This window comes from Blastococcus sp. SYSU DS0669, from assembly GCF_054050895.1.
Window position 1 is genome coordinate 1 of record NZ_JBJHAE010000013.1, and the last position, 105,983, is coordinate 105,983.

The window sequence follows — 105,983 nt, forward strand, 5'->3', positions numbered from 1 at the left end:
CGGAAGCTAAGCCTCTCAGCGCCGATGGTACTGCCCTGGAGACGGGGTGGGAGAGTAGGACGCCGCCGGACAACCATTCACGAAGGGCCCCAGCCACCAGGCTGGGGCCCTTCGTCGTACTGCCGGGCCAATCGCCCGAGGAATGGAGCAGGAGCGTCGCCGGGCGCCCGCACCCGCGGGTCAGCGCCGGCGCTCCTCCTTCGTCGTCGCCCCGACGTTGTCGGCGAACCACGCGTTCAACTGCCTCAGATCGCGCCAGGCATCCCGGACCCGGTCCAGGGCCTCGCGGGTGTGCAGCCAGTCCTCCGGCGTCCAACGACGGGCGGCGTGCAGCGACTTGTGCTTCAGCAGGTCGATGCGGTCGTCGTCGGCGGAGTAGCCGGCGGGCACGCGCACCAGGCGCTCACCCTCGATATCCCACCCGCCGGCGCGCAGTCGCCCCACCTCCTGCTCCAGCCGGGGACCCTGCAGCCGATCGGCCACGGCGCGGCGGTACCTCGCCACCTGATCGGATTCCAGCCGCCAGCAACCACCCGCGACGGTCAGCCCGTCGGCCGAGATCTGCACGTACCAGGCGCCGGCGCCGCGCCCCTCCGGGTTGACCACGGCACCCTGGTGCGTCTTGTAGGGGGTCTTGTCATGGCTGAACCGGACGTCGCGGTAGGGGCGGAACACCTTCGCCGTGCCGAACTCCGGCGCCAGCTCCTCGACCAGCGCGGTGAGCGGCCCGCGTACGTGGGTCTCGTAGCCGGGACGGTGCGCCGTCCAGTACGCCTTGCTGTTGTCCGCCTCGAGGCCCTCGTAGAAGACCAGTCCCTCGTCCGGGAACCCGTCGAAGGTCATCGGTCCGTGTCCTCCCCGTCGAGCTCGACGTGCCACCGCAGCTCGCGCAGCGGCGCCGCCCCCGTGTCGAGCGTGCGGGCCCAGCCGTCGGGCGCCCATCCGGCCGACTCGTAGAAGTCGGCGGACGCCCGGTCGGATTCCGCGAGCCAGACCTGGAGGCGGGTGGTGCCGTCGGTGGACGCGAGGTCGGCGACCGCGGCCAGCAGCCGGCTGCCGTGCCCGCGTCGGCCCCAGCGCGGCTCCACCAGCAGCGTGCTGATCTCCGCGGCCTCGGGCCCGGTCGCGACGGCCGCGAAGCCCACCACCGCCCCCTGCTCCACGGCCACCAGCACCCGGTGGCCCGCTGACGGGGGCGAGGTGACGGCCGAGCGCCAGGTCTCGGTCACCGCCTCCTCGTCCCACCCCTCGAGGACCTCCGCGGGCAGCAGGGAGCGGTACGCGGTCCGCCAGGTGACGCCCTGCACCCGTGCGATCGCGGCGGCGTCCTCCGGCCGGGCCGGCCGCACCGACACGTCCGCGGAGCCCGTGAGGCGGGGGAAGGGGATCGAGGTCACCCGGGCAGCGTAGGGGCGTGGGCCGGGTCAGCGGGTGTCGTACCCGGGAGGCAGGATCCACGGACGTGACGCCCGTCGAACGGTTGCCGGCCGCGCTCGCCCGGCGCATCGCCCTCGCCGCGCAGGGCTTCGCCGATCCGCGCCCGGCGACCGCCGTGGGCACCCGACAGCTCCGCCGGCTCACCGAGCGGCTCGCCGTGGTGCAGATCGACTCCGTGAACGTGCTCTCCCGCTCGCACTACCTCCCCGCCTTCAGCCGGCTCGGGCCCTACCCGCAGGAGGCCCTCGACGCGTTGGCGAACCGGCGGCACGACCTCTTCGAGTACTGGGCGCACGAGGCGTCCTTCCTCCCGGTCCGCCTGCACCCTCTCCTGCGCTGGCGCATGGCCGCGGCGCAGGAGGAGGCGTGGGGCACCATGACCCGGGTGCACCGGGAGCGGCCGGAGTACGTGGCCTCCCTCCTGGAGCGGGTGCGCCGCGACGGGCCGCTGCGGGCCGGCGAGCTGCAGGAGGAGCGGCCCAACCTGCCGGGCAGCATGTGGAACTGGCACGCGGGCAAGGCGGCACTGGAGTACCTGTTCTTCACCGGCGCCCTCACCGCGTCGCGCCGCACGGCGGGGTTCGAACGGGTCTACGACCTGCCGGAGCGGGTGCTGCCGGCCGCGGTGCTCGACGCACCCACCCCGGAGCGGCCCGACGCGGTGCGGGAGCTGGTGCGCACGGCGGCGCGGGCGCTCGGCGTGGCGACCGAGACCGACCTGCGCGACTACTTCCGCCTCCGGCCGGCCGACGCGCGGACGGCGATCGCCGAGCTGGCCGACGCCGGCGAGCTGCAGCCGGTCGAGGTGGCCGGGTGGGGCCGGCCGGCGTGGCTGGACCCCGCAGCGCGCCGCCCCCGCTGGATCCGGGCGCGGGCGCTGCTCAGCCCGTTCGACTCCCTGGTGTGGGAGCGGCCGCGGGTGGAGCGCATCTTCGGCTTCCGCTACCGGCTGGAGATCTACACGCCGGCGCAGCAGCGGGTGCACGGCTACTACGTGCTGCCCTTCCTGCTCGGCGACCGGCTGGTCGGCCGCGTGGACCTCAAGGCCGACCGGAAGGCCGGCGCCCTGCGGGTGCAGGCCGCGCATGCCGAGGACGGCGTCGACCGCGGGGTGGTCGCTGCCGAGCTCGCCGACGAGCTGCGGCTCATGGCGGGCTGGATGGCGCTCGACGACGTCGCCGTCGTCGGCCGGGGCGACCTGGCGCCCGACCTCAGCCGGGCTCTGGGGGTGCTGCCCGTCCCGGCGTGAGGCCGGCCAGCCGGCGCACCACCGCCAGACCCGCCGGCTCCCCGGGCCAGTGCCGCGCCACGGCGTCCTCGCCGGCACGGCGCACCACCGACCGGAGCGCCCAGGCAACCACGACGACGTCGTCGGCGTACCCCAGGACCGGCACCACGTCGGGCACGAGGTCCAACGGCGAGATCAGGTAGCCCAGCAGGAGCCACAGGCGCAGCCGGAGCCCCGTGGGGAGGGTGCGGTCGGCCGCCAGCCGGCGCACCAGCCGGACGGCGTCGGGCAGCAGCCGCAGGGCGTCGCGGACGGTCAGCCCGTCCGGGCGGGTGTGCCACAGGGCCGCCAGGAGCAGCAGCCAGACCAGCAGCAGGCCGCCGGCCACGGCGAGCAGCGGGCGCCACCAGTCCACGCGCCCAGTCTGGACGGCGGCCCGCCGTAGGCTCGGCAGGTGCCAGAGATCGCGCCGCTCCGCGTCCAGGTCATCGCGCAGACGCAGTTCACCGCACCCGCCGACGTCCCGTGGGAGACCGACGCCGACGGCGGCCAGGCGCTCGCCGAGTTCGCCGGCCGGGCCTGCTACCAGTCGTGGGACAAGCCCAACCCCGCGACCGCGACGAACGCCGGCTACCTGCGGCACATCCTGGAGGTCGGGCACCTCGCCGTGCTCGAGCACGGGACCGTGAGCATGTACCTCACCGGGGTCTCCCGGTCGCTCACCCACGAGCTGGTGCGGCACCGGCAGTTCTCCTACAGCCAGCTCTCCCAGCGCTACGTGCCCGAGCCCGACGCCGCCGTCGTGGAGCCCGCGGTCATCGCCGGGGACCCGGAGCTGCACGCACGGTTCGTGGCGGCGACCGACGCTGCCGCGGCCGCCTACACCGAGCTCCTGGAGAAGCTGGAGGAGCGCTTCGCCGACGTGCCGAACGCCACGCTGCGTCGCAAGCAGGCCCGCCAGGCGGCCCGCGCGGTGCTGCCCAACGCCACCGAGAGCCGCATCGTCGTCACCGGGAACTACCGGGCGTGGCGCCACTTCGTCGCCATGCGGGCCAGCGAGCACGCCGACGTCGAGCTCCGCGAGCTGGCGATCGCCTGCCTGCGCGAACTGCAGCGGGTGGCCGGCAGCGTCTTCGGCGACTTCCGCATCAGCCGCCTGGCCGACGGCACCGAGGTCGCCGCCAGCCCCTTCGTCGCCGAGGGCTGAGCCCCGCGCGACGGCTGGGGCAGGTGTTCAGCGTCGCCTGCTGACCGTCGTCCGGCCGCCGTAGGCTCGGGTCCGTGGCAGCCCCGATCGACACCCAGTACGAGGACCTCCTGCGGCGCATCCTGGCGCAGGGCACGCCGAAGGACGACCGGACCGGGACCGGCACCGTGAGCCTGTTCGGCGAGCGGCTCCGCTACGACCTCTCCGAGACCTTCCCCCTCGTGACGACGAAGAAGGTCCACTTCCGGTCGATCGCCGTCGAGCTGCTGTGGTTCCTGCGCGGTGAGAGCAACGTCGGCTGGCTGCGGGAGAACGGCGTCACCATCTGGGACGAGTGGGCGTCGGCCGACGGCGACCTCGGCCCCGTCTACGGCGTCCAGTGGCGGTCGTGGCCGACCCCCGACGGCGGTCACGTCGACCAGATCGAGAACCTGCTGCAGACGCTGCGCACCGATCCCGACTCCCGCCGGATGATCGTCTCGGCCTGGAACGTCGCCGCTCTGCCCGAGATGGCGCTGGCCCCCTGCCACGCGTTCTTCCAGTTCTACGTGGCCGGCGGGAAGCTCTCCTGCCAGCTCTACCAGCGCAGTGCCGACATGTTCCTCGGCGTGCCGTTCAACATCGCCAGCTACGCGCTCCTCACCCGGATGATCGCCGCGCAGGTCGGCCTGGAGCCCGGCGAGTTCATCTGGGTCGGCGGCGACTGCCACATCTACGACAACCACGTCGACCAGGTGCGCGAGCAGCTCTCCCGGGAGCCGTACCCGTTCCCGGCGCTGGACCTGGCGCCCGCGCCGTCGCTGTTCGACTACACGTTCGAGCACTTCACCGTGCGCGGCTACCGGCACCACCCCGCGATCCGGGCAGCCGTGGCGGTGTGACCGGCCCCAGCGGCATCGCGATGATCTGGGCGCAGGCCCGCGGCGGGGTCATCGGGGCCGACGGCGGCCTGCCGTGGCACCTGCCCGAGGACCTCGCGCTGTTCCGCCGGCTCACGACCGGGTCGACGGTGGTGATGGGGCGGCGCACCTGGGAGTCGCTGCCCGCGCGCTTCCGCCCGCTGCCGCAGCGGGTGAACGTCGTGCTGACCTCCGACCCGGCCTGGTCGGCCGACGGTGCGGTCGTCGCGCACTCGGTCGGCGAGGTGCTCGCCGAGCACCCCTCGGCGTGGGTGATCGGCGGGGGAGGGGTCTACGCAGCGTTCCTGCCGCACGCCGGGCGGGTGGTCGTCACCGACCTCGACACCGACGTCGCCGGCGACACCTGGGCGCCCCCGCTGCACGGGGGCTGGGTGCGCACCGCGCGCACCCCGGCCGAGGGCTGGTCGGTGTCGGCGTCGGGGGGGCTGCGGTTCGCGGTGTCGGAGTACGTGCGGGAACCCGTCGGATCCGCTGGGTAGATTCTCCCCATGACCACCGACCCCGCCCGGCCGTTCGGGCGCCTCCTCACGGCCATGGTCACCCCGCTGGCCGAGGACGGGTCGATCGACCTCGCCGGGGCCCAGGAGCTCGCCGCGCACCTGGTCGACCGCGGTGGTAACGACGGGCTGGTCGTCTTCGGGACGACGGGGGAGTCGCCGACCACCAGCGACGCCGAGCAGCGCGCCGTCCTGGAGGTGGTGCTGGACTCCGTCGGCGACCGCGCCACGGTGGTGGCCGGCGTCGGCACCTACGACACCGCGCACTCGATCGAGAAGGCGCGGACCGCCGCCGAGCTGGGCGTGCACGGGTTGCTGGCGGTGACGCCGTACTACAACCGGCCCCCGCAGGCGGGCGTGCTCCGCCACTTCACCTCGATCGCCGACAGCACCGACCTCCCGGTGATGCTCTACGACATCCCGGTCCGCACCGGCACGCCCATCGAGGTGGAGACGCTCGTCCGCGCCGCGGAGCACCCGCGGATCGTCGCGGTGAAGGACGCCAAGGGCGACCTCGGCGCGATGGCGTGGACGCTGGCGCGCACCGACCTCGCCTACTACAGCGGCGAGGACATGCTGAACCTGCCGATCCTCGCGCTGGGCGGCGTGGGCATGGTCAGCGTCGTCAGCCACCTCGTCGGCCCCCGGCTGGTGGAGCTCATCGCCGCCGTCGAGGCCGGTGACCTGGTCAAGGCCAGGGAGATCAACGACAGGCTGCTCCCCGTGGTCACCGGGGTCTTCCGCACCCAGGGCGTCATCACGGTGAAGGCCGCGCTCAACGCGCTCGGCCTGCCGGCGGGGCCGGTCCGGCCGCCGCTGGTCGACGCCACCCCCGAACAGCTCGCGCAGCTGCGCGACGACCTCGCCGCTGGAGGCGTCACCCTGTGAGTGGTCAGGTCACCCAACCGCACCTCGATCTCAAGGCCCCCCCGCCCCTGCCCGAGGGCGGCCTGCGGGTCATGGCCCTGGGCGGCCTCGGCGAGATCGGCCGCAACATGGCGGTGCTCGAGTTCGACGGCAAGCTGATGGTCATCGACTGCGGCGTCCTCTTCCCCGAGGCCGAGCAGCCGGGGGTCGACCTGATCCTCCCTGACTTCGGCGTCATCGAGCACCGGCTGGACGACGTCGTGGCCGTGGTGCTCACCCACGGGCACGAGGACCACATCGGGGCCATCCCGTATCTCCTGCGACTCCGCGAGGACATCCCGCTGGTCGGCTCGCGCTTCACCCTCGCGCTCGTCGCGGCGAAGCTCCGCGAGCACCGGCTGGACGCGACGCTGGTCGAGGTGGCCGCGGGGGAGGACCACCTGGCGGGTCCGTTCCACTGCGAGTTCATCTCGGTGAACCACTCCATCCCCGACGCCCTCGCGGTGGCGGTGCACACGCCGGCGGGCGTGCTCGTGCACACCGGCGACTTCAAGATGGACCAGCTCCCCCTGGACGGCGTCCTCACCGACCTGGGTGCGTTCGCGCGCCTCGGCGTGGAGGGCATCGACCTGCTGCTGGCCGACTCCACCAACGCCGAGGTGCCCGGCTTCGTCACCCCCGAGCGGTCCATCGGCCCGGTCCTCGACGACGTCTTCGCCCGCGCCTCGCAGCGGCTGATCGTCTCCAGTTTCGCCAGCCACGTGCACCGCATCCAGCAGGTGCTCGACTGCGCCGACAAGCACGGCCGCAAGGTGGCCCTGGTCGGTCGGTCGATGGTGCGCAACATGGGCGTCGCCCGAGACCTGGGCCTGCTGCGCGTGGCTCCCGGGCTGATGGTCTCGCTGGACGACGCGGCCAAGATGCCGCCCGAGCAGGTCGTCCTGGTCAGCACCGGGTCGCAGGGCGAGCCGCTGTCGGCGCTCGGCCGCATGGCCCGCGGTGACCACCACCAGGTGACGATCGAGGCCGGCGACACCGTCGTCCTCGCCTCCTCCCTGGTGCCGGGCAACGAGACCGCCGTCTACAAGGTCATCAACGGCCTCGCCCGGCTGGGCGCGACGGTGGTGCACAAGGAGACGGCGCGGGTGCACGTCTCCGGGCACGCCCCGGCGGGCGAACTGCGCACGCTGCTCAACGTGGCCAAGCCCCGGTACCTGATGCCGGTGCACGGGGAGTGGCGGCACCTGCGGGCGCACGCCAAGCTCGCCGAGGAGACCGGCATGGCCGCCGACCGGATCCTCCTGGCCGAGGACGGCGTCGTCGTCGACCTCGTGGACGGCAAGGCGACGATCGTCGGCTCCGTGCCCATCGGCAACGTGTACGTGGACGGGCTCAACGTCGGTGACGTGGGTGAGGAGGCGCTGCAGGCGCGGCGCATCCTCGGCGACGAGGGGTTCGTCGCGCTCACGGTGGTCATCGAGCCGTCGACCGGGACGATCGTGCGCCCGGTGCACCTGTCGACCAAGGGGTTCTCCGACGACCCCGCGGCGTTCGACGAGGTGCTCCGGCTGGTCGAGGACAACCTCAAGCGCGCGCTGGCCGACGAGGGCGTCGACGCGCACCGGCTGTCGCAGATCATCCGACGCACCGTCGGGAAGTGGGTCTCGGACAAGCACCGCCGGCGCCCGATGATCATCCCGACCGTCCTCGAGGTGTGAGCGGCCCGGAGGTCACCGCCGCGCCCCTCCGGGTGCAGCTGGAGGCGCTTCTGGACGAGCACCGGGCGCTGCTGCGCCGCAGCCTCGACGGGCTGAGCGAGGAGCAGGCACGCCGGTCGCTGGTGCCCTCGCGGACCACGCTGCTGGGGCTGGTCAAGCACGCCGCATTCGTGGAGCAGGTGTGGTTCGACGAGGCGGTCAGCGGCCGCTCCCGCGCCGAGATCGGCATCCCGGCCACGCCCGACGAGTCGTTCGTGCTCCTGGACGGCGACACGACCGTCTCCGTGGCGGAGGCGCACCGAGCGGCCTGCGAGACTTCCCGCCGGGCGGTCGCCGGGCTCGACCTCGACGACCTGGTGCACGGCAACCGCCGCGGGCCGCTGCCGTTGCGCTGGGTGTACCTCCACGTGCTCCGCGAGCTCGCCCAGCACTGCGGGCACGCCGACATCCTGCGCGAGCAGGTCCTCGCCACCGGCTGACCGGCCCCGCGCCGGGATCAGGTGACCTGATCGTCGAGCGTCCTCCCTCACGGCGCGCGGTGAGGGTGGACACCGCACGACCAGGTCACCTGATCATGATGGGCGTGATGCCTTCGCCGGGGGGCAGGTCGAAGCCCCACACCTGGGCGTAGAAGGACAGCTCGCCGTCCAGGGCGGCCCGGATGTTCTCCGCCTTGCGGAAGCCGTGCTGCTCGCCGGCGAAGAGCAGGTAGGCGTGCGGGACGCCCTTGTCGCGCAGCGCGGCCACGATCGCCTCGGCCTGGTCCGGCGGCACGACCGCGTCCTCGTCGCCCTGGAAGACCGCCAGCGGCGTGTCGAGGGCGTCGACGTGGTTGATCGGCGAGCGCTCGTCGTAGACCGCCCGGCCCGACGGCCAGGGGGCCACCAGCCCGTCCAGGTAGCGGGACTCGAACTTGTGCGTCTCGGCCGCCAGCGCCCCGAGGTCGGCGACCCCGAAGTGGCTGGCGCCCGCGGTGAAGACGCCCGGGCGCATCGTGAGCGCGGCCAGCGTCGTGTACCCGCCGGCCGAGCCGCCGCGGATCGCCATGCGGGCCGGGTCCACCCGTCCGCTGCCGGCGAGGAAGCGGGCGCAGGCCACGACGTCGTCGAGGTCCACCACGCCCCAGCGCCCCTGCAGTGCGTCCCGGTACCGGCGGCCGTAGCCGACCGAGCCGCGGTAGTCGACGTCGGCGACGCAGAAGCCGCGCGACGTCCAGTACTGGATCTCCAGGTTGAGCACGGGAACGGCGCCGGACGTCGGGCCCCCGTGCACCACGACCAGCAGCGGCGGCAGCGCGCCCTCCGGGGCGGTCGCCCCCGGGTTGGTCGGTGGGTAGACCAGGGCGTGCGCCTCCCCGATCCCCGTGCCGGCGTCCTCGGTCGGGAAGGTGACGTGCTCGGGGGAGGAGAACCAGGGCGGGTCCAGCCCGAGGTCACGGGCCGGCCGCAGCACCTCCGCCGAGCCGCTGTCGACGTCCACGCGCAGCACCACCGGCTCACTCGCCGGGCCGCCGGCGACGCAGACCACCTGAGCCCCCTGCGCCATGACGTACCGGAAGGAGCCGTAGGGCAGATCCAGCTCCCGCGGCTCGCCGCCGGGGGAGAGCACGGCCAGGCGGTCGCGGCCGGCCCGGCCGTAGGCCAGCGCGATCCGGCCGTCAGCGAGCAGGGCGTAGCGCGACTGGCCGAACAGCCACTGCGGGCCGGCGATGTCGCTGCCGACGTCGGCGACGAGCGTCGGCTGCTCGTGCGGCCGCTTCCGGTACAGCGACCAGAAGTTCGTACGGTCGTCGAGCCAGCACAGCTCGAGGTCCCCGCCCCAGCGCGGCTGGACGACGGACTCGCCCGGGCCGCCCGCGAGGACGTGGTCGGTGCCGTCGGCCGACCGGACGACGAGCTGCGCGCTGTCCCACGGCATGTGCGGGTGATCCCACTGCAGCCACGAGAGCGTGACGCCATCGGGGGCCAGGCGCGGGTCGGAGACGAAGTCGGGGCCGGAGACGAGCACCTCGGTGGCCCCGTCGTGACCGATGCGCACGATCTCGTTGACGACGTCCGCCGCCGCACCGGAGGCGGTGTGCGTCTCGCGGACGGCGAGCACGCCGCCCGCGACCACCACGAGGTCGGCGTACCGGACGCCGGACGGGATCTCCGGTTCCGGGGTGACCGCGGTGGGGGTGTCGTCACCGGGTGCAAGTCGGTACAGCCGCTGGTCCGAGAAGTCGGTGAACCACAGGACGCCAGCGGACACGGTCCACGCGCCGCCGCCGTACTCGTGGACCCGGGTGCGGGCGTTCCAGGGCGCCGGGAGCGCGTCGGTGACCACGCCGTCCGGGGTGCGCCGCACGAGCACCGTGCGCCCGCCCTCGGCCGGGCGCGACTCGGCCCACCAGACGTCGTCGCCGTCCACGACCACCTCTCCGAGCCGAGCCGCCGACCGGACGACGAGCTCGGAGGTGACGGGCGTGGGCCAGCTGCCGTGGGGGAGCGGGGCGCTCATGCCCGTGACGTTAGCCGGGATCACCCCGCTCGTCGGCGCTCAGCAGGACCGGCCCGGACCTGTGGCCGGACGGGAAACCGGCTACTAGCGTGCAGCCCATGATGGCGTCCTGGCGCCGTTCCAGGCAGGCAGGTGGGTGCCCGGCGACGGCCGGCGCCGCAGCGCCCGTGCCAGGCCACGGTCACCCGACCAGGGATGGACGGTCGACCGGGGCCGGACGCACCTCCGAACGGAAAGGGGGATGGGGCGACGGGGCCGCCGAGCGGCGCCGGACCCCTGACCACCGATGGACGACCACGACCACGACCATCCGCAGTACAGCGAGCTGTCCGAGATGGACGCGAGGGTCCGCGCGCTCGAGACCCTGCTGACCGAGAAGGGCCTGGTGGACCGGGACGCCCTGGACGCCGTGGTGGAGCGCTACGAGAAGGAGGTCGGTCCGCACAACGGTGCCCAGGTCGTCGCCAAGGCCTGGACGGACGAGGAGTACCGGCGGTGGCTGCTCGAGGACGCGGACGCCGCCATCGCCTCGCTGGGGCACGTGGGGCGCCAGGGGGAGCACATGGTCGCCCTGGAGAACACCCCGGATCGACACAACATGGTTGTCTGCACCCTCTGCTCGTGCTACCCGTGGCCGGTGCTCGGGCTCCCGCCGGTCTGGTACAAGTCGCCGGCCTACCGGTCGAAGGTCGTGATCGACCCGCGCGGGGTGCTGGCGGATTTCGGCGTCTCGTTGCCCGAGGACACCGAGATCAAGGTCTGGGACTCGACGTCGGAGGTGCGCTACCTGGTGATCCCGGTGCGCCCTGAGGGGACGGAGGGTATGAGCGAGGGGCAACTGGCCGAGCTCGTGACCCGGGACAGCATGATCGGTACCGGGCTGGTCCACGCACCCTCGGGCGCCGCCCGGTGAACGGCGTCCACGACACGGGTGGCATGCAGGGGTTCGGACCGGTCATTCCGGAGCCCGGCGAACCCCCGTTCCACGACGAGTGGGAGAGACGCTCCTTCGCCATCACGCTCGCGCTCGGCGCACTCGGGCTCTGGAACATCGATCAGATGCGGCACGAGCGCGAGTCCCTGCCCCCGGCCGAGTACCTGGCCAGCAGCTACTACCGCATCTGGTTCCTCGCGGTGGAGAACGCCGTCCGCAGGCTCGAGCTCCTGGACCGGGAGGGCCTGAGGGCGCGCACCGCCGAGGAGCTCACCGGGCTGTTCTCGTCACGGTCCAGCTACGAGCGGCCCATCGGGACCGGGCCGGTGTTCCGGACGGGCCAGCAGGTGCGGACCCGCACCATCAACCCGAGCGGGCACACGCGTCTGCCCCGCTACGCGCGAGGCCGTGTCGGCACCGTGGTCGCCGTCCGTGGTGCGCACGTCTTCCCCGATCGCCATGCCGTGCCGCTCGGCCAGGAGCCGGACCCGGCCCCCGAATGGCTCTACACCGTCGAGTTCAGCGCGGGTGAGCTCTGGGGGGAGGGCGCCGATCCGACCGTCACCGTGTCGATCGACGCCTGGGAGCCCTATCTGGAGGCCGCCTGATGGACACGACCGCCGCCGGGACGCTGGCCCGCATCTCCGCGGCTGCGGGGCACGAGCTGCCGCTGCCGCCCCCGGGCAGCGAGCAGGTCTTCGCCGCTCCCTGGCAGGCGCAGGTCTTCGCGATGACCGTGACCCTGCACGAGGCAGGTGCGTTCACGTGGTCGGAGTGGGCCCGCACCCTGGGACGGCACGTGTCCGGTGGCCGGCCCGACGGCAGCGACTACTACGAGCGCTGGGCCGACGCGCTGGCCGAGATGCTCCGGACCCGTGGCATCGCGACCGAGGAGGACATCGAGGGGGCGACGAGAGCCTGGCACGAGGCCGCCGCCCGCACACCGCACGGGATGCCGATCGAGCTCTGAGCGACGGCGCTGCCGACCGGAGCCGCCGCTCGCGGGCACATCCGCGGAGCCGGCCCGGCGGCAGCCGGGTCCGGAGACGGGCCCCGCGTGCGGGACACGACACCCGGCCTGGCCGTCCCGGACCCTCGTCGGGATTACGGTCTGACGCATGCCTGCCCGCACCACGCCGAACCGCCGGCCGGCCGCCACCCGCAGCCGGTCGGGGTCGACGGCGGCGAGCAAGAAGCGGCCCGCCGCCAAGCGGGCGCCCAACCGGCGGCAGCCGGCCCGCACGACGTCGTCCTCCGGCCCCTCGCTCTGGCGGGTCGCCAGCGGGGGCTGGAACCTGCTCGCCCGTGGCGCCGGCGGCCTGGCCCGCTCGGTCGCCCGGCCGGAGGAGGCCGAGCCGCTGGCCCCCGAGCACCGCCGGGACGGGGTCGGCCTCGCCGTCCTCGGGCTGGCGATCGTCCTGGGTGCCGCCGCTTGGAGCAACGGCATCGGGCCGGTCGGCGCCGCGCTGACCGACGGCGTGCGCTGGATCGTCGGCTCGCTGGTGATGGTGCTGCCCGTCGTCCTGCTCGTCGCCGCCCTGCGGCTCCTGCGCCGCGGTCCCCGCCCGGAGGCACGCGGCCGGCTGGCCATCGGCTGGCTGTGCACCCTCGCCTCGGTCCTCGGCATCGCCCACGTCGTCGGCACGCCGTCCGTCCCCCAGGCGGGGCAGCCGGGCTCCGGCGGGCTCCTCGGCTGGGCCGTCGGCACCCCCCTGGTCGCCGGGGTCGGCGCGGTGGTCACCGTCGTGCTGCTCGGCCTGCTGGCCTTCTTCGGCCTGCTCGTGATCACCGCGACGCCGGTGCACCAGATCCCCGAGCGCATGCGCGAGTTCACCGACCGGCTGCTCGGCCGCGACGACCACGACGAGTACGACGAGGACGTCGACGACGACGAGGAGGACGAGCAGCCCGCGCCGAAGAGCCGCCGGCGCCGCAGCTCCCTCTCCGAGGACCTCCTCACCACGGGGCCGATCGACCACGGCGCCTACGCCGAGGCGCCGGAGGCCACCAGCACCACCGAGCCCGAGCACACCGTGCTGGCGCCCCCGCCGCCCGTGCCGTCGATCCGGCGCCCGGTCGAGGACCGCACCTCCCCGCCGGAGGACCTGCCCCCGATCACCGAGCCCGAGCAGCTCTCCATCCAGCCGGTCGAGGGCGACTACGTGCTGCCGGCGCTCTCCACGCTGCGCCCCGGTGACCCGCCGCGGGCCCGGTCCAAGGCGAACGACGTCGCCATCGAGGCGATCACCGGCGTCCTGGACCAGTTCAACATCGACGCCGCCGTCACCGGGTTCACCCGCGGCCCGACGGTCACCCGCTACGAAGTCGAGCTCGGCCAGGGCGTGAAGGTCGAGAAGATCACCGCCCTGACCCGCAACATGGCCTACGCGGTGGCCAACGACAACATCCGCATCCTCGCCCCGATCCCGGGCAAGTCGGCGGTCGGGATCGAGGTGCCCAACACCGACCGCGAGAAGGTCAGCCTCGGCGACGTGCTGCGCTCGCAGGCGGCCAAGCAGGACCCGCACCCGATGCTGGTCGGCCTCGGCAAGGACATCGAGGGCGGGTTCGTCTGCGCGAACCTGGCGAAGATGCCGCACCTCCTGGTCGCCGGTGCCACCGGTGCCGGTAAGTCCAGCTGCGTCAACTCGATCCTGACCTCGCTGCTGCTGCGGGCGACCCCGGACCAGCTGCGGATGATCCTGGTCGACCCGAAGATGGTCGAGCTGACGCCCTACGACGGCATCCCGCACCTGATCACGCCGATCATCACCGACCCCAAGAAGGCCGCCACCGCGCTGGCCTGGCTGGTCGAGGAGATGGAGCAGCGCTACCAGGACATGAAGTCCACCGGCGTGCGGCACATCGACGACTTCAACCGCAAGGTCGAGAAGGGCGAGATCACCGCCCCGCCCGGCAGCGAGCGGGTCTACCGGCCCTACCCCTACATCCTCGCGATCGTCGACGAGCTCGCCGACCTGATGATGGTGGCCCCGCGCGACGTCGAGGAGCACATCGTCCGGATCACCCAGAAGGCGCGTGCCGCCGGCATCCACCTGATCCTGGCGACCCAGCGGCCCTCGGTCGACGTCGTCACCGGCCTGATCAAGGCCAACGTGCCCTCGCGGCTGGCGTTCTCCACCTCCAGCCTCACGGACAGCCGGGTCATCCTCGACCAGCCGGGCGCGGAGAAGCTGATCGGCATGGGGGATGCGCTCTTCATGCCCATCGGCGCCGGCAAGCCGATGCGCGTCCAGGGCGCCTTCGTCACCGACGCCGAGATCGAGGCGGTCGTCGAGTTCACCAAGCGGCAGGCCGAGCCCGAGTACCGGGAAGAGGTCTTCTCCGCGGGCAGCGCAGGCGAGAAGAAGGAGATCGACGAGGACATCGGCGGGGACCTGGACCTGCTGGTCCAGGCCGTCGAGCTGATCGTCACCAGCCAGTTCGGGTCGACGTCGATGCTGCAGCGCAAGCTGCGCGTCGGCTTCGCCAAGGCGGGCCGGCTGATGGACCTCATGGAGAGCCGGGGCATCGTCGGCCCCTCCGAGGGTTCCAAGGCGCGCGACGTGCTGGTCAAGCCCGACGAGCTCGAGGCCACCCTCTTCACCCTCCGCGGCGGCATGTGACCGTCCCGGGCATGGCCCCGTCCGAGGAGGACGGGGCCCTTCTGGTGACGTTCTGGAACGGCCCGCGTGCAGGGTCCCGTCGCGAACGTGTGCGTGACGGGGGGACGTGACGTTCTGGAACGGCCCGCCCGTCGCGAACATGTGAGTGACGGGGGGCACGCGGGTCCTTCACCTACGATGGGCGGGTGACAGCCACGCCCAGCCCTGCCCGGACCGTGGCCGTGGTGACCCTCGGGTGCGCGCGCAACGAGGTCGACTCCGAGGAGCTGGCCGGCCGGCTCGCCGCCGAGGGGTACGAGCTCGTCGAGGACGCCGAGGGTGCCGACGCGGTGCTCGTCAACACCTGCGGGTTCATCGAGACCGCCAAGAAGGACTCCGTCGACGCGATCCTCGCCGCGACCGACTCCGGCGCCTCCGTGGTCGCCGTCGGCTGCATGGCCGAGCGCTACGGCTCCGAGCTCGCGGACGCGCTGCCCGAGGCCACCGTCCTGGGCTTCGACGACTACGCGCAGATCGGTGGCCGCCTGGACGACGTCCTCGCCGGCCGCCCGCTCGTGCCGCACACGCCGCGCGACCGCCGCACCCTCCTGCCGATCAGCCCGGTCGAGCGCTCCGCCGTCCTCGCCGGGGCCGGTGGCCGGGTCGAGGACGCCGGGCCGGCCATCCCCGGGCACGACTGGCTCCGCCGGCGCCGGCTGGCCGCCGGCCCCTCGGCGGCGATCAAGCTGGCCTCGGGGTGCGACCGGCGCTGCGCGTTCTGCGCCATCCCCACCTTCCGGGGCGCGTTCGTCTCCCGCCCGCCGGCGGAGGTGCTCTCCGAGGCGCAGTGGCTGGCCTCCCAGGGCGTGACCGAGCTCGTGCTGGTCAGCGAGAACTCCACCTCCTACGGCAAGGACCTTGGCGATCTCCGGACGCTGGAGAAGCTGCTGCCGCAGCTGGCCGCCGTGGAGGGGATCGTGCGGGTGCGGGTCGCCTACCTGCAGCCGGCGGAGCTGCGCCCGGGGCTGCTGGAGGTCATCGCCGGCACGGACGGGGTGGCCCCCTACTTCGACCTGTCCTTCCAGCACTCCTCCCCGACGCTGCTGCGTCGCATGCGGCGGTTCGGCGGCACGGAGGACTTCCTGCGCACGATCGAGCGGGCCCGTAGCCTGGCCCCCGGCGCCGGGTTCCGCACCAACGTCATCCTCGGCTTCCCGGGGGAGACCGAGGACGACGTCGCGGAGCTGGAGCGCTTCCTCACCGAGGGCCGCCTGGACGCGGTCGGTGTGTTCGGCTACTCCGACGAGGAGGGCACCGAGGCGATGCGACTGGACGGCAAGCTCGACCAGGCGGAGATCGACGCCCGCGTGCGCCGCATCACCGACCTGGTCGAGGAGCTCACCGCGCAGCGCGCCGAGGAGCGGATCGGGGAGCAGGTCGAGGTGCTGCTGACCGAGGACCTCTCGGCGGAGGAGGGCTCCGGCACCTGGTCGGGGCACGCCGCCCACCAGGACCCCGACGCCGACGGCACCACGACGGTCAGCGGCGTCCCGGCCGGCGCCGTCGCCGGGCAGGTGGTGGTGGCCCGGGTGGTCGGGACCGAGGGCATCGACCTGCTCGCCGACGTCCGCGTGCCCGCCGTCGCCACGGCCGCGCGGTAGGGGCAGGTGACCGACGTGGCCCCCGACCCGGCAGCGACGCCCCCGCAGTCGGTGCGGCTGGTCAACGTGCCGAACGCGCTCACCGTGCTGCGGCTGGCCGTGGTCCCTGTCTTCGCCGTCCTCCTGCTGCAGGACGAGACCCTCGACGACAGCAGCCGCTACTGGGCCACCCTCGTCTTCGGCCTGGCGATCCTCACCGACCGCTACGACGGGCTGATCGCCCGGCGGACCGGGCAGGTGACCGAGTTCGGCAAGCTCGCCGACCCGATCGCCGACAAGGCGCTGACCGGCACCGCGCTCATCGGGCTGTCCGTGCTCGCCCTGCTGCCCTGGTGGGTCACCGCGGTGATCCTGGTGCGCGAGGTGGGGGTCACCCTGCTGCGCTTCTGGGTCATCCGGGACGGCGTCATCGCGGCCAGCCGCGGCGGCAAGGCGAAGACGGTGCTGCAGGCCCTCGCGATCGGCCTGTACATCCTGCCGCTGAGCGGCGCGCTGGCCACCGCGCGCTGGTGGGTGATGGCCGCGGCCGTGGTGCTCACCGTGCTCACCGGCCTGGATTACGTCTACCGCGCGATCACGCTGCGCCAGACGAGCGCCCGTGCCATGCGGGCGGCGGCGGCCCGCCGGCAGTCGGGCGCCGACCCCTCCACCCGTCGCGACACCGCCGCCTGACCGGCCGTGGCCACCGCGGACGGCTCCGCCGCGCTCGAGGCGCTCGCCGGTGAGGTCCACCGCGCGCTGCTCGCCCGCGGTGGGACCGTGGCGGCCGCGGAGTCGCTCACCGCGGGGCTGCTCTGCGCCACCCTCGCCGCGGTGCCCGGCGCCAGTGCGACGCTGCGCGGGGGTGCGGTCGTCTACGCCACCGACCTGAAGACCACGCTCGCCGGGGTGCCCGCCGACCTGCTCGCCGCGCACGGACCGGTGAGCCGGGAGACGGCGGCCGCGCTGGCCCAGGGCATCCGCACCCGGTGCGCGGCCTCGTTCGGCCTCGGGCTCACCGGGGTCGCCGGCCCCGACCCCGTCGACGGGCACGGCCCCGGCACGGTCTTCCTCGGCGTGAGCGACGGGCGGCGCACCGACGTCGCCCGGCTCGACCTCCCGGGGGACCGCGCCGCGGTGCGCGCCGGCGCGGTGACCGGCGCATTCACGGCCCTGCTCGACCGGCTCCGCGCGGCAGTCGACGGGAACGCCCACCCGGCCGACGGCGTTACGCCATGAGCGGACTCGGCCCCGTCGGTGGGCTGACGGCGGACGCGCCGCGTACCGTGAGCGCACGGTGCCCGATGGCACCGCCGCTTCCCCGCTCGCAGGACAGGAGACGGCCATGACGCTGCTGCGCACCCAGCTCGGGAACACCCTGCGCGGCCACCGGCTGCGTCAGCACCGCACGTTGCGCGACGTCTCCGGCGCCGCCCGGGTGAGCCTGGGTTACCTGTCCGAGGTGGAGCGGGGGCAGAAGGAGGCCTCCTCCGAGCTGCTCGCCTCCATCTGCGACGCCCTCGAGGTGGAGCTCGCCGACCTGCTCGCCGAGGTGAGCCTCGAGCTCCGCGGTGCCGCGGCCGGCGCCGACGTCCGCCCGCTGGCGGGCTCCGGCGAGGCTGTGCCGAGCGAGACCGTGGCGGCCCCCCAGCCGTCCGACGCGGCCACCGAGCCCGCGCTGGCCCTGGTCGGCGTCGGGGAGGGCCGCACCGCACGGCGGCACGACGCGGTGTCGCTCGCCGCCTGAGCAGCCGGCACCCGGCGGCGTGAACCGCACCCGGGCGGGGCTCCTCGCGGGCGCCGCCCAGGCTTTCGCCGCACACGGGCTGCGGCGCACCACGATGCAGTCGATCGCGGCCGCGGCCGGGGTCGCCAAGGCCACGCTGTACAACCACTTCCGCACCAAGGACGACGTGCTGCGCGCGCTGCTGGCCGCGGAGCTGCAGCGGTTGACCGACCTCGCCGCGGGCCTGCCACCGGCCCAGGGGCTGGCCGCGCTCGCCGACGAACTCGCCACCCACCCGGTGCTGCGCGGGCTCGCTGCGACCGAGCCCGACCGGCTCGGCGAGCTGCTGGCGCCCGGGCCCGAGGAGTGGGCCGAGCTCTCCCGGCGCCTGGCCGCCGCGCTCGGTACCGACGAGGACGCGGCGCAGCTGGCCGGGCGGTGGCTGCTCGGCGTGGTGCTGCAGCCGGGGCTCACCACGCAGCGGCGCCGCCAGGCGGCGCGGCTCGGTCAGCTCCTGGAGCCGGTGGGCTGAGCCGAGGGCTCCAGCGGCAGGGAGCGGGTGAACACCACGCGGTCCTCGCCGGGCCCGGCGTGCCCGGGCGAGGGCGCCGGATGAGCACCGAGACGGGCGGCGAGCGCGGCGGCGCCGCCGTCCGCGGGCAGCACGACGGCCTGGGCGACCCGTGCGCCGACCCCGGCCGCGAGGCCCGAGAAGCGCTCCAGCAGCCGCGTGGCGACCCCGCGGCTCCGCCAGGCGGGATGGACGGCGACGGCCTGGACGACGGCGAGCCGGTCGGCGCTCACCACCCCGAGCAGGTAGCCGGCGTCCCCCTGGTTCGGCGTGAGGGCGACCGCGCCGAAGCCGCCCAGCTGGTGGAAGAACACCGGGTCGTGCAGCGCGGTGACGGCGTCGTCGTCGAGCGCGGAGCCCGCCCAGAACTCGGCGCGCCGGGCCAGCAGCCGGCCGCGCAGCGCACCCGCGGAGAGCTCCTCGAAGCCGACCAGCCGGAGGTCCCCGGCGGTCACCGGTCGCCCCGCGCGGCCGCGAGCTCGTCCCGGGTGGGGGGATCGGCGCCGACGCGGGTGCAGTTGACCGCGGCCACGAGCGCGGCGTCGTCCACCAGGGCCAGCAGCCGGTCGTCGGGGGCGCCGTCCAGGGCGGTGCGGGTGGTGATCCCCGCGCCCAGCAGGCCGGTCAGCAGGCCCGCGGCCAGGGAGTCGCCGGCGCCCACCGTGTCGACCACGGGGACGCGTGGGGTCTCGCGGTGCAGCACGGGCCGGCCGGGGCGGGCGACGCGCAGCGGTGCGCCGCCATCGGTGAGGACGACCAGCGCGGGGCCGCGCTCGGCCCAGCGGCGCGCGGCGTCGTCCAGGTCGGTGGTGCCGGGCTCCAGCCAGGCCAGGTCCTCGGCGCTGAGCTTGACGACGTCGGCGTGGCGGACGAGCTCGTCCAGCCGGCCGGTGACGGCGGCGCGGTCGTTGCCCAAGGAGGCCCCGACCGGCCCCTCGGCGAGCATCGGGCGGATGTTCGGGTCGACGCTGATCAGCGCCCGACCCGAGAGCCGGCGGACCAGCCGGGCGATCGCGCCGCTACCCGGCTCCGTCCAGCTGGAGATCGAGCCGACGTGCAGCGCGCCCACGGCGTCGGGCAGCACCCGGCCGAGCTCCTCGTCGGTCCACCGCCAGTCGGCCGCGCCGAGCACGTGGAAGCCGTAGTCGGGGGAGCCGTCGGCCCCGACGCCGACCACGGCAAGGCTGACCGGTTCGGCGGCCTCGACGAAGCCGGCCGTGTCGACCCCGGCCAGCTCCGCGTGCCGGCGCAGGTTGACGGCCAGCGGCCCGGTGCCCAGCCGGGCCAGCAGCCGCACCGGGGCCTCGAGGCGGCCGGCGGCGACCGCGACGTTCAGCGCGTTCCCGCCGGGGCGGGCGACGTAGTGCGGCGCGGTGCTGCCGTCGGCGGCTCCGGGGACGGGCAGCAGGTCGACGACCAGCTCCCCGAGGACGCACAGGACGGGGTCGGCGGGTGGCACGATGCGAACCCTAGTGGCGGCGCGGACGGTCCGCGTCGGTTGCCGAGGGTGATCACCTGGGACGATGCTGGGGACGAGCATCGCCGGGCCGGCGACCGCGCCGGAGCAGGAGGACCTCATGCCCAACCCGTTCGTGAAGCTGTGGAAGTACCTCACGGCTTCGGCCAACGCCCAGATCGACCAGCGGGCCGACCCGAAGATCCAGATCGCCCAGGCGATCGAGGCCGAGCAGCAGCGCCACCAGTCGCTGGCCAACCAGGCGGCTGCGGTCCTGGGCAACCAGCGCCAGCTGGAGATGCGGCTCAACCGGCAGCTCAGCGAGGTGGAGAAGCTGCAGGCCTCCGCCCGCCAGGCGCTCGTGCTGGCCGACCAGACGCGGAGCAAGGGGGACGCGGCGAAGGCGGCCGAGTACGAGCAGGCCGCGCAGGCGTTCGCCACCCAGCTGGTGGCCGCCGAGCAGTCGATGGAGGACCTCAAGCGCAGCCACGACGAGGCGCTGCAGGCCGCCGAGCAGGCGCGCGGCGCGGTGGAGCAGTCCCGCATGCGCCTGCAGACCACGCTGGCCGAGCGCACCAAGCTCATGAGCCAGCTGGAGCAGGCGAAGATGCAGGAGCACGTCGCCGCCTCCATGAAGCAGGTCAACGAGCTCTCCGCGCCGGGGAACACCCCGAGCCTCGCGGAGGTGCGGGACAAGATCGAGGCCCGCTACGCCAACGCGCTGGGCCAGGCCGAGCTGGCGCAGTCGTCGGTCGAGGGCCGCATGCTCGAGGTGCAGAAGGCGACGCTCGACGTGGCCGGCGCCTCGCGGCTGGACCAGATCCGCGCCTCCATGGGCGGCGGCACGCAGGCCGTCGAGGGCAGCGCCACCGCGGGCGCCATCGAGCAGGGCGCCCCGGCGCCCGAAGCGGCCACCCAGCCGCAGGCCCAGCCCGTGGAGCGCCCCGAGCAGGCGTGAGCAGTAGGCGGACCCCCTGCCCCCGCCGCTCGCACGCTCGCGGCGGGAACCCTGCAGGGGGCTGTACGGGTCGGCCCCGCGCCGTGACCGGTGCGGGGCGGGGGGCGCTCAGCCCGGGGTGGCGACCGGTCGGGGCCGGCCGGCTTCGCCGGTGCGCGCGGTGGGGGCGATCGGGGAGTCCGCGGCCTGGCAGCGGGGGCACCAGTAGGTGACCCGCTCCTGCAGGTGCGGCCCCTGGTCGCCCATCAGGATCGGCGTCCCGCAGCGGCGGCAGGGCTTGCCCTTCCGCCCGTAGACCCAGTGGTCGTGGCCGCGGCGGAGGTCGCCGGTGGTGCTCTGCTCGGGGTGCTCGAGGTTGGCGCGCATCAGCCGCTGCGCCCGCTGCAGCAGCGGCGCCAGCCGGTCGTCGACGTCGGCCACCCGTGCCCACGGGTTCAGGCCGAGCAGGAACAGCGACTCGACCTTGTAGAGGTTGCCGATCCCGGCCACGTTGCGCTGGTCGAGGATGGCGACGCCCACCTGCTCCTCGGGCTGGGCGCGCAGCCGGCGCAGCGCCTCGTCGAGGTCCCAGTTCGGGGCCAGGATGTCGGGGCCCAGGTGGCCGACGAGCCGGTCCTCCTCCGCCGTCGGCACGATCTCGACGTCGTGCAGCCGGTAGCCGACGCACTCCCACTCGTCGGTGGCCAGGACGACGCGCACCTCGAAGGCCGGGCCACCCCGCCAACGGGCGCCCGGCCGGTAGATGTGCCAGCTGCCGTCCATGCGGAAGTGGGTGCGCAGCGTCCGCCCGTCGACGAGCCGGATGAGCAGGTGCTTGCCGCGCGGGACGACCTCGGTGACCGCGGCACCGGTGAGGTCGAGCCCGGCGAGCTGGGGGAGCCGGAACTCCCCGCGGCGCAGCGTGCCGCCGGCCAGCGCGGTGTTCATCCGCTTCGCCGCCAGCCAGACGGTGTCTCCCTCGGGCACGCGACCATGATCCCCGGCTGCGTCCCCACCTGCCCCCTGGGTGTGTGAGAGCGCCGACATCCGGGAAGGCGGCCGCGGCCCCGTGCGCTGCCCTCAGCGTGAGCGTGCCCCTGCGACTGCGCACCCGGCTCGGGGGCGCGGCGACGTCCCCCGACGCCCAGCCGGTCACCGTGACCGTCGCCCGCGTGGTGCGGCCCGACCGGCGGGCGGCGTTCGAGCGGGCGGCCCGCGCGGTGCTGGCGGAGGCCGCCGGCTACCCCGGCAACCTGGGCGCGTCGCTGCTCCAGCCGGGGCCCGGCAGCTCCGAGTACCACCTGGTCTACCGGTTCGCCGACGCCGACTCGCTGGCCGCCTGGGAGCGCTCGCCGGAGCGGCAGGCGTTCCTCGCGCGGCTGCCCGGGATGGTCGAGGACGAGCGGGTCGCACGGGCGGTGGGTCTGGAGAGCTTCTTCGCCGTCCCGCCGCGGCCGGGGCCGGCGTGGCGGAGCTGGCTGCTCACCGTCGCCGTCGTCCTGCTGTTCACCTCGCTGTTCCAGGTGCTCGCCGTGCCGTTCCTCGGCAGTTGGCCCTGGCCGCTGCGGCTCCTGCTGTCGGCCGTCTACGTCGTGACGGCGCTGCGGCTGCTCATGCCGCGGCTGAGCCGCTGGTGCGCCCCGTGGCTGCAGGGCTCACGGCGCCGCTGACCCCCGGCTGATCAGCCCCGCAGTCGCAGGCCGCGGGGGGTGGCGGCGAACCCGGCCGCCTGCAGCGCGCTGCTCAGGGGCGTCGACTCGTGCACCGACGCGCCGTCCGCCTTCTGCACCACCATCCGACCCAGCGCCCCGGCCGACACCGCGCCGGACAGCGCCGTCGCCGCCTCCTTGAGGGTCTGCTCGTCCTCGGTCCAGGACAGCAGCGTCTTCCCGCCGCGCTCGACGTAGAGGACCAGGTCGCCGTCGACCAGGACCACCAGCGCCCCCGCCTTGCGCCCGGCCCGGTGCCCGGCCTTCCGCCCGGTGCCGGTGCCCTCGCCGATGTCGGCGGCGGCGTCCTCGCTGCCGGGCCGCTCCGGCCACGGCAGCGCCGCCCCGTACACGTTCGCCGGGTCGGTCGCGGCCAGCACGACGGCGCCGGCCGGCAGCCGGTCGGCCGAGGCGAAGCTGCGCAGCCGGTCGACCGAGCCGGGGGTGCCGAACTGCGCCGCGCCGAGGGTCTCGACGAAGTAGCCGCGGCGCGCGCGACCGTTCTCCTCGAAGGCGCGCAGCACCGGGTAGACCGCGGAGAAGCCGCCCACCACCTGCTCGGCCATGACCGCGCCCCGGGTGAGGACGCCGTGCCGCTCCAGCAGCGCCTCCGCGCGGGCGGTCGTGCGCCGGGTGGCGTTGGCCTCCCGGTCGGGCAGCCGCGACCAGCGCCCGGCCACCGTGGGTGGGCCACCGCGGCTCGGCATGGCGGCGCGGGTCAGCCGCGGGCGCCCGTACCGGTTGCGGGTGACCCGCGGCGCGGCGGCGGCCCGCTTGTGCGTGCCGCCGCCACCGAGGCGGGTGCGCAGCGGGGCCAGGGTGTCGTTGGTCAGCGCGCCGGCCCACACCAGGTCCCAGACCAGGTCGGCGAGCGCGGCGTCGTCGGTGGCGCCCAGGGCGTCGGAGAGGCCGCGGAAGAAGAGCGCCTGGCCGCCGGCGAGCAGGTCGAGGAGCGGCTGCCCCTCGCCGGCGACCTCGAGCTGTTCGGGCAGCAGCAGCGGGGCGAGGTCGGCGGGCACCAGGCTGATCCAGCCGTCCCCACCCGGCAGTCCGCCGGCACCGGCCCACAGCACCTCTCCGGCGCTCGTGAGCTCGTCCAGCATCGCGGGGGAGTAGTCCCGCACCCGGGCCGGCAGGACCAGCGACTCCAGGGCGCTGGCCGGCACCAGGGCGCCGGCGAGCTGCTCGACGACCGCCAGCACGCCGTCGGCGCCCCGCAGCCGGCCGCCCACCGCCTGCCAGGACGGCGTGAACCGCGCCAGCGTCCCGGTGGGCACCGGCTCGACCTCCTGGCGCAGCTTGGCCAGGCTGCGCCGGCGGATGGAGCGCAGCACGTCGGCGTCGCACCACTCCTGGCCGGTGCCGCCGGGGCGGAACTCGCCGGAGACGAGCCGGCCGGTGGCGGTCAGCCGCTGCACCGTCGCGGTGACCACGGCGACCCCCAGGCCCAGCCGGGTGGCGGCCTCGGCCGGCTGGAACGGGCCGTGGGTGCGGGCGTAGCGGCCGACGAGGTCGGCGAGGGGATCGGCGACGGGCTCGGTGAACACCTCGGGCACCCCGACGGGGAGCGCGGTGCCGAGGGCGTCGCGCAGGCGGCCGGCGTCCTCGATCGCGACGTGCCGCTCCTCGCCCGCGATGCGGACGACCAGCGCCCGGCGGGCGGCGACCAGCTCGTCGAGCCACGGCTGCGGCACCCCCCGGCGCGCGGCCTCGGCCGCGGTGAGGTCGCCGACCACGCGGAGCAGGTCGCCGGCGCCGTCGACGTCGCGCGGGTGCCGCTGCTGGGGGAGCCGCTGCAGCTCCGCCTCGATCTCGGTGATCGCCTCGGCGTCGAGCAGCTCGCGCAGCTCCGAGCGGCCGAGCAGCTCCGCGAGCAGGCCGGTGTCGAGGGCGAGCGCCTGGGCGCGCCGTTCGGCGAGCGGGGCGTCGCCCTCGTAGAGGAACTGGCCGACGTAGCCGAACAGCAGCGACTGGGCGAAGGGCGAGGCGGTCTCGGTCTGCACGTCGACCAGCCGCACCCGCCGGGCCCGCACGTCGCGCATCAGCTCGACCAGGCCCGGCACGTCGTAGACGTCCTGCAGCACCTCGCGGGCGGCCTCGAGCGTGATGGGGAACGAGGAGAATTCGCTGGCCACGCCCAGCAGCTGGGCGGCGCGCTGGCGCTGCTGCCACAGCGGCGTGCGACGGCGGGGGTCACGCCGGGGGAGGAGCAGCGCGCGGGCGGCGCACTCGCGGAACCGGCTGGCGAACAGCGCGGAGCTGCCGACCTCCGCGGTCACCTCGCGCTCGACGTCGTCGGGGTCGAGGACGGCGAGGTCGGCCTCGGGCGGCTCCCCGGTGGTGTCGGGCAGCCGCAGCACGATGCCGTCGTCGGAGTGCATGGCCGAGACGTCGACGCCGTGGCGCTCGCGCAGCCGGGCGGCGAGGACCAGCGCCCAGGGCGCGTTGACCTGCGCGCCGAAGGGGGAGTGGACCACCAGCCGCCAGTCGCCGAGCTCGTCGCGGAACCGCTCGACGAGCAGCGTGCGGTCGTCGGGGAGGTGGCCGGTGGCCGCCTTCTGCTCGGCCAGGTAGGCGGCGAGGTTGGCCGCGCCCCACTCGTCCAGGCCGGCGGCGCGGGCGCGCTCCAGGCCCGCCTCCGGCGTCGCGGAGCCGACCTCGCGGAGGAAGGCGCCCAGCGCCCGGCCGAGCTCCAGCGGGCGCCCGGGGGCGTCGCCGTGCCAGAACGGCATCTTCCCCGGCTGGCCGGGCGCGGGGGTGACCAGCACGCGGTCGTGGGTGATCTCCTCGATCCGCCAGGACGAGGAGCCCAGGAGGAACACATCACCCGTCCGTGACTCGTAGACCATCTCCTCGTCCAGCTCGCCGACCCGGCGGCCGCCGGTCCCCTCGCCACCGACGAGGAAGACGCCGAACAGGCCGCGGTCGGGGATGGTGCCGCCGCTGGTGACGGCCAGCCGCTGGGCGCCGGCGCGGGCGGTGAGGGTGTCGGTGACGCGGTCCCAGGTGAGCCGCGGGCGCAGCTCGGCGAAGGCGTCGGAGGGGTAGCGCCCGGCGAGCATGTCGAGGACGGCGTGCAGCGCCGACTCCGGCAGCGAGGAGAACGCCGCCGAGCGGCGGACCAGCGCGCCGACCTCGTCGACGGTGCGCGGCCGCTCGGAGACGATCGCGACGATCTGCTGGGCCAGCACGTCGAGGGGGTTGCGCAGGTAGCGGATGGACTCGATGGCACCCGCCTGCATCCGCTCGGCGACCAGCGCGCACTGCACGAGGTCACCGCGGTACTTCGGGAACAGCACGCCACGGCTGACCGCCCCGACCTGGTGCCCGGCCCGGCCGACGCGCTGCAGGCCGCTGGCCACCGTGGGTGGCGCCTCCACCTGCACGACGAGGTCGACCGCGCCCATGTCGATGCCGAGCTCGAGGCTCGAGGTCGCGACGACGGCGGGCAGCCGACCCGACTTCAGCGCCTCCTCGACGATCGCCCGCTGCTCGCGGGAGACCGACCCGTGGTGGGCCGCCGCCACCGGCTGGAACGCCTCGGGCAGGCCGCCGCCGGAGCCGGCCTGCGCCATCAGCGCCGCGGCGTTGGTGCCCGGTGGCACGGGCTCACCGGTCTGCCGCTCGTAGGCCAGCTCGTTCAGCCGGCTGGTCAGCCGCTCGGCCAGCCGGCGGGAGTTGGCGAAGACGATCGTGCTGCGGTGCGCCTGCACCAGGTCGAGCACCCGCTCCTCGACCGCCGGCCAGATCGAGGTGCGCGGCTGGTGCCCGGCGGCCGAGCCCTCCAGCTCACCGGTGGGCTGGCCCAGCTCGCTCATGTCCTCGACCGGGACGACCACCGAGAGGTCCCACTCCTTGGTCGAGGCGGGGGAGACGACCTGCACCGGGCGCCCGCCCGCCAGGAAGGTGGCCACCTCCTCGATCGGCCGCACCGTCGCCGAGAGCCCGATCCGCTGCGCCGGCCGCTCCAGCAGCTCGTCGAGCCGGTCGAGGGATACGGCCAGGTGCGCGCCGCGCTTGGAGTCGGTGACGGCGTGGACCTCGTCGACGATGACCGTCTCGACGCCGCGGAGCGCCTCCCTGGCCTGGCTGGTGAGCAGCAGGAAGAGCGACTCGGGCGTGGTGATGAGGATGTCGGGTGGCCGGCGGGCGAAGGTGCGCCGCTCGTCGGCCGGGGTGTCGCCGGAGCGGATGCCGACCGTGATCTCCGGCCGGGGCAGCCCGAGCCGCGCCGCCGCCTGGCCGATGCCCGCGAGCGGGGCCCGCAGGTTGCGCTCGACGTCGACGGCGAGGGCCTTCAGCGGGGAGACGTAGAGCACCCGGCACCGGGTCCGCTCGTCGGCCGGTGGGGTGGCGGCCAGCCGGTCGAGGGACCACAGGAACGCGGCGAGCGTCTTGCCGGAGCCCGTGGGCGCCACCACGAGGGCGTGCTCGCCGCTGCTGATCGCCTCCCAGGCGCCCTCCTGCGCGCCCGTGGGCTGCTCGAAGGCGCCGGTGAACCACGCGCGGGTGGGCTCGGAGAATCTGGTCAGGGCGCCCCGGCCCTCGGGGCGGCCGGAGGTCGGGCGGGCGGGCACGCGCTCAGTGTCCCCGCCGTGTACGACACTTCGCTGACCGGCGCGGACGCCGGAGGGGCGGGAACCACCCGCCCGGGGAGACGGGAGCGCACGTGACACCGCTGCAGCAACCCGAGGCCACGGTCGACGTCGCCCGCGTGCAGCGCCGCACGCTGGGCGTCCTCAGCGGCGGCGTGGCCCTGGCGGGGCTCGGCGTCACGGTCGGCATCACCGCCGGCGGGCTGCTGGCCCGCGACGTCGCCGGCACCGACACCGCCTCCGGCCTCGGCCAGACCGCCGGCGTCCTGGGGGCTGCGGTCCTGGCGGTGCCGCTCGCCCGGATCAGCGACTCGGCCGGCCGGCGGGCGGGGCTCGCCGTCGGCTACGGCCTCAGCGTGGTCGGCGCGGTGGTGACCGTCGTGGCCGCGGCGGTCTCCTCCCTGCTCCTGCTGCTGGGCGGGCTGTTCCTGTTCGGTGCCGCCACGGCGTGCGGGCTCCAGTCCCGCTACGCCGCCGCCGACCTCGCCCAGCCCGAGCACCGCGGGCGCTCGCTCTCGCTCGTCGTGTGGGCCACGACCGTCGGCTCCGTGGTCGGCCCGAACCTGGCCGCACCCGGTGCCGAGCTCGGCGAGGCCCTGGGCCTGCCCGCGCTGGGCGGCGTCTTCGTGGTGTCGGCGATCGTGTTCGCGGTGGTGGCGGTGGGCTTCCTGCTGCTCCTGCGCCCCGATCCACTGCTGGTGGCCCGGGCGCTGGGCGGGGGTGGTGGCGGTCCGCGGCCACGGCACGCCACCGGTGCCGCCCTGCGGGCGGTCTGGGCCACCCCGGCCGGGCGGCTGGGCGTCACCGCGGTGGTGGTCGCCCACTCGGTGATGGTCGGCGTCATGGTGATGACGCCGGTGCACATGGGTCACGCCGGCGGCCCGGAGGGGGCGGTGCTCCGCCTCGTCGGGCTGGTCATCAGCGTGCACGTCGCCGGGATGTACCTGTTCTCGCCGCTGGTGGGCATGCTCGCCGACCGGGCGGGGGCCCCCACGGTCGTCGCCCTGGGCGCCGGGCTGCTGCTGGCCGCGGCCGCGATCTCGGGGACGGCGGCGCCGGCGGACTCGGTGCAGCTCGGTGCCGGGCTGCTCCTGCTGGGCCTCGGCTGGTCCTGCGGGCTCATCGCGGGTTCGGCGCTGGTGACGGCGTCGGTGGGGCCCGAGCTGCGGCCGACCGCGCAGGGCGGCACCGACCTGCTGATGGGGCTCGGTGCCGCGCTGGCGGGGGTGGTCGGTGGCCCGCTGCTGGCCTGGGGCGGGTTCGGGCTGGTCTCCGGGGTCTCCGCCGCCCTGGTGCTCCCGCTCGTCGTGGTCTGGCTGGGCTGGCGGGTCAGCGCCCGCGGTAGTTCCTGATCAGCAGCACGATCAGCGCGACGAGCGCGATGACGATGCCGATCTCGAGGACGGTGTCGAGCGTCGAGGAGCCGGTGCCCGGGATCATGCGCGCAAGGGTAGGGCGGCGGCAGCGCGGCCGGGGGCGGACGGGTTAGCGTCGTGGCGTGCGGCTGCAGGAGTTCTGGTCCCGTCTGGACGGTCAGTTCGGGTCGATGCGCGCCCAGAGCGTGGCGCGCGACCACGTGTTCTCCGACCTCGGCGGCCGCACGGCGCTGGACGCCATCGAGGCCGGCGTGCCGGTGCGGAAGGTGTGGCTGGCCGTCTGCGAGGCCTTCGACGTGCCGGTCAAGGAGCGCTGAGCCGGCCGGTTCCCCGGTGCGGCGTGTCGGCCTGGCGATCGAACACGTGTTCGGCCTACTGTGGCGTCCACAGGCCGGCCGGTTCTCCCCAGCCCGCCCTGGAATCCGAAAACTGTCGGTGCCTCGCCCTAGCGTCGGTCCCGACCCGCTTCTCGCGAACCGAAGGTGACGCACCATGGCAGCAACGCTCGACCGCGACAAGGCCCTCGACATGGCCCTCGCCCAGATCGACAAGCAGTTCGGCAAGGGCTCGGTCATGCGGCTGGGCGACGAGGCCGCCCAGGCGATCAAGGTCATCCCGACCGGGTCGATCGCCCTCGACATCGCCCTCGGCATCGGCGGCCTCCCGCGCGGCCGGGTCATCGAGGTCTACGGGCCGGAGTCCTCCGGTAAGACCACGGTCGCCCTGCACGCGGTGGCCAACGCCCAGGCCAACGGCGGCATCGCCGCCTTCATCGACGCCGAGCACGCGCTCGACCCGGAGTACGCCCGCGCCATCGGTGTGGACACCGACGCCCTCCTGGTCAGCCAGCCCGACACCGGTGAGCAGGCCCTCGAGATCGCCGACATGCTGATCCGCTCCGGTGCGCTCGACATCATCGTCATCGACTCCGTGGCGGCTCTGGTGCCCCGCGCCGAGATCGAGGGCGAGATGGGTGACAGCCACGTGGGTCTGCAGGCCCGTCTGATGAGCCAGGCGCTGCGCAAGATCACCGGTGCGCTGAGCAACTCCGGCACGACGGCGATCTTCATCAACCAGCTGCGCGAGAAGGTCGGCGTGGTCTACGGCTCGCCCGAGGTCACCACCGGTGGTCGCGCGCTGAAGTTCTACTCGTCCGTCCGCCTCGACGTCCGCCGCATCGAGACCCTCAAGCAGGGCACCGACGCGATCGGCAGCCGCACGCGCATCAAGGTCGTCAAGAACAAGGTGGCCGCGCCGTTCAAGCAGGCCGAGCTCGACATCCTCTGGGGTCAGGGCTTCAGCCGGGAGGGCGGCATCGTCGACGCCGGTGTCGAGCAGGGCATCGTGAAGAAGTCCGGCGCTTGGTACACCTACGAGGGCGACCAGCTGGGCCAGGGCAAGGAGAACGTCCGCAACTTCCTGAAGGACAACCCCGACCTCGCCGACGAGATCGAGAAGAAGGTCAAGGAGAAGCTCGGCATCGGCCCGAAGCTGGACGCCCCGGCGCCGGTCGACGCCACCGACTTCTGACCTGCCGGTGGACCAGCGGCGACCGTCCCGCCGGCGCGGCTTCGGGGACACCCGGGCCGCCCGGCGCCCGCGGACGCCGGGTGGCGACGATCCCCTGACCCCGGACGTCGCCCCCGGTTCCCCGGAGGACGAGCCTGGTGACCCCGAGCAGGTCGCGCGGGGCATCTGCCTGCGCGCCCTGACGGGGGCACCGAAGACGCGGCGGCAGCTCGCCGACCTCCTCGCCGAGCGAGGGGTGCCGGACGACGCGGCCGAGGCCGTGCTCGACCGGTTCACCGAGGTCGGGCTGATCGACGACGCCTCCTTCGCCCGGGCGTGGGTCAGCAGCCGGCAGGCCGGCCGCGGGCTCGCCCGGCGAGCGCTCTCCGCGGAGCTGCGCGCCAAGGGGGTCGACCCCGAGACCGCCGCAGAAGCCGTCCAGCTGGTCGACGACGACGACGAACGGGCGGCGGCCCGCCGGCTCGTGGAGCGTCGCGCGCCCGGGATGCGCCGGCTGGACCGCCAGACGGCCACCCGGCGCCTCATGGGCATGCTGGCGCGCAAGGGCTACAACGGCGGGCTCGCGGCGGCCGTCGTCCGCGACGTCCTGGACGAGGTCGGCGCCGCCGACGAGGACGAGTACGCCGGCGTCGACGAGGAGAGCGCGCTGCCCTGAGCCGGTCGCGCCTCCCCGACGCGACAGGAGGCGGCCCGGGGGCACCGGACCACCTCCGGTCGCGTCTCCGCGCTCAGCCGGTGGTGACCCAGGCGGTCACGTCGACGGCCACGCCGTCGGGGGCCTCGTCGTCGGCCACCAGCCAGGCCGGGTCGCGGCGCTGACCGTCGGCGAGCCACCGGGTGATCTCGGCGTCGAACCCGTCGGCCGCGGACGTCCCCGAGCGCCGGCGCTCGCCGAGCAACGTCAGGTCGGTCTCGGCGCCGTCGGCGTACCGGAACACCACCCGGCAGCGCGAGCGCCGGTGCCGGGCCGGCGGCACGACCTCCCGGACGACGGCGCTCTCCGCCCCGGCGGCGTCGGCGAACGCCGTAGCCGCCGACCGCAGGCGGGCGACGAACGCCTGCCCTTCGTCGAGCCGGGCGAGCGCGTCGAGGGGAGCGGGGGCGGCCATCGTGAGGTGGACGACCGGCGGGCTCGTCTCGGCAGCGGTCCGCGGGACCGGGGGAAGGGTGCGGCGACCGGCCGCGTGCATCGTCTCCATCGTGCCGACCAGTCTCGCGACGGATGCGCTCCGCCGTACTCCGGCGCGCCCGGGTGGGACGACTGAGCCGGACGGGAACGGCCTGGTCGGAGGCGCAGTCCGCAGCACTCCGGGCGGAGCCGGCGACCGCGTCGTCCGCACCGCCGCGGAACGGTGCGGAGGCTCAGACTGCGCCCCCGCCGCCACCCATCTGCACGTCCGCCGGCAGCTTCGGCGCACCGCCGCCCGTCGTCGCCGCCCGGCGGGTCCGGCGCTCGACGATCTTCGCCAGCTGGGAGAGCAGCACGTTGATGATGATGTAGATCAGGCCCGCGGCGACGTACAGCTGGAAGGTGTACTGGTTGCCGAAGCTCAGGGAGAAGAACTCCACGAGGCTGCGCGCACCTCGCAGCAGCTCGAAGTAGCCGATGATGAAGCCGAGGGAGCTGTCCTTCAGCAGGACCACCAGCTGCGCGATGAGCACCGGGAGCATGCGCCTCGTCGCCTGGGGGAGCAGCACCAGCGACATCACCTGGTACTTGCGCATCCCGATGCCGAAGGCGGCCTCGCGCTGGCCCTTGTCGATCGACAGGATGCCGGCCCGGAAGATCTCGGCGAGCACCGCCGAGTTGTAGAGGATGAGCCCGCCGGCGAGCGCCTGGAATGCGGAGAGCTCGACGTCGTACTTCGGCAGGACGAAGTAGAGCGCGAAGATGACGACCAGCAGCGGGATGGCGCGGAAGAACTCGATGTAGGTGCCGACCAGCCAGCGCACCGCGCGGTGATCCGACAGCCGTCCGACGGCCAGCAGCAGGCCGAGGACCGTGGCCACGACCATGCCGACCGCGGCGACCTGGAGCGTGTTGACCAACGCGCGGCCGAGCGTCTGCGGCACGCCGGTGCGCGCGTCGAACAGCACGGCCCAGCGCTGGCTCTCCAGCTGGCCGTTGCCGGCGAGCCGGATGAGGACGAGCGCGAGGATCCCCAGGATCAGCAGGATCCCGACGCCGGTACCGATCCGGATGCGCGCGCGGGCCTTGGGGCCGGGGATGTCGAAGAGGACCGGCGTGGTCATCGGAGGATCGCCACCCGTCGCTCCAGGCTGTGCACGCCGAACGCGAGCGGCAACGTGATGATCATGTAGGCGATCACCACCCCCAGCAGGACGGCGGTCAACTGCCCGGCGTCCGCGTTGACCAGGCGGGGGAGCAGGGAGCTCAGCTCGCTGGTGGCGAAGCCGGCGGCGATCGAGCTGTTCTTCACCATGGCGATGAAGACGTTGCCCAGCGGCGGGACGACGGTGCGGAACGCCTGCGGGAGGACGACCTCGCGGAGCGACTGCCCGAAGGTGAGGCCGATCGCGCGGGACGCCTCGGCCTGACCGGTCGAGACCGCGTTGATCCCCGAGCGCACCGCCTCGCAGACGAACGCCGCGGTGTAGAGCCCGAGGGAGAGCACCGCCCCGGTGTAAAAGCCGAGGATGAAGTCGATCTGCGGCAGCCCGAAGATGAGGAAGAAGAAGACGACCGTCAGCGGCGTGTTGCGGAAGGTCTCGACGTAGAAGGTCGCCAGCCCGCGCAGCGGCGGGATGGGGCTGACGCGCGCGGCCGCCAGCAGCGTGCCCAGCACGAGGGCGAGCAGGCCGGCGAGCAGCGACAGGCTCAGCGTCGTCAGGAACGCGTCCCACAGCAGGTCGAAGTTCTCAGCGAGGAACTGCACGCCGCCTCCTCTCGGGGCTGGTCATGGAGCGGCGCTGCGGGGCAGGAGTTCCCGCCCCGCAGCGCCGGGGGTGCTCAGTAGCGGTCGACGGCCGGCGGCTCGGGGGCCTCCTGGCCACTGATGGCGCCGGCGGTGCGGTCCCAGGCGTCGGCCCAGGCGCCGCTCTCGTAGGCCTCCTCCAGCGTGTCGTTGATGAACGCGCGGAACTCGTCGTCACCCTTCGGCACGCCGATGCCGTACGGCTCCTCGGTGAACGGGTTGCCCACGAGCTCGAAGGCTCCGTCGCTGCCGGCGACCAGGCCCGTGAGGATGACGTTGTCCGTGGTCACGGCGTCGACCTGGCCGTTGGCGAGGGCGTCGGCGCACTTCGAGTAGACGTCGAACAGCGTGAGGGTCGCCTCCGGGTAGTTGTCCCGGATGTTCTGCGCCGGCGTGGATCCCTCGACCGAGCAGACGTTCTTGCCGGCCAGGTCCTCGGGGCCCTCGATGCCCTCCGGGTTGCCGGCCGCGACCATGATGTCCTGGCCGGCCTCGTAGTACGGGCCGGCGAAGTCGATGAGCTCCTTGCGGGCGTCGTTGATGGTGTAGGTCGCCACCACCATGTCGACCTGGCCGTTCTGCAGGAAGGGCTCGCGGTTGGCCGAGACGGTCTCGGTCCACTCGATGTCCTCGGGGGCGATGCCGAGCTCCGCGGCGATCAGCTTGGCGATCTCGACGTCGAAGCCCTCGGGGGTCTCGGTGTTGGGGTTCAGGAGACCGAACCCGGGCTGGTCGAACTTGGTGCCGACGGTGATGGAACCCGCCTCGGCGAGCTCGGCCATCGTGGTACCCGCCTCGAAGTCGACCTCCTCCTGGACCTCGACGGTCGAGTCGGCGGCGTCCTCGGCCTGGTTGCCGGCCTCGCTGCCACCACAGGCGGCGAGCATGAAGCCGAGGGCCGCGAGCGAGGCGGCGTAGCGGGTGGTGCGCATGAGCTGTCCTTCCGTAGGAACGGTCAGTGGTTCAGGATCTTGGAGAGGAAGTCCTTGGCCCGGTCGGAGCTCGGGGTGCTGAAGAACGTCTCGGGGTCGGAGGACTCCACGACCCGGCCGCCGTCCATGAAGACGACGCGGTTGGCCGCCTTCCGCGCGAAGCCCATCTCGTGGGTGACGACGATCATCGTCATCCCGTCGGCGGCCAGCCCGACCATGACGTCGAGGACCTCGCTGATCATCTCCGGGTCCAGCGCCGACGTGGGCTCGTCGAACAGCATGACCTTGGGGTCCATGGCCAGGGCCCGTGCGATGGCCACGCGCTGCTGCTGGCCGCCGGAGAGCTGAGCCGGGTACTTGTCGGCCTGCGCGCCGACGCCCACGCGGTCGAGCAGTTCGCGGGCCCGCTTCTCGGCGTCGGCCTTCGACCGCTTGCGCACCTTGATCGGCCCGAGGGTGACGTTCTCCAGGATGGTCTTGTGCGCGAAGAGGTTGAAGCTCTGGAACACCATGCCGACGTCGGCGCGCAGGCGGGCGAGCTGCTTGCCCTCCTCGGGCAGCCGCTCGCCGTCGATGACGATCTCGCCCTTCTCGATCGACTCGAGGCGGTTGATGGCGCGGCACAGGGTCGACTTGCCCGACCCCGACGGGCCGATGACGACGACCACCTCGCCCCGGGCGATCTCGAGGTCGATGTCCTGCAGGACGTGCAGTTCGCCGAACCACTTGTTCACCCCGGACAGGCGGACGAGAGGCTCTCCGTTCGGACGGCTGGTCACCCTGGGGACCTTAGGGGCGGGAGGTCGCGGTTCCCGCACCGTGGGATCACGAAGGCGTAACGAACACGGCCGGTCAGGGGGTCACCGGGCCCGATCCGCCCGTTCGGGTGACCGCTGCCGCGCTGGGTGCTGAACCCCCTCCGTGACGGTCGGCCCGGAACGCCCCCGGTCGTCCCGGGCCGCGCCGTATCCTCCGTGTCGAGATGAGCAGCCCCACCGCGAGCCCCGCCCGCACCTACCGGGTGCGCACCTACGGGTGCCAGATGAACGTGCACGACTCCGAGCGGCTCTCCGGCCTGCTCGAGGCGGCCGGGTACACCGCCGCCGCGGACGGGGACGACGCCGATGTCGTCGTCCTCAACACCTGCGCCGTGCGCGAGAACGCCGACAACCGCCTGTACGGCAACCTCGGGCACCTGCGCCCGGTCAAGGACGCCCGCCCCGGCATGCAGATCGCCGTCGGCGGCTGCCTCGCGCAGAAGGACCGCGGCGAGATCGTCACGCGGGCACCCTGGGTCGACGTCGTCTTCGGCACGCACAACGTCGGCTCGCTGCCGGCCCTGCTCGAACGCGCCCGGCACAACGCCGAGGCGCAGGTCGAGATCGTGGAGTCCCTCGAGGTCTTCCCCTCGACGCTGCCCGCCAAGCGGGACTCCGCCTACTCCGGCTGGGTGTCGATCAGCGTCGGGTGCAACAACACCTGCACGTTCTGCATCGTCCCGGCGCTGCGCGGCAAGGAGAAGGACCGCCGCCCCGGCGAGATCCTGGCCGAGGTGCAGGCGCTGGTGGACCAGGGCGTGCTCGAGGTGACCCTGCTCGGGCAGAACGTCAACAGCTACGGCAGCGACTTCGGCGACCGCAGCGCGTTCGCCGACCTGCTGCGCGCCACCGGCCGCATCCAGGGGCTGGAGCGCGTCCGGTTCACCAGCCCGCACCCGGCGATGTTCACCGACGACGTCATCGCCGCGATGGCCGAGACGCCGGCGGTCTGCCACCAGCTGCACATGCCGCTGCAGTCCGGGTCGGACGACGTGCTCAAGCGGATGCGCCGCGCGTACCGGCAGGAGCGCTACCTCGGCATCATCGACCGCGTCCGCGCCGCCATGCCCGACGCCGCGATCACCACCGACATCATCGTCGGCTTCCCCGGCGAGACCGAGGCGGACTTCGTGCAGACGCTCGAGGTGGTCCGGGCCGCCCGGTTCTCCAGCGCCTTCACCTTCCAGTACTCCAAGCGGCCCGGCACCCCGGCCGCCGAGATGGACGGGCAGCTGCCCAAGGAGGTCGTGCAGGAGCGCTACCTCCGGCTCACCGCGCTGCAGGACGAGGTCAGCTGGGAGGAGAACCGCCGGCTCGTCGGCCGGCGGGTGGAGCTGCTCGTCGCCGCCGGGGAGGGGAGCAAGGACGCCGCACGCGGCCGCCTCTCCGGCCGGGCCCGCGACGGGCGCCTCGTCCACTTCACCGCGGCCGACGGGGTGCGGCCCGGCGACGTCGTCGAGACCGTCGTCACCCAGGCCGCGCCGCACCACCTGGTCGCGGACGGCCCGCTGGTGTCCCACCGCCGCACGAGGGCCGGCGACGCGAGCGAGGCCGGCACCCGGCCGACGACGCCCGGCGTCTCGCTGGGCATGCCGCAGGTCGGCGTCCCCGCACCGCTGCCGGTGGTCACCGGCTGCTGACGGAGGCATAGGAGGCTCTACCTGCGTCCCGCGGGGCGATTCCGCAGGTGGAGCCTCCTATGCCCGGGGGGTTACCGGCGGGCGGACTTTTCCGCCTCGGCGAGCCACTCCCGGCGGGTCTGCAGGTTGGCCCGCGCCTCGTCGATCCGCCGCTCGTCACCCGCCGCCTCGGCCTTGGCCAGCTGCTCCTCGGCCTTGGTGACGGCGGCCCGCATGGAGGCGACCATCGGGTTCTCCGGAGTGGTGCGCACGCGGCCGGCGTCGGCGGCGCCGCGCACCTTCTGCTCCACCGCCTGCATCCGGTCCTCGAGCTGGCGCATCACGCCGCGGGGCACGTGACCGATGGCGTCGTAGCGCTCCTGGATCTTGCGCAGCGCGTTCTGCGCCCCCCGCAGGTCCTTGCTGGGGTCCAGCTGCTCGGCCTCGGCCAGCAGCTGCTCCTTGGCCTGCTGGTTGGCGACCTGCTCGGCGTCGCGCGCCTTGTCCTGCTCGGCACGGGCGCTGAAGAAGACGTCCTGCGCTGCGCGGAACTGCTTCCACAGGTCGTCGTCGCCGTCGCGGCCGGTGCGCGGCACCGCCTTCCAGCGGTCCATCAGCGAGCGCATCGCCGCGCTGGTGGGGCCCCAGTCGGTCGAGGCCGACAGCCGCTGCGCCTCCTGGATCAGCTCCTGCTTGGCCGAGCGGGCCTCGCTGCGCTGGGCGTCGAGCTGGGCGAAGTGGGCACCGCGGCGGCGGCCGAAGGCGTCCCGGGCGGCGGCGAACCGCGTCCACAGGGCATCGTCGGTCTTGCGGTCGATGCCGCGGATGGTCTTCCACTCCTCGACGATCGCCTTGAGACGGTCCCCGGCGGCCTTCCAGGACGTCGACTCGGCCGCGATCTGCTCGGCCTCGGCGGCCAGGGCCTCCTTGCGCGCCACCTGCGCGGCGCGGGCGGCGGCCTTCTCGGCGCGGTACTCGACGGCGGCGGCCTCGGCGGTCTCCACGATCGCGCGGGCCCGGGTGGCCAGGCCCTCCAGGTCGCCGACGGCGGCGGCGGTCGGGATCGACCCGGCCAGCGCCTCGGCCTTGGCCTTGATCTCCGCGGGGTTGCCGGTGTGCGCCTTGAGCCGCGCCTCGAGGAGGGACACCTCGGTGGCGAGGTCGTCGTAGCGGCGGCCGTAGTGGGCCAGCCCCGCCTCGGCCTCGCCGGCCTGCCAGGAACCGACCTCGCGCTCGCCGTCGGCGGTGCGCACGAAGACGGTGCCGTCGGCGTCCACGCGACCCCACTGCGACGGGTCGCTCACCACGGTCTCCACCGGCGCGGCCGTCGGCGCCGGGGCGGGGGCGGGGGCGGGCGTCGGCGTCGGCGTCGGCGCGGCGGCTGCCACCGCCGCTCCCGGGGACTCGACGGAGGCGTCGGGTTCCCCGGTGGGCGCGCCCGGATCCGCCGTGGGGTCGGCGAGCGCCGCCTCCGCGGGCGATGGCGCGGCCGCGGTGCCGGCCGCGGGGGTCACCGCGTCCGGGCCGCCGGTCGGCGTCGCCTCCTCCGGGGCGGGGGTCTCAGGGGTCTCGGTGGTCTCCGCAATCGGCGGAGCGGCCTGCTGCACCCCGTTGCCGGGGTCGTCCGTGCTCGACACGTCCGGCAGTGTCCCACGTCCCATCGGCGAGACTGCTGCCGTGACCTCCTTCCCCGGCGGCGTCCCGGTCCGGGCGCCCAGTCCGTCGGCCGCCGTCGCCTTCTGCCCGTGCCCGCCCCTGCTGGTCACGGATGTGGAGGGGCGGCCCTCGCCGGAGAGCACCGCCCTGCGCGAGGCCTGTGCAGAGGCGGTCACCGCGCTGCTCGGCGCCGGACCGGAGGTGGTCGTGGTGGTCGGGCCGGGGCCGCTGCCGGGGGAGCGGTTCGGTCCCGGCGACGGCGGCGACCTCCGTGGCTTCGGCGTCGACCTCGACCTGCCGTTCGACGGCCGGCTGCGCCCCGAGGGGAGGCGGCTCCCGCTCGCGCACACGGTGGGCGCCTGGCTGCTCGACCAGGCGGCGTTCGCCGGCACCCGCGTGGGGGTCGGCCCGGCCGACGTCGGCCAGCTGATGCGCGACCTGCCGGCGCCGGTCGGGGTGCTGGTCATGGGGGACGGCTCGGCACGGCGCTCGGTGAAGGCGCCCGGGTACCTGGACCCGGCGGCCGAGCCGTTCGACGCGGCGGTCGCCACCGCCCTGGCGTCGGGGGATGCCGCCGCGCTGGCGGCGCTGGACCCGGCCGCGGAGGCGGGTCTGCTGGCCGCGGGGGTGCCCGTCTGGCGCGCGGTGGGGGCCGCGCTCGCCGGCCGGCACGTCACCGCCCGGCTGCGCCACGATGCCGCGCCGTTCGGGGTGGGTTACCCCGTCGCCGACTGGATGGTGGCGTGACGCCGCCGCCGGTCGTCGCGGTCGTCGGGCCGACGGCCACCGGCAAGACCGCGCTCGCCGTCGAACTGGCCCGGCGGCTGGGCGGCGAGGTGGTGAACGCGGACTCGATGCAGCTCTACCGCGGCATGGACATCGGCACGGCCAAGCCCGACCTCGTCGAGCGGGGCGGTGTGCCGCACCACCTGCTGGACCTCTGGCACGTGCGCGAGCCGGCCTCGGTCGCGGAGTACCGCCGGCGGGCGCGGGCGGAGATCGACCGGTTGCGCGCCGTCGGCACGGTGCCGCTGCTCGTCGGCGGCTCGGGGCTCTACGTGCGGGCCGTCCTCGACGAGCTGGACTTCCCGGGCACCGACCCGGCCGTCCGCGCCCGGCTGGAGGAAGAGCTCGCCGCCGTCGGCCCGGCCGCGCTGCACGCCCGGCTCGCCGAGCTCGATCCGCAGGCCGCCGCCGCCGTCCTGCCGAGCAACGGACGGCGGATCGTGCGCGCGCTGGAGGTCGTCGAGCTCACCGGCGGGCCGTTCCGCGCCCAGCTGCCCGAACCGCGCCCGCACTACCCGGCCGTGGTGCTCGGCCTGGACCGCGAGCCCGCCGAGCTCGACGAGCGGATCGCGGCGCGCGTGGACCGGATGTGGGCGGCGGGCTTCGTCGACGAGGTCGCGGCGCTCGCCGCCGACGGGCTGCGCGAGGGACCGACCGCCTCCCGCGCCCTGGGCTACGCGCAGGTGCTGGCGCAGTTCGACGGCGTCCTGACGTCCGACGAGGCGAGGGAGCGCACCGTCACCACGACCCGCCGCTTCATCCGGCGGCAGCGCTCGTGGTTCCGCCGGGACGCAGCGACGACGTGGTTCGACGCCGCCCGGACCGACCTGGCCGACGCGGCGGCGGCGGTGATCACCGGGCCTACGATCGACCGGTGACCTCCTCGCCCCGCGTGCTGATCGGCCACGGCACCGAGAACGACTTCGTCGTGCTGCCCGACCCCCACGGCACCGTGTGGGCCGGCGACCGCCTCGACGCCGCGATGGTCCGGCGGCTCTGCGAGCGGCGGGCCGGCCTGGGCGGTGACGGCGTGCTGCGGCTGGTGCGCAGCGCCCACGTCCCGGACGCGGCGGACGTGCTGGGGGATGACCTCGAGCGGTGCGAGTGGTTCATGGACCACCGCAACGCCGACGGCTCCTACGCCGAGATGTGCGGCAACGGCATCCGCCTGTTCCTGCACGCGCTCGTCGGCGAGGGGCTGGTGGACCGCGGCTCCTGCGCCGGCGGCCTGCTGGTGGGCACCCGCGGCGGGGCCCGGCGGGTCGGGGCCGGCGCCGACGGCGGCTACTGGGTGGACATGGGCCCGGCGCGCCCCTTCGGCGAGGGGGAGGCGGTCGTCGACGGCCGGACCTTCGCCGGGCTCGCCGTCAGCATGGGCAACCCACACCTGGCCTGCCTCACCGAGGTGCCCGTCGAGCAGCTCGACCTGACCGGCACGCCAGGGTTCGACCCGGCGCTGTTCCCCGAGGGGGTCAACGTCGAGCTGGTCAACGTCCTGGAGCCCGGCGCGCACGTGCGGCTGCGGGTCTCCGAGCGAGGCGTGGGCGAGACCCGGTCCTGCGGCACGGGCGCGTGTGCCGCCGCCTACGCGGCACTCCGGGCCGAGGGCGCCGGAGAGGGGACCGTCGTCGTCGACGTCCCCGGGGGTCGCCTGTCGGTCCACGTGACCGCGACGACGACGGTGCTCAGCGGCCCGGCCGTGCTGGTCTCGGCCGGCACCCTGTGCGCGGAGTGGCTCACGGGCTGAGCCGGCGTGGGTTCCCGGGGCCCTCCGCTCGCGGAGGCCGTACTCGTGCCGCCGATCGGGATGCAGGAGGAGGGCAGATGCGTTGTACCCGGCGATGACAACTCAGGTGCTTTCCTCGAAGGACCGTGCCACGCTGGACACGATGACGACCGCCCCCGATGCCCTGCCCGTCGACGAGCAGGCCGACCTCGAGCCCCGTACCGCCCCGGCCGGGCGGTGGGACGAGGCCGACGACACCACCGGCTCCTACGCGCTCGAGGCGCGCGGCGCCCTGCGCCGGGTGGCCGGCCTCTCCACCGAGCTCGCCGACGTCACCGAGGTCGAGTACCGCCAGCTGCGGCTGGAGCGCGTCGTCCTCGTCGGCGTCTGGACCGAGGGCACGCAGGCCGACGCCGACCGGTCGCTGGCCGAGCTCGCCGCCCTCGCCGAGACCGCCGGCTCCCAGGTCCTCGAGGCCGTGAGCCAGCGACGCGACAAGCCCGACGCCGCCACCTACGTCGGCTCGGGCAAGGCCGCCGAGATCCGCGACATCGTCGCCGCCACCGGCGCCGACACCGTTATCTGCGACGGCGAGCTGACCCCCGGCCAGCTCAACCAGCTGGAGAAGGTGCTCAAGGTCAAGGTCGTCGACCGGACGGCGCTGATCCTCGACATCTTCGCCCAGCACGCCACCAGCCGGGAGGGCAAGGCGCAGGTCGAGCTCGCCCAGATGCAGTACATGCTGCCGCGGCTGCGCGGTTGGGGTGAGTCGATGTCCCGGCAGGCCGGTGGCCGGGTCGCCGGCGGTGGCGGCATCGGTACCCGCGGTCCGGGTGAGACGAAGATCGAGACCGACCGCCGGCGCATCCGCGCCCGCGTGAGCAAGCTGCGGCGGGAGATCGCCGGCATGGCGACCGCCCGGGCGACCCAGCGCTCCAGCCGGGACCGCAACGCGACGCCGAGCGTCGCGATCGCCGGGTACACCAACGCCGGCAAGTCCAGCTTGCTCAACCAGCTCACCGGCGCCGGCGTGCTCGTGGAGAACGCGCTGTTCGCCACCCTCGACCCGACGGTCCGCCGGGCCCAGTCGCCCGACGGCCGGGAGTACACGCTGACCGACACCGTCGGCTTCGTGCGCCACCTGCCGCACCAGCTGGTGGACGCCTTCCGCTCCACGCTGGAGGAGGTGGCCGCGGCCGACCTGCTGCTGCACGTCGTCGACGGCTCCGACCCGGACCCGCTCGGCCAGATCGACGCGGTGCGCGTGGTCCTGAGCGAGATCGACGCCGCCGCGGTGCCCGAGCTGATCGTGGTCAACAAGGTCGATGCGATGAGCGAGGAGGACATCATCATGCTCCGGCAGGCCCTGCCGGGTGCGGTGTGGGTGTCCGCACGCACGGGGCTCGGCATCGACTCGCTGCGCAGGCTCGTGGCCGAGCGGCTGCCGCACCCGGACGTCGACGTCGACGTGCTGGTGCCCTACGAGCGCGGGGACCTGGTGGCGCGGGTGCACCGCGACGGCGAGGTGCTCGGCGAACTGCACGAGGCCGGCGGCACCCGGCTCACCGCCCGGGTCGACGGCGCCTTGGCGGCGGTGCTCGAGGAGTTCGCGGTCCCGGTCGGCTGACCGGCCTGCACTGATCACGATCCGGTCACGGCCCGGTACCGTGGCGGCGTGACCAGGGGAGCCGTGCAGGCGACGGAGGCACCGCGGGCCGCGCCCGTGGTCCCCGTCGGCCGGCCGCCGTGGTGGCTGGTCGCCGCGGCGCTGGTCGTGGCGGTGCTCATCACCGCCGACCTCCTCGCCCACGGCCCGACCGAGCGGCTGGACCTGCGGGTCTCCGAGATCGTGAGCGACTGGGGACTGCGGGACACGCCGGGCTACCCGGCGGTGTGGGTGGTCACCCAGCTCGGCGGGCGGGTCACGATCCTCGTCGTGCTCGCCGTCCTGGTCGGCCACCTCCTCTGGCGACGGGGCGCCTGGTTGCCGGCGGTCCGGGTGCTCCTCGCCCTGGGGGTGCTGACCGCGGTCGTCTACGCCATCAAGCACGGCCTCGGGCGGACGGCGCCGGCGTTCCCGGGGTCCTACTTCTTCCACGCCGACGGCGTCTCGTTCCCCTCCGGGCACGTGGCCAACGCGGTGCTCATGTGGGGGGTGGCCCGCTGGCAGGCGGTCGAGTACGGACTGCCGGCGACCGTGCAGCGGGCGTTCTGGTGGCTGAGCGTGGTCGGACCGGTCGCCACGGGGGTGGCGATGGTGTCGCTCGACTTCCACTGGGTCACCGACGCGCTCGTCGGGGCCGCCGTCGGGATCGTCCTGTTGGGCGTGGTTCATGCACTGGACGCGGTGGTTCTGTCACGCTGGGTACGTGCCCGAGCAGGCCGTCCTCGTCCCTGACCGCGCCCGGACGTGCCGGCTCCTCGCCGCGAGCACGCTGGTCGTCGGCACGGTCGTGCTGGCACCCGCTCCGGCTCACGCGGAGGCGCCCGCCCCGGTGGCACCCACCGCCGGCTCGCCCGCCGCGCCGGCGCCGGCCCCCGAGGTCCGGTGCTCGATCACCGACCCGCGGCTCGCCGAGCTCTCCGGCCTGGTGGTCGTGGGGGAGCAGATGCTCGCCCTCAACGACGGCGGCGACCAGGTTGCGGTGCACGGGCTGGACTCCACCTGCGCCGTCGTCGACGTCCAGACCGGTGCGGCCGACCCGTTCGACCCCGAGGACCTCGGCGTGGCGTCCGACGGCAGCGTCTGGGTGGCCGACATCGGTGACAACGGCGGCGTCCGCCCGACCGTGGCCTTCCACGTGCTCCGGCCCGACGGCACGGCCGCGCTGCACCGGTTGACCTACCCCGACGGCGCGCACGACGCCGAGGCGCTGCTCCTGGCCCCGGACGGGACCCCCTACCTCGTCACCAAGGAGGTCCTCGGGTCCAGTGGCGTGTACCGGCCCGCCGGGGCGCTCGTGGACGGCGGCGTGGTGCCGCTGGAGCGGGTGGGCACGGTGGACATCACCCTCACCGGGACCCCGGGTGGGCCGGTGGGCCGAGCCGGTCAGCTCCTCGTCACCGGTGGCGCAGTGGCGGGCGACGGGAGTGCGCTGGCCCTGCGCACCTACACCGACGCCTACGTCTGGCCCCTGGCGGGTTCCGACGTCGTCGGTGCGCTGGCCGGGGAGCCGACGCGGGTGGCGCTCCCGGAGTCGCCGCAGGGCGAGGCGATCAGCTTCACCGCCGACAGCCGAGCGCTCGTGGTCGCGAGCGAGGGGCTGCCCAGCCCCGTCGCGGTGGTGCCGGTGCCGGCCGGAGCGGCGAGCACGCCTCCCACCGACGTTGTCCCCGTGCAGTCCTTCGCCGAGCTCACCCGGTCGGACCGGTCGCCGATCGCCGCGGCCCTGATCGCCGCCGGCGTGGCGACGATCGTGGTCTGGCTGACCGGACGGCTGCGCCGCCGGACCTGAGGGTCAGGCCTCCGGCTGCCAGCCGAGCTGCCGGCTGCACTCCTCTGCGGCCCTGGTGACCTGTTCCCCGAGCACCGGCCACAGGCGCCGGGGAAAGCGCTGGGAGGGCAGGGACAGGCTCAGGGTCGCCACGGGCAGGCCTGCGCGGTCCAGGATGGCGGCCCCGACGGCGGCGATGTCCGGGTGCCGCGTGCCGACCGTGACCGCGTAGCCCTGCCGGCGCACCCGCGGCAGTTCCCGGAGCAACGCCTCCGGGTCGGTGTCGGTGTGCGGCGTGAGCGCCTCCAGGGGCGCCGCGCGCAGCAGTGCTGCGGCCCGCGGCTCGGGCATCGCGGCGAGGGCGGCCTTCCCGGACGCCGTCGTGTGGAGGGGTGCGCCGTGCCCGACGGAGGTGTGCGTCCGCACCGGGTGGACGCCGTCGATCTTGTCGAGCAGGACGATCCGCCGGTCCTCCGGGACGGACAGGTGCACGGTCTCGCCGGTCGCCGCGGAGAGCCGGTGCATCGCCGGCAGCGCGATGCGCCGGATCTCCTCGTCGCCCCGGTGCCGTGACCCGATGGCCTGGGCCTTGGCGGTGAGCGACCAGCGCGTGGGCTCCTCGGCGCCGGCGCGGATCCACCCCAGGTCCCCGAGCGTCAGCAGCATGCGCTGGACCGTCGACTTGGGCAGCTGCATCGACCGGGAGAGGTCGCTGACGCCGACGGGCTGCTGCTCCGACACCGCCTCCAGGACGGCCAGCGCGACGGACACCGACCTCATGTGATTGACGCCACCTTTCCTCCGACCTACTGTGGCGCGCACCACTTCGTGCCACTGCGCGGCAAAGTGTGCCACACAGTGGCACGGTGTCGCCAGGGCGGTCGGGAGATGCACGTGTCGCACCAGGTCCCTTCGGGCGCCCTCTCGGGCGTACGGGTCCTCGACCTCACCCAGGTCATGGCGGGGGCGTACTGCTCGATGCTGCTGGCCGACATGGGCGCCGATGTCATCAAGATCGAGCGACCCGGAGGCGGGGACGACACCCGCCGGATGTCCCGCGGCCCCGACGTGGAGCACTCGCCGGCCTTCAACGCCATGAACCGCAACAAGCGTGGCATCGCCGTCGACCTGAAGGACCCCCGCGGTGCCGAGGTCGTCCGGCGGTTGGCCAGGGACGCCGACGTCCTCGTGGAGAACTTCCGGCCCGGGCTGCTGGACCGCTTCGGGCTGGGGCAGGAGGCCCTCCGGGCCGCGAACCCGGCGCTCGTGTACTGCTCCATCTCCGGATTCGGTGCCACCGGCCCCTACGCCGGTCGCGGCGGCTACGACCTCATCGCCCAGGCGATGAGCGGGCTGATGAGCATGACCGGTGAGCCCGGACGGCCGCCGGCCAAGGTCGGCGTCCCCATCTGCGACCTGAACGCCGGGCTGTTCGGCGCGTACGGCGTCCTGTCTGCCTACATCCACCGGCTGAGGACGGGGGAGGGCCAGTTCGTCGACACGTCGCTGCTGGAGGCGGGGATCGCCTACACCGTCTGGGAGACGGCGATGTTCTTCAGCCTGGGCGACGTCGCCCGGCCGATGGGGTCGGCGCACCGCCTGTCGGCTCCGTACGAGGCGTTGCCCACGGCCGACGGGTGGATCGCCATCGGCGCGGCCAACGACCGGAACTGGGAGCGGCTCTGCGCGGGCCTGGGGCTGGAGCGCCTGCTGCAGGACCCTCGGTTCGCGACCAACGCCGCGCGGATGGAGTACCGCTTCGAGCTGGCCGGCGAGCTGGCGGCGACGCTGCGGCAGAGGACGACCGCAGAGTGGCTCGAGGTCATGCACGCGGCGGGCGTGCCCAGCGGGCCCCTCTACGACATCCAGCAGGTCTACGCCGATCCGCACGTGCAGGCCCGGGACATGCTCGTCGAGACGGTCCACCCGCGGATGGGCACCGTGCGCCACATCGGCGCACCGGTGAAGCTCTCCGGCACCCCGTCGGCGATCCGCCGTCCGGCTCCCCTCCTCGGCGAGCACAGCCGCGAGGTGCTGGCCGAAGCCGGGATGGCCGCCGAGGAGATCGACGAGCTCCTCTCCGTCGGTGTCCTCGTGACGACGCCGCCGGACGACCACGCCCGCCCGACGCCCGGTGCGGCGCCCAGCCCCCTCGATCCGACGGAGGTCCCCGCGTGACGCATCTCGTCCTGTCCGGTCTGACCAAGAGCTTCGGCGCGGCCCCGGTCGTCGACCAGGTGGACCTGTCGATCGAGGAGGGCGAGGCCGTCGTCCTGCTGGGGCCCAGTGGCTGCGGCAAGACCACGTGCCTGCGCATGATCGCCGGCTTCGAGCGCCCGGACGCGGGGGAGATCCGGTTGCGCGACAGAGTGCTGGTCGGCCCCCGCGTCTTCGTCCCGCCGGAGCGCCGCCAGATGTCCGTGGTGTTCCAGAGCTACGCCCTCTGGCCGCACCTCAGCGTGCGCGAGAACGTCGGCTACGGACCGACGACGGCGAAGGTGAGCCGCGCGGAGGTCCGCCGCCGCACCGACGAGGCGCTGGCCATGGTGCAGCTGGACGGTCTCGCCGACCGCTACGCCCACCAGCTCTCCGGCGGTCAGCAGCAACGGGTCGCCCTCGCCCGCGCGCTGGTCAACGACCCCGCCCTGCTGCTGCTCGACGAGCCGTTGTCCAACCTGGACACCCGGTTGCGAGAGGAGATGCGCTCGGAGATCAAGCGGATCCACCGGTCGCTCGGCGTCACCATGGTCTACGTCACCCACGACCAGGCGGAGGCGCTCTCGCTGGCTGACCGGCTGGTGGTCATGCACTCCGGTCGCGTGGTGCAGGTCGGCCCGCCGGAGGAGGTCTACCGGCGACCGCGGACGGGCTTCGTCGCGCGGGCGCTGGGTGCGACGAACCTGCTGACCGCCACCGTGTGCGGTCCGCCCTCCTCGGACGGCGTGCCCCTCCGGCTCCCTGCCGGGATCACGGTGACCGCGCCCCACCCGGCGGACGTGGTGGTGCGTGCGGGCGACCAGGTCTCCGTGTCGATCCGGCCGGTCGACCTCCGGCTCGTCGCCGGCAACGCCGGCGCAGCCGGGGTCGCGCGGGTCAGCGAGGCGCTGTTCTTCGGAGACCACGTGCAGTACGCCGTCGATCTGCCCGGGCTCGCCGAGCCGCTGAAGGCCACGGGCCCCGGCCTGGGCCGGTTCGACGCCGGTCAGGACGTCGTCGTGCAGGTGGACGGCGCCGCGGTGGCCATCGTCAGCGACGGCCCGGCCGCCCCCGCCCCGGGCCGCGACGACCACCCGGGTCCCTCGACGACCGAGGGCGCCACGCCCGCCCCAGCTCCGGCCCGGCGGTCCGCCGCATGACCGGGATCTCCCGCACCGCCGTCCGTCCACCCGCCCCGCACCGCCGTCCGAGAAGAGGCACCGTGTCGACTCGTCACACCACCCGTCGCAGGAACGCCCTGTTGGCGCTCCCCCTGTCCGCCGTCCTCCTCGCCGGGTGCGGCAACGGCTCCGAGCCGGCAGCGGAGGGCGGTGAGGGGAGCGGCGGTGGAGCAGCCGGGGTCGAGGGCATCAGCGAGGACCTCATCGCCGCCGCCCAGGAGGAGGGCGGCGTCGTCATCTACGCCGGCGGGCACACCCGCCCCGGGGTCGAGCTCCTCCAGCAGCGGATGCAGGAGCTCTTCGACGTCGAGGTGACGTTCACCCGCGAGGACTCCGGCGCGGTCGCCAACTCCATCTCCGCGGAGCTCGCCAGCGGTTCGCTCAACGCCGACGTGGTCAGCCTGACCGACCCGGACACGCTCCAGCAGTGGGCCGACGAGGGCATCATCGTCGACGCCGACATCCCGAACGCCGACGAGATCATCGAGGGCCTCGACAACCCCGACAACCCGCAGGTGCCGTACAGCCTCGTGCCGCTCGGCATCATGTACAACGACGCCAGCACCGATCCCGCCGATCTGCCCACCACGTGGGAGGAGTTCGCCTCCTCGGCCGAGGGCACCATCGTGAGCTCCGACCCGGGAGCGTCGGGCACCGCCCTCGCCTACTACACCACGCTCACCGGGCTGTACGGCGAGGAATGGCTCCAGCAGCTGGCCGAGCGGGAGGTGATCGTCACCGACAGCAGCCTGGCCCTGGCTCAGCTCGTGCTGACCGGCGAGGCGGACATCGGCGTCCCCGCGATCGAGTCCGCGGTGATCAGCGCTGCCGACGAGGGCGAGCCGCTGGCCATCGCGTTCATGGAGGACGGCGTGCCGACCTTCACCAGCGAGCTGGCCATGCTCGCCGACGCACCCCGGCCCAACGCAGCGAAGCTCCTGCTGCAGTACCAGCTCAGCGAGGACTACCAGAACGCGCTGGTCGAGCTCGGCGGGCGCAGCGTGCTCGAGGGCGCGCCGCAGCCGGCCGAGGGTGCCGACCTCTCCGACGCCACGCTCCTCCCCGCCGATCTGGAGGAGATCGCCGCCCGGGGAGACCAGGTGGTGGCACGCTTCGCCGAACTGTTCAGCCGGTGAGCGCGGCGGGTCGGGTCGGCGCAACCGCCGGCTCGCGCAGGCGGAGCGGGACGTGGCGCTGAGCCGCTCCGCGACCCCCACGGCGCCGGGCGCCGATCCGCGCGAGCGGTCGGCGTCCGGCACCGCCGGGGGCCCGCCCCCTGCACGGGCGCCGCGCCGCCGCCGGTCGACCGGGTTCGAGCGCGCCATGCGCATCGTGTGGGTGCTGGCGCTGCTGATCCTGGTCGGCTACCCGATCGCGCAGGTCTTCGGGCAGAGCTTCGTGGCGGACGACGGCGGCCTCACCCTGTCGAACTACGCGCTGCTGGCTTCCGAGCCCCAGTTGCTGGAGGCGATCCGCAACTCGGTATGGATCGCGTGCGGCACGGTGCTCGGGAGTCTCCTGATCGGGCTGCCGCTGGCCTGGTTCACCGTGCGCACGGACATGCCGATGCGCCGGTTCTTCCGCGGGAGCGCCGTCCTGACGTTCGCGGCGCCGAGCTTCATCGCCGCACTGGGCTGGGTGCTGCTCCTGGGGCCGCGCAACGGCGTGCTGAACACGGCGCTCATGTCGCTGTTCGGGCTCGAGGAGTCGCCGTTCAACATCTTCACGCCGTGGGGGATCATCTTCGTGCTCTCCCTGTTCCTCTACCCGCTGGTCTTCCTGCCCGTCTCGGCGGCCCTCGAAGGCATCGACCCCGCCTTGGAGCAGGCCGCGGCCAGCCTCGGCGCGTCGCGCTGGCGGGTGCTGCGGACGGTGACGTTCCCGGTCATCGCGCCTGCCCTGATCGCCGGCTCGATCCTGGTGTTCGTCTCCTCGGCGATCATCTTCGGTCCCGTGGCGATCCTGGGCGCGCCGACCGGGTTCCAGACGATCCCCACCGTGCTGCTGAGCCTCATGCAGTTCCCGCCGCGGATCGAGGTGGCGGCGGTGATCTCCGTGCCGATCCTCGTCATCATCGCGGCGCTGCTGCTGATCCAGCGCAAGATCGTGGGCGGCCGGAAGTTCACCGTCATCGGAGGCAAGCCGGGCCGGCAGGACGTGACGCACCTGGGCGCCGGTCGCTACGCGGCGGTGGCGTTCTGCGTGGCCGTCGTGGTGCTGAGCCTGGTCCTGCCGTTCGGCATGCTGCTGGTGACATCGTTCCGCAAGGCCCTGGGGCGCCCGCTCGGGTGGGACAACTTCACCCTGACCGGCAACTACGAGGAGGTCTTCGGCCGGCCCCTCATCGCCGCGGCCATGGGCAACAGCTTCGTGCTGGCCGTCGGCGGCACGGTGCTGGCCCTGGCCGTGGCGCTGCTCGCCTCGTGGTTGGTGCACCGCACCAAGGCGCGCAGCAACGCGGTGATCGTGGGCGCGATGGCCGCGCCGCTCGCCTTCCCGGGTGCGGTCCTCGGTATCGGGCTGATCATCGCCTACGCGGCCCAGCCGTTCGGGTTGGGCGGGACGCTGACGATCCTGCTGATCGCCTACACGGGCAGCGCCCTGCCACTGACGTTCGCCTACGTCCACGCCGGGATGGGCCAGATCGGGGCCGAGGTGGAGGAGGCATCGCGCAGCCTGGGGGCCTCCTGGGCGCGCACCTGGCGGCGGATCACCGTGCCGCTGCTGCGGCCGTCGCTCCTGGCGGCGGGCCTGCTCAACTTCGTGCTCCTGTTCCGGGAGCTGGAGATGTCGGTGTTCCTCTACACCGGCGCGAACCCGACCGTCGCCACGGTGCTCTACAACCTGGCGAGCGAGTCGCTGTACCAGCGGGTCGGCGCCCTCTCCGTGGTGATCCTGCTGATCAACATCGTCGTGACCGTGATCGCCATGCGCCTGCTCGACCGCAGACCCGGCGAGCCCACCCGGCGGTCCCGCCGCGAGCCGTCCGTCGCACTCAACACACCCCCGGAGGAAGCAGCATGACCGAGACCACCACTGATGTCGGCACCGGCGTGCACCTGCGCTACGAGACGCCGCACATCGCCGTCCTCACGCTGGACAGCCCTCCGTCGAACACGTTCAGCTGGGAGAGCCGGCGGTCGTTCATGAGGGCGCTGGACATCCTGGACGCCGACGAGAACGTCCGCTGCCTGGTGATCACCGGCGAGGGGCGCGCATTCACCGCCGGGGCCCACCTGGGCGAGGACCAGTCCATGAGCGACGAGCAGCTGACCGACTACCTCGCCGAGTTCAGCCGGGTGCTCAACGGCGTGCAGAACTTCCGGGCACCCGTGATCGCCGCCATCAACGGGGCCACGATCGGCGGCGGCCTGGAGTTCTCGCTCTGCTGTGACATCCGCATCGCATCGACGGAGGCGTTCTTCGTGGCCGCCGGCGTCAACGTGGGCCTCATCGTCAGCTTCTGGCGTCTGCCGCGCGTCATCGGGCTCGGCCCGGCCAAGGAGATCCTGCTGACCGGCGCCCGCTACACGGCCCAGCAGGCGCTCAACTGGGGACTGGTCACGGAGGTGCACGAGCCCGGTGACCTCATGCCCGCGGCGCTCGCGAAAGCTCAGCGCATCGCCACCCGCGCGCCGTTGTCGGTGGAGGCGACCAAGGAGGCCGTCACCGGGGCGTTCGAGATGGACTTCGCGCAGGGTCAGGCGCTGCAGACCAAGCGCTTCCTGGAGATGTTCCGCACCGATGACCACCAGGAGGCGCTGCGGGCGTTCTTCGAGAAGCGGGACGGCGACTACCAGCGGCGCTGATCGACCCCGCTGACGTCGATGGCCGGTCGGGAGGAGAACCCGGCCGGCCGTCGACGTCAGCGGCTCAGACCCGTCGGAGAACGCTCACGACCCGGCCGAGGATGGTCGCCTCGTCGCCCGGGATGGGCTCGTACGCCGGGTTGTGCGGCAGCAGCCAGACGTGGCCGTCGCGCCGCTTGTAGGTCTTGACCGTCGCCTCGCCGTCGATCATCGCGGCGACGATCTCGCCGTTCTCGGCGGTCGGCTGCTGGCGGACGACGACCCAGTCGCCGTCGCAGATCGCCGCCTCGACCATTGAGTCGCCGGCCACCTTGAGCATGAAGACCGTGCCCTCGCCGACCAGCTCGCGCGGCAGGGGGAAGACGTCCTCCACCGCCTGCTCGGCCAGGACGGGGCCACCGGCAGCGATCCGCCCGACGAGCGGGACGTAGGTGGGCGCCGACGCCTCCATGCCGTCACCGACCACCGGCGGCTCGGTGTGCGCGACCACCCCGCGGGCGGCGTCGCCGGGGAGCCGGACGTCGAGGGCGCGCGGACGGTTCGGATCGCGCCGCAGCCACCCCTTCTTCTGCAGGACCGACAGCTGGTGCGCGACCGAGGACGCCGAGGACAGGCCCACCGCCTCGCCGATCTCGCGGACCGAGGGTGGGTACCCACGGCGGTCGATCGAGTCGCGGATCACCTCGAGGACCCGGCGCTGCCGCTGGGTGAGGCCGTCGCCGTCCGCCGTGCGGTCGGGGAACGCCCGCACCGACGCGGAACCGTCAGCCTCCCGGGCCGTTGCCCTGGTGCCGCGACCGGCGCCGGAGGTCCCCTTCGAGTCCGCCACGTCTCCTCCTCGCCGGCTGCCCGTGCAGCGCTCGACCGTCGTCGTCGGGTGGAACCGTAGCGCCGATCGGCGCCCAGTTCAAACACGTGTTCGAAAGTTTCCCGTGTCGCATCGCTTCTGTCGGTCCTGTCCGGTAGACATCGGACAGACGTTCGAATCGAACGTGTGTTCGGACCGGCTCGCGTCGGTCGGGAGGGTGGGAGACATGGACGGCGGCGCTGCGCTGCGGGTTTCCGGCGGGTCGCCGGTCGGTGGAGGTGAGGCGGGCGCCGGGGCCCGGCCCGCCCGGCACCTCCGGGTGCTGCCGCCACCGACGTCCTACTCGGCGGCCGTCGCGCCCCGGGTGGGAGAGCCCGGGCGGCGCCTGACCGTCGTGCGGACGGCCCCCGGTAGCAGGAGAGCCGCTCCGTCGCCGCCGCTGCGGCTGACCGCGCGTGGGCGCCGGGCGGTGGCGGTGGCCGTTCTGCTGCTCGGCCTCGCCCTGGTGCCCCTGGCCGGTGCGGTGCTGGGTGAGGCAGACGGCGGGCTCCAGCTGATGGGGACGACCCAGGTCATCGTCGAGCCGGGCGACACCCTGTGGTCCATCGCCGGCGCGGTGGCCGAGGGGCGGGACGTGCGGGACGTCATCGTCGACATCCGGCAGCTGAACCGGCTCGACACCGCACAGATCACCCCTGGTCAGGTGCTGCTGTTGCCCTGACGGGTGCCCCTGCACCACGCGAGACGTTCACAATGCGGATCGGCGACTTCGTCAACCCTGCGTATGGGGACGTTTACGCTGAGTGCTGGTCGTCCGTTTACGGTCGTCGCGTGTCGAGCGTCATGGAGAACCGCGCCGCCGTGTTCACCCGTCATCCCCAGGCCGTCGAGGTGCTGCACGCGGGTGCCTGGCGGGCGGGGGAGCTGCTGGGTTGGCGGCACGACGACTCCGGCGCGTGCCAGATGCGGGTGCGGACCGTGGTCGACGGGGTCGAGCAGGCGATGTGGACGGCGCTGGACACCGTGCGGCTCCCGGAACCCGCGTCCGCCCGTCCCGGGACGCAGCTGATGGCCGCGCAGCCGGCGCTCCGGTCGGGTGGTGGTCGTTCGACCGACCCCGAGGCCACCGCCAGCCTCCCTCGGGTGCGCGACAGCCGCCCCGAGCGGTCGGCTCCGGCTCGCACGGGTGGTCGCCGACGCGCACCCGAGGGCGACGAGATCCGGGCGGCGACCGCCTTCTCCGTGCCCGTGCACCCGTCCGGTCGGCACCGGGCACCGGCCATCGCGCCGGGCCCGGTCGTCGGGCGGCACCGGGCGGCCGACGCCGAGCTCGCCCCCCTCGTCGCCGGCGGCACGCCGGCCGCGTCCGCCGCCCCGGTCCGGGACGGGGGTGTGCCTGCCTGGGTGATCCCGGCCGCGCGCTCCGCGCCGCCCGTGGAGCTGCGACCGCTCGGGCGCGACTGGACCCCGCCGGCCGGTCCCGAGCCCGAGCTGCTGACCCGTCCCATGCGGTTGAGCGACCAGATCCCGCACTCCCGCCGACGCCGGGTGGACGGGTCCCTCAGCGCCTGATCGGCAGGTGGCGCGCGCACCGGCGCCGGGCCCTCGCGGTTGCGCGCCCCGCCGCGTCCGGCCGTGCGTCCGCGGTTGTGCGGGCGGAGCGCCCGGCGGCTGCGCCCCCGCGCCGGCGCGGGCGGCCGGAGCTCCCTGCCCGCCTCGCGCCGACCGACCCCTGTGCAGCCGGCCCGCCGCGGCGGGGCCCGCGCCGGCGTGTCGCCGCGGTGTGCCTGTGACGGCTGGGGCCCGCTGTTCCGCCTGCGCACGGCAGTGTCGGGGCGGAACACGCCGAGCCGACGATCACTTGCACATCTTGCGTGGGCCGTCCTAGGGTTCCCCCACATCTAGTAGTTACAGAGCTGTAAGCCCGTCCACAGGCCGATCCTCAGGTTCTCCCCGTCGCATCCACCGGATGTCCCCAGGGGGCTCCACAGGCGGCCCGTGGCAGGCCCACCGGCGGAGGAGGTGAACCACCGTGCGCTGCCCGTTCTGCCACAACTCCGACAGCCGGGTCATCGACTCCCGGGAGACCGACGAGGGCGCCACCACGCGTCGTCGTCGTTCGTGCCCGGCCTGCGGGCGGCGGTTCACCACCGTCGAGGAAGCGGTGCTCGCCGTCGTCAAGCGCAACGGCGTCAGCGAGCCGTTCAACCGCAGCAAGGTGGTCGCCGGCGTCCGGCGGGCCTGCCAGGGCCGGCCCGTCGACGAGGACCAGCTCAAGCTCCTCGCCCAGCAGGTGGAGGACGCCGTCCGCGCCACCGGCGCCGCGGAGGTGCCTAGCCACGAGGTCGGCCTGGCCATCCTCGGCCCGCTCCGCGAGCTCGACGAGGTGGCCTACCTGCGGTTCGCCAGCGTCTACCGGTCCTTCACCTCGGTGGCGGACTTCGAACGGGAGATCGCCGAGCTCAAGGCCCGGCAGCCCGCCTCGTCACCGGGGGAGACGGGCCCGCCCGCGCCCCGGCAGCCGGTCCCCACCGGCACCGGCGCCGGCACCTAGAAGTGTCGGTACCACCCGATAGACAGCAGTTCGAGCAGTTACCGATCGCGGCTCTTCCCCAGCCCCCGATCCGCCACCGCGCAGCACCACCGCGCAACCCCGCGACGCACCACGCGACACACGACCAGGGAGAGCTCCACACCATGACCGACACCGACGACCGCGTGGCCGGCCCCCGCACCCGCCGCAGCACCAAGACGCCCAGCCGGGGCAAGGGCCTCAAGATCAAGCGCGTCTTCACCACCGCTGGTGTGCACCCCTACGACGAGGTGACCTGGGAGCGTCGCGACGTCGTCATGACCAACTGGCGGGACGGCTCGATCAACTTCGAGCAGCGCGGTGTCGAGTTCCCCGCCGAGTGGAGCATCAACGCCACCAACATCGTCACCACGAAGTACTTCCGCGGCGCCGTCGGCACCGCGCAGCGCGAGACCAGCCTGCGCCAGCTCATCGACCGCGTGGTGCTCACCTACACCGAGGCCGGCCGCGAGCACGGCTACTTCGCCACCGAGGGCGACGCCGAGATCTTCGAGCACGAGCTGACCTGGATGCTGCTGCACCAGTACTTCAGCTTCAACAGCCCCGTCTGGTTCAACGTGGGCACGAGCGCCCCGCAGCAGGTCAGCGCCTGCTTCATCCTCGCCGTCGACGACGAGATGGACTCGATCCTCAACTGGTACCGCGAGGAGGGCCTGATCTTCAAGGGCGGCTCCGGTGCCGGCCTGAACCTCTCCCGGATCCGCTCCTCCAAGGAGCTGCTGTCCTCCGGTGGCACCGCCTCCGGGCCGGTGTCCTTCATGCGCGGCGCCGACGCCTCCGCGGGCACCATCAAGTCCGGTGGCGCGACCCGCCGCGCGGCGAAGATGGTCGTCCTCGACATCGACCACCCCGACATCGAGGAGTTCATCGAGACCAAGGCGCGCGAGGAGGACAAGATCCGCGCGCTGCGCGACGCCGGTTACGACATGGACCTCGGCGGCAAGGACATCACCAGCGTCCAGTACCAGAACGCCAACAACTCGGTCCGCGTCTCCGACGAGTTCATGCGCGCCGTGGAGGAGGGCGACGAGTTCGGGCTGCGCGCCCGCCTCGACGGCTCGGTGATCGAGACCGTGGACGCCAAGGCCCTGTTCCGCAAGGTCACCCAGGCCGCCTGGGAGTGCGCCGACCCGGGCATCCAGTACGACGACACGATCAACGACTGGCACACCAACCCCGAGACCGGCCGCATCAACGCGTCCAACCCGTGCTCGGAGTACATGAGCCTGGACAACAGCTCGTGCAACCTGGCGTCGCTGAACCTCATGAAGTTCCTCAAGGACGACGGCACGTTCGACGCCAAGAACTTCGTGAAGGCCGTCGAGCTGGTCATCACCGCGATGGACATCTCGATCTGCTTCGCAGACTTCCCGACCGAGCCGATCGGTGAGACGACCCGGGCCTACCGCCAGCTGGGCATCGGCTACGCCAACCTGGGCGCGCTGCTCATGGCGACCGGCCACGCCTACGACTCGCGCGGCGGCCAGACGCTCGCCGCGGCGATCACCTCGCTGATGACCGGCACCGCCTACCGGCGTTCGGCCGAGCTCGCCGGGATCGTCGGCCCGTACGAGGGCTACGCCCGCAACGCCGACGCCCACGCCCGGGTCATGCGCAAGCACGCCGCGGCCAACGACGCCATCCGCCCGGTCGGCGCCGACGACGCCGACGTGCTCAAGATCGCCACCCAGCAATGGCAGGAGTGCCTGGAGATCGGCGCCGACAACGGCTGGCGCAACGCCCAGGCCTCGGTGCTGGCCCCCACCGGCACGATCGGCTTCATGATGGACTGCGACACGACCGGCATCGAGCCGGACTTCTCGCTGGTCAAGTTCAAGAAGCTGGTCGGCGGCGGCTCCATGCAGATCGTCAACCAGACGGTGCCCCGGGCGCTGCGCAGCCTGGGCTACCAGGAGGAGCAGATCGAGGCGATCGTCGAGTACATCGCCGAGCACGGCCACGTCGTCGACGCGCCCAGCCTGCGCCCGGAGCACTACGAGGTGTTCGACTGCGCCATGGGCGAGCGGGCCATCTCCCCGATGGGCCACGTCCGCATGATGGCCGCCGTCCAGCCCTTCATCTCCGGCGCGATCAGCAAGACGGTGAACATGCCGGAGACGGCGACCGTCGAGGACGTCGAGACGATCTACTTCCAGGGCTGGAAGATGGGTCTGAAGGCGCTCGCGATCTACCGCGACAACTGCAAGGTCGGCCAGCCGCTCTCCGGTGGCAAGGGCAAGAACGACGGGACCAAGGACGAGGTCAAGGTCGAGGCCACGACCTCCTCCGCGCTGTCGCACCCGGTCCGCAAGCGCCTGCCCAAGAAGCGGACGAGCGTCACCACCTCGTTCAGCGTCGCCGGCGCCGAGGGCTACATGACCGCCGGGATGTACGAGGACGGCAGCCTCGGCGAGGTCTTCCTGAAGCTCGGCAAGCAGGGCTCGACCCTGGCCGGTGTCATGGACGCCTTCTCGATCGGCATCTCGCTGGCGCTGCAGCACGGTGTGCCGCTGGAGACCTACATCTCCAAGTTCACCAACATGCGCTTCGAGCCGGCCGGCATGACCGACGACCCGGACATCCGGATCGCCCAGTCGGTGATGGACTACATCTTCCGGCGCCTGGCGCTGGACCACCTGCCCGTCGAGAAGCGGGCCGGCCTGGGCATCTTCACCGCCGAGGAGCGGGCGGCGCAGGTCTCCGGCTACGGGGCCTCCGCGTCGACGGCCACCGTCCAGGAGGAGGAGGTCGACCTGGAGCAGCTGCGCGGCTCGGCGCCGATCGAGACCGCCAGGACGGAGGAGAAGGTCACCCCCGAGGGCCCGAAGTCGGTCAAGGAGGCACACTCCTCGGCCGAGCTCCTCGAGCTGGTCACCGGCACCGCCACCGACGCGCCGCTGTGCATGACCTGCGGCACGAAGATGCGCCCCGCCGGCAGCTGCTACGTCTGCGAGGGCTGCGGCTCCACCAGCGGCTGCAGCTGATGCGGTCGGCCACGACGGTGTCCCGGCCTCGGGAGCACCGACTCCCCGTGGCCTGAGCCACCCGTTCCACTGGCCCGGTCCCGCGAGGGACCGGGCCAGTGGCGTCTCAGCTCTCCGTGCCGCCCGGTCCGCCGCAGCGCGGGAGGACGCCTCCGGGGCCGCGCGAGCGTCACGGAGCTGCGGGCGGTTACTGGCGGGCGGCGAGGCCCGCTGCGGCCGACCGCAGCCACCGGCCGGGATCGGCGAGCGCCGCCTCCGTTCCGCCCGCGACGTCGACCAGCGAGACGGCATCGGCGAACACCCCGGTCGAGGCGGTCGCGCTGCCGGCGACGAGGAGCACCGGGACGCCGGCCGGGCGGGCGAGCGACAGCACGTGCGACACGACCTTCCCCGCGGCGCTCTGGTCGTCGTACCGACCCTCGCCGGTGATCACCACGTCCGCCGCCGGGATCAGCCGCGGCAGCCCGAGCGCCTCCCCGATGGCCACCGCGCCGGCGGAGAGCGCGGCACCCCACAGCCGCAGGCCGAAGCCCGTCCCGCCGGCGGCGCCGGTCCCGGCCGCCGTCGGATCGCCGCCGGTCAGCTCCGCCAGCCGGCGCAGCCCCGCCTCGAGCAGGGGGACGTCGGCCGGGCCGGCGCCCTTCTGCGGCCCGAAGACGGCGGCGGCGCCGCGGACCCCGAGCAGCGGGGCGTCGACGTCGCCGAGCACCACGGCGCCGTCCGGGGGCACCGGGCGCAGCGCGCCGAGCTCCACCCGGTGGAGGTCGGCCAGGCCGGCGTTGCCGAGCCCGATCGGCCGGCCGGCGGCGTCCAGGAACCGGGCGCCCAGGGCGGTGAGCAGGCCGGTTCCTCCGTCGGTGCTCGCGCTCCCGCCGATGCCGAGCAGCAGGCGGCGCACCCCGTGGTCCAGCGCGGCCGCGACGACCTGCCCGAAGCCGAGCGTGTGCGCGGCGAACGGGGCCGGACGGCGCATGAGCGGCAGGCCGCTCGCCGCCGCGAGCTCCACGACCCCGGTGCCGTCGGGCTGGAGCAGCCAGTCGCAGCGGACCCGGCGGCCCTCGGGGCCCTCCACCTCCACCGGCATCCGTCGGGACCCCGGCACGGCGGCGGCGAAGGCGTCCACGGTGCCCTCACCGCCGTCCGCCATGGGGGCGAGCACGACCGGGTCGGCCGGCCGCTCGGCGAGCCACCCGTCACGGATCGCCACGGCGACCTCGTGGGCGGTGGCCGTCCCCTTGAACGAGTCCGGCGCGACCAGAACTTGCAGCGGGCTCCCGGTGCTCATGCCCGGGTGCGGTGCCGCCGGAGGCGTCTTTCGCGGTGGGCCGTGGAGGGCGGGACGTCCTCGTACGACATCGCCGGGCCGGGGCGGCCCACGGTCGGCGCGGTCGATCGTCCTGCCGGCACGTACCGAGTATCGGCCCGCGACGTCGCCGCACACCAGCAGGCGCTCGGCCGTTCCGCGAGCGGTCCGCGCGCCCCGGCACCGGCCGGCGGGTAGGCCCGGCGGCATCCCTGGCCGGGTCCGGCCACCGCCGGGTCGGGGCCCCGCGGCGACCCGGCGCCGGGCCGCCGCGGTTGCTACGGTCCGCGCATGCCGGAGCTGTCGCGCACCGCCCGCCTGGACGTCCTCGTCGAGGGGTACGTGCGCATGCCGCACGTGGCGGGCACGGTGAGTCTCGTCCGGGACGCCGACCGGGTGGTCGTGGTCGATCCCGGCATGGTGTCCGACCGGGACCTCATCCTCGCCCCGATGCGCGCACTCGGTGTCCGCCCCGAGGACGTCACCGACATCGTCGTCAGCCACCACCACCTGGACCACACGCTCAACGTCGCGCTCTTCCCGGTGGTGCCGGTGCACGACTTCCAGTCCGTGATCGAGGGGGACACCTTCACCCGCAGAGCCGCCGACGGCGTGCAGCTCAGCCCCGGCATCCGGTTGCTGGCCACGCCCGGGCACACCCCGCAGGACATCACCACGCTGGTCGGCACGCCCGACGACGTCGTCGCCCTCACGCACCTGTGGTGGACCGAGGAGGGACCGGCCGACGACCCCTACAGCCACGACCGCGACGAGCTGCGCCGGCAGCGCGAGCGCGTGCTCGACCTCGCCACCCTCGTGGTCTGCGCGCACGGCGCCCCCTTCCACCCCGGACCCGCGACGGTCCGCTGACCGTCGCGCCTGGCTCCCGACGGGCTCGCGGGCCGGAGGCGCCGCCGACGGAGCGGGAGGGGCGGAGCGCCGGTCGAGCAGCCGGCAGGTCACCGCACCGCCGCCCCGGCCGACGACGACGGCCCACGGGTGGCTGGTCGCGGCCTCCTCCAGGGCGTGCGGGTCCGCCGGCAAGCCCCCCGTCCAGCAGGCTCCTAGTCGGGGAGCCGCCGGTAGGTCACGCCGCCCAGCCGCAGCGATACGACCCGGCCGCCGGCGTCCCGCTCCAGCGGCACCAGCTCGCCGGCGGGCCCGAACCCCGGCTGCGGGGCGATCCGCAGCGTGCCGGCGTCGACCACCTGCAGCTCCTCGACCCCGGGCAGGGGGTCGGGCCAGGTCGGCCGCACGAGCACCAGCCGCCCGGCGAGCTCGGCGACGTCGACCACGCCCCACAGGCCGGCGAACCGGCCGGTGGACGACGACGGCGGCGGCGCGCCGGGCGGCGCGGCCGGCACCTCGGTGCGCGGGTGCAGCGCGACGTCGACCAGCTTCACCAGCCCGGTCGCCAGCTCCTCGGCCGGGCCGTCGATCGCGTTGGTGAGCACGCTGACGACCAGCCCGTCGGCCGGGTCCACGAAGGTGACGGTGATCTGCCCCGGCCACCCGCCGCTGTGCCCGACCAGCTGCCGCTCGCCGACGGTGGTCAGCACCAGCCCCAACCCGTACCTGGCGACCTCGGTGCCGTAGGCGGTGACCACGGACTCCACGCGCTGCATCAGCCGCTTCGCGTCGTCGCCGAGCAGCCGGTCTTCCCCGAGCGCGTGCGCCGAGCCGTAGAGGGCCAGGTCCTCGGCGGTGGAGAAGAACCCGGTCGCCGCCGCGAAGGCCCCGGTGCCGACCGAGCCGAGGGGCTCGCGGGTGTCCTCGCCCAGCAGCAGCCCGGTGTGCCCGCTGACGTGCTCGCCGGCCCGCGCGGGGTCGTGGTCGGCCCCGGTGCGGGTGAGGCCGAGCGGCTCGAGGATCCCGGTGCGCACCGCCTCGGCGTAGGGAGTGCCGGTGACGGCCTCGATCGCCAGGCCGACCAGCGCGTAGCCGACGTTGGAGTACTTGAAGTGCTCGTTGCGGTGGAGCACGGGGCCCGCCCGCAGCGCCGCCGCGATCACCCCCGACCGGTCCGGGAACGGCTGCTCCAGCTGCCAGAAATCAGCGTCGGCGCCGTCCCGGGTGACGCCGGCCTGGTGGCCGAGGAGCTCCCGGACGGTCACGCGGGCCACCGGCGAGCCGGCCGCCGCCAGCTCCGGCACGTGCGCGCCGATCGGGTCGTCCAGCCGCATCCGCCCCGCCTCCACCTGCTGGAGCACGAGGGTCGCGGTGAACGTCTTGGAGTGCGAGGCGACGCGGAACAGGTGTGCGGGGGTCAGCGGTGCGCCGGTGGAGACGTCGGCGACCCCGGACGCGGCCGAGAGCACCAGCTCACCGCCGTGGCGGACCGCCACCTGCGCGCCCGGTACGCGGCGGTGCCGCACCTGCGCGTCCAGCCACGACCGCAGGTAGCCCGCGGCGGCGCGGATGGTCTCGGTCCGGGGGGTCACGGCCGCCCAGCCTAGGAGCGTGCAGCGGAGGTCACACGGCGGAACCAGAAGATCGCGTTCCGGTCACGGAGGCAGGACGCCGATGACGTCCCCGGTCACCGCCCGGCCCCCCGCCGGCGTCGCTCCCGACGAGCGCGCCCCCCGTTCCCGGTGGCCGCTCCTCGCACCGATTCCGAACGGATCCCGGCTCCACCATGTCCGCCGCTCTCGGCATCCTCGCGGCCTCGCTCAGCATCGCCGTCGTCTGGCCCCAGGTCTGGCTCTTCTGCCGGCACCGCCGCACCCTGGGTCTCTCGCCCACCAGCGCCTGGCTCGCCGTCGCGCTCAACCTCTGCTGGCTCGCCTTCGGCCTGCTCGCCCGCGATCCCGTGCAGATCGCCACCAACGCCGTCGTCGGTACCGGCAACGCCGCCGTCCTCGTGGCGCTGCTGCTCACCCAGCCGCGGCTGCGCGCCGGGCGCGTGCTCCTACGGACGGCGTCCGGCGCCGCCGTCCTCGCCGCGCTGGCCACCGGGGGGCTCGCCGGCGCGGGGCCGCTCGGCGCCGACCCGGCGGCAGCCGCGGCGCTGCTGGGCGGCGTCGCCTCCGTGGTCGGCGCGGCGGCCGCGCTGCCGCAGCCGGTCAGCCTGCTGCGCGACCGCACCCAGGACCCTCCGGGCTCTCGCCGGCGCGGTGGTGGCTCGGCTCGGGTTCCTGCGCCGCGTGGACCGGCTACGGGTGGTGCCTCGACCAGGCCGCGGTGTGGCTGTCCGCCGGCGTCGGGCTGTGCTGCTCGCTGGTCGTCTGCGGGATGCTGCGCGCCCGGCGGGCCCTGCTGCCGGTTGCCGGGTCAGCCGCCGCAGCGGGGGACGTCGCCGGCGCCGAGGGCCCACTCCGGCAGGTCGGCGCGGAAGGCGTCGCGCACCGGCGCGGAACCGGTCGCGCGCCAGTCCACCCGGCCGCCGACCTCCGGCTCCTCCTTGGCCCACTCGAACCAGTTGACCATCGCGAGGCGGGGCAGGCGCTCGGGCAGCCCCGGGTCGAACAGCTGCTGCCACCAGGCCTGCTTGACGGCCAGCTCGCCGGCGCCGCCGCCGCCCGGGGCGAAGAACGCCGCGGTCTCCGGGACGGCGACCGGCTTGCCGTACCGCTCGCCGTACTCGGCGTGGAAGTCCGGTAGCCCGCGGTCGTCGCCGCCCCGCCCGGCGTAGCTGCCGGTCAGCTGGGCGAGGAACTTGCCGGCCTCGGGCACCTCGTTCTCGCCCCACGGGTGGGCGTCGCCCCAGTGGTAGAGCGACATCCCGACCCAGTCGACGGCGTCCTCGCCCGGCCAGTACGGGGCGTAGGGGTCGTCGGCCGCCGAGACCGCGCCGTCGCCGTCGGTGTCCAGCGCGGCGACGTCGCCGGGCCCGGTCGCCGCGTGGGCGCCGCCGGTGAACGGGTAGCCGCCGCCGTAGTTGGGTGCCCACATCACCGCCGAGCCCGGCGCGCCCGCGTGGACGGCGGCGGCCACCCGCCGGAACGCCTGGACGTAGGCGCCCGGCTGCTGGCCCCACGGGTACCACGAGCCGTTCATCTCGTGGGCGAACCGGACCACGACGGGCACGCCGCGCTCGTTGTAGCCGGCCAGCCGCTCGGCCAGGCCGGTCGAGACGTCCTCGGTGACGGCGGCCAGGCCCTCGTGCGGCTCCAGGGTGAGCAGCAGCAGGCCGCCCTCGCCGCGCACCTGCTCGACGGCGGCGTCGAGGTTGCCCTCGTCGGCGGGGGAGAAGGGGAAGCCGGTGAAGGAGACGGCGACGGCGGGCTGCGAGCCGAGCGCGGCGGCGTGCTCGGCCAGCGTCCGGTCGCCCCAGTCGAGGTTCACCCCCAGGTAGACCCCGTCGCCCGCGCCCGGTCGGTGGAGCTCCGCGACGCGGCACGTCACACCGCCCGCCTCCGTGCCGCCGTCCTCGGCCGTGCCGCAGGCGGAGCCGGCGAGGAGCGCGGTCGCGGTCAGCGCGGACAGGGTCACGGTGGGCAGTCGTCGCACCCCATCCCATCGGCCGCCCGGGGCCGCGGCTGAAGCGGTCGGCCGGCGACCACCCGCAGGTCGCAGGAGCAGGCGCCACCCGGGCCCCGACCGGTGGGATCCTGGGCCGGTGGAGGTGGTGATCCTTCCCGGGCCGGACGAGGTGGCCCGGGTCGCCGCGCGGCGGGTCGCCGAGGCGGTCCGCCGGCGCAGGGACGCCGTCGTCGGGCTGGCGACCGGCTCCTCGCCGCTGGGCACCTACGCCGAGCTCGCCCGGCAGGTGGCCGCCGGTGAGCTCGACGTCTCCGGCGTCCGCGGCTTCGCGCTGGACGAGTACGTCGGTCTCCCGCCGGCGCACCCGCAGAGCTACGCGTCGGTCATCCGGCGCACCGTCGTCGAACCGCTGGAGCTCGATCCGGCGCGGGTGCGCGTGCCCGACGGCTGCGCGGCGGACCTGGACGCCGAGGCGGCCGGCTACGAGCAGGAGATCCGCGCCGCCGGCGGCATCGACGTGCAGCTCCTCGGGATCGGCGCCAACGGGCACATCGGCTTCAACGAGCCGACGTCGTCCCTGACGTCGCGCACCCGGGTGAAGGCGCTCGCGCCCCGGACCCGCGCGGACAACGCCCGGTTCTTCGCCTCGCCGGAGGAGGTGCCGGTGCACTGCCTGACCAAGGGGCTCGGCACCATCCTCGAGGCGCGGGAGCTGGTCCTGGTCGCGCAGGGCGAGGCCAAGGCCGAGGCCGTCGCGGCGGCGGTGGAGGGTCCGCTGAGCAGCATGTGCCCCGCCTCGGTGCTGCAGCTGCACCGACGGGCAGGGGTCTACCTCGACGAGGCGGCCGCCTCCCGGCTGCGCCTGGCCGACCACTACCGCCACACCTACGCCCACCGGCCGGGCGGAGCCTGACCTGGCGCACCCGGCGGACCGTCGGTCTGGACGACCGGCCCTCGCGGGTGGATGGTGACCCCGTGACCGACAGCCGCTTCGCCATCGGCCTGGACGCACTCGAGGCCACGGTCCGCGTCGCGCCCGCGGACCAGGTCCCCGAGCAACCGGCATCCGGCCCGCCGCCCACCGGCCAGGTGGGCGACCCGCACCCCTACGCCGGCGGGGCGGCCGGCGACGCCGACGGCGACTGACCCCCGGACGGGCAGCCGCCGGGGTCAGACCCGGTCGTCGCGCTTCAGCCAGCCGTAGGCGGCGGTGGCCACGAAGAGCACCGCGCCGACGAGCAGCAGCCAGAAGAGTCCCTCCACCAGCGCGCCGATGATCGAGAGCACCAGCCACACGACGAGCAGGAGACCGATCAGGCGCAGCAGCACGGGAGCTCCAGGGGGAAGGCGGGGCGGCCGCCGTCCACCCTAGGGGCCGGGACCCGCCCACGGGCGCCGGCGATCCGGGGTAGGTGCGGCGGGCCGGCCGCCGGTGACGCAGGATCGGTGCATGGCCTACACCGCAGCCGACGACCGCTACGACTCGATGAGCTACCGCCGCACCGGGCGGAGCGGCCTGGACCTCCCCGCGCTGAGCCTGGGCCTGTGGCACAACTTCGGCGACGACATGCCCTTCGACCGCCAGCGCGACATCCTGCGGCGGGCCTTCGACCTGGGCATCACGCACTTCGACCTCGCGAACAACTACGGGCCGCCCCACGGCAGCGCCGAGACCAACTTCGGGCGCCACCTGGCCGACGACTTCCGGCCCTACCGCGACGAACTGGTCATCTCCACCAAGGCCGGCTACGACATGTGGCCCGGGCCGTACGGCCAGGGCGGTGGCTCGCGCAAGTACCTGCTGGGCAGCCTGGACCAGTCGCTGCGGCGGATGGGCCTGGAGTACGTCGACATCTTCTACAGCCACCGGCCCGACCCCACGACGCCGCTCGAGGAGACGATGGGCGCACTGGACACCGCCGTCCGCTCCGGGAAGGCGCTCTACGCCGGCATCTCGTCGTACTCGCCGGAGCAGACCCGGCGCGCCGCCGCGATCCTCGCCGACCTCGGGACGCCGCTGCTGATCCACCAGCCCTCCTACTCGATGCTCAACCGCTGGATCGAGCGCGAGGACCTGCTCGACGCCCTCGCCGACGTCGGGGCCGGGTGCATCGCCTTCTCCCCGCTCGCGCAGGGCATGCTCACGGACAAGTACCTCGGCGGGGTGCCCGAGGGGTCCCGCGCCAGCCAGGGCAAGTCGCTCTCGCCCGACCTGCTCACCGAGCAGACCCTCGCCCACGTCCGGGCCCTCGACGGCCTCGCCCGGGAGCGCGGGCAGTCGCTGGCCCAGATGGCGCTGGCCTGGGCTCTGCGCGACCCACGGATGACCACCGTGCTCATCGGGGCCAGCAGCGTGGCACAGCTCGAGCAGAACGTCGGGGCGCTGGAGAACCTGGCGTTCACCGACGGCGAGCTCGCGGCGATCGACCAGCACGCCGTCGAGGGCGGCATCGACCTGTGGGAGGGCCCCCGCACCGCCTGAGCCGCCTGTGGACAACGGACCCGGCGGAGGGCCGCCGCTGCCTAGGGTCCGCGGTGTGGGTGACGGCCTCGAGGTGGAGACAGCGGTCCTGCGCGACGCGGGGCGCGCGCTGCTCGTCGTGCACGGTGAGCTCGACGGCGCGCGGGACACCGCCGACGTCGGCGGGGACGTGATCGCGCACGACCGGCTGCGGGAGCGGCTGCGGGAGTTCGGCGGCAACTGGGACCGGCGGCGGACCGAGATGACGGGGCTGATCGCGGGGCTCGGCCAGGCCGCTCAGGACGCCGCGGAGGTCTACGAGCGGATCGAGACCGAACTGGTCGCCGCGCTGGCCGGTCAGCGGTGAGCCGCCCGCGGGACTGGTCGCCGCTGCGCCCGTCGGACCCGGTCGGCGGCGACGCCGCGGCGATCGCCCGGCTCGCGCAGCGGTACGCGGACACGGCCGTGGCGATCACCACCGCGGCGAGGGCGCTCCGCGAGATCCACGACGGCGCGACGGCGTGGGACTCCGACGCGGGGCGGGCCTTCCGGGAGCGCACCGCCGAGGTGGCCGGCACGATCGAGCAGGCGCTCGCCCGGTACGAGGGGACGGCGCGGACGCTCGCCGGGTACGCGCGCACGCTCGACGACGTCCAGGCCCGCGCCGACGTCGTCCTCGCGCGTGCGAAGCGGGCCGAGGAGGCCCGCGACGCCGCCTGGCGGGCCCACGAACGGGCCGCCGCACAGCCGGAGCCCGACCCGGTCGCCGAGCGCCGGGCGCACGACGACGCCGCGGCGGCCACCGGGGGCATCCGGGCCGCCGACGTGGAGCTCGAGGAGCTGGAGGCCGAGTGGTGCGCCGCGGGGACCACCGCCGCCGACGCCATCGACGACGTCCTCGGCGCGGACGACCTCGCGGACGGTCTCCGGGGCGACGTCCTGGACGTGGTCGCCGCCGTCACCGGCTGGGCGGGGAAGCTCTCGGGGGCCCTCGGCCTCGTGGCGCTGTTCCTCGGCGCGATCCCCGGCCTCCAGCCCTTCGCGGCGGCGTCCGCCGGGCTGGCTCTCGTGGCCGGCGCCGTCTCGCTGGTGGGCAACACCGTGCTGCTGGTGAGCGGCCGGGCGGAGCTCTCGGCCGTGCTGTGGGACGCGGTGGGGGTGCTGACCTTCGGGGCCGGTCGCGCCTTCGCGCTGGCCGGCCACGCGGTCGCCACGGGCACCCGCGGGCTGGCCGGCCCCTCGCTGATCCAGCACCTGCGGGCTTCGGGCATGACCCGCCGGGAGGCGCAGCGCGCGGTGGCCGTCGTCCCGGCGCCCGGACGGGCGGCCGCTGCGCTCGCGTCCCGGGCGCGCGACCCGCGCGGCTGGCTGCCCACCCGCGGGGAGTGGGGCCAGGCGTACCGCCCGTCGGGTCTGCTGCGGGGTCCGGTCGCCGGCCCGCACCCGTTCATCCACCCGGCCACGACGGCGGCCCCCCAGGTGCAGGCCGGGCTGGCCCGTGCGGCGCGGGCGAACGGCGGGACCCTGCTCGCCAACGCCGCCGGCGGCGTCCCCGCGGCCAACGCCTTCGTTGGCAGCGGGGGCCCGTCCGCTGCCCACCCCCACGTCCGGGCGGCCCGGTGACGGCCGTGGCGGCGGGAACAGCCGTGGGGCAGCCCCGCGACTTCACCTTCGCGGTGCCCGGGAACTGGGTGCGGATCCGGGTCCTCGACGACGCGCAGCGGGACGCGGACGTCCGCCGGATCGCCCGGGCGGTCACCCGGGGCCGGCCCGACCGCGACCGGCTGGAGCCGCAGGTCGCCCGACTGCTGCACGGTGCGGTCGCCGCGCGCCGCGACAGCCGCACCGTCGAGGTGCACCTCCCGGTGGTCGAGGAGGGGGCCCCGCCGGTCGCCTGCGCCCTGGCGGTGGGGGTGGTCCCGCCGCACCGGGGGGACCGGCCCGGTGCGGAGGTCGCCGCCTTCCTCGCCGCGGGGGGAGGGGGAGCGTCGGCCGAGGTGGTCGAGCTCGCCTGCGGCCCCGTGGCCCGCGTGCGCCGCCGGGCGCACGCGCCGGCGCCGGACGGCCGGCAGGTCGCGACGGAGCTGGTGCAGTACCAGCACCCGATGCCCGGCGGCGGCTTCGTGCTGCTCAGCTTCTCGACGCCGCTGCTCGAGCTGCTCGAACCGCTGACCGCGCTCTTCGACGCCGTGGCGGGCTCCTTCCGGTGGCTCCCGTGACCGGCGCCGCGCACCGCTGGAGCTACACCGTGGCGCCGTCCGGCGAGGGGTGGGTGTGGCTGCCGGGGACCGGCGACGTCACCGCCTGGGCGCAGCAGGTCTGCGACGACCTCCACGCCAGCGGAGCTGAGGCGGCCTGGCTCGGGGCGCAGCTGCGCTCGCTGGGCGAGGCGCTCCGCGAGGGCACGCCCGACCTCGTCGCGATGTGGCTCCCCGACCCCGCCCACGGCGTCCTCGTGACCCTCCGCGCGGACCGGTACCGGCTGACCAGCGGGCTGACGGAGCTGGCCGAGCAGGAGCGGGCCACCGTGGGGCGGGCGCTCGCGCCGCCCGCCGTCGGTCTGGTCGCGCTCCCGGCCGGCCCGGCGCTGCGTGTCCGACGGGTGGCGCGGCAGACCGGCGGGCCGGGTGAGGGCCTGCTCGTCGAGAGCGTCCGCCACCTCGTCGCGCCGCCGGGAGCGGTGGACGTGCACGGCGTGCCGACGGCGGTGGAGCTCGTCATGTCCTGGACGCTGCTGCACGAGGGGGAGCACGTCGCGGACATGGCGGACCGGACCGCCGAGCATCTCCGCCTCACCGTGGGCTGACCGCCGCAGCGACCTCACCCCTCGGGGGGATGCGCTCGCAGGGCGAGCGTGTCGATCACCCCGGGGTGAGCATCGATCGGGCGGCCCTGGGCCGCCCCAGCGGGACCCGGGATGCCGTTCCGGCGCCGGAGGGCGCCGCGCGGCTGCTCGTGGTGCGCGCCGTCGCCGTCGCCGCCGTCCTGGCGACCGCCGGCTACCTCACCTGGCGGCTGCTGGTCACCCTGCCCGAGGGGCCGGCCCTCTGGCTCGGCGTGCCCTTCCTGGCGCTGGAGCTCTACGGCGGGCTGGCCCTGGTGCTGTTCGTGATGACCACCTGGGACGTCGCGCCGGCGACCGTGCCGGCGCCCCGCCCCGGACCGCCGCCGTCGGTCACCGTGCTCGTCGCGACCTACAACGAGCACCTCGACGTGCTGCTGCCCACCGTCGCCGCCTGCCTGGCCATGGAGGGCGAGCACGAGACCTGGGTGCTCGACGACGGCGACCGGCTCGAGGTCGAGGAGATGGTGACCGCGCTGGGCGCCCGCTACGTCGCCCGCGCGGAGCACGACCACGCCAAGGCGGGCAACCTCAACCACGCGCTGGCGCTGGTGCGGACGGATCTCGTCGCCGTGTTCGACGCCGACCACGTGCCCGATCCGGACTTCCTCACCCGCACGCTGCCCTACTTCGCCGACGAGCGGCTGGCGCTGGTCCAGACGCCGCAGCACTTCTACAACACGAGCTCCTTCGAACACCTGCGCCCGGGCGTCGACCTGCACGAGGAGTCGCTGTTCTACCGGGTGATCCAGGCCGGCAAGCACCACGCGGGCGCCGCCTTCTGGTGCGGGACCAACGCCGTGCTGCGGGCCGAGGCGCTCCGCGAGATCGGGGGAGTGGCCACCGAGTCGCTCACCGAGGACTTCCACACGACGATGAAGCTGCACCGCGCCGGGTGGCGGAGCGCGTACCACAACGAGGTGCTCGCCCGGGGACTGGCGGCGGGCAGCCCGGACGCCTTCTACGCCCAGCGCCGGCGCTGGGGCCGGGGTGCCATGCAGGTGCTGCGGCACGACAACCCGCTGACCGCGACGGGGCTCACCGCTCGGCAGCGGCTGGGCTACCTCTACTCGCTGTCGGCGTGGTTCGACTCGTGGCGGACGCTGGGTCTGGCCCTCGTCCCGGTCGCCGTGCTCCTGACCGGGGTGTTCCCGGTGGACGCGCCGCCCGTCCTGTTCGCGGTGACGGCGGGCATCTCGTTCGCCCTGCAGCAGGTGGCGCTGGGCCTCCTGTCACGCGGCTTCGCCCCGGCGCGCTTCTCCCTGCTGTTCGAGGTCGTCCGGCTGCCCTCCAACCTCGCGGCCACGCTGTCGCTGGTGCTCCGCGGCAGGGGTCGTTTCGCGGTCACCGCGAAGGGGCGCACGGGGGAGGACCGCACCCGCGCCCGGGTGCCCGCGCTGCTGCTCGTGCTCGCGGCCGTGCTCGGCGGAAGCCTGCTCTGGACCGCCGCGAGCCTGGCCGGCTGGACGCCGGTCGAGCACCGGCTGGGCGGGACCACCCTGGTTCCGGTCTTCTGGGTGGCGAGCACCCTGGGCTTCGTCGTCGCCGGCATCCGCCGCATCCGCGACCCGCGCTTCTCCGCCGAGCGCCGGGACGGCCATCGCTTCCCGGCCGCGTTGCCCGCCGTCGTCGACGGCGCCCCCGCCCGCTTGGTCGACGTCTCGCTCGGCGGTGCGCAGGTGCGGGTCCGCGGCGGGGGCGTCGCCGTCGGTGCGGAGGTCGCGCTGGCCATCCGCGTGCCCGACCGCGCCGCGCACGTCGTGTTCCGCGCGGTCGTCCGGTCCCGCGCCGAGGACGTCCACCGCCTGCAGTTCGTCGGGCGGCAGTGGCGCGAGCTGGCCGCGCTCTCGGCGACGGCGTTCGGCGCGGGCGCCGCCCGCTCGGCGGCCGAGGAGGTCACGCCGGTGACGGTCGAGCCTGCCGTCGCGGGTGGCCGGGTGCCGGCCGCCCGGGCCAACCCGGACGCGGTGGCTGCCGCGGTGCGCAGCCCGTTCGTCTCCCCGCTCGCCCGGCGCCCGGGACACGACGACACCCGGCCGATCCCGCGGTTGACGCCGGAGCTGGAGCGCGCGCTCTCCGGTGCCGACGGCAGGTAGCGCCCGGCGGTGGCGCTGCCTCTCGCCGGGCGCGGTGGCAGGTTCGTCACGACGTCGGCAGGCTGGCGGGTGACCGACCCGACGGCTGAGAGGACGGGCGACCATGGCTGCGGCGCGCTACGAGTACAAGGTCGAGGAGATCCGCGAGGGGCTCATCGGCGGCAAGATGTCCGGCGGGAAGCTGGAGAAGGTGCTCAACGAGCACGCCCGGTCGGGCTGGCAGCTCAAGGCGATCACCTCCGTGGAGGTGAAGGGCCGCATCGGCCCCGGCGGCGTCGACGGCGTGCTGGTCACCTTCGAGCGCCCGGTGGCGTGACGACGGACTCCCGGAGCAGCGACCAGCGGGTCGCGAGGGCCGTCCGGGGGATACCCCGCGCCGAGGCTCTCTCGATGTTCGACAGCGGCTCGGCGGTCGCCGTGGAGGAGATGACCGGACGGTGGCGGGGGAGCGGGGTGCCCACCGGGTCGCCGCTGGACGGGCTGTTGGAGGCCTACGGCTGGTGGGGCAAGGAGTTCTTCGACGCCGAGACCGCGCACCCGCTGCTGTTCGCGACCCGCTCGGGCCCGCGCCCGGTGGAGCCGGCGCTCGTCCCCGTCGGGGTCCTGCGCGGCCTCCCCGGAGTGGCCCGTTCGACGGCGGCCCGGCTGGCGTTCACCGCCGTCCGGCCGTTGCTGATGACGACCCGCCCCACGGCGCGGCTCCGCGCGCTGGAGCACCGCGGCGTCGTCACCGCCGCCATGGTCTACGACCGGCTGCCGATCATCGACGTCTTCCGGCGGGTGGACGGCCGCACCGTGCTCGGCCTGATGGACCTGCGCGGCCTGCCCGACCCGTTCTTCTTCCTGCTCACGCGGGAGAGCTGACCCCCAGCTCGGCGAGCAGCCCGCGGATGCGCCGCTCGATCTCGTCCCGGATCGGCCGCACCGACTCGACGCCCTTGCCGGCCGGGTCCTCGAGGGCCCAGTCGAGGTAGCGCTTGCCCGGGAAGACCGGGCACGCGTCGCCGCAGCCCATGGTGATCACCACGTCGGAGGCCTCGACCGCCTCGGTGGTGAGCACCTTCGGGCGCTGGTCGGAGATGTCGATGCCGACCTCGGCCATGGCCTCGACCGCGGCGGGGTTGACCTGGTCGCCGGGCAGCGAGCCGGCCGAGCGCACCTCGACGGCGTCGCCGCCCAGGTGGCGCAGCCAGCCGGCGGCCATCTGCGAGCGGCCGGCGTTGTGCACGCAGACGAACAGGACGCTGGCGGTCATCGGGTGCTCCTGGCGGTCGTGGGGACGGTCGGGTCGCCGGGGAACCAGCGCCGGGCGGCCCAGAGGGAGACGTAGACGAGGGCGACGAGGACCGGCACCTCGATGAGCGGGCCGACGACGCCGGCGAGGGCCTGCCCGCTGGTGACGCCGAAGGTGCCGATGGCGACGGCGATGGCGAGCTCGAAGTTGTTGCCGGCCGCGGTGAACGCGAGCGTCGCCGTCTTCGCGTAGCCGAGGCCCAGCCGCATGCCGAGCAGGAAGGACCCGCCGAACATGAGGACGAAGTAGGTGAGCAGGGGCAGGGCGATGCGGGCGACGTCCCAGGGGCGAGAGGTGATCGCGTCGCCCTGCAGCGCGAACAACATCACGATCGTGAAGAGGAGTCCGTAGAGGGCGACCGGGCCGATGCGCGGCAGGAACGTGCCCTCGTACCAGTCTCGCCCCTTGCGGCGCTCGCCCAGCGTGCGGGTGAGGAAGCCGGCCAGCAGCGGGATCCCGAGGAACACCAGCACCGAGAGCAGGATCGCCCAGACGCTGAACTCCGCGGACGTCGTCGGCAGCCCCAGCCAGCCGGGCAGCACCTGCAGGTAGAACCAGCCCAGCGCGGCGAACGCGAGGATCTGGAACACCGAGTTGATCGCGACCAGGACGGCGGCCGCCTCGCGGTCGCCGCAGGACAGGTCGTTCCAGATGAGCACCATCGCGATGCAGCGGGCCAGGCCCACGATGATCAGCCCGGTCCGGTACTCGGGGAGATCGGGCAGCAGCAGCCACGCGAGGGCGAACATCAGCGCGGGGCCGAGCAGCCAGTTGAGCACCAGGCTGGCGCCGAGGAGCCGCCGGTCGCCGGTGACCCGGTCCAGCTCGGAGTACCGGACCTTGGCCAGCACGGGGTACATCATCAACAGCAGGCCGATGGCGATGGGCAGGCTGACGTCGCCCACCTCGACGGCGGAGAGGAGGTCGTCCAAACCCGGCACCCCGCGGCCCAGCACCAGGCCGAGCGCCATCGCCGCGATGATCCAGACCGGCAGGAAGCGGTCGAGGGTGGAGAGCTTCCGGAGGACGGGGGCGTCGTCCGGGACGTCGGTGCGCGCGGTCTCGCGGACGGCGTCGCTCACGCGGGCACCGCGGTCTCGAACAGGCCGGCGACGGCGCGCAGCGCGGCCGGGCGGACGGCGTAGTACACCCACACCCCGCGCTTCTCCCGGTCCAGCAGCCCCGCCGAGTGCAGCACCTTCAGGTGGTGGCTGATCGTCGCCTGGGTGAGGTCGAAGGCGTCGTTCAGGTCGCACACGCAGGCCTCGCCGCTCGCGCTGGAGGCGATGAGGCTGACCAGCCGCAGGCGGACCGGGTCGGCCAGCGCCTTGAGCAGCGGCGCGACCTGCTCGGCCTGCTCGGCGGACATCGCGGTGCCGGACAGCGGGGTGCAGCAGGCCAGGGCGGGCTCGCTCATCGGGTCTCCTTCGTCGGACGTCGACCGCCATCGTAACGATGACCATCGTATTGACAAGCATCGATACAAGGTGTTCATTCTGCGTTCAGACATCGACGTCCGTCTATGTCACGTTTTCCTCCAGGAGGCCCCCGTGTCCCGTGTGCAGCTCGCCCTCCGCGTCGCCGACCTCGACGCCGCCGTCGACTTCTACTCGCGCCTCTTCGGCACCGCGCCGGCCAAGCGCCGCCCCGGCTACGCCAACTTCGCGGTCGTCGAGCCGCCGCTGAAGCTCGTGCTCCTGGAGGGCGAGGCCGGGGAGCCCACCCGCATGGACCACCTCGGGGTCGAGGTCGCCTCGACCGACGAGGTCACCGCCGCGACCGGCCGGCTCGCCGAGGCGGGACTGGCCACGCGGCCCGAGGAGGGCACGACCTGCTGCTACGCCGTCCAGGACAAGGTCTGGGTGACCGGGCCCGGTGGGGAGCCGTGGGAGGTCTACACCGTCACGGCGGACGCGCGTCCCGACCTGGAGGGGAGGACGGACGCGGAGCTCTCCGCCGTCTCCGGGGACGGCACCTGCTGCCGGACGGACGCGCAACCCGCCGCCGCCTGCTGCTGACGCCGCACGAGCGGAGCCCCCGCCGCTCCTGGCCCACCGCTCGGGGTCCTGGCTCAGCACCGACCGTGAGCCGGGACCCCAGGAGACCAGGTGACCTGGTCGACACGGGAGGGCAGGATGCCGCCGTGGATCTCGACGAGGTGGCCGACGAGCTGTACGCCGTCCCGCCCGAGGAGTTCGTCGCCCTGCGGAAGGCGCGCCAGGACGAGGCCCGGGCCGAGGGCGACAAGGCGCTGGCCAAGGAGATCGGCGGGCTGCCCAAGGCCTCGGCCGCCGCGTGGGCGTGCAATGTGCTCGTGCGGGAGCAGCGCACCGAGATCGAGGGCCTCGTCGAGCTGGGCGAGCTGCTGCGGGAGGCCCAGGAGAACCTCGCCGGCGACCAGCTGCGGGCCCTGGACGTGCAGCGCCGCCAGCTGCTCACCGCCCTGACCCGCCAGGCGCGGGCGCTGGCGCACGCCCAGGGTCACCCGGTGAGCGCGTCGGTGGCGACGCAGGTCGAGGAGACACTGCGGGCCGCGATGTCCGACCCGGAGGCGGGCCGGGCCCTGCTCACCGGCCGGCTGACCTCACCGATGTCCTACAGCGGCATGGGGACGACGGTCGCCCGGCCCGACCTGCGGCTGGTCCACCCACCGCGCCCCAAGCCCGCCGAGAAGCTCGCCCGGCCGCCGGCACGCGCGAAGCGGGAGGAGGCGGGGGAGTCGGCGGCCGCCCGGCGACGCCGGGCCGAGGAGGAGCGGGCCCGGGCCGCGGAGGAGAAGCGGCGGCGCGAGCTGGCCGCCGCGCAGGAGGCGGTCGACCGGGCGGAGGCGGCCGCCGCGGAGGCGGCGGAGGTGCTGGAGGAGCACCGCCGCGCCACGGCGGAGCTGGCCGCCCGGGAGCAGGAGCTCCGCGCCCGCGTGGACGAGCTGGCCGACCAGCTGGCCGACGCCGAGCGTCAGGCGGGGGACGCGGCGGCGGCTCTGCGGCGCGAGGAGCGCCGGCGGGCCGGTGCCGAGCGGGACGCCGCGGAGGCGGCGGAGGCGCGCGACCGCGCCGTCGCCGGGCTCGCCTCGCTGTCCGACGAGGCGCCGGGCTGATGCGCACCGCCCCGCGCCCCCGCCTGTTCGGCAGGCCGGCGGTACCGCGGGCTCCCTCCCGTCTGTGGCGCACGGGGTATCCAGGGTCGGAGAGGTGGTCAGCGGCAGAGCGTGACCGGATCGCAACACGAGACGTCACAGCCGGAAACGTTCCCGCCACAGGTCGGTCACGCCGGGCACCTAGCGTGCCCTTGCCCGCCCTGCTCCAGGTGGATCCGCCACGCCGCGCGGGGGCGGGGAGCTCGATCTCGATTGCGTTGCGGTGCAGGCTGTGCCCTGGGCCACACCTTAGCGCTGAGGTAAGTGTCTCTTCCTACGTCCACCGATCCCGAGGATGGTGTCGTCCATGCGATCCGCCCGACTGTCCGCGAGCGCCCTCGGCGCCGCGATGCTGCTCACCGTCAGCGCCTGCGGAGGCGGAGCCGGTGACGCCGGGGCCGGGGGCGGGGGTGCGACCGGCGGCGGTGAGGCGCCCCGGATCGCCGCCGTCTTCTCCGGCGTGACGACCGACGCGGACTACACGTTCCTCGGCCTGCAGGCCCTGGAGGCCGCCGAGGAGGAGCACGGCGCCGAGACGACCTACTCGGAGAGCGTCCAGGTGCCCGACGCCGAGCGCGTCCTGCGCGAGTACGTGGCCGACGGCTACAACGTCATCTGGACGCACGGCAGCCAGTTCTACGACGCCACGGTCGCGGTCGCCGCCGAGGCCCCCGACGTCGTCTTCATCGCCGAGCAGGACACCGAGCCCGCCGACGTGCCGGACAACGTCTGGGTCCTCGACCGGAACTTCCACCTGGCCTTCTACCCGCTCGGGGTGCTGGCCGCCGCCGCCTCGCAGACCGGCCAGATCGCCTACCTGGGCGGGGTCACCCTGCCCTTCTCCTACTCCGAGGTGCACGCCGTGGAGCAGGCCCTCGAGGACACCGGCTCGGATGCCGACCTGACGGCGGTGTGGACCGGTGACTTCAACGACCCGACGCGGGCGCAGCAGTTCACCAGCCAACTCCTCGCCGCCGGCAACGACGTCATCCTGACGTCGCTGAACCTCGGCGTCGTGGGGGCGTTCGAGGCGGTCGGCGACGGCCCGCCCGGGGCTCTCATGACCGCGAAGTACACCGACAAGTCCAACCTCGCCCCCGAGCACTACCTGACCTCGGTGCTGTACGACTTCGAGGTCATGCTCGACGAGATCCTCACCTCGGTCGAGGAGGGGGAGACGGGCGGCTACCTCGGGATGACCTACGACCAGGGCATCTCGCTGCAGGACCCGCAGAACGTCGACCCGGCCGTGCTGGAGCAGGTGAACACGGTCCTCGAGCAGCTCTCGGCCGGTGAGGTCGAGGTCGACCGTGACGTGACGCCGGTCGAATGAGCGGCCCGGCAACCACCGGCCTGGTCGGGGGCGCAGGCCCCGACCAGGCCCGGCCCCTCACGATGACGGGGATCAGCAAGTCCTTCGGACCGGTCCGCGCCCTCGTGGACGCCGACTTCGAACTCGCTCCCGGCGAGGTGCACGGCCTGGTCGGCGGCAACGGCGCGGGCAAGACCACGCTGATGAACGTCCTCTACGGGCTCTACCGGGCGGATGCGGGCGAGATCCGGGTGGACGGCCGCCCGGTGCAGATCCGCTCGCCCCGCGACGCCATCGAGCTGGGCATCGGCATGGTCCACCAGCACCTGCTGCAGGTGTCGACCTACTCGGTGGTCGAGAACGTGGTGCTGGGCACGAGCGGCAGGTCCGGCGGCCTGCGCAACGCCGCCGCCCGGGTGTCGGAGCTGTCCGACCGGTTCGGCCTCGCGGTCGACCCCCGGCAGCGGACCGACCGCCTCTCGGTGGGCGCCCGGCAGCGGGTGGAGATCCTCAAGGTGCTGTATCGCGGCGCGCGGGTGGTCATCCTCGACGAGCCGACGACCAACCTCACGCCGCAGGAGGTCGACGACCTGTTCGCGTCCCTGCGCGAGATCGTCGCCGAGGGCACCAGCATCGTGTTCATCTCGCACAAGGTCCGCGAGGTGCTGGCCATCTGCGACCGCATCTCGGTGATGCGCGACGGCCGCCGGATGACCACGGTGCGCCGCGCCGACACCGACGCGAACGGGCTGGCCTCGCTCATGGTGGGCGAGCTCGCCGAGCCGTCCTCCGACCTGGCCGCGGCCCTGGGGCTCGGCGCGGTCGGCGCCGAGCCGGTCGAGCACCACGCGGGGACCACGGCCGGGTCCGCCACCCTGCTGCAGGTCTCCGGCCTGGTGGTGCACAACGACCAGGGCGTGCCGGCCTTGCACGGGGTGGACTTCGGCGTCGCAGCGGGGGAGGTCGTCGGTGTCGCCGGCGTGGCCGGCAACGGGCAGGTCGAGCTCGCCGAGGCGCTGGCGGGGGTCCGCCCGGTGCACTCGGGCGAGGTGCGGATCGGCGGCACCGGCCTGGCCGGCCGGCCGACCCGGCACTGGCTGGACGCCGGCGTCGCCTACGTGCCGGAGGACCGGCACCGCGACGGCATCCTCGGCGCCGCCTCGGTCACCGACAACCTGCTGCTGGGCTCCCAACGCAACCCGGCGCACCGCCGCGGTGGCCTGATCCAGTGGCGGCGGGTGCGCGAGCACGCCCTGCAGACGATCGAGCGGTACACCATCAAGACCCCCGGGCCCGATGCGCCGGCCGGCAACCTCTCCGGCGGCAACATCCAGCGGCTGGTGCTGGCGCGGGCGTTCGACCGGGAGCCCTCGGTCCTGGTCCTGCAGAACCCGACCCGCGGCCTGGACCTGCGGTCGGCCCGGTTCGTCTACGACCGCGTCAACGAGGCACGCGACCGCGGGTGCGCGGTGGTGCTGATCTCCGAGGACCTCGACGAGCTCAGCCTGCTGGCCGACCGGATGGTGGTCCTCTACTCGGGCCGGATCGTCGGCGAACGCCGGCGCGGCGATTACGACGCATACGCGCTGGGCCGCCTCATGGCCGGCGTCCAGGAGACCGCATGACCAGCCCCGTGCTCACCGAGCCGGACGCCGTCGCACCGGCGGCGCCCAGCCTGCTCGCCCGCCTGTTGCGCGGCCTGCTGCCCTACGTGCTCGCCCTGGCGGCCGCCTTCGCGGTCTCCGGGATCGTCATCGCCGCGCTCGGCTACGACGTCGGCGGGGCCTTCCGGACCATCCTCACGACGTCCTTCCGGACCGGGTTCGGCTTCACCGAGACCCTGACCAAGTGGGTTCCGCTCACGCTGCTGGCCCTCGCCTTCACGATCCCGCTGGCCGTCGGCCGGTTCAACATCGGCGGTGAGGGCCAGCTCCTGGTCGGCGCGACCGCGTCGGCCGGTGTCGGGATCGTCTACGCCGGTCTGCCGGCCGCCGCCCTCCTGCCGCTGGCGATCGTCGCCGGTGTGCTGGCGGGCGCGGTCTGGGCCGGGATCGCGGCGTTCCTCATGGGCCGGTTCGGGGTCAACGAGATCCTCAGCACCGTCCTGCTCAACTTCGTCGCCTTCCAGGTGGTCGACTACGCCGCGACCGAGATCTGGTCCGACCCGGCCGCGGGCGTGGCGGCCACCCAGCGCGTCGGCGCCGGCGCGCTGCTGCCCGACATCGGCGGGCCGCCCGGCGTGCACGCGGGCATCCTGCTCGCCGTGCTCGTCTCGCTGGCGACGATCGTGGTCACCCGGGGCACCCCCGCGGGCTTCGAGCTGCGGGCGGCCGGTACCAACCCGCGCGCGGCGGCGATCAACGGCATCCGGGTGGAGAAGATCGCCGTCGTCGCGCTGATCATCGGCGGCGCGCTGGGCGGCCTGGCCGGCGCCCTCGAGGTCGTCGGTGTGCACGGCCGGGCCATCGAGGGCATGCAGGCCAACTTCCTGCTGCTCGGCATCATCATCGGGCTGATCGCCCGCGGCAGCGCCCTCTGGGTGCCCGTGGTCGCCTTCGGCATCGCGATCCTCGAGGTCGGCGCGAGCTCGATGCAGCGCACCGTCGGCGTCCCGGCCGAGATGGTCCTGATCATCGAGGCCCTGATCCTGATCTTCCTGCTGCTCTCCGACGTGATCGCAGCCCGTCTGGCGAGGAGAGTCGCATGACCGAGTTCACGTCCCTGGCCCAGCTCACGGTGATCGCGATGGTCCCGTACCTGCTGGCGTCTCTGGGCACCATGCTGGGTGGGCTGGCCGGCGTCTTCAGCGTCTCCCAGGAAGGCATCATGCTGCTGGGCGCCTCGGTCGGGTTCCTGATCAGCTTCGCCACGGACAGCAGCACCCTCGGCATCCTGCTCGCCGCGGGGGTGGGCGCCGTCTTCGGCTTCGCGCTCGGGTGGGCGACGACCATCCTGCGACTGGACCAGTTCGTGGTCGGTCTGGCGCTGTTCTTCGCCGCCACCGGGCTGGCCGGGCTCCTCTACCGGGTGGTGATCGGCCAGACCGCGACCACTCCGCGCACCGACACCCTGCCGCGGCTGGAGATCCCGCTGCTCAGCGACATCCCCGTCCTGGGCACGGTCTTCTTCTCGCACAACGCGCTGGTGTACTTCGCCGGGGTGCTCGCCGTGGCGCTCTACTTCTTCCTCTACCGGACCAGGGCCGGGCTCGACCTGCGATCGGTCGGGGAGAACCCGCGGGCGGCCGACAGCCTCGGCATCGCCGTCGTCCGCACCCGGCTGTGGACGACGACGGCCGGCGGCGCCCTCATGGGCATCGCCGGAGCGTTCCTGCCGCTGATCTACACCGGCACCTTCACCGAGGGCATCGTGGGTGGCCGGGGGTGGCTGGCGATCGCGCTCACCTTCTTCGGCGGCTGGCGCCCGCAGTTCATCGTGGCGGGAGCCCTGTTCTTCGCCGCGATGGAGGTGGTCGCCCTGCGCACGGAGATCGCAGGGACCGACATCCCGGGGCAGCTGCTCCTGGTGATCCCCTACGTGGCGACCCTCGTCGTCATGATCTTCGCCTTCCGCTGGGCGCGGGTGCCGCAGTTCCTCGGCCGCAACTACGACCGGGAGAGCCGGACCGGCTGACCGGAGCCGCCGGTACCGAACTCCTGCCGGTGGGGGCGCCGGACTGCCCGCATCCGCCCGACGTCGCGCGGAGGTTCCGAGGACCGGTCCTGCAGAGCCCGGCCGCCGTCGCCAGGCCGGGCACCTGAGCGGCTCAGCCCATCGTCTTCTGGCCGTCCAGGGACTCCCGCAGGATGTCGGCGTGGCCAGCGTGCTGGGCGGTCTCGGCGACGATGTGCAGGAACACCCGCCGCGCCGACCGGGTGGCGCCCGGCGGGAACCACGGCGCCTCCGGCAGGGGGTGCGAGACGTCCAGGTCGGGCAGCGTGCGCACCAGGTCGTCGGTGCGCCGGGCCACCTCGGCGTAGTCGGCGAGCACGCCGGCGAGCGTCTCACCCGGCAGCAGCCGGAAGCCGTCCTGCCAGTCCGCGACGCCGGCCGCGTCGGCCGGCGCGGCCATGGCCTGGGTGCCCTCCACGACGAAGCGGGCCCAGCCGGCCTCGGTCGCGGCCACGTGCTTGACCAGGCCGCCGAGCGTCAGCTCGCTCGCGGTCGTCCGCTGCCGCGCCTGCTCGTCGCTGAGCCCCTGCACGGTGCGGCGCAGGAAGTACCGGTGCGCGGCGAGGGTCTCCAGCAGGTCGGCGCGCTCGGGGCTGAGGGAGCTGTCGGTCATCGGGAGGTTCCTTCCGTCGGGTGGGGCGGTCAGGTGTGACGGTAGGGGCCATCGGTGCCACTTTCCGGCCTCGATCGAGGAGGATCTGCACCCGTGGCCGACACCGGGAACCGCACCCTGCGACTGCTCTCCCTCATGCAGACCCGACGCCAGTGGTCCGGTACCGACCTGTGCGACCGGCTCGGGGTCTCGCTCCGGACCCTGCGGCGGGACGTCGAGCGGCTGCGCGAGATCGGCTACCCGGTGGAGGCGCGCCCGGGTGTCGGCGGCGGGTACCGGCTGGCACCGGGCGCGGTGCTGCCACCGCTGGTGCTCGACGACGACGAGGCCGTCGCGCTGACCGTCGGGCTGCAGGCGGCCGCGCAGACGGCGGTCGCAGGCATGGGGGAGGCGTCGGTGCGGGCCCTCACGAAGGTGGTGCAGGTGCTGCCGGCGCGACTGCGCCGCCGGGCCGAGGCGCTCGACCGCGTGACGACCCGGGGGGCGTGGGGCGGGGGGCCGCTCGTGGACCCGGGGGTGCTGACCACGGTCGCCGAGGCCTGCCGGGACACCGAGCGGCTCGCCTTCGGCTACACCGACGCCGCCGGTGCGCGCACCGAGCGGCTCGTCGAGCCCTCGGCCCTGGTGGCCCTGGGCCGCCGCTGGTACCTCGTCGCCCACGACACCGGGCGGGGGGACTGGCGCAGCTTCCGCCTCGACCGGGTGACCGGGCCCCGGCCGACCGGCGCCCGCTTCGCGCCCCGCCGGCTGCCGGCCGAGAGCCCCGAGGCGTTCGTCCGGGCCGGCACGGACACGCGCACCGGGTCGTTCACCGTCGTGGCCCGGGTGGACGCCCCGGCCGCGGTGGTCCGGCCGCGCATCGGCACCTGGGCGGCGGTCGAGGACGACGGGGACCGGGCCTGCCGGGTCCGCATGGAGACCGACCAGCTGGGCTGGGCCGCCTTCGCGCTCGGCACGGTCGGGACCGGGTTCACCGTCGAGTCGCCCCCGGAGCTGCGGACCCTGCTGGCCGAGTGGGCCCAGCGGTTCGCCCGGGCGGCCGGCTGACGGGGCCGGCGTCGGCTCCTGCGGCGCGCCGGGCGTGCACCCGGCGGGCCATCACGCGGTACCCGGCGATCAGGGCCGCGTTGCCCAGCAGCAGCCAGAGGCCGAGCAGCACCGCTGTCGCCAGTGCCGTCGCCCCGTAGCGGGCGGTGAAGTCGGCGAACTCCAGGTAGACGAGGTAGCCGCCGGTGGTGGCGGCCACCAGCCCGGTGGCGGTGGCGGCGCCGACGACGACGTCGACGACCCGGGCCTCCCAGAGGCGGAACAGCGTGTAGATGAGCCCGATGACCAGGCCCAGGAGCAGCAGCACGCCCAGACCCAGGGTGATCCGCAGGGCCGGACCCGAGCCCAGCAGCCGCGGCACCAGGTAGAGCGAGGCCAGCCCCGAGAACACCACGACGGGGAGCACGGCGATGATCGCCAGCGCCAGCAGCCGCCCCTTCCAGCCGCGGATCCGCCGCTCGGTCTCGGGTGCGACGGCGCTGAACGCCCGGGCCAGGGCGGCGCCGTAGGTGGTCGCCGGCCAGACCGCCGCGACGGCCGCCACGGGCCCGGTCGTCGACGCCACGTCGATCAGGGCGCGCAGCACGTCGGCCACCGGGAGCTGGTCCGGCGCCTGGTCCTCCACCTGGGTCCCGAGGTCCTGCAGCGCGGAGTCGTCGACCACCAGACCGGCGACCCAGAACCCCAGCAGCACCATGGGCGGCAGGGAGACCATCGCGTAGAAGGCCAGGCTCGCGCTGGTGGTGAGGAACTCCGGGCTGCGCAGCCAGGCCACGAACCGCCGGACCCGGCGGGGCACCCGCCGGTAGCCCTTCCCCAGCCGTTCCCGGAGTCGACGGACCCTCTCGCGGGCCTCAACCACAGCTCGGGCCGTCCTCCTCCGGTCGAGCGATCGGCTGCTCCGGCGGCGTCTCGTCGCTGACCTCGGGGCGGTCGGCGCCGGCCGTGCGGCCGAACTGCTGCGTCGCCCACACCGAGCCGTCGGGGGCGCAGAAGAAGCCGATGCCGATGCGGTTCCAGCCGGGGTTGAGCACGTTCACCCGGTGGCCGTCCGAGCGCATCCACCCGACGTGCGCCGTTCCGGCGGACACCGGGCCGGACGCGGTGAAGACGTTCTCCCCGACCCCGGTGAAGCCCTCCAGCTCGTTCCGGCCGAGCACCTCACCCAGGTCCTGGTGCGAGATCCCGCCGGCGCCGGCCATCTCCTCGCTCCACGCCCGCGCCACGGTCGCCAGCCCCTCGTCCCACTCCAGCGGCGGCAGGTCCCGCGCCGCGCGCTCGTCGTTCACCCGGTCGAAGACGTCGCGGGCCATCCGGGCGGCGGGGTCGCCGTCCTCGGCCGACGGCGGCTCGTCGGGTTCGGGTGCGGACGCGGTCCCGGCGCCGGGCGAGGGCGAGGTCTCCACGGCGACGCACCCGGTGGTGGTGAGGAGGACGGCGGCGAGCGCGAGCAGGAGCCGGGCGAGCAGGGATCCGTTGGCGGCCATGCCGGTCTCCTACCCGGCGCGGTCGCCGGACGCGTCGCGGTGCGGGGCTGTCACGGGATCGTTAGCGTCGCCGGCATGGCCGGGAGCAGCGGGCGGGTCGCCCTCGTCACGGGGTCGGAGTCGGGCATCGGGCGGGCGATCGCGCTCGCCCTCGCGGAGCAGGGCTGCGACGTGGGCATCACCTGGTACCGCGACCGGGCGGCCGGCGAGGCGACCGCCGAGCAGGTGCGGGCCCTCGGCCGGCGCGCCGAGGTGCGCCACCTCGACCTCACCCGGCTCCCCGGCGCCGCCGACGTCGTCGACGAGCTGGCCGACGCGCTCGGCGGCGTCGACGTGCTGGTCAACGACGCCGGCACCGGCCACTCGACCCCGCTGCTGGACCTGGAGTTCGCGACCTGGCGCGAGGTGCTGGCCACCGACCTCGACGGCGCGTTCCTGTGCCTCCAGCGCGCCGCCCGACGCATGGTCGCCGCCGGCGAGGGCGGGCGGATCGTCAACATCACCAGCGTGCACGAGCACGCCCCGCGCGTCGGCGCGGCCGGCTACTGCGCCGCCAAGGGCGGGCTGGGCCTGCTCACGAAGGTCGCCGCCCTGGAGCTCGCCGAGCACGGGATCACCGTCAACTCCGTCGCGCCCGGCGAGATCGCCACCCCCATGACCGGTCAGGAGGACGAGGACCCGACCGCACCCGGCCACGAGCGCCCCGGCGTCCCGCTGCGCCGGCCCGGCGACGCCCGGGAGGTCGCCGCGGTGGTCGCCTTCCTGGCCTCGCCGGCGGCCGGCTACGTCACCGGGGCGTCGTGGGCGGTGGACGGCGGGATGCTGCAGATGGGCCCCATGGCCGGGTCCCACCTGGCGGCCGACGACTGGCGCCGCGGCTGACCGCGACCGCGCGCCGGGAACTCAGCTGAGCCGGTCGCGCTTGCGCCGGTAGAGCTGGGCGTCGGCGCGGGCCAGCACGGTCGCGAGCTCCTCTCCCGGCCGGGCCGTGGTGACCCCGGCGGTCCAGGTGAAGGGGTGCGTGCCCGCCAGGGCGACCATCAGCTCCCACGCGGCGGCCTCGTCGGTCGCCGGCAGGCACAGCACGAACTCGTCGCCGCCGTAGCGGCCGAGCAGGTCGGCCCGCCGCAGCCGGCGGCGCCAGCCGGCGGTGAGCTCGCGGAGGAGGTCGTCGCCGGCGCGGTGCCCCTCGCGGTCGTTGACCTCCTTGAAGTCGTCCAGGTCCAGGATCGCGAAGCTCAGCGGTTCACCGGTGCGCGCCGCCCGCGACAGGTGCCCGGACGCCTGCTCCTCCCAGGCGCGGCGGTTGGCCACGCCGGTGAGCGGGTCGGTGCTCGCGGCCCGGCGCAGCTGCCGGGCCAGCCGGCCCTGCACCTCGGTGAGCGCGACCACCGAGACGACGACGGCGACCCACGCCGACAGGAAGTCCGAGGGGGCGGCGGCCCAGGCACCGGCGCTGCCGCAGAGGACCGCGATCGCGCCGTGCACCCGGGCGGCGGGCAGCGGCAGGAAGTGCGCGGCGTACAGGCTCACCGCGATCAGCGCCGGCCCGAGGCCGACCACGCCCACGGCGGTCGCCGAGCGCCACGCGACCACGCCGATGAGCACGGAGAGGAGGGCGACGCCGGCGTGCAGCAGCCACGGCCGCACACGGCCGGCGGTCGACCGCAGCACCGCGCCCGCGGTCAGGCCGAGCCCTCCGAGGGCCCACAGCAGCCCGACGGGTGTGGCGTCGTCCATCGGCGCCGCGGCGCCGAACCAGCAGAGGAGACCGCTGATGCCGTAGACCACCGCCAGCAGGGTCGCGGCCGTCCGTGGTCCGGTGTGCACCCAGTTCCTCCGCGTCCTCCCCCCGAGGTCGACCCCTCCATCCTGCGGGGCGAGCCCGGCTGCGCGCCCGAGGGGGAGGGGGAACGACCCGTCCGGGTGGTGCCGCCACGCCGGTCCGGCGGGGTGCAGCGGGGTGCGGCGGCGTCGCCGGGGCCGTACGGTGCGCCCAGGGGTCCAGCCCGGGACAGGAGAGCGTGTGCAGTCCACCGCCGGTCGTCCGGGTGCCGCGGGCGCCACCGTCGGGGTGGAGGAGGAGTTCCACCTCGTCGACCCCGAGTCGTTCGCGCTGGCCCCGAGGCCGGAGCTCGTCCGCGCCGCCGCGCGGCACGAGTTCGGCGAGCGGGTGCACGCCGAGATCACCACCACCCAGCTGGAGACGGCCACCGGCATCTGCCGCACCCTGGGCGAGCTGCGGAGCGCGCTGGCCGGCACCCGGGCGGAGGCGCAGGCCGCGGCGGGCGGCGCCGGGGCCGCGCTCCTCGCGGCCTCCACGCACCCGTGGGCCGGCTGGCGCGAGCAGGTCATCACCCCGGAGCCGCGGTACGAGGCCATGGTGCGGCGGTGGGCCGGGCTCGCCCAGCGCCAGGACATCTGCGGCTGCCACGTGCACGTCGGCGTCCCCGACCTCGACACGGCGATCGCCGTCCTCGACCGGGCGCGGGTGTACCTGCCGGTGCTGCTGGCGATGACCGGCAGCTCCCCGTTCCACGACGGCGGGGACACCGGCTACGAGAGCTACCGGACGCTGTGGTGGGGCCGCTGGCCGCACACCGGCATCCCCGAGCCGTTGGGGTCCGCGGACCGCTTCCGGGCGGTCGTCGACGGGTTGGTCGCCGCCGGCGTCATCGAGGACGCCTCCCACCTGTACTGGGACCTGCGGCCCTCGGCGCACCTGCCCACCGTGGAGTTCCGGCTGGCCGACGTCTGCACCGACCTCGACGACGCCGTGCTGCACGCCGCGCTCGCCGCCTCGCTGGTCCGCGTCCTCGTCGCCCGTGCGCGGCGCGACGAGCCCTTAGAGCAGCCGCGATCGGAACTGCTGCGCGCGGCGCGCTGGCGGGCCGCGCGGGACGGCCTCTCCGGATCGCTGTTCGACCCGGTCGCCGGGGTGCTGGTCGACCCCCGCGTCGCGGTCGACGGGCTGCTCGCCGAGCTCGCCGACGACCTGGCCGACCGCGGGGAGGAAGGGGAGGTGCGCGACCTGGTTGACCGGCTCTTCGCGCGGGGTACCTCCGCCGACCGGCAACGGTCCGTCTGGCGGCGCACCGGCGACCTCCGGGAGGTGGCCGCCGCCGTCGTGCACGAAGGGAGCCGGCGATGAGAGGTCCAGGGCACGCCCCGATCCGCGAGCTCGCCCGGCCGCTGCGCGCCCCTGCCGACCTCGACCCCCTCCTCGAGCGAGTCGGCGACGCCCGGATCGTGGCCATCGGCGAGGCCAGCCACGGCACCCACGAGTACTACGCGTGGCGGGCGGCGCTGACCCGGCGGCTGGTCGAGGAGCTCGGCTTCGACCTGGTGGCGGTCGAGGGCGACTGGCCCGACTGCTACCGGGTGGACCGCAGCGTGCGGCTGCGGGCCGGCGCCGACGAGGACCCCCGCGATGCCCTCGACGCCTTCGCCCGCTGGCCCACCTGGATGTGGGCCAACGACGACGTCGTCGACTTCTGCCGCTGGCTGCGCGACCACAACGCCGGGCTGCCCGAGGAGCGCCGCGTCGGCTTCTACGGCATCGACGTCTACAGCCTGTGGGACTCGATGCACGCGCTGGTGGACTGGCTCGCCGAGCACGAGCCCGGCCACGTCGACCAGGCCAAGCAGGCGCTGGCCTGCTTCGAGCCCTTCGGCGAGGACGGCGCGGAGTACGCCTTCGCCAGCCGGCTCGCGCCCACGTCCTGCGAGCAGGCCGCCGTCGACCTGCTGCGGGCGCTGTGCGAGCGGCGGGGCGACGCCGAGGCCGCCACCGGGGCCGACGCGCGCTTCGCCGCCGAGCAGAACGCCGCCGTGGTGGTGGGCGCCGAGCGCTACTACCGCGCCATGGTGCGGGGCTCCGCGGAGTCGTGGAACGTCCGCGACGTGCACATGGTCGACACCCTCGACCGGCTCCTGGACCATGCCGGCCCGAAGGCCGTCGTCTGGGAGCACAACACCCACATCGGCGACGCCCGGGCGACCGACATGGCCGCGGCCGGGATGACGAACGTCGGGCAGCTGCTGCGCGAGCGGCACGGCGTCGACGACGTCGTCCTCGTGGGGTTCGGCGGCTACCGCGGCGGCGTGGTCGCGGGGCGGCAGTGGGGCGCGCAGATGGAGCGGATGACGGTTCCCCCGGCCCGGCCCGGCAGCCTGGAGGCCCTGCTGCACGACGCCCTCGGGGAGGACGCGCTCCTCGTCTTCCCGCGCGGGGAGCGGCCGGAGTGGCTGGACCGGCGGCTGGACCACCGGGCCATCGGCGTCGTCTACCGGCCCGAGCGGGAGAAGTGGGGCAACTACGTGCCCACGGTCCTCGGCGAGCGCTACGACGCGTTCCTCCACCTCGACGACACGACGCCGCTGCAGCCGCTGCACCTCGAGCGGGCCGACGAGCACGTGCCGGTCGGGGCGTTCGACGCGTGAGCGGCCCCGCCGCCGCCGCGACCGGCCGCCTGGTCAGCCGCCCGACGGCCACGCCGCCGGGCGAGGCCTGGCCGGCCGGGGTGCACGCGCTGGACCTCGGCGGGGGAGCGGAGGCGCTGCTCGCCGTCCCGCCGGGTGAGCCGGTCCCGCGCCCGCTGCTGGCGTTCTTCCACGGCGCCGGCGGGACCCCGGCGCAGAGCCTCGCCGCGGTGGGCGCGGCCGCCGCCGGGCGCGGCGTCCTCGTCCTCGCGCCGCGCTCGGGCGCGTCCACCTGGGACCTGATCACCGGGCGGCTGGGCCGGGACGTCGCCGTTCTGGACGCCGCCCTCGCGCAGGTGGCCGAGCGGGCGCCGGTCTCCCGCCGCGCGGTCGGCGGGTTCTCCGACGGCGCCTCCTACGCACTCTCCGTCGGCCCTGCCAACGGCGACCTGTTCGACGCCGTCCTCGCCTTCTCCCCGGGCTTCGCGCACCCGCCGGCGCAGGTGGGGGCACCGCGGCTGTGGATCACCCACGGCACCGGTGACCGGGTGCTGCCGGTGGACCGCTGCGGCCGCCGCCTGGCGACGGCGTTCGACGCGTCGGGTTACGAGGTCACCTACGACGAGTTCGACGGCGGGCACGTGGTGCGGCCGGACGGCGTGGTGACGGCGCTGGACTGGTGGCTGGGCACGGCCTGAGCCCGGCTCACATCGAGCGGGTCTCCCCGGCGCGGTCGGCGAAGGCGTCGGCGATCCGCCCGTCGAGGGCCGCGGTGACCTGGTCGCGGTGCAGACGGACGCCGTCGGCGTCCGTCCGGCTCCAGTCCGAGGACAGCTCCCCGGCGACCAGGTCGGCGGCTCGCTCCACCTCGGCGCGCTGCTCGTCGTCCCGGCAGGCGACGGCGACGTCGCGGAGCATCCGCAGCAGGGCGGTGATCAGCGTCGGCTCGCTCCCGCCGAACCGGGCCACCTGGCCGCACGTCAGGTCCAGGTAGTACCGGATGTCCCGGTCGGGGACGATCGCCCGGCCGACGCCGTCGCCGTCGGCGTGCAGGGTCGGTCCGAGGTGCCGGCCGGTGAGCCGGACCAGCAGGTCGCCCATGTGACCGATCGCCGTCGCCGCCGTCACCGGGTCGTTGATGCTGGGGGACATCGCCTTCACGGCGATGTCCTCGAGCTGGCGGAACCCGAACGCGGCGTCCTGGTCGATCGTCCGCTCGTTGTTCAGGACGACGGCCGCCCGGACGACGTCACCCAGGTCCTCGCCCCCGCCCCAGGTCGTCGCGATCGGGCTCCCCATGGTGATCATGTCGCCGGGACGGACCTCGACGCGGACGACGGCGTCGTGGTCGCGGGCGGCGTCGACCAACGTGTCGGTGTCCACCACCTCGACGAACCCGCTGCGGTCGGCGCTCACCAGCCGCCCCGCGCTGGTCTCCAGGTCCAGCTCGTCCGGGGACCGCTGCCCGTGGCCGGTGTAGGGCCCGTAGAACGTCTCGATCGCCCGCCGCGCGTCGTCGTGGACCCGCGTCATCATGGTGTCGACCCGCAGCATGCGCACCATGTGGCTGATGAAGGCGAGCAGGCCGCCGACGCAGGCGATGCCGAGCAGGGCAGCGACGAGGCACACCAGCGTCGGCACCGGCTGGGAGCTGTTGATGCCGCGCAGCCCGGTGACGGCGAACACGAAGGTGGCGGTCAGCACCGAGAGGACGCGCTTGGTGACCCCGTCGCGGACGAAGTCGCGCAGCAGCCGGGGCGAGAACTGCTGCGAGGCGAGCTGCAGCGCCACGATCGTGATGCTGAAGGTCAGGGTGGCGATGGTGACCGCGGCCGTGGCCACCAGCTGCAGGAGCGTGCCGGCGGCGCTGGTGTCGGCCGGCCAGAGGGCGGCGAGGAACCCGCCGCGGGGTTCCACCATGCCCAGGGCCCACCCGGCGGCCGCGGCCACCACGGCGCTGGCCGCGGGCCACACCCAGAGAGGTGCCTGCGATCGTGCTGCGCTCGCCTGTCCCCGTTGCGTCACGGGGCGCGCCTACCCGTTCCCGGGCCGTTACGCACCGGCGCGAGGACCCGGGCCCCGCGCCGGTGCGGTGGCTCAGGCGGAGTCGCGCTGGGTGACGTCCTCGTCCGAGGGGTCGACGTCCTTGGGGCCGCCGGTCTTGGACACCTCCCAGTTGGGGCCCAGCTGCTCCAGGGCCAGCCGGCCGTAGACCTGCTGCTGCGTGGCCACCCGCTCGGAGCGGCCCCGGCCGAGGAAGCTGACCATCCAGTGCAGCACCGTCGTGATGCGGCTCTTGAACCCGACGATGTACATGAGGTGCACGACCAGCCACAGCACCCAGGCGATGAAGCCGCTGAACTTGAACTTCCCGATGTCGGCGACCGCCGAGAACCGGGAGATGGTGGCCATCGAGCCCTTGTCGAAGTACTCGAACGGCTTCTGCGGCTGCTTGCCGGTGGCCCGCCGCTCGATCGCCTCGGCGGCGTAGCGGCCACCCTGGATGGCGACCTGGGCGACGCCGGGGAGCTTGCCCAGGGCCATCATGTCGCCGACCACGTGGATCTCCGGGTGACCCGGCAGGGTGAGGTCGGGCTGCACCGAGATCCGGCCGGCGCGGTCGACCTCGGCCCCGGTCTGCTCGCCGAGGATCCGGCCCAGCCCGCTGGCCTGCACGCCCGCGGCCCAGATCTTGGTCGCCGCCTGGATGCGGCGGACCTGGCCGTCGGTGTCCTTGACCTCGAGGCCGTCGGCGTCGACGTCGGTGACCATCGCGCCCAGCTGCACCTCGACGCCGATGTCGTTGAGCTGCCGCCGGGCGGCCTCGCCGAGCTTCTCGCCGAACGAGGGCAGCACCGCCGGGGCGGCGTCGAGCAGGATGACCCGCGCGCCCGTCGGGTTGATGTTGCGGAAGTCGCGGCGCAGGGTGCGGCGCGCCAGCTCGGCGATCTGCCCGGCCATCTCGACCCCGGTGGGCCCGGCGCCGACGACCACGAAGGTGAGCAGCCGGTCGACCTCGGCCGGGTCCTTCGCGATCTCGGCGAGCTCGAACGCGCCGAAGATCCGGCCGCGGAGCTCGAGGGCGTCGTCGATGCTCTTCATGCCGGGCGCGAACTCGGCGAACTGGTCGTTGCCGAAGTAGGACTGCCCGGCGCCCGCGGCGACGATCAGCTCGTCGTAGGGGTGGACGAGCTTCCGGCCGAGGATCTCGGAGGTGACCGTGCGGGCGGCGACGTCGATGTCGGTGACCTCGCCGAGGACGACGCGCGCGTTCTTCTGCCGGCGCAGGATCTCACGGGTGGCGGGCGCGATCTCGCCCTCGGAGAGGATGCCGGTGGCCACCTGGTAGAGCAGCGGCTGGAACAGGTGCTGGGCGGTCTTGCCGATCAGCGTGACGTCGACCGGGGCCTTCTTGAGGGCCTGCGCGGCGAAGAGGCCGCCGAAGCCGGAGCCGACGATGACGACGCGAGGCCGGCCACCGGGGGAGTCGATCGGGGCGGACGCCTGCGCTGGTGATGTCGTCATGATGTTTTCATCCTTCCACTTGCCCCCGTGCCGGTCGGGAGCACCCCGGGAGATGCACGTCACAGCGTGTCGACCTCGGTCGGCTCGCGGGTCGACCGCGGTCCCGGTAGACCATCCGGGTGCCGCGATCGGTGTCCGTCGTTCTCGTTCCCGGTCTGGGCCTGGATGAACGTTCCGCGGTCAGGTTGCGCGCGGAAGTTGCGGTCGACGTCGTCGTCCTGCCGGGGATGGGGCGGCGCGCACCGGTGCCGTCGGTCGACGACCTGGCGCGCGGGCTCGTCGAGGCACTGCCCGCGGGGCCCGTGGTCCTGGTCGGGCACTCGCAGAGCTGCCAGGTGGTGGCGGCGGCCGCGCACGACCCCCGGGTGGTGGGCGTCCTGCTGTGCGGGCCGACCACCGACCCGCGGATGCGCCGGTTCCGGGTGCTCGCGGCGCGCTGGGTGCGGACCGCCCTCGCCGAGCCGTGGTGGCAGGTGCCGTTGATCCTCCGGCAGTGGCTGCGCACGGGGCCGCGCGCGATGAGCTCCCTGTGGCGGTCGGCGTCACCCGACGCGATCGAGGGCCGGCTGGCGGGGGTCACGGCGCCGGTGGTCGTGGTGCGCGGGGACCGCGACGCGCTCTGCCCCCACGACTGGGCCGAGCGGGTGGCTGCCGCCGCGCCGCACGGCCGGCTGGTGGAGCTGCCGGGTGCGGCGCACATGACCGTGCAGACCCACCCCGCCGAGCTCGCCGCACTGCTCGGCGCGTTCTGACCGCCGTCGTCCTCGCCGCACGCCCCCACCCCGCCGCGCACCGCGAGGTCGACCCGGTGACGTGCTGGAACGGCCTCCCTGCAGGGGCTCGCCGGGAGCGTGGTGACGTGCTGGAACGGCCTCCCTGCAGGGGCTCGCCGGGAGCGTGGTGACGTGCTGGAACGGCCTCCCTGCAGGGGCTCGCCGGGAGCGTGGTGACGTGCTGGAACGGCCTCCCTGCAGGGACCCACCGCGAGCGCAGCGAGTGGTGGGGGGCAGGGAGGTCCTTCTACTGGCCGTCCGTGCGGCCGCGCACCTCGGCGTAGCGCTCCCGGACGTGGGTGGCCGCCGGGGCGTCGAACTCCCGGAGCCCCGGCTGCGCCCACTCGGGCGGGGTGTCGGCGCCGGAGAGCACCCAGGCGGCCTGCCGGGCGGCGCCGTCGGCGACGTACTCGCCGGGCGGCGGCACGAGGACCGGCCGGCCGAAGATCCCCGGGGCCAGCTGCTGCACGGCCTCGGAACGGGCGGCGCCGCCGATGAGCAGCACCCGCTGCACGTCCACGCCCTGGGCGACGACGGCCTCGATGCCGTCGGCCAGCCCGCAGAGCAACCCCTCGACGGCGGCGCGGGCGAAGTGCGCCGGCGTGGAGGTGCGCAGCGTGAGGCCGTGGACGGCGCCGGTCGCGTCGGGGAGGTTGGGCGTCCGCTCGCCCTCCAGGTAGGGCACGAGCACGAGGCCGTCGGCGCCGGAGGGGGCCGAGAGCGCCAGCTCCGAGAGGGTCGCGTGGTCGACCCCGAGCAGGGCCGTGGCGGCGTCGAGCACCCGGGCGGCGTTGAGCGTGGCCACCAGCGGCAGGTGGTTGCCGGTGGCGTCGGCGAACCCGGCCACGGTGCCGGTCACGTCGGCGACCGCCGTGGGGGTCACCGCCGACACGACGCCGGAGGTGCCGATGGAGACGACGACGTCGCCGGGCCGCGCCGCCAGGCCGAGCGCCGCTGCGGCGTTGTCGCCGGTGCCGGGGCCGAGGACGGCGCGGCCGCCGGCGAGGGTGCCGACGCCCTCGGCGGGGCCGGCGACGCGGGGGACCGCCGGGAGCCGCCCGCGCATGGCCCGCTCGAGCAGGTCGAGGCGGTACTCGCCGGTGCGCGCCGACCAGTAGGCGGTGCCGCTGGCGTCGCCGCGGTCGGTCACCAGCGCGGCGAGGTCGCGGTCGGCCCGCAGCCGCCAGGTCAGCCAGTCGTGGGGCAGGCAGACGGCGGCGGTGCGGTCGGCGTTGCCGGGTTCGGCGTCGGCCAGCCAGCGCAGCTTGGTCGCGGTGAAGGAGGCGACCGGCACCAGCCCGACGGCGTCGGCCCAGGCTCGACGGCCGGCGTCCTCGTCGCCGTCCCCGAGTTCCCGGATGAGCTCGGCGGCGGCGGGGGCCGACCGCACGTCGTTCCACAGCAGCGCGTCCCGGACGACCTCGCCCTGCTCGTCCAGGCAGACCATCCCGTGCTGCTGACCCCCGACGGCGAGGGCGTCGACGTCGTCGAGGCCGCCCGCCTCCGCTGCCGCGGCGCGGAAGGCGCCTTCCCAGGCGCGGGGGTCGACCTCGGTGCCGGCGGGGTGCGACGCCCGCCCGGACCGGACGAGCTCTCCGGTCGCCGCGTCCCGGACCACCACCTTGCAGGCCTGGGTGGAGGTGTCGACTCCTGCGACGAGCGTCATCGGACCTGCTCCCGCCCGGGGGTGGCGGTGAGGTCGGCGGGGGGCTGCGCGGACACGGGCGTCATGGGAACGGGACCTTAGGCCGACCGCCGGGCACGCGCCCGCGGGAGGGCGCCGCGCCGCGCGGGAGCGCTCCGCCTTGACCGCCCGACCGGCGACCCCTAATTTGTTTGCTGATCCGACGAATTTCGGGTCCGACGTCCGGGGAGGTGGGCATGGGGGAGGCGCCGTCGCTGTACGACGGGTCGTCGGAGCGTCGGGCCCCGGCCGACCAGGCCACCGTGCGCCGGACCAACCTCGGGCTGGTCCTGCGCCACCTGCGCGACCACGGGCCGCGCTCCCGGGCCCGCATCGCCCAGGAGACCGGCCTGAACAAGGCGACGGTCTCCAGCCTCGTGGCCGAGCTCTCCGACCGCCGCCTCGTCACCGCCGGCGAGGTCGACCGGGCCGGGTCGGTGGGCCGCCCGGGGCTGACCGTGCACCTCGACGGGGCGTGCGTCTGCGGCATCGGGGTCGAGCTCAACGTCGACTACGCCGCCGTGCTGGTGCTCGACCTCCGCGGCGGGGTGCTGTTCGAGCAGCGGCTGGCGCTCGACCTCCCCGCGCTCGGGGCCGAGCGGACCCTGGACGCCGTCGCCGCGCTGGTGTCCGACGCCGTCGCGGCGGCCGCCGCCACCGGCGCCCGCCCGGCCGGCCTGACGGTCGCGGTCGCGGGCCTGGTCCGGAGCGTCGACGGCGTGGTGACGCTGGCGCCCAACATCGGCTGGCACGACGTCGCGGTGCTGGACGGCCTGCGCGCCCGCCTGGATGCCGACTTCCCGATCCGCGTGGAGAACGACGCCAACCTCTCCGCCATCGCCGAGTGGGCCATGGGCTCGGAGGCGCGCACCCCCGACCTGGTCTACCTGACCGGTGAGGTCGGCGTCGGTGGCGGCGTCATCGTCGCGGGCCGGCTGCTGCGCGGTGCCGGTGGGCTCTCGGGCGAGGTGGGGCACACGTCGCTGGGCGACCCGGACGCCGTCTGCGGCTGCGGTCGGCGCGGCTGCTGGGAGACCGTGGTCGGCATGGCGGCACTCCTGCGCGCGGCCGCCGACCCCGGCGACCCGGTCGGCGACCCGGCTCGTGACCTCGAGGCCCGCCTGTCGGAGGTCGCCGCCCGGGCCGAGGCCGGCGACGCCCGCACGCTCGCCGCGCTCCACCAGGTCGGCACCTCCCTCGGCACCGGCGCCGCCGTCCTGATCAACCTGTTCAACCCGCGGGTGGTCATCCTCGGCGGCTACTTCGCGGTGCTCGGGAAGTGGCTGATGGAGCCGCTCATGGCCGAGCTGGAGGTCCGGGTGCTCGGGCCCGGGGTGGCCGGCGCGCGCGTCGTCCTCTCCACCCTGGGCTTCACCGCCGCCGTGCGCGGCGGCGCGCACGTCGCCCTCGAGTCGGTGTTCGACGACCCGACGCTGGTCCCCGTGCCCTCCTTCGAGCCGGCCGGGGCAGGCGCCCGGTGACCACCCGGCCCGCCCCGGACCGCGGCCGCCTCCTCGACGCCCAGGTCGCCGACCTGGCGACCACCCTCGCCCCCGGCGAGCAGCACACCCCCTCGTCCGCCGACGGCCGCGCGAGCCAGCGCGCGCCGGAGGGCGCCGAGCCGAGCACGACCCACCGATCGACCCGGACGGAGATCCCCGCATGAGCGACTACACCCCCCGCAAGGACGACAGGTTCAGCTTCGGTCTGTGGACCGTCGGCTGGCAGGGCGTCGACGTCTTCGGCGGCGCCGTCCGGCCCCCGCTCGACCCGGTCGAGGCCGTGCACCGGCTCGCCGAGCTCGGCGCGGCCGCCGTCACCTTCCACGACGACGACCTGGTGCCCGACGACGCCACCCGCGAGGCGACCCTCGAGCGCTTCAAGAAGGCGCTGGCCGAGACCGGCGTCGGCGTGGAGATGGCCACCACCAACCTGTTCGGCGCCCCGGTGTTCAAGGACGGCGGCTTCACCGCCAACGACCGCGCCGTCCGCCGGTACGCCCTGGCCAAGGTGCTGCGCAACATCGACCTCGCCGCCGAGCTGGGCGCGAAGACCTACGTGCTGTGGGGCGGCCGGGAGGGTGCGGAGTCCGGCGCGACGAAGGACGTCGCCGCCGCGCTCGACCGGTACAAGGAGGGGCTGGACGTCCTCTGCGCCTACGTGCGCGACAAGGGCTACGACATCCGCTTCGCCCTGGAGCCCAAGCCCAACGAGCCGCGCGGCGACATCCTCCTCCCGACCATCGGCCACGCCATCGCCTTCATCAACGAGCTGGAGGAGCCCTCGCGCGTCGGCCTGAACCCCGAGGTCGGGCACGAGGAGATGGCCGGGCTGAACTTCGCCCAGGGCATCGCCCAGGCGCTGTGGCACGACAAGCTCTTCCACGTCGACCTCAACGGCCAGCACGGCCCCCGCTTCGACCAGGACCTGCGCTTCGGCGCCGGCAACCTGCGCGGTGCGTTCTGGACCGTCGACACACTCCTGGGCTCGGGCACGGGCAAGGCCTACGACGGCTACCTGCACTTCGACTACAAGCCGCCGCGGACCGAGGACATGGACGGGGTCTGGGAGACCGCCCGCGCCTGCATGCGCAACTACCTGGTCCTGCGGGAGAAGGTGCAGGCGTTCCGGGCCGACCCCGAGGTCGCCGAGGCCCTGGAGGCCGCGCGCGTGGGCGAGCTCGCCGTCCCGACCCTGGGCGAGGGGGAGTCGCTCGACGCGCTGCGCAGCGAGGCGCACGACCCCGAGGCCCTCGGCGCCCGCGGTCTGCACTTCGAGCGGCTCGACCAGCTGGCGATGGAGCACCTGCTCGGCGTCCGCTGAGCGCAGCCCCGCGCGGGTGGGTGGGGACGCCCCCACCCACCCGCGCGGGTCAGGCGGGTCGCCGCCGGGCCTCGACGGCGAGCACCGCGAGCACGACGACCGCCGCCGCCTCGATCCAGAAGGACTCCCACCACAGCGGTGCCGCGGTGGTCTCGACGAAGCCGAACAGGCCGACGGTCGTCGACAGCAGGAGGCCCGCGAGGGTGCCGAGCGCGGTCAGTGCTCCCAGCGCCGCGGCCAGCCACAGCAGCCGGCGGGGGGTGACGAGCACCAGCAGGGCGAGGCCGAACCCCGCGATCGCGTTGAGCAGGAACAGCGGGCCGATGACGTCGATGGTCCGGTAGCCGTCCAGCCACAGGTCCAGGTGCAGCCAGCCCATCGCGACGAGCAGTGCGCCGCCGATGAGACGCAGCGGCCAGATGAGCGCCCCGGACCGGTCGCGGGTAGGGGTCGTCTTCACGCGACCTCCACGCTGACCTCCATGCCCATCGCCCGGTGGTTGCCCACGGAGCAGTAGAAGACGTAGCTGCCCGGCTCGAGCTCCACCGTGAGGGTCTCCGACTGCCCGGGCTGCAGCACCTGGGTTCCGGTGACGTCCTCGCCGTCGCGCTCGACGATGAAGTCGTGGCTGGCGTCGCCCTCGTTCGAGACGGCGAACTCGTAGGTGCCGGCCGAGAAGCTGTCCTCGTCCAACTCGATCGCGAAGTCGATCAGCTGGGCCTCGACGGTCTCCGTCTCCTGCTCACCGGCCGGCGCGGAGGAGGCGGTGGACGCCGAGGTCTCGGCCGCGCTGGGCGTCGTCGACTCGGTGGTGACCTCGGCCGGGGCGTCGGCCACGGCCTCGGTGTCGCCGTCGTCGGAGCCGCAGCCGGCCACGACCAGGGCGAGGCCCGTGATCGCGACGGCCAGGCGATGGGCCGCTGGACGCTTGTTCCAGGAACGCACGGGACCTCCTCCGGACCGGCCACCGGACGGCGACCATCGTGGGATCGAGATCCTGCGGCCGGGCGCCCCGCGGCGGAAGTGCTTCCGGCGCGCCGCTCAGCGGGGCGTCGCGCCGTCGGCGGGTGTGACCTTCTGCTCACACCAGGTGACGACCGTGCTGAGCACCTCAGGGTCCACGGGACCGCGCAGCTCCCGCCGGTACGCGGTCAGCGAGGCGCGACCGGGCTGGCGGCGCAACGTGTGCGTGAGGTCGGGGACCAGCCGGGTCTCGACCCGCCCGCCCACCGTCGCCGCGATCACCGCCAGGTCCTCCGGGCGCACCTGCAGGTCCTTGGTGCCGGTGACCGCGAGCACGGGAACGTGGAGCCGGCGCAGGTCCTCACGCGGGTCGTGGGCCAGGAACTCGCGGTGCCAGCGGGCGTTGACCCGGGCGCCGCCGATCCGGGCGACGTCGGTGGTCGTGGCCCGGATCCGCTCGTGGTTGGCGATCACCTTCGTCTCCAGGTCGGTGCGCAGCAGCCGGAGCAGGGCGCGCACCGGCCGCGGCAGCGTGGGGCCGAGCTGCCGGGCCTGCCACCGGAGCAGCTCCTCGCCGGGCGTCGCGCTCATCGCGAGGAGCACCAGCCCGGCCACCGGGGCGCCGCGCGCGGCGAGCGAGGCCGCGAGGAGCGCGCCCTCGCTGTGCCCGGCCAGCAGCACCCGCGCGGGATCGACCTCCGGCCGACCGCGCAGGTGGTCGAGGGCCGCGCCGAGGTCGTCGACGTTGTCGTGCAGGCCGGCGGCCCGCCAGTCACCGGGGCTGCCGCCGACCCCGCGCTTGTCGTAGCGCAGCGAGGCGATCCCGGCCCCGGCCAGCGCGTGCGCCAGCTGGCGGGCGACGTCGAAGCGGGCGCGGCGGTGGTTCGAGTCGCGGTCCAGCGGGCCCGAGCCGGACGCCAGGAGCACGGCGGGGACGGGCAGCGGGGCGTCGGGGAGCGCGAGGGCGCCGGCGAGCGGGCTCGGACCGGGCACCTCGACCGGGACGTCGCGCACGTCAGCGGACCGGCCGGAGCGAGGCGGCCACGGCGGCGGCGTCGTCGGCGCCGACGAGCAGCGTGCCGTAGCGCTGGCCCTCGAGGCGGACCCGCACGGCCGGCTGCCCGCGCCGCACGCAGACCAGCGTGCGTTCGCCGGGGCGCCGCCAGGTCCCGACCTTCCGGACGCCGGGGAGGGCCAGGCCGGGGGCGCGCAGACCGCGGGTCGCGGGGAGGGCGTCCGCGACGACCTCGACGGAGCGGATCGCCGAGCGCGGCACGTCGACGTCCCGCAGGAGGCCGGCGATCTTCTCCCTGCGGGTGAGGCGGACGGACAGGGTGGAGGGCGTCAGTTGCAGCGTGGCCATGCCAGTCACTATTCTCAAGTCTGAGACTGTTGTCAATCATGAGAACGGTGACGCGTGAACTCGGTCGACCTACTGCTCCACCCGGTGCGGCTGCGTGTCGTGCAGGCGTTCCTCGGCGACCGCACGCTGACCACCGGGGAGCTGCGGTCGGCGCTGCCCGACGTCCCGGTCGCGTCGCTGTACCGGCATGTCGGCGTCCTGGCCGACGCCGGGGTGCTGGCGGTCGTGGGGGAGCGGAAGGTCCGGGGCGCCGCCGAGCGCAGCTACCGGCTCGTGCTCGAGGCGGCGGACGTGCCGGCCGAGGAGCTCGCCGCCATGACCGCCGAGGACCACCGGCGCGCGTTCACCGCCTTCGTCGCCTCGTTGCTCGCCGACTTCGACCGCTACCTCGACCGCGGGGAGCCCGACCTGGCCCGGGACGGCGTCGGCTACCGCCAGGTCGGGCTGTGGCTCACCGACGCGGAGTTCGGCGAGCTCCTGGCCGACCTGCGCGCGGTGCTGCGGGAGCGGCTGGCCAACCGGCCCGGCGACGGGCGCCGGCGCCGGCTGGTCGGCCTGGTGAACCTGCCGGGGGAGGAGCCCCCGGGGTCGGTCAGCCGTTGAGGCGCTTGCGGGCCTTCGCCGCCCGCTTGTTCGCCTTGTCCAGCGTCTTCGCGGCCTTGCGCACCCGCCGGGGTTCGCGGTCGACGGTGCCGCGCACCAGCAGGCCGATGCCGATGCCGAGGAGCCAGCTGTCCTTGGCGATCGCCAGCCCCTGCTCGGTGGGGGCCAGGCTGCCCTCCTTCCGCATGCCCGGCGTCTTCAGGTAGAGGCCGAGCAGCCCGCCGGAGAAGGCGGTGAGCGCGGCCCCGGCGACGGCCGTCGGCACGAAGGGGGTGAGCAGCGCGGCGCCGATGGCGATCTCCGCCGTCGACAGCGCCTTCGCGAACTGCTGCGGCGCCACGCTGCCCAGGAACGGGTAGGTGCCGGCGGCGAAGCCGTGCATGCCGGCCGCGGTCTCCTCGTCGGCGCCGCGCTTGCCGAGGCCGCTGTTGAGGATGAAGGCGCCGGCGGAGATGCGGGGCGCGATCTCGGACAGGGTGATGGGCAGGCCCATGGGTGTGCACCTCTCGGGTCGGGGGCTGGTCCAGTGCTCAACGAGCGTGCCCCGTGCGCCGGTCGTCAACCGTGCCGCCGTCCCCCCATCGGTCCACGTCACCCGGAACGGCGCCGCGGGCGTGCCACTATGGCGGCGTGGCGTCCACTTCTGCCTCGGCCGGCGTGCTGCTGCGTCACGTGCGCACCGGCCGCGCGCGCAGCCGCGCGGACCTCGTGGCCCTCACCGGCGCGTCGCGGAACACGATCAGCGCGCGCGTCGACCAGTTGATCGCGGCGAACCTCCTGGAGGAGGGCGGCCGGGGCTGGAGCACCGGTGGCCGTCCGCCGACGCTGCTGCAGTTCAACAGCCGGGCGGGGTGCGTCCTCGCCGTCGACCTGGGGGTCACCAGCGTCGACGTCGCCGTCACCGACCTGTCGGCGCAGATCCTGGGCACCGTGGGGCACCCGATCGACATCGCCGACGGGCCGGGCCCGGTGCTCGCCGAGGTCGACCGGCTGGCCCAGAAGGTGCTCGCCGACGTGGGGCTGACCCCGCGTGACGTCTGCGCCGTCGGCGTCGGCGTGCCCGGGCCGGTGGAGTTCTCGACCGGCCGGCCGTCGCACCCGCCGATCATGCCGGGCTGGCACGACCACCCCATCCCGAGCGCCTTCGGCCGCTACGAGTGCCCCGTCTACGTGGACAACGACGTCAACGTGATGGCGCTGGGCGAGATCGGGGTCGCCGGCTCCTCGCAGGACCTGCTCGTCGTCAAGGTCGGCACCGGCATCGGCTGCGGCGTGATCGTCGACGGCCGCGTCTACCGCGGAGCGCAGGGCAGCGCCGGGGACATCGGGCACATCCACGTGGCCCAGCCCGACGGGCGCACCGTCGTCTGCCGGTGCGGGCAGGAGAACTGCCTCGAGGCGATCGCCGGGGGCGGTGCGCTGCTGCGCGACGCGGTCGCGGCGGGCCTGCCGGTGGAGACGGTCCGCGAGGTCGTGCGGCTGGCCGCCGAGGGCAACGGGGTCGCGCTGGAGCTGGTGCGGGGCGCCGGGCGCACGATCGGCACGGTGCTCGCCTCGCTGGTCAACTTCTTCAACCCGCACCGCATCGTCATGACCGGCGGGGTGGCGCAGGCCGGCGTCCCGCTGCTCGCAGGGATCCGCGAGGCCGTCTACCGGCGCGCGATGCCGCTGGCCGCCCGGACCCTGGAGATCACCGTGAGCGAGGCGCCCGACCTCTCCGGCCGGGTGGGAGCCGCGCTCATGGCCATCGAGGAGTTCCTCGACGAGGACTCCGTCGGCGCCCTCGCCAGGTAGCGCCCGGTCGGGCCGGGCGGGGCCCGGAGCGCTCCGCGCGGGCGCGACGCAACGGGCTCCGCGGCGGCCGGGACGGTACCTGGCCGCGGTGCGGTCCGGAGGACCGCGACGTCTCGGTCGCGGTGTCGGCAGGGAGGTCGACGAAGTCATCGCCGGTCTCGGTTCGGTAACCGCGGCCCAGCAGCCTTGACCCCGTGTGACACCCCCCATATGTTGTCGCCTCAACGGACTAATGGTCAGTGCTGAGCAAAAGTCTTCCGGAGGTGGCGACGTGGCCGGTGCACCGGGTGCACGGGGCAGGGACGGCGCGGGGGCGCCCCTGCTGGAGATGCACGGCATCGTCAAGACCTTCCCGGGCGTGCGGGCGCTCGACGGCGTGGACCTCGACGTGCGCGCCGGTGAGGTGCACTGCCTGCTCGGGCAGAACGGCGCGGGCAAGTCGACGCTGATCAAGGTCCTCGCCGGGGCGCACCAGCCCGACGGCGGCCGGATCGAGTGGCGGGGCGAGCCCGTCGCGCTGACCAACCCGCAGGCGGCGATGAAGCACGGGATCGCCACCATCTACCAGGAGCTCGACCTGGTCGCCGGCCTCACCGTGGCCGACAACATCTTCCTCGGGCGGGAGCTCTCGCGGTTCGGCCTGGCCCGCCCGGCACCGGCGAACGAGGCCGCCGGCACGCTGCTGGCCCGCCTCGGGCACCCGGAGATCAGCCCGACCGCCGAGGTCGGCTCGCTGCCCGCGGCCGCGCAGCAGATGGTCAGCATCGCCCGGGCGCTCTCGCAGGACGCGAAGCTCATCGTGATGGACGAGCCCTCGGCCGTCCTCGACAACGAAGAGGTCCAGCACCTGTTCGAGGTCATCCGCGACCTGACCCGCGACGGTGTCGCGGTCGTGTACATCTCCCACCGGCTCGAGGAGATCCGCGAGGTGGGCGACCGGATCACCGTGCTCAAGGACGGGCGCACCGTCGCCACCGGGCTGCCGGTGCGGGACACCTCCACCCGCCAGGTGATCGAGCTGATGACCGGCCGGGACATCGAGTACGTCTTCCCCGACCGCCGGCCGGTCGCCGCCGCCGAACCGCTGCTCTCGGTCCGCGACCTCGGCCTGCGCGGCACCTTCCACGGCGTGTCCTTCGACGTCCGGCCCGGCGAGGTCGTCGGGCTGGCGGGCCTCGTCGGCTCGGGGCGCTCGGAGATCCTCGAGACCATCTACGGCGCGCGCCGGGCCACCAGCGGCACCGTCTCGGTCGCGGGGAAGCCACTGCGGCCGGGTCGCGTCTCCGCCGCGGTGTCGGCCGGGGTGGGGCTCGCCCCCGAGGAGCGCAAGAGCCAGGCGCTGCTGCTCGGCGACGCCGTCTACCGCAACATCAGCATCGCCAGCCTGGCCCGCTTCGCCCGCGGGGGCTTCCTCTCCGGCAGCAGCGAGAAGGACGCCGCCCGGGAGCAGGTGCAGGCCCTCGACGTCCGCCCGGCCGACGTCAACCGCGAGGTGCGGACGCTCTCGGGCGGCAACCAGCAGAAGGTCGTGCTCGCCCGCTGGCTGCTGCGCGACTGCCGGGTGCTGCTCCTGGACGAGCCCACCCGCGGGGTCGACGTCGGGGCCCGCTCGGAGATCTACGCGCTGATCCGCGAGCTGGCCGACCGCGGGGTCGCCGTCGTCGTCGTCTCCAGCGAGATCCCGGAGGTCCTGGGCCTCGCCGACCGGGTGCTGGTGATCTCCGACGGAGCGGTCGTCGCCGAGCAACCGGCCGACGCGCTGGACGAGCACGCCGTGCTCGACCTCGTCATGGAGGGAACGGTCGGCCCGCGCCCACGCGGCAACCGGCAGCAGGCCACCGCACAGCCGCACGAAGGGGACGTGGCATGACCGGCAGCACCGCGACGACCGGGGGAGCGGGCGCGCCCGCGCCCTCCAAGGACCGCGCACCCGAGGGCACCAACGGCAAGCGTCCCGGTCTCATGGCCGGGTCGGCGGGGCCGCTGCTCGGCCTCGTCGTGGCCCTGGCCCTGCTCTGCGTCGTCGGCGCGGTGACCGCGCCGGAGCGGTTCGTGGACATCGACAACGTCCTGACCATCCTGCGGCTGGCCGCGGTCGTCGGCGTGGTCAGCATCGGCATGACCTTCGTGATCATCGGCGGCGGCATCGACCTCTCGGTCGGTGCGCTGGTCGCCCTCTCGTCGGTGTGGGCGACCACGCTGGCGACCCAGGCCATGGCCGAGGACTTCCACTGGATCGTCATGGTGTTCACGGCGATCGCGGTGGGCGCCGGGGCGGGGCTGGTGAACGGGATCGTCATCGCCTACGGGCGCCTGGTGGCCTTCATCGCCACCCTGGCCATGCTCGCCGCGGCGCGCGGGCTGGCCGAGATCATCGCCAACCGCCGGACCCAGATCGTGCAGAACGACGGCTTCCTCGACTTCTTCGGCGGCGACGTCCTGGGCGTCCCGATGCTGGTGATCATCTGGGCGCTGGTGTCGATCGGCGGCTGGATCCTGCTCAACCGCACCACGTTCGGCCGGCACACCTTCGCCGTCGGCGGCAACGCCGAGGCCGCGCGGCTCGCCGGGATCCGGGTGCAGTGGCACACCCTCAAGCTCTACGTGCTCTCCGGCATCACCTGCGGCATCGCCGCCGTGATGCTCATGGCCCGGACGACGACCGGCAGCTCGACCCACGGCACGCTGCTGGAGCTCGAGGTGATCGCCGCCGTCGTGATCGGCGGCACCCTGCTCACCGGTGGGCGCGGCACGATCGTCGGCACCGTCCTGGGCGTGCTGATCTTCGTCACGCTCGGCAACATCTTCACGCTCAACAACCTCTCCAGCTCGGTCCAGGCGGTCGCGCGCGGCGTGATCATCGTGGTCGCCGTCCTGCTCCAGATGCGGCTCGCCGAGGGCCGCGGGGGCGGCTCGGGCTGGCTGCACCGCCTGCGTTCCGGCCGGGGCGAGTCGTCCTCCGGCGGACCGGTCGCCGGGGGTTCCCCGGCGGGCGCGGTGGCCGGCGGCACGAGCGTGCCCGGCGCCCCCGGCGGGGACCGGCCCGGCGCCGGCCCCACCCCCTGACCGAACCACCCGTCCCACCCACCGCACCTGCCGGCGACCCGCCGGAGAAGCACCCCGAGGAGAGAACATGTCCGCAGCGAGGCAGCGCCCCTACCGTCGCCTGATGTCCACCGCGGTCGCCCTGGCCGGTGCCGGCGTGCTCGTCGCCGGCTGCACCAGCAACGAGCCGGAGACCCCCGCGTCGGGGGGTGGCGGCGGCGGGAACGCGGTCGCCAGCTCGAACGACGAGGTCGGCGAGACCGTCCGGATCGGCTTCTCGGCACCGGCCGCCGACCACGGCTGGATGGCGGGCATCACCGAGGCCGCCCGCGCCGAGGCCGAGAACTACGAGGACGTCGACCTGATCGTCGCCGAGGGCACCAACGACGTCAGCACGCAGATCAGCCAGGTCGAGACCTTCATCAACGAGGGCGTCGACGCGATCGTGCTGCTGCCCTTCGACGGCGCCGCGATGACCCCGGTCGCGCTGCAGGCGATGGAGGCCGGCATCCCGGTGATCAACGTGGACCGCGAGTTCAACAGCCCGTTCGCCGCCCGCGCCACCATCCTGGGCGACAACTACGGCATGGGCGTCTCCGCCGGCACCTACATCTGCGAGCAGGTGGGCGACAACCCCGACGCCGTCGTCGCCGAGATCGCCGGCATCGACTCGCTGCCCCTGACCCAGGACCGCAGCCAGGGCTTCGCCGACGCGCTCGCCGACTGCGGCCTCGACGTCGACAACCGCGTCGCGGCCGACTTCACCGTCGAGGGCGGCGAGGAGGCCGCGGCCAACCTGCTGCAGGCCGCGCCGCAGATCGACGCCCTGTGGAACCACGACGACGACCAGGGCGTCGGCGTCCTGGCCGCGATCGAGAACGCCGGCCGCGACGAGTTCGTGATGGTCGGCGGCGCCGGGTCGGCGAACGCCATGCGCGAGATCCAGGAGGGCGACTCCGTCCTCCAGGCGACCGTCATCTACCCGCACACCCAGGCCGCTGACGGCATCGCGCTCGCCCGCCTGGTCGCGCAGGGCAAGTCGCTGTCCGACCTGGTCTCGCCCGAGGTCCCGCGGGAGATCGTGCTCAACGCCCCCGTCGTCACCGCCGAGAACGTCGAGGACTACATCGACCGCGCGTTCGAGTCCTGATCCGTCCACGGTGCGGCAGGGGAGCGTTCGCGCTCCCCTGCCGCGCCACCCCCGCTCCGGAGTTGCAGATGACCCCCACCCTCGGCATCGGGCTGATCGGCTACGCGTTCATGGGCGCGGCCCATTCGCACGCCTGGCGCACCGCCCCCCACTTCTTCGACCTCCCGCTGCGCCCGGAGCTGACCGTGCTGGCCGGCCGGGACCCCGCCAAGGTCGCCGAGGC

General features: G+C 74.5%; 104 protein-coding genes and 1 pseudogene. 70 read left to right on the forward strand and 35 right to left on the reverse strand.

The window, feature by feature from the left end:
• Positions 1-180: 180 nt before the first annotated feature.
• Together ACI792_RS13675 and ACI792_RS13680 are read right to left on the reverse strand one after the other, a co-directional pair.
• Complete coding sequence (locus ACI792_RS13675) at positions 181-843, reverse strand: DUF2461 domain-containing protein (RefSeq protein ID WP_456603071.1); 663 nt, start codon at positions 841-843, stop codon at positions 181-183.
• Complete coding sequence (locus ACI792_RS13680) at positions 840-1,397, reverse strand: N-acetyltransferase family protein (RefSeq protein WP_456603072.1); 558 nt, start codon at positions 1,395-1,397, stop codon at positions 840-842. Before ACI792_RS13680 ends, ACI792_RS13675 begins: the two co-directional genes overlap by 4 nt.
• Positions 1,398-1,462: 65 nt before the next feature.
• On the opposite strand from ACI792_RS13680, the gene ACI792_RS13685 reads away from it, so the two are divergent.
• Entirely contained in the window at positions 1,463-2,686 is a 1,224-nt protein-coding gene (locus ACI792_RS13685) for a winged helix-turn-helix domain-containing protein (protein WP_456603073.1), read from the forward strand.
• On the opposite strand, the gene ACI792_RS13690 is transcribed toward ACI792_RS13685, so the two are convergent.
• A complete protein-coding gene (locus ACI792_RS13690; RefSeq protein ID WP_456603074.1) occupies positions 2,649-3,080 on the reverse strand; it encodes a YkvA family protein in 432 nt (143 codons plus the stop codon). The two genes, ACI792_RS13685 and ACI792_RS13690, sit on opposite strands and share 38 nt — an antisense overlap.
• Positions 3,081-3,119: 39 nt before the next feature.
• Between ACI792_RS13690 and thyX the strand changes: the two genes are divergently transcribed.
• The 6 genes from thyX to ACI792_RS13720 all read left to right on the forward strand — a co-directional run bounded on the left by thyX (position 3,120) and on the right by ACI792_RS13720 (position 8,353).
• A complete protein-coding gene (gene thyX / locus ACI792_RS13695) occupies positions 3,120-3,872 on the forward strand; it encodes an FAD-dependent thymidylate synthase (protein WP_456603075.1) in 753 nt (250 codons plus the stop codon).
• 74 nt (positions 3,873-3,946) lie between these two features.
• The gene (locus ACI792_RS13700) at positions 3,947-4,753 is read left to right on the forward strand and encodes a thymidylate synthase (RefSeq protein WP_456603076.1); all 807 of its coding nucleotides are present in this window, start codon (positions 3,947-3,949) and stop codon (positions 4,751-4,753) included.
• Positions 4,750-5,271, forward strand: coding sequence for a dihydrofolate reductase (locus ACI792_RS13705; protein WP_456603077.1), 522 nt, complete (start codon positions 4,750-4,752; stop codon positions 5,269-5,271). Before ACI792_RS13700 ends, ACI792_RS13705 begins: the two co-directional genes overlap by 4 nt.
• Positions 5,272-5,280: 9 nt before the next feature.
• Entirely contained in the window at positions 5,281-6,177 is an 897-nt protein-coding gene (dapA, locus tag ACI792_RS13710; RefSeq protein ID WP_456603078.1) for a 4-hydroxy-tetrahydrodipicolinate synthase, read from the forward strand.
• Positions 6,174-7,874 (forward strand): ribonuclease J, encoded by a 1,701-nt coding sequence (locus ACI792_RS13715; protein ID WP_456603079.1) that lies wholly within the window; start codon positions 6,174-6,176, stop codon positions 7,872-7,874. The genes dapA and ACI792_RS13715 overlap by 4 nt, the downstream gene beginning before the upstream one ends.
• Positions 7,871-8,353 (forward strand): DinB family protein, encoded by a 483-nt coding sequence (locus ACI792_RS13720; RefSeq protein ID WP_456603080.1) that lies wholly within the window; start codon positions 7,871-7,873, stop codon positions 8,351-8,353. The genes ACI792_RS13715 and ACI792_RS13720 overlap by 4 nt, the downstream gene beginning before the upstream one ends.
• 85 nt (positions 8,354-8,438) lie before the next feature.
• Here ACI792_RS13720 and ACI792_RS13725 read toward each other — a convergent pair whose 3' ends face one another.
• Entirely contained in the window at positions 8,439-10,373 is a 1,935-nt protein-coding gene (locus ACI792_RS13725) for a prolyl oligopeptidase family serine peptidase (protein ID WP_456603081.1), read from the reverse strand.
• A 286-nt stretch (positions 10,374-10,659) separates the two neighbouring features.
• Here ACI792_RS13725 and nthA point away from each other — a divergent pair, with 286 nt between their 5' ends.
• The 9 genes from nthA to ACI792_RS13770 all read left to right on the forward strand — a co-directional run bounded on the left by nthA (position 10,660) and on the right by ACI792_RS13770 (position 18,810).
• Positions 10,660-11,286, forward strand: coding sequence for a nitrile hydratase subunit alpha (gene nthA, locus ACI792_RS13730; protein WP_456603082.1), 627 nt, complete (start codon positions 10,660-10,662; stop codon positions 11,284-11,286).
• On the forward strand, positions 11,283-11,915 hold the full coding sequence (nthB, locus tag ACI792_RS13735) for a nitrile hydratase subunit beta (RefSeq protein ID WP_456603083.1): 633 nt from the start codon (positions 11,283-11,285) through the stop codon (positions 11,913-11,915). Before nthA ends, nthB begins: the two co-directional genes overlap by 4 nt.
• Positions 11,915-12,277, forward strand: a complete 363-nt coding sequence (locus tag ACI792_RS13740) for a nitrile hydratase accessory protein (RefSeq protein WP_456580033.1) — start codon at positions 11,915-11,917, stop codon at positions 12,275-12,277. Before nthB ends, ACI792_RS13740 begins: the two co-directional genes overlap by 1 nt.
• A gap of 148 nt (positions 12,278-12,425) precedes the next feature.
• Complete coding sequence (locus tag ACI792_RS13745; RefSeq protein WP_456603084.1) at positions 12,426-14,933, forward strand: DNA translocase FtsK; 2,508 nt, start codon at positions 12,426-12,428, stop codon at positions 14,931-14,933.
• A gap of 185 nt (positions 14,934-15,118) precedes the next feature.
• Positions 15,119-16,573 (forward strand): 30S ribosomal protein S12 methylthiotransferase RimO, encoded by a 1,455-nt coding sequence (rimO, locus tag ACI792_RS13750; RefSeq protein WP_456603085.1) that lies wholly within the window; start codon positions 15,119-15,121, stop codon positions 16,571-16,573.
• Between the two features lie 6 nt (positions 16,574-16,579).
• A complete protein-coding gene (gene pgsA / locus ACI792_RS13755; RefSeq protein WP_456580030.1) occupies positions 16,580-17,245 on the forward strand; it encodes a CDP-diacylglycerol--glycerol-3-phosphate 3-phosphatidyltransferase in 666 nt (221 codons plus the stop codon).
• 6 nt (positions 17,246-17,251) lie between these two features.
• Positions 17,252-17,791, forward strand: a complete 540-nt coding sequence (locus tag ACI792_RS13760) for a CinA family protein (protein WP_456603086.1) — start codon at positions 17,252-17,254, stop codon at positions 17,789-17,791.
• 106 nt (positions 17,792-17,897) lie between these two features.
• Positions 17,898-18,299 (forward strand): helix-turn-helix domain-containing protein, encoded by a 402-nt coding sequence (locus tag ACI792_RS13765; protein ID WP_456603087.1) that lies wholly within the window; start codon positions 17,898-17,900, stop codon positions 18,297-18,299.
• A 19-nt stretch (positions 18,300-18,318) separates the two neighbouring features.
• Positions 18,319-18,810 carry a TetR/AcrR family transcriptional regulator gene (locus ACI792_RS13770; protein WP_456603088.1) on the forward strand — a complete coding sequence of 164 codons (492 nt, stop codon included), beginning with the start codon at positions 18,319-18,321 and terminating at the stop codon, positions 18,808-18,810.
• Here ACI792_RS13770 and ACI792_RS13775 read toward each other — a convergent pair.
• Positions 18,786-19,304 (reverse strand): GNAT family N-acetyltransferase, encoded by a 519-nt coding sequence (locus ACI792_RS13775; RefSeq protein WP_456603089.1) that lies wholly within the window; start codon positions 19,302-19,304, stop codon positions 18,786-18,788. The genes ACI792_RS13770 and ACI792_RS13775 overlap by 25 nt on opposite strands.
• Positions 19,301-20,308, reverse strand: coding sequence for a PfkB family carbohydrate kinase (locus ACI792_RS13780; RefSeq protein ID WP_456603090.1), 1,008 nt, complete (start codon positions 20,306-20,308; stop codon positions 19,301-19,303). Before ACI792_RS13780 ends, ACI792_RS13775 begins: the two co-directional genes overlap by 4 nt.
• A gap of 64 nt (positions 20,309-20,372) precedes the next feature.
• On the opposite strand from ACI792_RS13780, the gene ACI792_RS13785 reads away from it, so the two are divergent.
• A complete protein-coding gene (locus ACI792_RS13785) occupies positions 20,373-21,263 on the forward strand; it encodes a PspA/IM30 family protein (RefSeq protein ID WP_456603091.1) in 891 nt (296 codons plus the stop codon).
• Positions 21,264-21,371: 108 nt separating this feature from the next.
• Here ACI792_RS13785 and ACI792_RS13790 read toward each other — a convergent pair whose 3' ends face one another.
• Positions 21,372-22,229 carry a DNA-formamidopyrimidine glycosylase family protein gene (locus ACI792_RS13790; protein ID WP_456603092.1) on the reverse strand — a complete coding sequence of 286 codons (858 nt, stop codon included), beginning with the start codon at positions 22,227-22,229 and terminating at the stop codon, positions 21,372-21,374.
• Positions 22,230-22,327: 98 nt separating this feature from the next.
• Here ACI792_RS13790 and ACI792_RS13795 point away from each other — a divergent pair, with 98 nt between their 5' ends.
• Positions 22,328-22,912, forward strand: coding sequence for an antibiotic biosynthesis monooxygenase (locus ACI792_RS13795; protein WP_456603093.1), 585 nt, complete (start codon positions 22,328-22,330; stop codon positions 22,910-22,912).
• Positions 22,913-22,923: 11 nt separating this feature from the next.
• Here the strand turns inward: ACI792_RS13795 and ACI792_RS13800 are convergent, their stop codons facing one another.
• Entirely contained in the window at positions 22,924-27,528 is a 4,605-nt protein-coding gene (locus ACI792_RS13800) for an ATP-dependent helicase (RefSeq protein ID WP_456603094.1), read from the reverse strand.
• A 92-nt stretch (positions 27,529-27,620) separates the two neighbouring features.
• Between ACI792_RS13800 and ACI792_RS13805 the strand changes: the two genes are divergently transcribed.
• The 4 genes from ACI792_RS13805 (at position 27,621) to ACI792_RS13820 (ending at position 31,107) form a co-directional block, all read left to right on the forward strand.
• A complete protein-coding gene (locus ACI792_RS13805) occupies positions 27,621-28,898 on the forward strand; it encodes an MFS transporter (protein WP_456603095.1) in 1,278 nt (425 codons plus the stop codon).
• 146 nt (positions 28,899-29,044) lie between these two features.
• Positions 29,045-29,239 (forward strand): DUF3046 domain-containing protein, encoded by a 195-nt coding sequence (locus ACI792_RS13810; protein WP_456580019.1) that lies wholly within the window; start codon positions 29,045-29,047, stop codon positions 29,237-29,239.
• A 175-nt stretch (positions 29,240-29,414) separates the two neighbouring features.
• Positions 29,415-30,452 carry a recombinase RecA gene (gene recA / locus ACI792_RS13815; RefSeq protein ID WP_456603096.1) on the forward strand — a complete coding sequence of 346 codons (1,038 nt, stop codon included), beginning with the start codon at positions 29,415-29,417 and terminating at the stop codon, positions 30,450-30,452.
• Between the two features lie 7 nt (positions 30,453-30,459).
• Positions 30,460-31,107 (forward strand): regulatory protein RecX, encoded by a 648-nt coding sequence (locus ACI792_RS13820; RefSeq protein ID WP_456603097.1) that lies wholly within the window; start codon positions 30,460-30,462, stop codon positions 31,105-31,107.
• Between the two features lie 73 nt (positions 31,108-31,180).
• Here the strand turns inward: ACI792_RS13820 and ACI792_RS13825 are convergent, their stop codons facing one another.
• The 5 genes from ACI792_RS13825 to ACI792_RS13845 form a co-directional block, all read right to left on the reverse strand.
• Complete coding sequence (locus ACI792_RS13825) at positions 31,181-31,651, reverse strand: hypothetical protein (protein ID WP_456603098.1); 471 nt, start codon at positions 31,649-31,651, stop codon at positions 31,181-31,183.
• Between the two features lie 163 nt (positions 31,652-31,814).
• Complete coding sequence (locus ACI792_RS13830) at positions 31,815-32,705, reverse strand: amino acid ABC transporter permease (RefSeq protein WP_456603099.1); 891 nt, start codon at positions 32,703-32,705, stop codon at positions 31,815-31,817.
• Positions 32,702-33,349, reverse strand: coding sequence for an amino acid ABC transporter permease (locus ACI792_RS13835; RefSeq protein WP_456603100.1), 648 nt, complete (start codon positions 33,347-33,349; stop codon positions 32,702-32,704). Before ACI792_RS13835 ends, ACI792_RS13830 begins: the two co-directional genes overlap by 4 nt.
• Before the next feature lie 74 nt (positions 33,350-33,423).
• Complete coding sequence (locus ACI792_RS13840; protein ID WP_456603101.1) at positions 33,424-34,320, reverse strand: glutamate ABC transporter substrate-binding protein; 897 nt, start codon at positions 34,318-34,320, stop codon at positions 33,424-33,426.
• A 23-nt stretch (positions 34,321-34,343) separates the two neighbouring features.
• The gene (locus ACI792_RS13845) at positions 34,344-35,099 is read right to left on the reverse strand and encodes an amino acid ABC transporter ATP-binding protein (protein ID WP_456580012.1); all 756 of its coding nucleotides are present in this window, start codon (positions 35,097-35,099) and stop codon (positions 34,344-34,346) included.
• 203 nt (positions 35,100-35,302) lie between these two features.
• On the opposite strand from ACI792_RS13845, the gene miaB reads away from it, so the two are divergent.
• A complete protein-coding gene (miaB, locus tag ACI792_RS13850; RefSeq protein WP_456603102.1) occupies positions 35,303-36,778 on the forward strand; it encodes a tRNA (N6-isopentenyl adenosine(37)-C2)-methylthiotransferase MiaB in 1,476 nt (491 codons plus the stop codon).
• Positions 36,779-36,849: 71 nt separating this feature from the next.
• Here miaB and ACI792_RS13855 read toward each other — a convergent pair whose 3' ends face one another.
• Positions 36,850-38,394, reverse strand: coding sequence for a DUF349 domain-containing protein (locus ACI792_RS13855; RefSeq protein WP_456603103.1), 1,545 nt, complete (start codon positions 38,392-38,394; stop codon positions 36,850-36,852).
• A gap of 40 nt (positions 38,395-38,434) precedes the next feature.
• Here ACI792_RS13855 and ACI792_RS13860 point away from each other — a divergent pair, with 40 nt between their 5' ends.
• From ACI792_RS13860 to ACI792_RS13885, 6 genes are all read left to right on the forward strand, one after another.
• Entirely contained in the window at positions 38,435-39,160 is a 726-nt protein-coding gene (locus ACI792_RS13860) for a hypothetical protein (RefSeq protein ID WP_456603104.1), read from the forward strand.
• The gene (miaA, locus tag ACI792_RS13865) at positions 39,157-40,077 is read left to right on the forward strand and encodes a tRNA (adenosine(37)-N6)-dimethylallyltransferase MiaA (RefSeq protein WP_456603105.1); all 921 of its coding nucleotides are present in this window, start codon (positions 39,157-39,159) and stop codon (positions 40,075-40,077) included. The genes ACI792_RS13860 and miaA overlap by 4 nt, the downstream gene beginning before the upstream one ends.
• Positions 40,074-40,946: a diaminopimelate epimerase gene (gene dapF, locus ACI792_RS13870; RefSeq protein ID WP_456603106.1), complete on the forward strand. Its 873-nt coding sequence runs from the start codon at positions 40,074-40,076 to the stop codon at positions 40,944-40,946. The genes miaA and dapF overlap by 4 nt, the downstream gene beginning before the upstream one ends.
• A gap of 142 nt (positions 40,947-41,088) precedes the next feature.
• The gene (hflX, locus tag ACI792_RS13875) at positions 41,089-42,552 is read left to right on the forward strand and encodes a GTPase HflX (RefSeq protein WP_456603107.1); all 1,464 of its coding nucleotides are present in this window, start codon (positions 41,089-41,091) and stop codon (positions 42,550-42,552) included.
• 48 nt (positions 42,553-42,600) lie between these two features.
• A complete protein-coding gene (locus ACI792_RS13880) occupies positions 42,601-43,323 on the forward strand; it encodes a phosphatase PAP2 family protein (protein ID WP_456603108.1) in 723 nt (240 codons plus the stop codon).
• The gene (locus tag ACI792_RS13885; protein WP_456603109.1) at positions 43,295-44,380 is read left to right on the forward strand and encodes a hypothetical protein; all 1,086 of its coding nucleotides are present in this window, start codon (positions 43,295-43,297) and stop codon (positions 44,378-44,380) included. The genes ACI792_RS13880 and ACI792_RS13885 overlap by 29 nt, the downstream gene beginning before the upstream one ends.
• A 3-nt stretch (positions 44,381-44,383) precedes the next feature.
• On the opposite strand, the gene ACI792_RS13890 is transcribed toward ACI792_RS13885, so the two are convergent.
• A complete protein-coding gene (locus tag ACI792_RS13890) occupies positions 44,384-45,139 on the reverse strand; it encodes an IclR family transcriptional regulator (RefSeq protein ID WP_456603110.1) in 756 nt (251 codons plus the stop codon).
• 108 nt (positions 45,140-45,247) lie between these two features.
• On the opposite strand from ACI792_RS13890, the gene ACI792_RS13895 reads away from it, so the two are divergent.
• From ACI792_RS13895 to ACI792_RS13915, 5 genes are all read left to right on the forward strand, one after another.
• Positions 45,248-46,537, forward strand: coding sequence for a CaiB/BaiF CoA transferase family protein (locus ACI792_RS13895; RefSeq protein ID WP_456603111.1), 1,290 nt, complete (start codon positions 45,248-45,250; stop codon positions 46,535-46,537).
• Complete coding sequence (locus ACI792_RS13900; RefSeq protein WP_456603112.1) at positions 46,534-47,715, forward strand: ABC transporter ATP-binding protein; 1,182 nt, start codon at positions 46,534-46,536, stop codon at positions 47,713-47,715. The genes ACI792_RS13895 and ACI792_RS13900 overlap by 4 nt, the downstream gene beginning before the upstream one ends.
• Positions 47,716-47,816: 101 nt before the next feature.
• Complete coding sequence (locus ACI792_RS13905; protein WP_456603113.1) at positions 47,817-48,872, forward strand: extracellular solute-binding protein; 1,056 nt, start codon at positions 47,817-47,819, stop codon at positions 48,870-48,872.
• A 52-nt stretch (positions 48,873-48,924) separates the two neighbouring features.
• Positions 48,925-50,760, forward strand: a complete 1,836-nt coding sequence (locus tag ACI792_RS13910; RefSeq protein WP_456603114.1) for an ABC transporter permease — start codon at positions 48,925-48,927, stop codon at positions 50,758-50,760.
• A complete protein-coding gene (locus ACI792_RS13915) occupies positions 50,757-51,545 on the forward strand; it encodes an enoyl-CoA hydratase/isomerase family protein (protein WP_456603115.1) in 789 nt (262 codons plus the stop codon). Before ACI792_RS13910 ends, ACI792_RS13915 begins: the two co-directional genes overlap by 4 nt.
• A 64-nt stretch (positions 51,546-51,609) precedes the next feature.
• Here the strand turns inward: ACI792_RS13915 and lexA are convergent, their stop codons facing one another.
• Positions 51,610-52,374: a transcriptional repressor LexA gene (gene lexA / locus ACI792_RS13920; RefSeq protein WP_456603116.1), complete on the reverse strand. Its 765-nt coding sequence runs from the start codon at positions 52,372-52,374 to the stop codon at positions 51,610-51,612.
• Positions 52,375-52,828: 454 nt separating this feature from the next.
• On the opposite strand from lexA, the gene ACI792_RS13925 reads away from it, so the two are divergent.
• From ACI792_RS13925 to ACI792_RS13940, 4 genes are all read left to right on the forward strand, one after another.
• On the forward strand, positions 52,829-53,074 hold the full coding sequence (locus ACI792_RS13925) for a LysM peptidoglycan-binding domain-containing protein (protein ID WP_456603117.1): 246 nt from the start codon (positions 52,829-52,831) through the stop codon (positions 53,072-53,074).
• A gap of 110 nt (positions 53,075-53,184) precedes the next feature.
• On the forward strand, positions 53,185-53,925 hold the full coding sequence (locus tag ACI792_RS13930) for a hypothetical protein (protein ID WP_456603118.1): 741 nt from the start codon (positions 53,185-53,187) through the stop codon (positions 53,923-53,925).
• A gap of 460 nt (positions 53,926-54,385) precedes the next feature.
• On the forward strand, positions 54,386-54,907 hold the full coding sequence (gene nrdR, locus ACI792_RS13935) for a transcriptional regulator NrdR (protein WP_456580000.1): 522 nt from the start codon (positions 54,386-54,388) through the stop codon (positions 54,905-54,907).
• Positions 54,908-55,050: 143 nt separating this feature from the next.
• A complete protein-coding gene (locus ACI792_RS13940) occupies positions 55,051-57,930 on the forward strand; it encodes a vitamin B12-dependent ribonucleotide reductase (protein ID WP_456603119.1) in 2,880 nt (959 codons plus the stop codon).
• 187 nt (positions 57,931-58,117) lie between these two features.
• Here ACI792_RS13940 and ACI792_RS13945 read toward each other — a convergent pair whose 3' ends face one another.
• A complete protein-coding gene (locus ACI792_RS13945; protein ID WP_456603120.1) occupies positions 58,118-59,215 on the reverse strand; it encodes a glycerate kinase in 1,098 nt (365 codons plus the stop codon).
• Between the two features lie 309 nt (positions 59,216-59,524).
• Here ACI792_RS13945 and ACI792_RS13950 point away from each other — a divergent pair, with 309 nt between their 5' ends.
• Positions 59,525-60,103 (forward strand): MBL fold metallo-hydrolase, encoded by a 579-nt coding sequence (locus ACI792_RS13950; protein ID WP_456579998.1) that lies wholly within the window; start codon positions 59,525-59,527, stop codon positions 60,101-60,103.
• 194 nt (positions 60,104-60,297) lie between these two features.
• Here ACI792_RS13950 and ACI792_RS13955 read toward each other — a convergent pair whose 3' ends face one another.
• Entirely contained in the window at positions 60,298-61,674 is a 1,377-nt protein-coding gene (locus ACI792_RS13955) for a serine hydrolase domain-containing protein (protein ID WP_456603121.1), read from the reverse strand.
• A 194-nt stretch (positions 61,675-61,868) separates the two neighbouring features.
• On the opposite strand from ACI792_RS13955, the pseudogene ACI792_RS13960 reads away from it, so the two are divergent.
• A pseudogene (locus ACI792_RS13960) lies at positions 61,869-62,321 on the forward strand (PQ-loop domain-containing transporter); the annotation flags it as partial.
• Positions 62,322-62,503: 182 nt separating this feature from the next.
• Here the strand turns inward: ACI792_RS13960 and ACI792_RS13965 are convergent.
• Positions 62,504-63,664 (reverse strand): glycoside hydrolase family 26 protein, encoded by a 1,161-nt coding sequence (locus tag ACI792_RS13965; protein WP_456603122.1) that lies wholly within the window; start codon positions 63,662-63,664, stop codon positions 62,504-62,506.
• 127 nt (positions 63,665-63,791) lie between these two features.
• Between ACI792_RS13965 and nagB the strand changes: the two genes are divergently transcribed.
• Together nagB and ACI792_RS13975 are read left to right on the forward strand one after the other, a co-directional pair.
• On the forward strand, positions 63,792-64,568 hold the full coding sequence (nagB, locus tag ACI792_RS13970; RefSeq protein WP_456603123.1) for a glucosamine-6-phosphate deaminase: 777 nt from the start codon (positions 63,792-63,794) through the stop codon (positions 64,566-64,568).
• Positions 64,569-64,630: 62 nt separating this feature from the next.
• A complete protein-coding gene (locus ACI792_RS13975; protein WP_456603124.1) occupies positions 64,631-64,801 on the forward strand; it encodes a hypothetical protein in 171 nt (56 codons plus the stop codon).
• A 24-nt stretch (positions 64,802-64,825) separates the two neighbouring features.
• Here ACI792_RS13975 and ACI792_RS13980 read toward each other — a convergent pair whose 3' ends face one another.
• Positions 64,826-64,984 (reverse strand): hypothetical protein, encoded by a 159-nt coding sequence (locus tag ACI792_RS13980; RefSeq protein ID WP_456579993.1) that lies wholly within the window; start codon positions 64,982-64,984, stop codon positions 64,826-64,828.
• Positions 64,985-65,105: 121 nt separating this feature from the next.
• On the opposite strand from ACI792_RS13980, the gene mgrA reads away from it, so the two are divergent.
• From mgrA to ACI792_RS14020, 8 genes are all read left to right on the forward strand, one after another.
• Positions 65,106-66,137, forward strand: coding sequence for an L-glyceraldehyde 3-phosphate reductase (mgrA, locus tag ACI792_RS13985; protein ID WP_456603125.1), 1,032 nt, complete (start codon positions 65,106-65,108; stop codon positions 66,135-66,137).
• 55 nt (positions 66,138-66,192) lie between these two features.
• Complete coding sequence (locus ACI792_RS13990; protein WP_456603126.1) at positions 66,193-66,483, forward strand: hypothetical protein; 291 nt, start codon at positions 66,193-66,195, stop codon at positions 66,481-66,483.
• On the forward strand, positions 66,480-67,739 hold the full coding sequence (locus ACI792_RS13995; protein WP_456603127.1) for a hypothetical protein: 1,260 nt from the start codon (positions 66,480-66,482) through the stop codon (positions 67,737-67,739). The genes ACI792_RS13990 and ACI792_RS13995 overlap by 4 nt, the downstream gene beginning before the upstream one ends.
• A gap of 23 nt (positions 67,740-67,762) precedes the next feature.
• Positions 67,763-68,335 (forward strand): hypothetical protein, encoded by a 573-nt coding sequence (locus tag ACI792_RS14000; RefSeq protein WP_456603128.1) that lies wholly within the window; start codon positions 67,763-67,765, stop codon positions 68,333-68,335.
• Positions 68,332-68,922: a hypothetical protein gene (locus ACI792_RS14005; protein ID WP_456603129.1), complete on the forward strand. Its 591-nt coding sequence runs from the start codon at positions 68,332-68,334 to the stop codon at positions 68,920-68,922. The genes ACI792_RS14000 and ACI792_RS14005 overlap by 4 nt, the downstream gene beginning before the upstream one ends.
• 65 nt (positions 68,923-68,987) lie before the next feature.
• Positions 68,988-71,054, forward strand: a complete 2,067-nt coding sequence (locus ACI792_RS14010) for a glycosyltransferase (RefSeq protein ID WP_456603130.1) — start codon at positions 68,988-68,990, stop codon at positions 71,052-71,054.
• A gap of 103 nt (positions 71,055-71,157) precedes the next feature.
• Positions 71,158-71,370 carry a DUF4177 domain-containing protein gene (locus ACI792_RS14015; RefSeq protein WP_091930363.1) on the forward strand — a complete coding sequence of 71 codons (213 nt, stop codon included), beginning with the start codon at positions 71,158-71,160 and terminating at the stop codon, positions 71,368-71,370.
• Positions 71,371-71,444: 74 nt separating this feature from the next.
• Entirely contained in the window at positions 71,445-71,918 is a 474-nt protein-coding gene (locus ACI792_RS14020) for a DUF4334 domain-containing protein (RefSeq protein ID WP_456603131.1), read from the forward strand.
• Here ACI792_RS14020 and ACI792_RS14025 read toward each other — a convergent pair.
• From ACI792_RS14025 to ACI792_RS14035, 3 genes are read right to left on the reverse strand one after another with little or no spacing between them, the layout of a single operon-like run.
• Positions 71,902-72,309, reverse strand: a complete 408-nt coding sequence (locus ACI792_RS14025) for an arsenate reductase ArsC (RefSeq protein ID WP_456603132.1) — start codon at positions 72,307-72,309, stop codon at positions 71,902-71,904. The two genes, ACI792_RS14020 and ACI792_RS14025, sit on opposite strands and share 17 nt — an antisense overlap.
• A complete protein-coding gene (gene arsB, locus ACI792_RS14030; RefSeq protein ID WP_456603133.1) occupies positions 72,306-73,430 on the reverse strand; it encodes an ACR3 family arsenite efflux transporter in 1,125 nt (374 codons plus the stop codon). The genes ACI792_RS14025 and arsB overlap by 4 nt, the downstream gene beginning before the upstream one ends.
• The gene (locus ACI792_RS14035; protein WP_456579983.1) at positions 73,427-73,765 is read right to left on the reverse strand and encodes a metalloregulator ArsR/SmtB family transcription factor; all 339 of its coding nucleotides are present in this window, start codon (positions 73,763-73,765) and stop codon (positions 73,427-73,429) included. Before ACI792_RS14035 ends, arsB begins: the two co-directional genes overlap by 4 nt.
• A 133-nt stretch (positions 73,766-73,898) precedes the next feature.
• Here ACI792_RS14035 and ACI792_RS14040 point away from each other — a divergent pair, with 133 nt between their 5' ends.
• The 6 genes from ACI792_RS14040 (at position 73,899) to ACI792_RS14065 (ending at position 80,429) form a co-directional block, all read left to right on the forward strand.
• On the forward strand, positions 73,899-74,366 hold the full coding sequence (locus ACI792_RS14040; RefSeq protein ID WP_456603134.1) for an ArsI/CadI family heavy metal resistance metalloenzyme: 468 nt from the start codon (positions 73,899-73,901) through the stop codon (positions 74,364-74,366).
• Between the two features lie 125 nt (positions 74,367-74,491).
• A complete protein-coding gene (locus ACI792_RS14045; protein ID WP_456603135.1) occupies positions 74,492-75,445 on the forward strand; it encodes a hypothetical protein in 954 nt (317 codons plus the stop codon).
• A 346-nt stretch (positions 75,446-75,791) separates the two neighbouring features.
• Positions 75,792-76,817 carry a BMP family ABC transporter substrate-binding protein gene (locus ACI792_RS14050; RefSeq protein WP_456603136.1) on the forward strand — a complete coding sequence of 342 codons (1,026 nt, stop codon included), beginning with the start codon at positions 75,792-75,794 and terminating at the stop codon, positions 76,815-76,817.
• A complete protein-coding gene (locus tag ACI792_RS14055) occupies positions 76,814-78,421 on the forward strand; it encodes an ABC transporter ATP-binding protein (protein WP_456603137.1) in 1,608 nt (535 codons plus the stop codon). The genes ACI792_RS14050 and ACI792_RS14055 overlap by 4 nt, the downstream gene beginning before the upstream one ends.
• Positions 78,418-79,503, forward strand: a complete 1,086-nt coding sequence (locus ACI792_RS14060; protein ID WP_456603138.1) for an ABC transporter permease — start codon at positions 78,418-78,420, stop codon at positions 79,501-79,503. Before ACI792_RS14055 ends, ACI792_RS14060 begins: the two co-directional genes overlap by 4 nt.
• Positions 79,500-80,429, forward strand: coding sequence for an ABC transporter permease (locus ACI792_RS14065; protein ID WP_456579977.1), 930 nt, complete (start codon positions 79,500-79,502; stop codon positions 80,427-80,429). Before ACI792_RS14060 ends, ACI792_RS14065 begins: the two co-directional genes overlap by 4 nt.
• 133 nt (positions 80,430-80,562) lie before the next feature.
• On the opposite strand, the gene ACI792_RS14070 is transcribed toward ACI792_RS14065, so the two are convergent.
• Positions 80,563-81,081 (reverse strand): DinB family protein, encoded by a 519-nt coding sequence (locus ACI792_RS14070; RefSeq protein ID WP_456603139.1) that lies wholly within the window; start codon positions 81,079-81,081, stop codon positions 80,563-80,565.
• 93 nt (positions 81,082-81,174) lie between these two features.
• Between ACI792_RS14070 and ACI792_RS14075 the strand changes: the two genes are divergently transcribed.
• Positions 81,175-82,128, forward strand: a complete 954-nt coding sequence (locus tag ACI792_RS14075) for a helix-turn-helix transcriptional regulator (RefSeq protein WP_456603140.1) — start codon at positions 81,175-81,177, stop codon at positions 82,126-82,128.
• On the opposite strand, the gene ACI792_RS14080 is transcribed toward ACI792_RS14075, so the two are convergent.
• Together ACI792_RS14080 and ACI792_RS14085 are read right to left on the reverse strand one after the other, a co-directional pair.
• Complete coding sequence (locus tag ACI792_RS14080) at positions 82,052-82,990, reverse strand: YhjD/YihY/BrkB family envelope integrity protein (RefSeq protein WP_456603141.1); 939 nt, start codon at positions 82,988-82,990, stop codon at positions 82,052-82,054. The genes ACI792_RS14075 and ACI792_RS14080 overlap by 77 nt on opposite strands.
• Complete coding sequence (locus ACI792_RS14085; RefSeq protein WP_456603142.1) at positions 82,983-83,615, reverse strand: CAP domain-containing protein; 633 nt, start codon at positions 83,613-83,615, stop codon at positions 82,983-82,985. The genes ACI792_RS14080 and ACI792_RS14085 overlap by 8 nt, the downstream gene beginning before the upstream one ends.
• 75 nt (positions 83,616-83,690) lie before the next feature.
• Between ACI792_RS14085 and ACI792_RS14090 the strand changes: the two genes are divergently transcribed.
• Positions 83,691-84,497: an SDR family oxidoreductase gene (locus ACI792_RS14090; protein ID WP_456579972.1), complete on the forward strand. Its 807-nt coding sequence runs from the start codon at positions 83,691-83,693 to the stop codon at positions 84,495-84,497.
• Between the two features lie 21 nt (positions 84,498-84,518).
• Here ACI792_RS14090 and ACI792_RS14095 read toward each other — a convergent pair whose 3' ends face one another.
• Positions 84,519-85,445 carry a GGDEF domain-containing protein gene (locus tag ACI792_RS14095; RefSeq protein WP_456603143.1) on the reverse strand — a complete coding sequence of 309 codons (927 nt, stop codon included), beginning with the start codon at positions 85,443-85,445 and terminating at the stop codon, positions 84,519-84,521.
• A 196-nt stretch (positions 85,446-85,641) separates the two neighbouring features.
• Here ACI792_RS14095 and ACI792_RS14100 point away from each other — a divergent pair, with 196 nt between their 5' ends.
• Genes ACI792_RS14100 through ACI792_RS14110 form a run of 3 tightly spaced genes read left to right on the forward strand, consistent with a single transcriptional unit; the run spans position 85,642 to position 88,735 of the window.
• Positions 85,642-86,766 (forward strand): carboxylate-amine ligase, encoded by a 1,125-nt coding sequence (locus tag ACI792_RS14100; RefSeq protein WP_456603144.1) that lies wholly within the window; start codon positions 85,642-85,644, stop codon positions 86,764-86,766.
• Positions 86,763-88,058, forward strand: coding sequence for an erythromycin esterase family protein (locus ACI792_RS14105; RefSeq protein WP_456603145.1), 1,296 nt, complete (start codon positions 86,763-86,765; stop codon positions 88,056-88,058). The genes ACI792_RS14100 and ACI792_RS14105 overlap by 4 nt, the downstream gene beginning before the upstream one ends.
• On the forward strand, positions 88,055-88,735 hold the full coding sequence (locus ACI792_RS14110) for an alpha/beta hydrolase (RefSeq protein WP_456603146.1): 681 nt from the start codon (positions 88,055-88,057) through the stop codon (positions 88,733-88,735). The genes ACI792_RS14105 and ACI792_RS14110 overlap by 4 nt, the downstream gene beginning before the upstream one ends.
• A gap of 7 nt (positions 88,736-88,742) precedes the next feature.
• On the opposite strand, the gene ACI792_RS14115 is transcribed toward ACI792_RS14110, so the two are convergent.
• Positions 88,743-90,011 (reverse strand): DUF2254 domain-containing protein, encoded by a 1,269-nt coding sequence (locus ACI792_RS14115; RefSeq protein WP_456603147.1) that lies wholly within the window; start codon positions 90,009-90,011, stop codon positions 88,743-88,745.
• Positions 90,012-90,134: 123 nt separating this feature from the next.
• Positions 90,135-91,562, reverse strand: coding sequence for an NAD(P)/FAD-dependent oxidoreductase (locus tag ACI792_RS14120; protein ID WP_456603148.1), 1,428 nt, complete (start codon positions 91,560-91,562; stop codon positions 90,135-90,137).
• 131 nt (positions 91,563-91,693) lie between these two features.
• On the opposite strand from ACI792_RS14120, the gene ACI792_RS14125 reads away from it, so the two are divergent.
• Positions 91,694-92,314 (forward strand): alpha/beta fold hydrolase, encoded by a 621-nt coding sequence (locus ACI792_RS14125; RefSeq protein ID WP_456603149.1) that lies wholly within the window; start codon positions 91,694-91,696, stop codon positions 92,312-92,314.
• A gap of 268 nt (positions 92,315-92,582) precedes the next feature.
• Here the strand turns inward: ACI792_RS14125 and ACI792_RS14130 are convergent, their stop codons facing one another.
• Positions 92,583-94,001, reverse strand: coding sequence for a xylulokinase (locus ACI792_RS14130; protein WP_456603150.1), 1,419 nt, complete (start codon positions 93,999-94,001; stop codon positions 92,583-92,585).
• A gap of 215 nt (positions 94,002-94,216) precedes the next feature.
• Here ACI792_RS14130 and ACI792_RS14135 point away from each other — a divergent pair, with 215 nt between their 5' ends.
• The 3 genes from ACI792_RS14135 to xylA are packed head-to-tail and all read left to right on the forward strand — an operon-like array spanning position 94,217 to position 96,842.
• Entirely contained in the window at positions 94,217-95,500 is a 1,284-nt protein-coding gene (locus tag ACI792_RS14135; protein WP_456603151.1) for an ROK family transcriptional regulator, read from the forward strand.
• Positions 95,497-95,685, forward strand: coding sequence for a hypothetical protein (locus ACI792_RS14140; RefSeq protein ID WP_456603152.1), 189 nt, complete (start codon positions 95,497-95,499; stop codon positions 95,683-95,685). The genes ACI792_RS14135 and ACI792_RS14140 overlap by 4 nt, the downstream gene beginning before the upstream one ends.
• Positions 95,682-96,842, forward strand: coding sequence for a xylose isomerase (gene xylA, locus ACI792_RS14145; protein ID WP_456603153.1), 1,161 nt, complete (start codon positions 95,682-95,684; stop codon positions 96,840-96,842). The genes ACI792_RS14140 and xylA overlap by 4 nt, the downstream gene beginning before the upstream one ends.
• Positions 96,843-96,891: 49 nt before the next feature.
• Here the strand turns inward: xylA and ACI792_RS14150 are convergent, their stop codons facing one another.
• The 4 genes from ACI792_RS14150 to ACI792_RS14165 form a co-directional block, all read right to left on the reverse strand.
• Entirely contained in the window at positions 96,892-97,302 is a 411-nt protein-coding gene (locus tag ACI792_RS14150; protein ID WP_456603154.1) for a hypothetical protein, read from the reverse strand.
• A complete protein-coding gene (locus ACI792_RS14155; RefSeq protein WP_456603155.1) occupies positions 97,299-97,787 on the reverse strand; it encodes a cupredoxin domain-containing protein in 489 nt (162 codons plus the stop codon). The genes ACI792_RS14150 and ACI792_RS14155 overlap by 4 nt, the downstream gene beginning before the upstream one ends.
• A gap of 96 nt (positions 97,788-97,883) precedes the next feature.
• Positions 97,884-98,819, reverse strand: coding sequence for an alpha/beta hydrolase family protein (locus ACI792_RS14160; protein WP_456603156.1), 936 nt, complete (start codon positions 98,817-98,819; stop codon positions 97,884-97,886).
• 1 nt (position 98,820) lies between these two features.
• Positions 98,821-99,168: a hypothetical protein gene (locus tag ACI792_RS14165; protein ID WP_456603157.1), complete on the reverse strand. Its 348-nt coding sequence runs from the start codon at positions 99,166-99,168 to the stop codon at positions 98,821-98,823.
• Positions 99,169-99,222: 54 nt separating this feature from the next.
• Here ACI792_RS14165 and ACI792_RS14170 point away from each other — a divergent pair, with 54 nt between their 5' ends.
• Complete coding sequence (locus ACI792_RS14170; RefSeq protein ID WP_456603158.1) at positions 99,223-99,771, forward strand: helix-turn-helix domain-containing protein; 549 nt, start codon at positions 99,223-99,225, stop codon at positions 99,769-99,771.
• Here ACI792_RS14170 and ACI792_RS14175 read toward each other — a convergent pair.
• Positions 99,761-100,264 carry a hypothetical protein gene (locus ACI792_RS14175; protein ID WP_456603159.1) on the reverse strand — a complete coding sequence of 168 codons (504 nt, stop codon included), beginning with the start codon at positions 100,262-100,264 and terminating at the stop codon, positions 99,761-99,763. The two genes, ACI792_RS14170 and ACI792_RS14175, sit on opposite strands and share 11 nt — an antisense overlap.
• 137 nt (positions 100,265-100,401) lie before the next feature.
• On the opposite strand from ACI792_RS14175, the gene ACI792_RS14180 reads away from it, so the two are divergent.
• The 4 genes from ACI792_RS14180 (at position 100,402) to ACI792_RS14195 (ending at position 105,760) form a co-directional block, all read left to right on the forward strand.
• Complete coding sequence (locus ACI792_RS14180) at positions 100,402-101,565, forward strand: ROK family protein (RefSeq protein ID WP_456603160.1); 1,164 nt, start codon at positions 100,402-100,404, stop codon at positions 101,563-101,565.
• A 271-nt stretch (positions 101,566-101,836) separates the two neighbouring features.
• Entirely contained in the window at positions 101,837-103,435 is a 1,599-nt protein-coding gene (locus tag ACI792_RS14185; RefSeq protein ID WP_456603161.1) for a sugar ABC transporter ATP-binding protein, read from the forward strand.
• A complete protein-coding gene (locus tag ACI792_RS14190) occupies positions 103,432-104,631 on the forward strand; it encodes an ABC transporter permease (RefSeq protein ID WP_456603162.1) in 1,200 nt (399 codons plus the stop codon). The genes ACI792_RS14185 and ACI792_RS14190 overlap by 4 nt, the downstream gene beginning before the upstream one ends.
• Before the next feature lie 103 nt (positions 104,632-104,734).
• Complete coding sequence (locus ACI792_RS14195; RefSeq protein WP_456603163.1) at positions 104,735-105,760, forward strand: substrate-binding domain-containing protein; 1,026 nt, start codon at positions 104,735-104,737, stop codon at positions 105,758-105,760.
• The last annotated feature ends 223 nt before the right edge of the window (positions 105,761-105,983 follow it).

Coding starts and splice junctions, on each gene's coding strand:
- ACI792_RS13675 (WP_456603071.1), bottom strand. CDS start 843: ATGACCTTCGACGGGTTCCCGGACGAGGGACTGGTCTTCTACGAGGGC.
- dapA (WP_456603078.1), top strand. CDS start 5,281: ATGACCACCGACCCCGCCCGGCCGTTCGGGCGCCTCCTCACGGCCATG.
- ACI792_RS13725 (WP_456603081.1), bottom strand. CDS start 10,373: ATGAGCGCCCCGCTCCCCCACGGCAGCTGGCCCACGCCCGTCACCTCC.
- nthA (WP_456603082.1), top strand. CDS start 10,660: ATGGACGACCACGACCACGACCATCCGCAGTACAGCGAGCTGTCCGAG.
- ACI792_RS13740 (WP_456580033.1), top strand. CDS start 11,915: ATGGACACGACCGCCGCCGGGACGCTGGCCCGCATCTCCGCGGCTGCG.
- ACI792_RS13745 (WP_456603084.1), top strand. CDS start 12,426: ATGCCTGCCCGCACCACGCCGAACCGCCGGCCGGCCGCCACCCGCAGC.
- ACI792_RS13765 (WP_456603087.1), top strand. CDS start 17,898: ATGACGCTGCTGCGCACCCAGCTCGGGAACACCCTGCGCGGCCACCGG.
- ACI792_RS13785 (WP_456603091.1), top strand. CDS start 20,373: ATGCTGGGGACGAGCATCGCCGGGCCGGCGACCGCGCCGGAGCAGGAG.
- recA (WP_456603096.1), top strand. CDS start 29,415: ATGGCAGCAACGCTCGACCGCGACAAGGCCCTCGACATGGCCCTCGCC.
- ACI792_RS13825 (WP_456603098.1), bottom strand. CDS start 31,651: ATGGAGACGATGCACGCGGCCGGTCGCCGCACCCTTCCCCCGGTCCCG.
- ACI792_RS13830 (WP_456603099.1), bottom strand. CDS start 32,705: ATGACCACGCCGGTCCTCTTCGACATCCCCGGCCCCAAGGCCCGCGCG.
- ACI792_RS13840 (WP_456603101.1), bottom strand. CDS start 34,320: ATGCGCACCACCCGCTACGCCGCCTCGCTCGCGGCCCTCGGCTTCATG.
- miaB (WP_456603102.1), top strand. CDS start 35,303: ATGAGCAGCCCCACCGCGAGCCCCGCCCGCACCTACCGGGTGCGCACC.
- hflX (WP_456603107.1), top strand. CDS start 41,089: ATGACGACCGCCCCCGATGCCCTGCCCGTCGACGAGCAGGCCGACCTC.
- ACI792_RS13890 (WP_456603110.1), bottom strand. CDS start 45,139: ATGAGGTCGGTGTCCGTCGCGCTGGCCGTCCTGGAGGCGGTGTCGGAG.
- ACI792_RS13895 (WP_456603111.1), top strand. CDS start 45,248: ATGCACGTGTCGCACCAGGTCCCTTCGGGCGCCCTCTCGGGCGTACGG.
- ACI792_RS13915 (WP_456603115.1), top strand. CDS start 50,757: ATGACCGAGACCACCACTGATGTCGGCACCGGCGTGCACCTGCGCTAC.
- ACI792_RS13940 (WP_456603119.1), top strand. CDS start 55,051: ATGACCGACACCGACGACCGCGTGGCCGGCCCCCGCACCCGCCGCAGC.
- ACI792_RS13945 (WP_456603120.1), bottom strand. CDS start 59,215: ATGAGCACCGGGAGCCCGCTGCAAGTTCTGGTCGCGCCGGACTCGTTC.
- ACI792_RS13950 (WP_456579998.1), top strand. CDS start 59,525: ATGCCGGAGCTGTCGCGCACCGCCCGCCTGGACGTCCTCGTCGAGGGG.
- mgrA (WP_456603125.1), top strand. CDS start 65,106: ATGGCCTACACCGCAGCCGACGACCGCTACGACTCGATGAGCTACCGC.
- ACI792_RS14015 (WP_091930363.1), top strand. CDS start 71,158: ATGGCTGCGGCGCGCTACGAGTACAAGGTCGAGGAGATCCGCGAGGGG.
- ACI792_RS14020 (WP_456603131.1), top strand. CDS start 71,445: ATGTTCGACAGCGGCTCGGCGGTCGCCGTGGAGGAGATGACCGGACGG.
- ACI792_RS14025 (WP_456603132.1), bottom strand. CDS start 72,309: ATGACCGCCAGCGTCCTGTTCGTCTGCGTGCACAACGCCGGCCGCTCG.
- ACI792_RS14035 (WP_456579983.1), bottom strand. CDS start 73,765: ATGAGCGAGCCCGCCCTGGCCTGCTGCACCCCGCTGTCCGGCACCGCG.
- ACI792_RS14050 (WP_456603136.1), top strand. CDS start 75,792: ATGCGATCCGCCCGACTGTCCGCGAGCGCCCTCGGCGCCGCGATGCTG.
- ACI792_RS14055 (WP_456603137.1), top strand. CDS start 76,814: ATGAGCGGCCCGGCAACCACCGGCCTGGTCGGGGGCGCAGGCCCCGAC.
- ACI792_RS14060 (WP_456603138.1), top strand. CDS start 78,418: ATGACCAGCCCCGTGCTCACCGAGCCGGACGCCGTCGCACCGGCGGCG.
- ACI792_RS14065 (WP_456579977.1), top strand. CDS start 79,500: ATGACCGAGTTCACGTCCCTGGCCCAGCTCACGGTGATCGCGATGGTC.
- ACI792_RS14070 (WP_456603139.1), bottom strand. CDS start 81,081: ATGACCGACAGCTCCCTCAGCCCCGAGCGCGCCGACCTGCTGGAGACC.
- ACI792_RS14085 (WP_456603142.1), bottom strand. CDS start 83,615: ATGGCCGCCAACGGATCCCTGCTCGCCCGGCTCCTGCTCGCGCTCGCC.
- ACI792_RS14090 (WP_456579972.1), top strand. CDS start 83,691: ATGGCCGGGAGCAGCGGGCGGGTCGCCCTCGTCACGGGGTCGGAGTCG.
- ACI792_RS14105 (WP_456603145.1), top strand. CDS start 86,763: ATGAGAGGTCCAGGGCACGCCCCGATCCGCGAGCTCGCCCGGCCGCTG.
- ACI792_RS14120 (WP_456603148.1), bottom strand. CDS start 91,562: ATGACGACATCACCAGCGCAGGCGTCCGCCCCGATCGACTCCCCCGGT.
- ACI792_RS14130 (WP_456603150.1), bottom strand. CDS start 94,001: ATGACGCTCGTCGCAGGAGTCGACACCTCCACCCAGGCCTGCAAGGTG.
- ACI792_RS14135 (WP_456603151.1), top strand. CDS start 94,217: ATGGGGGAGGCGCCGTCGCTGTACGACGGGTCGTCGGAGCGTCGGGCC.
- xylA (WP_456603153.1), top strand. CDS start 95,682: ATGAGCGACTACACCCCCCGCAAGGACGACAGGTTCAGCTTCGGTCTG.
- ACI792_RS14165 (WP_456603157.1), bottom strand. CDS start 99,168: ATGGCCACGCTGCAACTGACGCCCTCCACCCTGTCCGTCCGCCTCACC.
- ACI792_RS14175 (WP_456603159.1), bottom strand. CDS start 100,264: ATGGGCCTGCCCATCACCCTGTCCGAGATCGCGCCCCGCATCTCCGCC.
- ACI792_RS14190 (WP_456603162.1), top strand. CDS start 103,432: ATGACCGGCAGCACCGCGACGACCGGGGGAGCGGGCGCGCCCGCGCCC.
- ACI792_RS14195 (WP_456603163.1), top strand. CDS start 104,735: ATGTCCACCGCGGTCGCCCTGGCCGGTGCCGGCGTGCTCGTCGCCGGC.